Source organism: Spirosoma panaciterrae DSM 21099, assembly GCF_000374025.1.
In the GTDB taxonomy this organism is placed as follows: Bacteria; Bacteroidota; Bacteroidia; order Cytophagales; family Spirosomataceae; genus Spirosoma; species Spirosoma panaciterrae.
Genome location: NZ_KB893244.1, coordinates 57,672 through 173,014 on the forward strand (window position 1 = coordinate 57,672; position 115,343 = coordinate 173,014).

The 115,343-nt window shown below is 47.1% G+C and carries 96 protein-coding genes (2 of these 96 cut by a window edge); 60 read left to right on the forward strand and 36 right to left on the reverse strand.

All coding sequences use genetic code 11. From position 1 onward, the window contains the following. Both B153_RS0133630 and pgi read right to left on the reverse strand, forming a co-directional pair. Positions 1–897, reverse strand: the 5' portion of a protein-coding gene (locus B153_RS0133630) for a porin family protein (protein WP_026262650.1). The gene continues 27 nt to the left of window position 1, outside the view; only the first 897 of its 924 coding nucleotides appear in the window; the start codon lies at positions 895–897; the stop codon falls past the left edge of the window. Positions 898–1,053: 156 nt separating this feature from the next. Next, positions 1,054–2,712, reverse strand: coding sequence for a glucose-6-phosphate isomerase (gene pgi / locus B153_RS0133635; protein ID WP_020601162.1), 1,659 nt, complete (start codon positions 2,710–2,712; stop codon positions 1,054–1,056). 209 nt (positions 2,713–2,921) lie between these two features. Here pgi and B153_RS0133640 point away from each other — a divergent pair, with 209 nt between their 5' ends. After that, positions 2,922–4,586: an ArnT family glycosyltransferase gene (locus tag B153_RS0133640; RefSeq protein ID WP_020601163.1), complete on the forward strand. Its 1,665-nt coding sequence runs from the start codon at positions 2,922–2,924 to the stop codon at positions 4,584–4,586. A gap of 99 nt (positions 4,587–4,685) precedes the next feature. Next, on the forward strand, positions 4,686–5,111 hold the full coding sequence (locus tag B153_RS0133645; protein ID WP_245564990.1) for a hypothetical protein: 426 nt from the start codon (positions 4,686–4,688) through the stop codon (positions 5,109–5,111). 50 nt (positions 5,112–5,161) lie between these two features. On the opposite strand, the gene B153_RS0133650 is transcribed toward B153_RS0133645, so the two are convergent. Both B153_RS0133650 and B153_RS0133655 read right to left on the reverse strand, forming a co-directional pair. Continuing rightward, a complete protein-coding gene (locus B153_RS0133650; protein WP_020601165.1) occupies positions 5,162–5,500 on the reverse strand; it encodes a YrdB family protein in 339 nt (112 codons plus the stop codon). Between the two features lie 103 nt (positions 5,501–5,603). Beyond that, positions 5,604–6,737: an acetamidase/formamidase family protein gene (locus tag B153_RS0133655; RefSeq protein ID WP_020601166.1), complete on the reverse strand. Its 1,134-nt coding sequence runs from the start codon at positions 6,735–6,737 to the stop codon at positions 5,604–5,606. Between the two features lie 163 nt (positions 6,738–6,900). Here B153_RS0133655 and B153_RS36345 point away from each other — a divergent pair, with 163 nt between their 5' ends. Next, positions 6,901–8,355, forward strand: coding sequence for an MFS transporter (locus B153_RS36345; protein WP_245564991.1), 1,455 nt, complete (start codon positions 6,901–6,903; stop codon positions 8,353–8,355). A 78-nt stretch (positions 8,356–8,433) separates the two neighbouring features. On the opposite strand, the gene B153_RS0133665 is transcribed toward B153_RS36345, so the two are convergent. After that, positions 8,434–8,835, reverse strand: coding sequence for a Dabb family protein (locus B153_RS0133665; protein ID WP_026262651.1), 402 nt, complete (start codon positions 8,833–8,835; stop codon positions 8,434–8,436). A gap of 183 nt (positions 8,836–9,018) precedes the next feature. Here B153_RS0133665 and B153_RS0133670 point away from each other — a divergent pair, with 183 nt between their 5' ends. From B153_RS0133670 to B153_RS0133680, 3 genes are all read left to right on the forward strand, one after another. Then, entirely contained in the window at positions 9,019–9,789 is a 771-nt protein-coding gene (locus B153_RS0133670; protein WP_026262652.1) for a M48 family metallopeptidase, read from the forward strand. Between the two features lie 143 nt (positions 9,790–9,932). Then, positions 9,933–10,691, forward strand: coding sequence for a hypothetical protein (locus B153_RS0133675; protein WP_020601170.1), 759 nt, complete (start codon positions 9,933–9,935; stop codon positions 10,689–10,691). A 35-nt stretch (positions 10,692–10,726) separates the two neighbouring features. Further along, positions 10,727–12,004: a nucleotide sugar dehydrogenase gene (locus B153_RS0133680; protein ID WP_211221731.1), complete on the forward strand. Its 1,278-nt coding sequence runs from the start codon at positions 10,727–10,729 to the stop codon at positions 12,002–12,004. A gap of 86 nt (positions 12,005–12,090) precedes the next feature. On the opposite strand, the gene B153_RS0133685 is transcribed toward B153_RS0133680, so the two are convergent. From B153_RS0133685 to B153_RS0133720, 7 genes are all read right to left on the reverse strand, one after another. Beyond that, complete coding sequence (locus tag B153_RS0133685; protein WP_020601172.1) at positions 12,091–12,792, reverse strand: VIT1/CCC1 transporter family protein; 702 nt, start codon at positions 12,790–12,792, stop codon at positions 12,091–12,093. A gap of 1 nt (position 12,793) precedes the next feature. Further along, complete coding sequence (locus B153_RS0133690; protein WP_020601173.1) at positions 12,794–14,014, reverse strand: efflux RND transporter periplasmic adaptor subunit; 1,221 nt, start codon at positions 14,012–14,014, stop codon at positions 12,794–12,796. 68 nt (positions 14,015–14,082) lie between these two features. After that, positions 14,083–18,498: a CusA/CzcA family heavy metal efflux RND transporter gene (locus tag B153_RS0133695; RefSeq protein WP_020601174.1), complete on the reverse strand. Its 4,416-nt coding sequence runs from the start codon at positions 18,496–18,498 to the stop codon at positions 14,083–14,085. A 221-nt stretch (positions 18,499–18,719) separates the two neighbouring features. After that, positions 18,720–19,097, reverse strand: coding sequence for a hypothetical protein (locus B153_RS0133700; RefSeq protein WP_020601175.1), 378 nt, complete (start codon positions 19,095–19,097; stop codon positions 18,720–18,722). Between the two features lie 171 nt (positions 19,098–19,268). Beyond that, on the reverse strand, positions 19,269–19,691 hold the full coding sequence (locus B153_RS0133705; protein WP_083928280.1) for a LytTR family DNA-binding domain-containing protein: 423 nt from the start codon (positions 19,689–19,691) through the stop codon (positions 19,269–19,271). 179 nt (positions 19,692–19,870) lie between these two features. Next, complete coding sequence (locus B153_RS0133710) at positions 19,871–21,457, reverse strand: glycoside hydrolase family 32 protein (RefSeq protein ID WP_083928281.1); 1,587 nt, start codon at positions 21,455–21,457, stop codon at positions 19,871–19,873. A 306-nt stretch (positions 21,458–21,763) separates the two neighbouring features. Next, positions 21,764–22,474, reverse strand: a complete 711-nt coding sequence (locus tag B153_RS0133720; RefSeq protein ID WP_020601179.1) for a YciE/YciF ferroxidase family protein — start codon at positions 22,472–22,474, stop codon at positions 21,764–21,766. 555 nt (positions 22,475–23,029) lie between these two features. Here B153_RS0133720 and B153_RS0133725 point away from each other — a divergent pair. The 5 genes from B153_RS0133725 to B153_RS0133745 all read left to right on the forward strand — a co-directional run bounded on the left by B153_RS0133725 (position 23,030) and on the right by B153_RS0133745 (position 28,467). Further along, positions 23,030–24,064 (forward strand): LacI family DNA-binding transcriptional regulator, encoded by a 1,035-nt coding sequence (locus tag B153_RS0133725; protein ID WP_020601180.1) that lies wholly within the window; start codon positions 23,030–23,032, stop codon positions 24,062–24,064. A gap of 67 nt (positions 24,065–24,131) precedes the next feature. Next, entirely contained in the window at positions 24,132–25,400 is a 1,269-nt protein-coding gene (locus B153_RS0133730; protein WP_026262654.1) for a mandelate racemase/muconate lactonizing enzyme family protein, read from the forward strand. Between the two features lie 22 nt (positions 25,401–25,422). Further along, positions 25,423–26,430: a 2-dehydro-3-deoxygalactonokinase gene (locus B153_RS0133735; protein ID WP_020601182.1), complete on the forward strand. Its 1,008-nt coding sequence runs from the start codon at positions 25,423–25,425 to the stop codon at positions 26,428–26,430. Continuing rightward, positions 26,427–27,068 (forward strand): bifunctional 4-hydroxy-2-oxoglutarate aldolase/2-dehydro-3-deoxy-phosphogluconate aldolase, encoded by a 642-nt coding sequence (locus tag B153_RS0133740; RefSeq protein ID WP_020601183.1) that lies wholly within the window; start codon positions 26,427–26,429, stop codon positions 27,066–27,068. The genes B153_RS0133735 and B153_RS0133740 overlap by 4 nt, the downstream gene beginning before the upstream one ends. 100 nt (positions 27,069–27,168) lie before the next feature. Beyond that, on the forward strand, positions 27,169–28,467 hold the full coding sequence (locus tag B153_RS0133745) for an MFS transporter (RefSeq protein ID WP_020601184.1): 1,299 nt from the start codon (positions 27,169–27,171) through the stop codon (positions 28,465–28,467). A gap of 11 nt (positions 28,468–28,478) precedes the next feature. Here B153_RS0133745 and B153_RS37065 read toward each other — a convergent pair whose 3' ends face one another. Together B153_RS37065 and glgP are read right to left on the reverse strand one after the other, a co-directional pair. Then, positions 28,479–29,021, reverse strand: a complete 543-nt coding sequence (locus B153_RS37065; protein ID WP_020601185.1) for a hypothetical protein — start codon at positions 29,019–29,021, stop codon at positions 28,479–28,481. Between the two features lie 174 nt (positions 29,022–29,195). Then, positions 29,196–30,902, reverse strand: a complete 1,707-nt coding sequence (glgP, locus tag B153_RS0133755; RefSeq protein ID WP_040762497.1) for an alpha-glucan family phosphorylase — start codon at positions 30,900–30,902, stop codon at positions 29,196–29,198. A gap of 200 nt (positions 30,903–31,102) precedes the next feature. Here glgP and B153_RS0133760 point away from each other — a divergent pair, with 200 nt between their 5' ends. Further along, positions 31,103–32,290 carry an acetate/propionate family kinase gene (locus tag B153_RS0133760; RefSeq protein ID WP_026262655.1) on the forward strand — a complete coding sequence of 396 codons (1,188 nt, stop codon included), beginning with the start codon at positions 31,103–31,105 and terminating at the stop codon, positions 32,288–32,290. 48 nt (positions 32,291–32,338) lie between these two features. Here the strand turns inward: B153_RS0133760 and B153_RS38775 are convergent, their stop codons facing one another. The 6 genes from B153_RS38775 to B153_RS0133790 all read right to left on the reverse strand — a co-directional run bounded on the left by B153_RS38775 (position 32,339) and on the right by B153_RS0133790 (position 36,964). After that, on the reverse strand, positions 32,339–32,464 hold the full coding sequence (locus B153_RS38775; RefSeq protein WP_020601188.1) for a hypothetical protein: 126 nt from the start codon (positions 32,462–32,464) through the stop codon (positions 32,339–32,341). 12 nt (positions 32,465–32,476) lie between these two features. Then, a complete protein-coding gene (locus tag B153_RS0133770) occupies positions 32,477–33,181 on the reverse strand; it encodes a hypothetical protein (RefSeq protein WP_020601189.1) in 705 nt (234 codons plus the stop codon). A 139-nt stretch (positions 33,182–33,320) separates the two neighbouring features. After that, positions 33,321–34,007, reverse strand: coding sequence for a hypothetical protein (locus B153_RS0133775; RefSeq protein ID WP_020601190.1), 687 nt, complete (start codon positions 34,005–34,007; stop codon positions 33,321–33,323). Then, a complete protein-coding gene (locus B153_RS0133780) occupies positions 34,004–34,252 on the reverse strand; it encodes a YgaP family membrane protein (RefSeq protein ID WP_020601191.1) in 249 nt (82 codons plus the stop codon). The genes B153_RS0133775 and B153_RS0133780 overlap by 4 nt, the downstream gene beginning before the upstream one ends. An 83-nt stretch (positions 34,253–34,335) precedes the next feature. Beyond that, positions 34,336–35,382, reverse strand: a complete 1,047-nt coding sequence (locus B153_RS0133785) for a response regulator (protein ID WP_020601192.1) — start codon at positions 35,380–35,382, stop codon at positions 34,336–34,338. Continuing rightward, a complete protein-coding gene (locus tag B153_RS0133790) occupies positions 35,360–36,964 on the reverse strand; it encodes a sensor histidine kinase (protein ID WP_020601193.1) in 1,605 nt (534 codons plus the stop codon). The genes B153_RS0133785 and B153_RS0133790 overlap by 23 nt, the downstream gene beginning before the upstream one ends. A gap of 303 nt (positions 36,965–37,267) precedes the next feature. Between B153_RS0133790 and B153_RS0133795 the strand changes: the two genes are divergently transcribed. Next, positions 37,268–37,579, forward strand: a complete 312-nt coding sequence (locus tag B153_RS0133795; protein WP_020601194.1) for a YbbN family protein — start codon at positions 37,268–37,270, stop codon at positions 37,577–37,579. On the opposite strand, the gene B153_RS0133800 is transcribed toward B153_RS0133795, so the two are convergent. Next, the gene (locus B153_RS0133800; protein ID WP_157635038.1) at positions 37,576–40,083 is read right to left on the reverse strand and encodes a cation-translocating P-type ATPase; all 2,508 of its coding nucleotides are present in this window, start codon (positions 40,081–40,083) and stop codon (positions 37,576–37,578) included. The genes B153_RS0133795 and B153_RS0133800 overlap by 4 nt on opposite strands. 112 nt (positions 40,084–40,195) lie before the next feature. Here B153_RS0133800 and B153_RS0133805 point away from each other — a divergent pair, with 112 nt between their 5' ends. The 6 genes from B153_RS0133805 to B153_RS0133830 all read left to right on the forward strand — a co-directional run bounded on the left by B153_RS0133805 (position 40,196) and on the right by B153_RS0133830 (position 46,390). Beyond that, on the forward strand, positions 40,196–42,661 hold the full coding sequence (locus tag B153_RS0133805) for a phosphoketolase family protein (RefSeq protein WP_211221729.1): 2,466 nt from the start codon (positions 40,196–40,198) through the stop codon (positions 42,659–42,661). Between the two features lie 45 nt (positions 42,662–42,706). After that, on the forward strand, positions 42,707–43,519 hold the full coding sequence (locus B153_RS0133810; RefSeq protein ID WP_020601197.1) for a universal stress protein: 813 nt from the start codon (positions 42,707–42,709) through the stop codon (positions 43,517–43,519). Between the two features lie 117 nt (positions 43,520–43,636). After that, positions 43,637–44,626: a 2-hydroxyacid dehydrogenase gene (locus B153_RS0133815; RefSeq protein WP_020601198.1), complete on the forward strand. Its 990-nt coding sequence runs from the start codon at positions 43,637–43,639 to the stop codon at positions 44,624–44,626. Between the two features lie 12 nt (positions 44,627–44,638). Beyond that, entirely contained in the window at positions 44,639–45,070 is a 432-nt protein-coding gene (locus tag B153_RS0133820) for a hypothetical protein (protein WP_020601199.1), read from the forward strand. Positions 45,071–45,138: 68 nt separating this feature from the next. Further along, on the forward strand, positions 45,139–45,777 hold the full coding sequence (locus B153_RS0133825; RefSeq protein WP_020601200.1) for a DUF998 domain-containing protein: 639 nt from the start codon (positions 45,139–45,141) through the stop codon (positions 45,775–45,777). Next, positions 45,764–46,390 (forward strand): hypothetical protein, encoded by a 627-nt coding sequence (locus B153_RS0133830; protein WP_026262657.1) that lies wholly within the window; start codon positions 45,764–45,766, stop codon positions 46,388–46,390. Before B153_RS0133825 ends, B153_RS0133830 begins: the two co-directional genes overlap by 14 nt. Before the next feature lie 16 nt (positions 46,391–46,406). On the opposite strand, the gene B153_RS0133835 is transcribed toward B153_RS0133830, so the two are convergent. The 13 genes from B153_RS0133835 to B153_RS36355 form a co-directional block, all read right to left on the reverse strand. After that, complete coding sequence (locus B153_RS0133835) at positions 46,407–46,847, reverse strand: hypothetical protein (RefSeq protein WP_020601202.1); 441 nt, start codon at positions 46,845–46,847, stop codon at positions 46,407–46,409. Continuing rightward, positions 46,844–49,699: a fibronectin type III domain-containing protein gene (locus tag B153_RS0133840; protein WP_020601203.1), complete on the reverse strand. Its 2,856-nt coding sequence runs from the start codon at positions 49,697–49,699 to the stop codon at positions 46,844–46,846. Before B153_RS0133840 ends, B153_RS0133835 begins: the two co-directional genes overlap by 4 nt. 26 nt (positions 49,700–49,725) lie before the next feature. Then, entirely contained in the window at positions 49,726–51,711 is a 1,986-nt protein-coding gene (locus B153_RS0133845; RefSeq protein WP_020601204.1) for a fibronectin type III domain-containing protein, read from the reverse strand. A gap of 32 nt (positions 51,712–51,743) precedes the next feature. Next, entirely contained in the window at positions 51,744–56,006 is a 4,263-nt protein-coding gene (locus tag B153_RS0133850) for a hypothetical protein (protein ID WP_020601205.1), read from the reverse strand. Continuing rightward, a complete protein-coding gene (locus B153_RS0133855) occupies positions 55,990–57,684 on the reverse strand; it encodes a hypothetical protein (protein WP_020601206.1) in 1,695 nt (564 codons plus the stop codon). The genes B153_RS0133850 and B153_RS0133855 overlap by 17 nt, the downstream gene beginning before the upstream one ends. A 273-nt stretch (positions 57,685–57,957) precedes the next feature. Beyond that, a complete protein-coding gene (locus B153_RS0133860) occupies positions 57,958–60,135 on the reverse strand; it encodes a prolyl oligopeptidase family serine peptidase (RefSeq protein WP_063672901.1) in 2,178 nt (725 codons plus the stop codon). A 137-nt stretch (positions 60,136–60,272) separates the two neighbouring features. Then, complete coding sequence (locus B153_RS0133865; RefSeq protein ID WP_020601208.1) at positions 60,273–60,899, reverse strand: response regulator transcription factor; 627 nt, start codon at positions 60,897–60,899, stop codon at positions 60,273–60,275. A 4-nt stretch (positions 60,900–60,903) separates the two neighbouring features. After that, entirely contained in the window at positions 60,904–61,383 is a 480-nt protein-coding gene (locus B153_RS0133870; RefSeq protein WP_020601209.1) for a Riean_0653 family protein, read from the reverse strand. 114 nt (positions 61,384–61,497) lie between these two features. After that, the gene (locus B153_RS0133875) at positions 61,498–63,420 is read right to left on the reverse strand and encodes an ATP-binding protein (RefSeq protein ID WP_020601210.1); all 1,923 of its coding nucleotides are present in this window, start codon (positions 63,418–63,420) and stop codon (positions 61,498–61,500) included. A 2-nt stretch (positions 63,421–63,422) separates the two neighbouring features. Then, positions 63,423–65,357 (reverse strand): tetratricopeptide repeat-containing sensor histidine kinase, encoded by a 1,935-nt coding sequence (locus B153_RS0133880; protein WP_020601211.1) that lies wholly within the window; start codon positions 65,355–65,357, stop codon positions 63,423–63,425. Between the two features lie 30 nt (positions 65,358–65,387). Continuing rightward, a complete protein-coding gene (locus tag B153_RS0133885) occupies positions 65,388–67,334 on the reverse strand; it encodes a tetratricopeptide repeat-containing sensor histidine kinase (protein ID WP_020601212.1) in 1,947 nt (648 codons plus the stop codon). 5 nt (positions 67,335–67,339) lie between these two features. Continuing rightward, positions 67,340–69,277: a tetratricopeptide repeat-containing sensor histidine kinase gene (locus B153_RS0133890; RefSeq protein ID WP_026262660.1), complete on the reverse strand. Its 1,938-nt coding sequence runs from the start codon at positions 69,275–69,277 to the stop codon at positions 67,340–67,342. An 81-nt stretch (positions 69,278–69,358) separates the two neighbouring features. Beyond that, a complete protein-coding gene (locus tag B153_RS36355; RefSeq protein ID WP_020601214.1) occupies positions 69,359–71,953 on the reverse strand; it encodes a DUF5686 and carboxypeptidase-like regulatory domain-containing protein in 2,595 nt (864 codons plus the stop codon). Positions 71,954–73,167: 1,214 nt separating this feature from the next. Between B153_RS36355 and B153_RS36360 the strand changes: the two genes are divergently transcribed. From B153_RS36360 to B153_RS0134085, 38 genes are all read left to right on the forward strand, one after another. After that, positions 73,168–74,034, forward strand: coding sequence for a polysaccharide biosynthesis/export family protein (locus tag B153_RS36360; protein ID WP_020601216.1), 867 nt, complete (start codon positions 73,168–73,170; stop codon positions 74,032–74,034). Positions 74,035–74,126: 92 nt separating this feature from the next. Then, positions 74,127–76,502 carry a GumC family protein gene (locus B153_RS0133910; RefSeq protein WP_020601217.1) on the forward strand — a complete coding sequence of 792 codons (2,376 nt, stop codon included), beginning with the start codon at positions 74,127–74,129 and terminating at the stop codon, positions 76,500–76,502. 42 nt (positions 76,503–76,544) lie between these two features. Beyond that, positions 76,545–77,816, forward strand: a complete 1,272-nt coding sequence (locus B153_RS0133915) for a nucleotide sugar dehydrogenase (RefSeq protein WP_020601218.1) — start codon at positions 76,545–76,547, stop codon at positions 77,814–77,816. 98 nt (positions 77,817–77,914) lie between these two features. Beyond that, positions 77,915–79,015 carry a sugar transferase gene (locus B153_RS36365; RefSeq protein ID WP_020601219.1) on the forward strand — a complete coding sequence of 367 codons (1,101 nt, stop codon included), beginning with the start codon at positions 77,915–77,917 and terminating at the stop codon, positions 79,013–79,015. Positions 79,016–79,236: 221 nt separating this feature from the next. Further along, on the forward strand, positions 79,237–80,394 hold the full coding sequence (locus tag B153_RS0133925; protein WP_020601220.1) for a DegT/DnrJ/EryC1/StrS family aminotransferase: 1,158 nt from the start codon (positions 79,237–79,239) through the stop codon (positions 80,392–80,394). 198 nt (positions 80,395–80,592) lie between these two features. Then, positions 80,593–81,168 carry an acyltransferase gene (locus B153_RS0133930; RefSeq protein WP_020601221.1) on the forward strand — a complete coding sequence of 192 codons (576 nt, stop codon included), beginning with the start codon at positions 80,593–80,595 and terminating at the stop codon, positions 81,166–81,168. Positions 81,169–81,360: 192 nt separating this feature from the next. Next, positions 81,361–82,329 (forward strand): Gfo/Idh/MocA family oxidoreductase, encoded by a 969-nt coding sequence (locus B153_RS0133935; protein ID WP_020601222.1) that lies wholly within the window; start codon positions 81,361–81,363, stop codon positions 82,327–82,329. Positions 82,330–82,381: 52 nt separating this feature from the next. Continuing rightward, a complete protein-coding gene (locus tag B153_RS0133940) occupies positions 82,382–83,389 on the forward strand; it encodes an SDR family oxidoreductase (RefSeq protein WP_020601223.1) in 1,008 nt (335 codons plus the stop codon). 121 nt (positions 83,390–83,510) lie between these two features. Then, the gene (locus B153_RS0133945; protein WP_245564992.1) at positions 83,511–84,260 is read left to right on the forward strand and encodes an ABC transporter permease; all 750 of its coding nucleotides are present in this window, start codon (positions 83,511–83,513) and stop codon (positions 84,258–84,260) included. Between the two features lie 21 nt (positions 84,261–84,281). Further along, on the forward strand, positions 84,282–85,562 hold the full coding sequence (locus B153_RS0133950) for an ABC transporter ATP-binding protein (protein WP_020601225.1): 1,281 nt from the start codon (positions 84,282–84,284) through the stop codon (positions 85,560–85,562). Between the two features lie 6 nt (positions 85,563–85,568). After that, positions 85,569–86,216, forward strand: a complete 648-nt coding sequence (gene hisH, locus B153_RS0133955; protein WP_020601226.1) for an imidazole glycerol phosphate synthase subunit HisH — start codon at positions 85,569–85,571, stop codon at positions 86,214–86,216. Then, positions 86,206–86,946: a HisA/HisF-related TIM barrel protein gene (locus B153_RS0133960; protein ID WP_020601227.1), complete on the forward strand. Its 741-nt coding sequence runs from the start codon at positions 86,206–86,208 to the stop codon at positions 86,944–86,946. Before hisH ends, B153_RS0133960 begins: the two co-directional genes overlap by 11 nt. Next, on the forward strand, positions 86,943–88,100 hold the full coding sequence (locus B153_RS36370; protein WP_063672891.1) for an N-acetyl sugar amidotransferase: 1,158 nt from the start codon (positions 86,943–86,945) through the stop codon (positions 88,098–88,100). The genes B153_RS0133960 and B153_RS36370 overlap by 4 nt, the downstream gene beginning before the upstream one ends. A gap of 51 nt (positions 88,101–88,151) precedes the next feature. Next, positions 88,152–89,291 (forward strand): glycosyltransferase family protein, encoded by a 1,140-nt coding sequence (locus tag B153_RS37070; protein WP_020601229.1) that lies wholly within the window; start codon positions 88,152–88,154, stop codon positions 89,289–89,291. 23 nt (positions 89,292–89,314) lie between these two features. Next, positions 89,315–89,977 carry a CatB-related O-acetyltransferase gene (locus tag B153_RS0133975; protein WP_020601230.1) on the forward strand — a complete coding sequence of 221 codons (663 nt, stop codon included), beginning with the start codon at positions 89,315–89,317 and terminating at the stop codon, positions 89,975–89,977. After that, a complete protein-coding gene (locus B153_RS0133980) occupies positions 89,958–90,797 on the forward strand; it encodes a glycosyltransferase family 2 protein (RefSeq protein WP_020601231.1) in 840 nt (279 codons plus the stop codon). Before B153_RS0133975 ends, B153_RS0133980 begins: the two co-directional genes overlap by 20 nt. Before the next feature lie 28 nt (positions 90,798–90,825). Continuing rightward, positions 90,826–91,956: a glycosyltransferase family 4 protein gene (locus B153_RS36380; RefSeq protein WP_083928282.1), complete on the forward strand. Its 1,131-nt coding sequence runs from the start codon at positions 90,826–90,828 to the stop codon at positions 91,954–91,956. A gap of 24 nt (positions 91,957–91,980) precedes the next feature. Further along, complete coding sequence (gene asnB / locus B153_RS0133990) at positions 91,981–93,777, forward strand: asparagine synthase (glutamine-hydrolyzing) (RefSeq protein ID WP_020601233.1); 1,797 nt, start codon at positions 91,981–91,983, stop codon at positions 93,775–93,777. Between the two features lie 4 nt (positions 93,778–93,781). After that, positions 93,782–94,747: a glycosyltransferase family protein gene (locus B153_RS36385; protein WP_020601234.1), complete on the forward strand. Its 966-nt coding sequence runs from the start codon at positions 93,782–93,784 to the stop codon at positions 94,745–94,747. 49 nt (positions 94,748–94,796) lie between these two features. Next, positions 94,797–95,702 carry an FkbM family methyltransferase gene (locus tag B153_RS0134000; protein ID WP_020601235.1) on the forward strand — a complete coding sequence of 302 codons (906 nt, stop codon included), beginning with the start codon at positions 94,797–94,799 and terminating at the stop codon, positions 95,700–95,702. A 20-nt stretch (positions 95,703–95,722) separates the two neighbouring features. Next, positions 95,723–96,523 (forward strand): glycosyltransferase family 2 protein, encoded by an 801-nt coding sequence (locus B153_RS36390; protein WP_020601236.1) that lies wholly within the window; start codon positions 95,723–95,725, stop codon positions 96,521–96,523. 4 nt (positions 96,524–96,527) lie between these two features. Then, the gene (locus B153_RS36395) at positions 96,528–97,499 is read left to right on the forward strand and encodes a glycosyltransferase family 2 protein (protein WP_020601237.1); all 972 of its coding nucleotides are present in this window, start codon (positions 96,528–96,530) and stop codon (positions 97,497–97,499) included. After that, positions 97,496–98,602 (forward strand): glycosyltransferase family 4 protein, encoded by a 1,107-nt coding sequence (locus B153_RS0134015; protein WP_020601238.1) that lies wholly within the window; start codon positions 97,496–97,498, stop codon positions 98,600–98,602. The genes B153_RS36395 and B153_RS0134015 overlap by 4 nt, the downstream gene beginning before the upstream one ends. Before the next feature lie 4 nt (positions 98,603–98,606). Then, positions 98,607–100,022, forward strand: coding sequence for a glycosyltransferase family 39 protein (locus B153_RS0134020; protein ID WP_020601239.1), 1,416 nt, complete (start codon positions 98,607–98,609; stop codon positions 100,020–100,022). 15 nt (positions 100,023–100,037) lie between these two features. Next, complete coding sequence (locus tag B153_RS0134025) at positions 100,038–100,970, forward strand: glycosyltransferase (RefSeq protein ID WP_020601240.1); 933 nt, start codon at positions 100,038–100,040, stop codon at positions 100,968–100,970. A 147-nt stretch (positions 100,971–101,117) separates the two neighbouring features. Further along, entirely contained in the window at positions 101,118–101,513 is a 396-nt protein-coding gene (locus B153_RS37460; protein ID WP_083928285.1) for a serine O-acetyltransferase, read from the forward strand. 12 nt (positions 101,514–101,525) lie between these two features. Next, entirely contained in the window at positions 101,526–102,860 is a 1,335-nt protein-coding gene (locus B153_RS0134030) for a phenylacetate--CoA ligase family protein (protein WP_020601241.1), read from the forward strand. 23 nt (positions 102,861–102,883) lie between these two features. Then, positions 102,884–103,918 (forward strand): lipid II:glycine glycyltransferase FemX, encoded by a 1,035-nt coding sequence (locus B153_RS0134035; protein WP_020601242.1) that lies wholly within the window; start codon positions 102,884–102,886, stop codon positions 103,916–103,918. Between the two features lie 23 nt (positions 103,919–103,941). Next, positions 103,942–104,433 (forward strand): acyltransferase, encoded by a 492-nt coding sequence (locus tag B153_RS38780; RefSeq protein WP_020601243.1) that lies wholly within the window; start codon positions 103,942–103,944, stop codon positions 104,431–104,433. Further along, complete coding sequence (locus B153_RS37075) at positions 104,430–105,515, forward strand: DUF354 domain-containing protein (protein ID WP_020601244.1); 1,086 nt, start codon at positions 104,430–104,432, stop codon at positions 105,513–105,515. The genes B153_RS38780 and B153_RS37075 overlap by 4 nt, the downstream gene beginning before the upstream one ends. Continuing rightward, positions 105,515–106,270 carry a hypothetical protein gene (locus B153_RS0134050; protein WP_020601245.1) on the forward strand — a complete coding sequence of 252 codons (756 nt, stop codon included), beginning with the start codon at positions 105,515–105,517 and terminating at the stop codon, positions 106,268–106,270. The genes B153_RS37075 and B153_RS0134050 overlap by 1 nt, the downstream gene beginning before the upstream one ends. A gap of 16 nt (positions 106,271–106,286) precedes the next feature. Then, positions 106,287–106,700 carry a VanZ family protein gene (locus B153_RS0134055; protein WP_020601246.1) on the forward strand — a complete coding sequence of 138 codons (414 nt, stop codon included), beginning with the start codon at positions 106,287–106,289 and terminating at the stop codon, positions 106,698–106,700. 13 nt (positions 106,701–106,713) lie between these two features. Continuing rightward, a complete protein-coding gene (gene wecB, locus B153_RS0134060; RefSeq protein ID WP_020601247.1) occupies positions 106,714–107,865 on the forward strand; it encodes a non-hydrolyzing UDP-N-acetylglucosamine 2-epimerase in 1,152 nt (383 codons plus the stop codon). Positions 107,866–107,983: 118 nt separating this feature from the next. Continuing rightward, the gene (locus B153_RS0134065) at positions 107,984–108,520 is read left to right on the forward strand and encodes a UpxY family transcription antiterminator (protein ID WP_020601248.1); all 537 of its coding nucleotides are present in this window, start codon (positions 107,984–107,986) and stop codon (positions 108,518–108,520) included. A gap of 36 nt (positions 108,521–108,556) precedes the next feature. After that, a complete protein-coding gene (locus tag B153_RS36405) occupies positions 108,557–110,035 on the forward strand; it encodes a capsule assembly Wzi family protein (protein ID WP_063672894.1) in 1,479 nt (492 codons plus the stop codon). 58 nt (positions 110,036–110,093) lie between these two features. Beyond that, complete coding sequence (locus B153_RS0134075; protein ID WP_026262664.1) at positions 110,094–110,696, forward strand: hypothetical protein; 603 nt, start codon at positions 110,094–110,096, stop codon at positions 110,694–110,696. Between the two features lie 104 nt (positions 110,697–110,800). Then, positions 110,801–111,565 carry a tyrosine-protein phosphatase gene (locus tag B153_RS0134080; protein WP_026262665.1) on the forward strand — a complete coding sequence of 255 codons (765 nt, stop codon included), beginning with the start codon at positions 110,801–110,803 and terminating at the stop codon, positions 111,563–111,565. Between the two features lie 449 nt (positions 111,566–112,014). Then, complete coding sequence (locus B153_RS0134085) at positions 112,015–112,554, forward strand: RNA polymerase sigma factor (protein ID WP_020601252.1); 540 nt, start codon at positions 112,015–112,017, stop codon at positions 112,552–112,554. Between the two features lie 21 nt (positions 112,555–112,575). Here the strand turns inward: B153_RS0134085 and B153_RS0134090 are convergent, their stop codons facing one another. After that, positions 112,576–113,172, reverse strand: coding sequence for a GDSL-type esterase/lipase family protein (locus B153_RS0134090; RefSeq protein ID WP_157635040.1), 597 nt, complete (start codon positions 113,170–113,172; stop codon positions 112,576–112,578). Between the two features lie 399 nt (positions 113,173–113,571). Between B153_RS0134090 and B153_RS0134095 the strand changes: the two genes are divergently transcribed. After that, on the forward strand, positions 113,572–114,006 hold the full coding sequence (locus tag B153_RS0134095; protein WP_020601254.1) for a response regulator: 435 nt from the start codon (positions 113,572–113,574) through the stop codon (positions 114,004–114,006). 10 nt (positions 114,007–114,016) lie between these two features. Here B153_RS0134095 and B153_RS0134100 read toward each other — a convergent pair whose 3' ends face one another. After that, the gene (locus B153_RS0134100) at positions 114,017–114,454 is read right to left on the reverse strand and encodes a response regulator (protein WP_020601255.1); all 438 of its coding nucleotides are present in this window, start codon (positions 114,452–114,454) and stop codon (positions 114,017–114,019) included. A gap of 395 nt (positions 114,455–114,849) precedes the next feature. On the opposite strand from B153_RS0134100, the gene B153_RS0134105 reads away from it, so the two are divergent. Continuing rightward, entirely contained in the window at positions 114,850–115,098 is a 249-nt protein-coding gene (locus B153_RS0134105) for a hypothetical protein (RefSeq protein WP_020601256.1), read from the forward strand. 158 nt (positions 115,099–115,256) lie between these two features. After that, positions 115,257–115,343, forward strand: partial view of a hypothetical protein gene (locus B153_RS0134110; protein ID WP_020601257.1) — the 5' portion only. The gene runs 156 nt beyond the window's last position; 87 of the gene's 243 nt are visible here — the first part of the coding sequence; it begins with the start codon at positions 115,257–115,259; the stop codon falls past the right edge of the window.

Below are 115,343 nucleotides of genomic sequence, written 5' to 3' on the forward strand. Positions count from 1 at the left end.
CAGAACCCGCCGTTGCGACCCATTGAAACCCGTTGTGGTCGTATTGCCATTGGTTGGGTTCGTGATCGAATTGCTCAGGCCATGGTGATAGGTCAGGTCGATCAGCAACGGACCGATGTCGAAACCGATCTGACCTAGCGCGTTGAACGTGCCACTCTTGATTTCGGCATTGGTCAGATTGAATCGACCACTGCTGGAACTGATCCGATTGGCATACTCAAGACCTGCCTGTAGGCGGATAGCTGAAATACCCCGATCCGATTCAAGCAATTTATACCCGATGTAAACCGGAATCTGGATGTACTGGATATTGATCTGATCCTGAATATTTTGCGCGCTCTGTCCGTCTCCTCTTGTAAAGTAGTTGGAGCTAGAGGCAAAGTATTCTGCCCCCAATTGGCCAAACAGACGGCCACCTCCGCGCACGAAGAAACCCGCCTGGTAACCTAGTCGGCCCGATAAATCACCACCCGTGTTCACACTTTCGCCTTTGAACTTGGTCGTGTTCAGCCCCGCATAAATCCCAAAGACGAAGTTTTTGTAATCCTTCGCCTTTTGCTCACGAGTTCTGTAGGTTTCCGTGGTGGTCACGGTGGTCGTCTGGGTATTGTCGGCAGGCGACATGCTGTTGGTCGAATACGTGCTGTTGGGCACAGTATTCGCGTTGTTCATCTGATTCATCGATGAGCTATCCGACGTGGTATTGGTCGACATCGAGTTATTCATCGAGTTCGTATTATTCATCGAATTCGTGGTATCCGTTGTCGTCTGTGTTGAGTACGCAGGGGTCGAAGTGCTTGTGCTTGTCGTAGTCGAATACGTAGTGGAGGTGGTCTGCCCATTAGCCAGGCCAAAACCACACAGGCAGATTGCCAGGAATGAGAATTGCTTTTTCATAATTTGCTTATGTCGTTGAGTTGCATAAAAAAGGGTGTAATCGAAATTACACCCCATTAACAGACGTATTACGGGCAATGTTTTGGCCAATATCGGTTTCGATCAAATTTTAATCTCCCACCTCCATCCGAATCGGATGATAACCAACGTTATAAATTATTCGGCGCGCATGGCTTTGAAGGCATTCATCAGGCCATTGGTCGAGCTATCGTGCGAACTTACCGGCGCATCATCCTGAAGTTCGGGCAGGATGCGGTTGGCGAGTTGTTTGCCAAGCTCGACTCCCCATTGATCGAAGCTGAAAATATCCCAGATAACGCCCTGCGTGAAGATTTTGTGCTCATACATGGCTATCAGGCTACCCAGTGTATGGGGTGTCAGCTTTTTGAACAGGATCGAGTTGGTTGGTCGGTTGCCCGAAAATACCTTAAAGGGCGTCAGGGCTTTTACCTCGTCGTCGCTCTTACCCGACTTACGCAATTCGTCGGCCGCTTCGGCTTCCGTTTTGCCATTCATCAAGGCTTCGGTTTGGGCGAAAAAATTAGCCATTAAAATTTTGTGATGTTCGCCAATGGGTCGCTGGCTGATGGCTGGTGCCAGAAAATCGCAGGGGATCAGTTTGGTGCCCTGGTGAATCAACTGGTAAAAAGCGTGTTGCCCATTGGTGCCGGGTTCGCCCCAAATGATCGGTCCTGTTTGGTAATCGACCGGATTTCCGTCCCGATCAACGGATTTGCCGTTACTTTCCATATCGCCCTGCTGGAAATAAGCCGCAAATCGGTGCATGTATTGATCGTAGGGCAGAATGGCTTCCGTTTGCGCACCGAAGAAATTGTTGTACCAGATGCCCAGCAGACCCAGAATAACGGGTAGGTTCTGATCGAGTGGCGTATCGCGGAAGTGATTATCCATGACATGAGCCCCTTCCAACAACTCCTCAAATTTGTCGAAACCGATGTAGAGCGCAATCGATAGGCCAATAGCTGACCAGAGTGAGTACCGGCCGCCTACCCAATCCCAGAAACCGAACATATTGCTGGGGTCGATCCCGAACTTTTCGACATCTTTCTGATTGGTCGACAGAGCCGCAAAATGTTTGGCAATGGCCGATTCGTCCTTGGCTGCGTCCAGAAACCACTGACGTGCCGTTTGGGCATTGGTCATGGTTTCCTGGGTGGTGAACGTTTTGGAGGCAATCAGGAATAGCGTGGTCTCAGGCCGAACGGTTTGCAGGGTTTCGTAGATATGAACGCCATCGACGTTCGAAACGAAATGAACGCGCAGTTTTTGGTCATCGGCGTAGGGTTTCAGGGCTTCTGTAACCATCACCGGCCCCAGATCGGAGCCCCCAATGCCAATATTTACGACGTCGGTAATGGGTTCTCCCGTATAACCTTTCCATTCGCCCGACCGAATGCGTTCGGTAAACGATTTCATGTGCGCTAACACCTCGTTTACCTCGGGCATCACATCTTTGCCATCGACCAGAATTGGCGTGTTGGAACGATTGCGGAGTGCTATGTGCAAGACGGCCCGGTCTTCGGTCCGGTTGATTTTGTCGCCCGAGAATAGCTTGCCAATGGCGTCTTTGAGTTCGGCCTGGTTGGCTAGCTGAACGAGCAGGTCCAGCGTTTCGGAGGTAATCCGGTTTTTTGAAAAATCCAGCAGGATATCCGCAAACTGTCGCGAAAAGGTCGCAAACCGATTGGGGTCTTCGGCAAATAAATCCCGTAAATGACGATCTTTCAGATGGTCGTAATGTGCCTGTAGCTGGTCATACGCGGCTAGCTCGGTAAATCGATGATTGGCAAGCATAGAGGGAGTCGGATTTATGGTTTCGGAATTGGTTTTCAGAGTTTTAGCAGGTAGTTCACGCGGATTAAATGGCGCATGGACCTACTGAACTCTGTAAACTATAAACCGATAACTGACTTATCGGCGCGAATATCGTGAATCCCGGCAATCTTTTTTCGGCTATTTTTGCCATTCTTTTATAGCCTTTGTGTTGCTGACTACGTTGCTGAATGAATCAAAAACTTTTCTATTCGCTCGTCCTGACTGTGGTGGGAGCTTTGTTGTTTATCCCGTTTCTGGGCGGGGTACGCTTGTTTGACTGGGACGAAATTAACTTTGCTGAGTGTGCCCGCGAGATGATTGCCCTGGGCGATTATCTGCACGTCCATATTGACTTTAAGCCATTTTACGAAAAGCCTCCGCTGTTTTTCTGGCTTCAGTCGATGATGATGAATCTGTTTGGGATCAATGAATTTTCGGCCCGGCTGCCGAATGCCATCTGTGGAATCATCACCCTGGTGTATCTCTACAACCTCGGCCAAAAACTGCACGGGCATCGGTTTGGCCTGTTGTGGGCGCTGGCGTATCTGGGTTCGGTAACCCCCCATCTGTATTTCCGTTCGGGGATTATCGACCCTTTTTTCAACCTGTTTATCTTCATTGGGCTGGTCAATCTGATTTTTGCCTCCTGGAAACGCGAACGACTCGGCGGAGCCATGACCGTACCCAAACCGGAGTGGACCTATATCCTGATTGGGGGCTTTGTGCTGGGCCTGGCCATTCTGACCAAAGGGCCGGTGGCCTACCTGATTATTTTTCTGGTGCTGGTGAGCTATTGGGCTCTGAACCGATTCCGCTGGTTTATTACGCCCCTCCAGTTTATTGGCTTTTCGGTGGCGGCTTCGGTAGGCTCGCTGTTGTGGTATGGGCTCGATATTTACCTGCATGGCCCAACGCTGGTACGGGAGTTTCTGGCTTATAGTATTCGATTGCTTAGTACGCCCGATGCGGGACACGTGGGTTTTCCCGGCTACCATTTTATCATCCTGCTGGTAGGCTGTTTTCCCGCGTCCATCTTTGCCATCCGGGCATTTGGACCGCTGTTTATCGAACGGAATTACCAGCGCGATTTCCGGCAGTGGATGCTGATTCTGTTTTGGGTGGTCCTGGTTCTGTTCAGCATTGTTCAGTCGAAAATCGTCCATTATTCGTCGCTTTGCTATTTCCCACTGACCTACTTTGCAGCTCTGACGTTGTCGCAGTTGGAAGATCGGAAAATTCAGTTCAGCAATTGGTTGCGGGCCGGGCTGATCATTGTAGGGGGCATTTTTGTGCTGGCCGTTGGAGGCTTGCCGCTGATTGCCCATCGGATGGATATTGTTCGCCAGTTTGCCGATCAGGATGCATTTTCGCAAGGTAATCTGGACGCCCATATCGACTGGCCGTACTGGACGCTGATTCCCGGTATATGGCTTTTGCTTATTCTGGTGCTGGTGATTCGATGGTACAACCAGCACGAACCTGCCCAGGCATCCGTTGTGCTGTTTGGGGGGATGTCTGTTTTCATTACCCTGACCCTCTGGGCATTTATTGGCCGGATCGAAGGGATTTCGCAGGCGGCTGCCATGCGGTTTTTTGAACAGGCGCAGGGGCAGAATGTGTACGTAAAAACCTATGGCTACCATAGTTATGGGCCATTCTTTTATACGATGAAACCGCCTGTAACTAATCCGAATGCTTATAACGACGATTGGCTGCTGCGGGGTAAGATCGATAAAGATGTACTCTTCATTCGGCATGCATCCGAGCAGCCCACGCTTCTCGACTCGCTACCCGATGTGAAGAAAACGGGTCAGGAGAACGGGTTTGTTTTCTATCGTCGGCAAGCGAAATAGGGCCGACTAGCTGTTCAACCATCCTGACCAACAGTTGTGGCAATTTGGCATTGAATCGCTTTGCAAAACCGTATGGGCTGCCCGTTCGTTATAAAGCGTATGGCTACGTCTCTACGATCAACTCAACGTTCCCCGTTATACCGGGGCTTCTGGCAAACAGCCAACTCTGGATGGCTTTTTATGGTTCTGCTTGGTTTGTCGGCCTGCAGCCGCTCCGAAACCGGAACAAAAAAGCGACTGACCATCGATGTGGGGCAGATCAGGGAAATATCCATACCCAGCCGGGGCGATGGAACATCGGAACTGATCGGTACGTCGGATAATCAGGAAGTGGTGGATGTGTCCCGGCAGCAGCTTGCGCCTGCGGTGGATACGCTGAAGCATACGAACGACGGCCCGACGGTGTTCCAGATCAAGGGCGTTACGGTCGGAACGGCTACGGTTGTATTCTCAACAAAGCCTCTGAATCAGCCGGGACAGGGGCGGCCCATTCGTACATATGTGGTGCAGGTGAGGGCGAAATAAATCCGTTAAGCCCCAAGGTTCAACTGGTTCTCTGTTCGTTTTAGACGGGGTCAATCTTTTAGTATCAGGGCCGCTAATTCGCTTATGAAAGCCACTATGGTGAGGGCTATGGCCAAACGAGTATAACCTGTTCGATACAACAGAAAAAAAGCCAGGCCAAACATGAGCAGTACGAATAAACTATGGTAGGGGAAGCCGAGCTGGTGGCTTGAGCGGGGTGCTGCAAAAATACCCCATAGCGTGGCGGCAGCCAGTGGAAGGCCGATGGCTAACAGATATTTTCCGTATGGGTGCTGGCTCAGATGGAACCCCGCGTATCCATAAGCTCCCAGCATGCAGAGTTCCAGTAAGAAATAAATGGTTTGGTGCAGTCCTTTCAATAGTTGCATGAATGATCGTGATTGAATGGGTGTGATTCCGGCCAGAAGGCGGAGTTGCCAATCGGGCGGATCAGAAATAGAGGATTCCTTTCTGGCCGGAATACCTGAAAAGTTAAGTCCAGAAGGTAAATTTCTTTTTTGTAAAGATCGATTTCGGGATCATGGCATGAACGCCCAGGGTTTGATCGACGACCTGGCTTACTTCAAAGTCGACGGCAGTGCTGGCAATGGACAGGGCTTCGTTGAACGTAAAGCCCAGTTCGTCCCGAATGAAGGCACAGGCTTCTGACAGCGCGTTTTTCATGGCTTTGTTCAGGTCTTTATCCAGCCCGACGGCAATGAAATGAGTTGGCGTTTCGGCGCGGGGGTTTTTCAGCGTTTTGCCTTTGTGCACAATAAACTTCACGGTTAGGTTGACAGCCGTTTCGATGGCAACCCCACTCACTTCCCCATTGCCCTGTGCCCCATGCCCATCACCTGTGGTAAACAAGCCGCCGGGCACCGATACGGGCAGAAATAAGGTTGTTCCTTTCGTAAGGTGCTTGATGTCGAGATTGCCCCCGTAAAAATTGGGCGGGATTGAACTCTGGTGACCCATATCGGCTGGGGGCGATAATGCCATAACACCCATAAACGGTTTCAGCGGAATGTCGATGCCCTCTCGGAAGGTTGCGGTCTTTCGTTTCATATCGTATCGATATACGAACGTTTCGCGGGTTTTTACCTCGTCGGGTATGCCGCCACCACCCGGCCAGACACTGTTGACGCCGAACGGAGCGGGAAACGTCAGGTCGAGGATACGGATTTCGAGGCTGTCGCCCGGCTGAGCACCGTCAATGTAGACAGGCCCGGTCAGCATATGCCCCCGAATGCCGGAAGGTTCCGGTTTCACATTCTTCAGAATGGCAATTACCTCCTGCGCGTGCTGGTCGATCGGCAGATTGTTTTTGGTATAAAATTCCTCGGGATTAGTCCGGCTAACGCCCGAAGGGTTTACTGTCTGAATTTCAACCACGTCGCCATCGGCTACCCTGGCTACGGGAGGGACATCCGCGCCAAAATACCCCCACACCATGTTTTCGGGCAGGGAGCGAACGACATGATCAGGTTTAATGGGTTGTGCATGAGCTAAGTGGGGTGATGTTGATTCAGCCAATGGATACGCATGGGCGGTTAGCGGGCTGACTGAAAGAGCGGCCAGTCCGTTGCGGGTTGTCTGAAGGAAGGAACGTCGGGTTGTTTTCATCAGGTTGATCGACTAGTTTGTATCAGAAAATGAGCGTACTAAGATAAAAAATCGGCATTCAGTTGCTTCGTTAACAGGCATTTTGTCGTCGATTTTAATCGGAATTGCCCGAAACAACCCGGCGTATTAACCTGTTACCTTCCCGAAGTAACCTGTATTGCCTGTGTCATCGCCCACTTCCTCCCTCAAATCATCATCGTCGCCCAATAAATGGATTATTCTGGGAACGGTCATGTTCGGCACGTTCATGTCGACACTCGACAGTAGCATTGTCAACATTGCCCTCCCGACGATTCGCCGGGAACTGGCGGCTGGCGATAGTGTGGAATGGATTGTCCTATGCTACCTGCTGACGACCACCAGTACGCTACTGATTATGGGTAAACTGTCGGATTGGGTCGGTCGCAGACAGCTGTACATTACTGGCTTCTGTGTGTTTGTGCTGGGGTCGTTACTCTGTGGGCTGGCCTGGAGTTTATGGTCGCTGGTGGCGTTTCGGGTGGTGCAGGGGCTGGGGGCCGCCATGATCTTTGCCATTGGGCCAGCCATCATCAGCGATGCGTTTGCTGCGAACGAACGGGGGCAGGCGCTGGGATTTATGGGCTCTATTGTGGCCGCAGGGTCTAGTGCTGGTCCGGTGATAGGGGGGATATTGCTGGGGAAATTTGGCTGGACCAGTATTTTTTTTGTAAACGTGCCCATTGGTCTGATCGCGATCTGGCGTGCCTGGACCATTTTGCCCGAAACGCCAAAAGCAAGCGGACAACGTTTCGATTTAGTTGGGGCAGGCTTGTTTCTGCTGGGCGTAATCTCGTTGCTGACCGGGCTTGATTTTGGGCCGGAACCCCGCTACGGATGGGACAGCCCCCTGGTGATTTCTCTGCTTGCTATTGGGGCTGTGCTGCTGGCACTGTTTCTGGTTTGGGAAATGCGGGTTAGTGAACCCATGCTACGATTGAGCCTATTCCGGATCTGGCCGTTTACATCGGCTATTCTGGCGGCTTTTTGTGGGTTTGTTGCATCGGGTGGTAATTTATTTGTGATCCCTTTCTTTTTACAGCAACTCCTCGGCCTGAATCCCGAACGAGCCGGGCTGGTATTACTGGCTGGTCCGCTGACGCTTAGTCTGGTAGCTCCGGTAGGTGGTTATCTGTCGAGCCGTGTCAGTACGCGATGGCTGTCTAGTTTCGGGTTGTTGATAACGTCCTGTGGGTATTTTGCTTTTTCGTTTCTGGATACAGGTTGGCAATGGCAGGATGTAGTCTGGCGGAGTGCCCTGGTTAGTATGGGGTTTGGTCTATTCCAGTCGCCCAATAGTAGCAGCGCCCTCAACGCGGCTCCGCTGAATCAGCGGGGCATTGCCAGTAGTATTATCGCTTTTATGCGAAATCTGGGATTTGTTGTGGGCATTGCCTTAGCGGCTTCGGTCTGGTACAGTACGCGCAATCGATACGCTCTGGCGCATCAGATCAGTACAGAAGCTATTGAAGCACAGTTGCTTGGGATGCATTATGCGTATCGGGTCATGGCAGGTCTGGTGCTAACGGGAGCCATCGTATCCTTTAGCCGTGGCCGGGCGGTAAAGCCATCTCCTACTGTGACGGTGTCGGAAGCGTAATGCAGTAGCCCGGACATTCTACCCGCATAATTGTATTATTTAAAATCACTATGCGGGCAGAATGTCCGTGCTACTGCATTACCGCTTAGGGCCTATTGAATCGTAAATGACTACTTTTTCCCAGAGGTGAGCATAGTTGTTTCGGAAATCGTCGTGGATGGGGTGTTTCTGATAGGCTTCTTCATCGGCGGGGCTATCGAAAAAGCAGAGCCACGAATAGGCGTATTTCCGTTCGATAACCTCACGGTTTGTAGCCGCAGGGGTGCCAATATGAACCAGTTTTATCGTCGGGCATTTGGCCAGTTTATTCAGACCTTCCAGCAACTTGGCTTTGTCGGCTTCGCTTCCCGGATTTTTCAGGTAAAACAGTACGTGGTGTACAAATAGTTGTCCGGCTTCGGGAGCTAGAGTCGGTAAACCGACACCTAGGCCCGCAGCAACACTGCTTTTGACAAAATTTCTTCGGGATTGATCGTTCATTGGAAATCTGGCTATTGAGTTGGTACAGGTTGATTTTTCAGCAAAAATGTCGAACGATTTATAGCCCCGCAAGTTTGCTGCTGATTTCAGAGAACTAAGTCTATTAAACCTTTCAGCCTTCTAACTAGTCTTTTAAAAAGCTCTACATCTGATAGAGTTCTTTAACACGTAATTCACTCAACGATGAAACGAATAACAGGAATGATTTTTTGGCTATTTAGCCTCCCGCTGGTTACGCAGGCGCAAATCCGGCTGGATTCGAACCTGGTGAAAGCGGGACTGGAAGCCATCAGTTCGGCTACGTTATCCGATAAGCAGGTAGCAGACTACTCGCGGCAGGCTATGGTGCAAATGGATGCACAAAATCCGGTGGCTGGTCCTAATGATCCTTATACTGTTCGACTGAACCGTATTGTTAGCCGTCATCATACAATTAGCGGTATACCCCTCAACTATAAAGTGTACAAAGTGAAAGATGTCAACGCGTTTGCCACGGCCGATGGGAGCGTCCGGGTGTTTCAGGGGCTTATGGACATCATGACCGATACGGAGTTGCTGGCGGTGATGGGGCATGAAATTGGCCATGTCGCGAATCATGACGTACGAGATGCCATGAAACGATCGCTACAACGGTCAGCCATTCGGGATGTGGCGTCGGCCAATTCGGGGGTAATTGGTAAGATTTCACGTTCGCAACTGGGCGATGTAGCCGATTATCTGGTCGGAGCCTCTTTTAGCCGGAAGCAGGAAACCGAAGCCGATGATTATAGCTATAGTTTTCTGAAACGAAATGGGTACAATGTGCTGGCCTTGGCTACCTCCTTCGAAAAACTGGCCAAGCTGAGTGGAGGCCAAAGCGGGAAAGTCGCTAGTATGCTGTCGAGCCACCCCGACAGTAAGGTGCGTGCGCAACGGGTACGGGATCGTGCCCGCCGTGAGGGGTTGACGCGGTAAGTAGACCTAATTGGAAGATACAGCTCAATGGGGGGCTTATCTTCCAATTAGGTCAATCTGGTGAGAAATGGTTGTGCCAGAATGCGCATTTCAGACTAATTTGCAGGCCCATTTAGTAGCATGCATTTACTATTCGCCTGTTCATGAGTATTCTTCTGTTGAAAGTAACCCTGATGCCTTCAGTGATCGCTCTGGTCACGCTGGCAGCTAGAAAATGGGGAAATCAACTGGGCGGCTTAATTGGAAGTATGCCCTGGATAGCCGGGCCAATTCTGCTGTTTTTTATTCTGGAGCAGGGCAAAGACTTTGGCATCCATTCCATTCAGGGATCAATGACCGGAATACTGGCGTTGATCGCCTTTTGTTATAGTTACGCAACGTTTTCCCGGAACTTTACCTGGTTTCCTACACTGATGCTGTCGTATGGACTTTATACCGTTACGGCGGTATGGTTCAACTATATACAGTTGAGCATAGGGATGAGTTACGGGCTAGTTATGGCGCTCGTATTCCTTTCGCTCTGGGCCTTCCCGACCCCACCGATTCAACCCATTAAAGCCAGACGGTTGCCATTCGAGATACCCATTCGGATGCTGGTCGCTACGCTGTTTGTGCTGCTCATTACGGGCTTAGCCCGTATACTCGGCCCAACCTGGAGCGGTATTCTGACTCCCTTTCCCATCCTGACGTCTATTCTGGCTATTTTTTCGCACACGTTACAGGGTAGTCGGGCCACGATCATGACCTTGCGTGGCTTGGTGATGGGCTTGCCTGGATTTACAACCTTTCTCTTTTTACAGGCGTTTTTGCTTGAACATTGTTCGGTGGCTGTGGCGTTTGGAGTCGGTTTTGTACTCAACGCCTTTATCAATCTGACAGCCAGCCGGATAGGGAACGTCTGACAAGCGGAAAAGTGGCTACTCAATGTGTATGAATGATGAATAGTAGAATGATGCAGCAGACAACTAAAGTTGGAATCATTGGATTAGGGTATGTTGGCTTACCCCTGGCTGTCGCTTTTGCCAGAAAATTCGCGGTAGTTGGCTATGACATTGATCAAGAACGTATTCGGCAGTTGCAACAAGGTCAGGATATAACCTGTACAATGAGCAAAGAGGAGCTGGCCAGAGCAGAGAATCTGGTGTTCAGTACAGAAGCGGCTGATCTGTCAGACTGTACCGTTTTTATTATCACCGTCCCAACCCCGATCGATGCGTTTAAAAAGCCGGATTTACAGTATGTATTGGATGCGTCGGCTACGGTGGGCAAGCTCTTAAAAAAGGGCGATACCGTAATTTATGAATCGACGGTGTATCCAGGCTGTACTGAAGACGACTGCGTACCGGCTTTAGAACGTGCCAGTCAACTTATCTACAATCAGGACTTTTTCTGTGGGTACTCACCCGAACGCATTAGCCCTGGCGATACTGAACGAGCCCTTACGAAAATTTGCAAACTGACCTCAGGCTCGACACCGGAAACCGCCACCTTTGTTGACGACCTATATCGATCGATCATTGAGGCCGGAACCTATAAAGCGCCTTCTATCAAAGTAGCTGAAGCTGCCAAGGCGATCGAAAATGCCCAGCGTGATATAAATATCTCGTTCGTTAATGAATTGGCGCTCATCTTCGACCGGATGGACATCGATACGCACGAGGTATTGGCAGCCGCCAGCACGAAATGGAACTTTCTGCCCTTTAAACCGGGGCTGGTGGGAGGCCATTGCATTGGTGTTGATCCATACTATCTGGTACACAAAGCCCAAAACCTGGGGTATTATCCGCAGGTGATCGCATCCGGGCGGCTTGTGAACGATGGCATGGGGTTATTTGTCGCCAAGAAGATTCTAAAAAAACTAATCGCCAATGGGGTTTTGATCCACAGGAGCCGGGCGCTGATTCTGGGCATTACGTTCAAGGAAAACTGCCCAGACACGCGGAACACAAAAGTGGTCGATGTGTACCGTGAACTAACCGACTTCGGCCTGTCCGTCGATGTGTACGATCCGTGGGCGTCTCCACACTCTGTAAAACACGAGTATGGCATCGATCTGATTACAACGATTGACCAGACGTACGACGCTATTGTTCTGGCAGTTGCCCATGATCAATTCCTGACGCTGGATATAGCCGCCCTGAAAAAACAGAGAACCTCGGTTGTGTTCGATGTGAAGTCGGTTCTGGATAAATCAGTGGCCGATATGCGACTTTAAACGACCAGACCGCAAGGGTGCAATGACGCAAGGCTACTAATTTATGCCTTGCGTCATTGCACCCTTGCGGTTTGGTAAATGATACCTCAACTGAAAAAATGGGCGACGCCAAAAGCAGCGGCAGCAGCCAGTGCCCCAATCAACGTTACCTTGAACGCTCCCGAAATGGGTGGCTGTCCCGTCACACTGCTTTTGAAATAGCCGAAAATAAACAGGCAGATCAGCGTGGATAAACAGGAATAGAGCAGAGCCAACGTCGGTGGATTAATGAAAAAATAGGGCGTGAGCGGTATCAGGCCACCAGCCACATAAGCCGAGCCAATGGTCAGTGCACTTTTGGTGGCCCGGTTGGGGTCGGGTTTTTCGAGGCCCAGTTCGTACTTCATCATAAAGTCGATCCATTTGGTTTTGTCCTTCGCCAGTTCGTCGGCAATCACAGCTTGCAGCGTCGGGCTAAGTCCCATATCGGCGAATACCTCACGCACTTCTTCTTTTTCGCGCTCAGGTACGGTTTCAACTTCCAGCGCTTCACGTCGACGTTCGGAGGTATAATGATCGGCTTCGGTACGACCCGCCAGATACCCGCCTAAACCCATGGCAATGGAACCGGCTACAATTTCGGCTATCCCCGCCGTAACAACCAGTGATGAGTCGGCGACAGCCCCACTCAGACCAGCCGCCAGGGCGAAAGGAACGGTAAGGCCATCCGACATGCCGATCACAATGTCGGAAATGAAATCGGAGCTTTGCAGATGCTCTTCCTGGTGATGCAGATGTAAGTTGGCCATGTTATTCTTCTTCGCTATTGTTCAGTTTTGCCAGTAGATTGTAAGCTCCCTTGATAACCAGGGGTGCTTTTTGTGGGTCTAAGTCCACCGGGAGTGTCACGGCTACATAACCTCGCTCATGGATACCCGTTTTTACATCGATCTGCTGAAAGACGTAACTGTCCTTCGACCGTTGCCCAAGTGCGTACACATACGATTTGCCCCCAAAATTGACTACGGCTGATTCGGGTAAGGTCGTCAGTTGCTGTGCTCGAACGGATACCTGGGCGGCTGCATAACTGCCCGGAATAAAATCACTTGACCGACCTTCCGGGTGAACCAGCACCGGAACGGTTCGGTCGGCCGCAATGGACTTGCCAATCAGAAAGATGGTTCCCTTATGCGGAAACGAACTCACCCGGCTGCTGGTATCGCCCCCCAGAGCAAAGTGGACATTTTGCCCGATGTGGATCTGGCTCAGGTCTTTTTCGAAAACGCTTAGCTGGAGGTGCATGTGGCTGATGTCGGTCAGTTGCACAATGACATCGGCTGGGTTCACGAACCGACCGTTATTGACAGGTACATTGGTCACAAAACCCGAAACAGGCGAAGGAATGGTGATGGTACGAGTCAGTTGTTCGGGGGTGAGAGTAGCCGGGTTGATGTGCAGCATACTTAACCGTTGCCCAAGCCCCGCCAGTTGCGCCTGTAAACTCTGACGATTCGCTTTGGTCTGCTGGAATACTTTGAGTGCGGCCACGTTGTCGCGGCTTAGTTCCTGTTGGCGGGCATATTCTACATCGGCAAAGCCCAGTTTGGCTTTTGTATCCAGATAGTCCTGCTGAAGTTGAATATACTCCGGGTTTTCGAGCACCACGAGTGCCTGCCCTTTCCGAATTTGCATACCCGGCTCCAACTGTATTTTCCGAATATAGCCACCGACAGGCACCGATACCGATACCTCATTCTGGGCCGGAACCTCCAGCATCCCCGCTACCTTGAGCATCGTCTGCATTGGTCTGGATTCGGGCTGGCCCAACTGGATTTCGGCCATGTTGTATTGGGCCTGTGTCAAGGTTACCTGAACGGGGCCTGTTGCTTCGGCCTGGACCGAATCGGCCTGTGATGCCTGGGTTTCTGTACTGGTATCTGAGCCAGACTGGCAGCTAGCCGCCAGGGTTGTTCCAGCCAGCAATAAAGCAATTGAAACGATATAGGCTAACGGATTATGTTGGGTATTCATACGAAACTTGTATCGTGAAATGGCAAATTGATAGGTTGTGTACGTGAGGTATCCAATGATCGATACCCTTAAGGTGTACCCGCCAGATAACCCAGATAGAGTACCGATTGATCGTACTGATAGAGTAAGTCGAGGTAATTCAGACGGATGGTTAGCGCCTGCTGCAGAGCCAGTGAATATTCGACATAGCCGATGTCGCCCCCACTGAACGCCCGTTGCGCCTGATTCTGGATAAGCTGGGCCTGAGCCAGTCCCGTTTGTTCGTAATACGTCAGCGCATCGCGGTATTGATTGTACTGCGCTACAGCCTTCGTTACCTGTTGCTGTAAGGCCGTCTGTTGCGTCTGTAGCTCCTTTTGTGCCAGTTGTTCGCCAACACGAGCCGCTTCGACCCGCGCCCGTCCGGCACCCCCAATCAAGGGGAAGGTCATCCCAATCTGTCCGCCCTGAAACCGATACCCAGGCCCAAAGTATAACTCCTGCCCGTTGATAAGCTGGTTTCCTGTTAAGGTCTGCGAGAAGAAACCGACCAGAAAATCGGGTTTCAGGCGAGCCTGTTCGACCAGTCGGCTTTGTTCGGCGATCTGAATTTGCTGCTGCAACTGGCGGACCAGTGGATTCTGAGCCAGCAGCGAACTGTCGGTCGGTAAGGTGAGCGTCAGTCGGGGCAGGAGTTGGTCGGGTAGGGTGATGGGCTCCCGGCGAAGCAACAGCGTTTGCAGACGAGTCTGGGCGTCGAGCTGGGCTGCCTGATTCTGCGTAAGGCGCACCCGCTGGTCGGCCAGTTGACTTTCGGCCGTTGCTTTTTCCAGCGTGTTGGTTTCGCCCACCCGCAATCGAACGGTGGCGGCTTTGACGAAAGCGGTCAGCAAGGTATCCTGTTGTTGAAAAAGCCGATTGCGCTGAGCCAGATAGAGCAGGTCGTAATAGGTTTGTTTTACCTGATAAATTACATCGTTGCGGGTTACCTGAGCCGCTGCCTGCCTACCCGTCACGGTCTGGTCGTTCAGTTTGGCCAGTCGCTGCATCAGGGTTGGATTTGGAATGGTTTGCGTCAGCGTCAGGTTATTGTCAAATCGGCGGCTGTTGTATTGGCCCAGCATCAGCATGGCCGATAACCGGCCCGGATCGTAGGCTGTTCGTCGGAGTGCCTGCTGCTGGCTAACTCCCAGGTCCGCAATTTGCACCTGCGCGTTGCGGGCTGTGGCCTGTTGGATGGCCTGTTCAAGCGTTACCAATTGAGGAGCCTGTGCTTTTGCCGCCGATGACGTATAAAGACTACCTAGTAGCAGACCTGGCAGGATTACGGCCGCCGGAATCGATCTAGGCCCTTTTTTCGCTGCTTTTATCTCACGGTCGATGGATTTTTTCTCCAGTAACGAATACAGAATGGGGATAATCAGGAGCGTAAGCAGGGTAGCGGTCAATAGCCCACCAATAACCACAGTGGCTAATGGCTTCTGGACTTCGGCACCAGCCGAATTGGAAAGTGCCATCGGAATAAAGCCAAAGGAAGCCACTAAGGCCGTCATAATAACCGGGCGCAATCGAACTTCAGTACCGCGCCGGATAATTTCGATCAAGTCGGTTAGCCCTTCATCGTGGCGTAGTCGGTTGAATTCAGCGATGAGGACGATACCGTTCAAAACCGATACCCCGAAGAGGGCAATAAAACCGACACCTGCCGATATACTAAACGGCATATCCCGGATCAGTAAGGCAAATACACCACCGATGGCGGCTAGTGGAATAGCCATGAAAATCAGCAGACTTTGCCGGGCCGAATGGAAGGTGAAGAACAGCAGGGCGAAAATAAGCCCCAGCGCTACCGGAACGGCAATGCCGAGCCGACGTTTGGCATCGACCAGATTTTCAAACTGCCCGCCATACGTAACCGAATAACCCGCTGGTAACTTGATTTGTCGATTCACTTTCTGCTGGAGTTCTGTGACGATACTTTCTACGTCGCGCCCACGAACGTTGAATCCCAGTGTAATCCGACGGTGTGTATTGTCGCGCTGGATCTGGTTGGGGGCCTGTTGCATACTAACCTGTGCTATTTGGGAAAGAGGGATTTGCTGGGTCATTCCATTGGGGCCGGGGGGCGTGGCTACGTATAAATTCTGAACATCTTCGATGCGCTGGCGTTTGTCGGCGGCCAGCCTGACCACCAGATCAAATCGCTTTTCGCCTTCAAAAACCTGTCCGGCCGATTGCCCGGCAAAGGCGGTGTTGATGGTCCGGTTCACATCGGCTACGTTGAGGCCAAACCGGGCCAGTTTCGATCGGTCGAGCTGAATCTGAATTTGGGACAATCCCGCCACCTGTTCCACATACAGGTCTTTGGCACCGTTGATGGTGCGGATGATACGCCCTACCTGGCCCGCCAGCCGTTCGAGCTGCTGTAAATCATCGCCGTAAATTTTCATGGCCACATCCTGTCGGGCACCCGTCATCAGCTCGTTGAAACGCATCTGTACGGGTTGCTGAAAGCCGAACGTAACCCCGGGAATCACCGAGAGGGCTTCGGCCATTTTATTGGCCAGTTCGTCGCGGGTGGTGGCCGAGGTCCATTGATCTTTCGGTTTCAGGATAATCATCTGATCGGCGGCTTCGATAGCCATTGGGTCGGTGGGTATTTCGCCCGATCCGATTTTGGCAACGACCTGCTCTACTTCAGGAAACTGTTTCAGAAGAATCCGCTCGGCTTTCAGCGTGGCATCGACGGTTTCAGACAATGAGCTGCCGGTAAGTGTACGTGTATCGACCGCAAAATCACCCTCGTCGAGTTGCGGGATAAACTCCCCGCCCATACGCGTAAACAGAAATCCGGCTACTACCAGCATGGCGATCGCACTCCCCAGAACGGGTATCCGATGCCGAAGCGACCACAGTAACACGGGTTCATAAAAACGATGCAGCCGTTTCATGAGCTTATCCGAGAACGATTCTTTATGAACTACATTCTTACTGAGCAGTAGGGCCGAAACCATTGGCACATAAGTCAGCGACAGGATAAAAGCCCCCAGAATCGCAAAGGCAACTGTCAAAGCCATGGGTCGGAACATCTTGCCTTCGATGCCAGACAGGGCCAGGATGGGCAAATACACAATCAGAATGATAATCTCGCCAAATGCAGCCGAGGAGCGAATCCGGCTGGCCGAGCCGAATACTTCGTCGTCCATTTGTTCCTGGGTAAGCACCTGGTCTTTATTCCGCAGAATGATGTGGTGCAACGTAGCTTCGACAATGATGACGGCACCGTCTACGATGAGCCCGAAGTCGATAGCCCCCAGGCTCATCAAATTGCCCGATACACCAAACAGATTCATCATCGATATAGCAAAGAGTAGTGCTAACGGGATCACCGAAGCGACCACAACGCCCGCTCGCCAGTTGCCCAGCAACAGGACCAGGACGATAATAACAATGATGGCCCCCTCGAGCAGGTTTCGTTCCACGGTACTGATGGCGCTGTTGACCATCTTGGTCCGATCCAGAAATGGGATAATCTGTACCCCTTCCGGTAGGGTTTTCTGAATCTCGGCAATTTTGGCTTTTACTTCCTTGATCACTTCCGACGAATTGCCGCCTTTGATCATCATCACAATAGCGCCAACCGTTTCGCCCTGGCCATTTCGTGTAACGGCCCCATACCGCACCGCCGAACCCGTACCAATCTGGGCTACATCCCGCACACGAATGGGTAACCCCTGGGCATTCAGCCTGACCATGATGTTGCCGATGTCGTCGGTCGATCCGATCAGTCCGTTGGCTCGGATAAAATACGCATTGGGTTTCTGGTCGATGTAGGCCCCCCCCGTGTTCTGGTTATTTTGCTGGAGAGCTGTAAACAGGTCGTTGATGGTGATGCCGTAACTGCGGAGACGATCAGGATCGACGGCGATTTCATACTGTTTCATTAGCCCTCCGAAACCACTGACATCCGCTACACCGGGCGTTCCAAGCAATCCCCGACGGATGATCCAATCCTGAATGGTTCGCAGATCGCTAAGGGTATAGCGATGTTCGTAGCCTTTTTTCGGAACAACGGTGTATTGGAAAATTTCGCCCAGGCCCGTTGTGACAGGGGCCAGCGTAGGCGTACCGACCCCTGGCGGAATCTGGGTGTTTACCGCGATCAGCCGTTCGGCAATTTGCTGGCGAGCCCAGTAAATATCCGTGGCATCTGTAAAAACAACGGTCACAATCGACAGGCCGAAGCGAGAAAACGACCGGATTTCGATCAGGTTCGGAATGTTTGACAATCCGACTTCGACCGGAAATGTGACCAGGCGTTCAATATCTTCGGCCGCCAGGGAGGGACTACTGGTGATAACCTGTACCTGGTTGTTCGTGATATCAGGTACAGCGTCAATGGGGAGTTGAGTGGCCGACCAGCCGCCCCAGACGATCAGGGCCAGCGTAAATAGCCCAATGATCAATTTGTTATGGATCGAGAAATGAATAATCGCATTCAGCATTGCTACTCAAAGATCAGAAGCCAGCTATAAACGGTTGGGGAGTTGTCATTTCCAGGGGCAGTACAGCCTGTAGAAATGATTAGCCCGGAAGTATGTGCCTAAATAAGCCGCCATCATCAACCCTGTCGATTGATCGAAAGCGTAAGAAGTATCACAAAAAAGGGTGCGTAAAAGCCGGAAGCGGCCCGTTTGGGCACACTACGGCCTGCCCGTAGAGAAACCTAGCGTCGGGGTGGGTTAATTAGCGACGAAACGCTCAGGAATGAATAGAGATTGGCATACCGGAAACAAGCCGACCGGGCCAGTAAAAGAATCGCCACTGAGGCAAAGACAAAGGATAAAAAGAGATGAGGGGAGAATACCGAAACCGCGTGACCCACTGCCGGAAGGTTATGGTGGCTATGGTTGGGATGTTTCTGATGCTCGGAGTTGGCGCCGTAGTGCATCTCCATAAAATCGAGAAAACTTAGGTTGGGCTCCTGTTGACGATGCTCGCGGTAATGCTGAGCCAGATCTATGAGTCGGCTGGTCTGGTCAACGCCAAAACCGGGGAGCAAACTGCTACCCGTTATCAGCAATGCCAGCAAAAAAGCAACCATCGACCTCATAAGCTTGACTTCCCCTGTATGGGCTTTAACGTAAAGTTGGTCAGAAAGTTTAAAGCCCCCAAGTGCGGGGGCTTATTTAGAAATAATCCAGGCAGCTTCGTACCCAATGGCCTAGGTCGGAAAAATCGGTGCGTTGCTGCGCATGATTAAATACTGCCGACGCTACTGAGGGTTAAATGGCCTGTTTGCCAGCGCTAATTTATTGATAACGCCCTGAATACGTCTGCGGGAAATCCGGGCTATATAGCCATTGGTTAAGCAAACCTCAAGCGTTGCGTTGTTGGGATTCGTGATCGACTGAACGAAAAGGGGGTTAATCATCTCGGATTTATGTACCCGAACAAAATCGGCAAGCTGGTTTTCGAACCACTTCAGTGTTTGGGTGATCAGAACGGGCTTGGCAGGTTCGGCCAGATAAACCCAGGTATAATTGCCAAATCCCATCAGGCGAATGATTGAACTGTGGGCTATTGGCCTATCAATGCCTGGCAGGCGGATCTGGTTTGCCCGGCTACCAATGGGCCTTTGTAGAAAATGTCGGGTTGGAGTTTGGATAGGGAGTATATCTTGTTCAAGCAATTGCATAAACGGTCAATATAGTATCAAAAAATGCTGAATGGTCCGGGTAAATAGATAGCCGGACCGCTCGTGGATAGTATAGAGACGAAAAAATAAACGTATGTAACAGGAAAACCTGTTTTTTTATAGTTCCGGCAGGCGCTACTTGAACGGGTTGTGCGTTTTTTGTTTATATAATATGCTCATTATCTGGCGGTTATGGCAGGGGTTAGTTGACTGTAATTCAGGGAAGAAATGGGGATTCCCATAGCCGACTTTAGGCTCAATTTGCTCATGGGCTTGTCAGAAAAGAATATGTCGGTTAGTACCGTCAGCCCATCATCGGCGAATAATTCGACCGAAGCGACATCTGCCAGCAAGGTAAGCGATAGGGACGCATTGGTCGATAGCCGGGGAGCGGTATGCCGTTTGCCGAATCCTTTTTCGAAATCTATTTTACCCGAACGACTTCGATCTATATAGTAGGTGTTGGTTGCTTTGTCGTAACCGATCTCCAGTTCATTGCCCTGCTCATTTGCCAGTATGATAGAAAAGTCGTTCGTCGCTTGTGTGGTCAGATCCAGCCGGAATAGCCCAGATGCATTCATGACTTTGCTGGTCAGGTCGTACGTCCCTTTAACCGATCGGTTTTTCTCGGTAAAGCGCTTTCCATTCAATGCGCCCAGTTCTTTTACAGGTGTTGAGCTTAGATAAAGCTCCTTGTTGACGTCTTTCAATTGCAGTAAACGCGGTATGGTCATGGCACTGCGCCAGGTAGCTGTAGGAACAACCTGCGCATACTGCCAGTTGCTCATCCAGCCCATCAGAATGGAGCGATTGCCCGTATTGGCGAACGTTACACCCGCATAGTTGTCGGTGCCGTAATCCATCCATTTGGTTTTGGTTGAATACGGTTTGAAGGTCTTGCCGTCGAAATCGCCCACGAAATACTGCGTTGCCGAACCGCCGTTTGGCCCTCCGGGATTGATGCTTACCAGCAATACCCATACTTTTTTTCCATTGTGGTCGATTGAGAGCAGGTCGGGGCATTCCCAAACGCCCCCATGTGCGCCCAGATTATGGCCAAACTCACTTTGCTTCGACCATGTTTTCAGGTCCGGCGACGCATAAAACGTGACCCGATCTTTGGTAGCCAGGGTCATGATCCACTTTTTCTGCGGCTCGTACCAGCGTACTTTGGGGTCTCTGAAATCAACAATGCCCGGATTTTGAAGTACCGGATTGCCTGCATATTTCGTCCAGGTTTTGCCTTCGTCCAGGCTGTAGGCAATACTCTGGTATTGAAACTTGTCCGACTTTCTCTTTTCCAATTCAGGATTGTGGTGTGTAAAAATAGCGACCAGGGGAACCTGCCCTTTTTTACCGAACCCGCTGGTATTATGAACATCAACTACGGCACTACCGGAGAATATATACCCCAGCTTATCCGGGTACAGGGCGATTGGTTGTTCCTGCCAGTGAACCAGGTCTTTGCTGGTGGCATGCCCCCAGTGCATAGGCCCCCATTTGGTGTCGTTAGGATAGTACTGGAAAAACAGATGGTAAGTCCCGTTGAGATAAACCATCCCGTTTGGGTCGTTCATCCAGTGGGCTTTGGGCGTGAAATGATATTGAGGACGGTAAGGTTCGGGAGTAGTCGTACCCTGCCCCAGGAGCTGATAGCCTGTAAGGCTAAAAAGAACAGCTAGAACAAGTTGGTTAGGACGCTTGCTATAGGCGTATAGATTCGAAAGCAATGAGCAGCTTAGTAATCTACAGAAGTTCAGATTCATTAGGTCAACGATTCAGTGTTCGAAAGGGAGCAAAGATAAGCGGCATCGCTTTCATCCAATATCGACCGTTGCGTATTATAGCTGCCTGTAACCCATTCCCTGTTCCTTTTCAGAAAGGCGAACTTCTTCGCCAAAACCTGTGCATAGGTCGGGTTCCGCTGCTGTATCTATTTTAGTCGCAGCCTGAAGAATGCCGACGTATGGCCTTTTGTACGCATGGTTTAAATAAGGCAGGGTTTCGGGTTGATGAATGTACATTAATCAGCCCGAAACCCTGCCTTATGACCTTATTCATTGCAAACGAAATTAATACCCGATTACGCTGCCCGACGTGGATTCGTTGGACAAGCCCGTTAACCCCCGGTTCGAATCGGCATAGCGGGTGCCATCTGGGTTCACGATGCTGTCGCTGGTGTGGTCGCGGTCCGGGTAGTTGCTGGAAGAATTCCAACCAGACGTGTTATCATCCGACTCACCGGCAGCCCGGTTGTTGACGAACGATTCGGCGAGCATGGTCAGTTTCTTGTCAGCGTTTTTCTCCTCGTCCAGCGTTTGCTGGAGTAGTCGGGCGGCTTCATGGTAGCCCAGCACCTGGGCTAGCGTAACGGCCGAGCCATACGACGCAATTTCGTGATGCTCAATTTTTTGACCGGCAATGATTAGTCCTGCATCGCGGGTTAGTGAACCAGAGTCGGTATTGGAAACCACACGCTGGGCATCGTCGACCAGGCCGTCGATCGCGTCGCAGGTACCTTCGTCGGTATCGATGCCAATACTATTGAACACCTGCTCCAGTCGGGCTACCTGATTACGGGTTTCTTGTTGATGTTGTAGAAAAGCATTTCGAACCTCATCGGTTGTTGAGGCATCGGCCTGTTCGCCCAGAGCATTGACCGCTTGCTTTTCAGCGTAATACATGTTCTGTAGCTCGGTAACGAACAGGCTTTTCAGACCTTCCTGCGTATCAGTATCCATTCCTCCAAAAAAGTTGGCGATGCGTTCTCCAAATGTTGCCATGATTCCAATGGTTTTGTGATTAGTATTTTATATAACGCTATCCTGGAGTACCAATTTCGGGCCAACCACTGAGACTCTGTAGGTTATGGGTTTTCTCTAGGCGGGTGGTGTTTCTGTTTTTCTACAGAATAAGTAGATTATTTACACATGAAATTATATTGATGAATGTATTTGTGTTGGTGGTCAACCGACGGTTCGTCTACGATTGAAACTGTATTATCGCTAGTTCACTTCCCTGTTTTCGCATTCCGTCTGAGTTCAGCATGGGCCATTCCTCGTCGAAACCCAATTTTGTAGCATCAGATCAGGCTGCTCAATGGCCGAAGCTGGTCAAGTGAACACATAAACAACAACACAATGAAACGGCTATTAAAGAAATTGATTATGAAACCCGTCCGGCCAGCGAAGCGTCGGATCTGTGTGGTACGTCAGCAGGCCTGGTGGGGACATGAATAAGCCCATCAGGCCCGGCTATTCCTAAATGATTGAAGCAAAATGGACAGATCGTTGCAGTTAGTCGGGTGTGACATCTATCTTTGGTAGTATTTATGGGGTATGCGATCCGACAAAGTCTCGCTGAGTGATATTGCCCGATTAGCCGGGGTTTCTACCGCGCTGGTTTCGTATGTCTTGAGCGGTAAGGAAAAAGAAGGCCGGGTAGGGCAGGCGATTGCCGGGAAGATTCGGACCATTGCCAAAGAACTGAACTATCAGCCGAACCTGCTGGCCAAAAGCCTTCGGAAAGGGCAGACCTTTACAATTGGGCTCATTATCGCCGATATTTCCAACCCCTTTTTTGCCAACATTGCCCGTGAGGTCGAGGACGAATCCCGGCGGCATGGGTATACGGTAATCATCGGGAGTTCGGATGAAGATGCCGACAAAGCCTGGGATCTGATGAATGTACTGATCAATCGGCAGGTCGATGGATTGATTATCGTGTCGTCCGAACATTCCGAACGGCTGGTCGAGCATCTGCAACGTATCCGGTTGCCCTTTGTCTTGCTGGATCGTCATTTCCCCCAGTTCGATACCGACTTCGTGGTTACCGACAATGCGCGTGCTTCCTACGAAGCGGGGATTCACCTGATCGAGAATGGCTACCAGCGCATCGGCTTTATTGCCTATCAGTCGGCCATGTTTCATGTCCGTGAACGGATTCGCGGCTATCAGGAAGCCTTGCGAGACCGAGGTATCAGAGCCGAAGCCAACTGGTTAAAGCGTGTGTCGTTTCAGGCCATCGAAGCCGAAATTCGAACCGCTATCGATGAGCTGGTATCGGCCGAATCACCCGTTGATTCACTCATCTTTTCTACCTACGGGCTGGCCGTGAACGGACTTAAATATTTCAACGAGCTACGCTTACGGGTTCCTGAAGATGTAGGCGTTGTGAGCTTCGGACAGGCCGAAGTGTTCGATCTGTACTACTGCCCCATCTCCTACATGCGCCAGCCTATTGATGTATTGGGCAAAAAAGCTGTTGACATCTTGATTCATCGGCTGAAAGGCGAAGTGGTTGATAGCCAGACGTATGTGATTGAAGCACACCTGGTGGCGCGGGCATCGTCACGAAAACGGATGATTAGGTAAATACCCCTTTTGTCTTTACTTAAACGTTTAAGCGAAGGCATTTCCCTATCCCTGATTCATCCGTCGTATGCAACGCAGACGTTTTCTACAATCGCTGGCGTCAGGCTCTTTGGCTGCGCTGGCCGGACTACATGCCACTGGAGCTGCCTCCCGGCCATCCGTCTTTTCGACGGCGGCTTTGCCCAAGCTAAAGATCACGAAAATTCGGTACTACGCAGCGCCCGATTATACCAAGCCCCTCTTCAACCAGGCGCGGGGGATTGTGGAAGTTGAAACCGACGGTGGGCTGGTCGGCATTGGCGAAGGGGGCGCCAAAGATACCATTGAGCAATGCGCCCAGATGATTATCGGCGAAAATCCCTTTCGGATCGAGCATCTCTGGCAGTACCTGTACCGGGGTATGTTTTATCCACCCGGACGTGAGAAACTACATGCCCTGGGGGCTATTGAGATGGCTCTCTGGGATCTGAAAGGCAAGGCGCTGGGCGTACCCGTTTATGAACTGCTCGGTGGGGCCACCCGCGATTACGTTGAATGTTATGCCACGGGCTTTCGGCCATCGAAGGCCAAAACCGAAGAAGAACGAGCGCGCGACTGTATCGAAGCTGGATTTCGGGCCTATCGCATCGGGCCCACAGGGGGGAATGGCGAACAGCCTTTCGACTTTTATGAGAATGCGAAAAAAACCATCGAATTCAGTCGGCGCATCAACGAGGCCGTAGGGGGTGGTGGCAAATGGGCCATTGACCTGCATACCCGTTTCGATACGCAGGAAGCCATCAAAATTTGTCAGGCGCTGGAAGATATGGAACCCTATTTTGTGGAAGATATCATCCGATCCGAAAATCCGGGTGTTTACCGTACACTACGGCCTATGCTGAAAGTACCCATTGCGGTAGGTGAACAGTTTGGCGACCGTTGGGATTCGAACGAATTAATTGAAAACCACCTGATCGATTATACGCGATTTACCCTGCCCAACACGGGAGGAGTACATGAATTTCAAAAACTGGCGGCCATTTGCGAAACGCATTATGTAGGCATGATCCCGCATTTTACGGGTCCGCTTTCGACGGCTGCGCTGGTGCATGTGCTGGGAGCCAGTAGCCCGGTTCGCTGCCTGATGGAACTGGCCGGGGGGGAGCCTGAAAAACCGGCCTATTTCAACGAGGATTACCTGAATTTCAAAAACGGAAAACTCTACCTGAATCCAAATCCGGGGCTGGGTGTGCGCTTCGACCCCAAAAAGGCCACCTTTATCACGGAGATAAAAGAGAATACCAAATATCCACATCCGGTTTTGCGGGCACCCGATGGGTCGATTCATAACTGGTAGACAAAACCTGACGAGTCGATTTATGAATGATTATCTGCTGAGTTGCGACTGGGGTACATCGTCGTTCCGGCTTCGGTTGGTCGATACCCGGACTGGTCGGGTTTTGGGCGAACACCTTCTGCCGATCGGCGTGGCCGCTACGTTCGATACCTGGAAAGTTGAGCACGACCGAACGGAGGTTGAACGGGAAACGTTTTTCGGGCAATTTCTAAAAGCACAGATCAACACCCTGGCTGATTCGCTGTCGGTTTCGCTGGAGCAGGTGCCTGTGGTATTGTCGGGTATGGCGTCGTCGTCGATTGGTATGGCCGAATTGCCGTACGCGAATCTGCCCTTTTCGCTCGACGGGTCCCAGGTCAGTGTTCGGTGGGTCGCTCCCCGGCCTGAATTCAAATTCGGTCATCGGCTCTTACTGGTTTCGGGGGTGCGGAGCCCAAGAGACGTTATGCGGGGCGAAGAAACACAACTGATTGGCCTGCGTGACATCCTGACCGAGGGAACTCGTTCGGTGCTGATTTTTCCGGGTACCCATTCCAAGCATATGTACGTTGAGGGTGGGCAACTTATTGACTTTCAAACGTTCATGACGGGCGAGGTATTCAGTGTACTGACCAGCCATTCCATCCTGAAAGAATCGACCGACGCGGCTAAGTTGATTGATGGCCTCCAACTGGACCCAGCCGCTTTTCGGCGGGGGGTAAAGGCTTCGGAATCACCATCATTGCTTCATAATCTGTTTACGGTGCGGACCAATCAACTGTTTGGTAAACTGACCCGTCCACAGAATGCCCTCTACCTGAGCGGTTTACTGATTGGCTCCGAACTGCGGGGGTTACTGCCGAAATCGGATTGGCAACTGGTACTTTGCTGCGATAACAACCTGATCGATTTTTATACAGAAGCCCTGGCGGAACTCGGCCTGCTGGAGCGGACAACCCGGATCGACGCCGAGCGCATTCGGTATGCCGCCACCGAGGGGCATCTCAACATCCTGAACCACCAGCTCACCCTAGCCCAAGCTACCTTATGAGTCAACGCCCGTTTTCGTGGGAGTTATTTACGAAATGCCCTATTGTCGGTATTGTGCGGCACCTGACGGCCGATGAAGTTGCTGAGATGCTGCCGATCTATCTGGAAAGTGGTCTGACAACCATCGAAATTACGATGAATACACCGGGGGCTGCCGAGATGATTCTGGCGGCACAGGCCCACTATTCCGGGCAGCTCAACCTGGGCGCCGGTACCGTTCGAACGTTGACTGATCTGGAAAATGCGCTGGCTGCCGGTGCCCAGTTTATCGTTACCCCTACACTGAATGAGCCCATCGTTCGGCGCTGTGTGGAGCAGGGCATACCTATTTTTCCGGGAGCCTTTACTCCGACCGAGATTGAACGGGCCTGGCAACTGGGCGCAGCGATGGTCAAGGTATATCCGGCAGGTATGTTCGGTCCCGACTATATCCGCGATATAAAGGCCCCACTGGACGATGTAAAACTGCTACCAACGGGTGGGGTCAATCAATCGAACATGGCCGAGTATCGAAACGCGGGAGCCGATGGGGTAGGTATGGGGAGCCAGTTGATCGACAAATCCCTGATTCAGCAGCGTGACTGGGCGGGACTGAAAGCCCATTTCCTTGCCATAAAGCGTGCATTTGATGGTCAATAGTACGTACCAGGTTAGCATTTAATGGGCATACATTGAAGACAATTTCACTACCCATTCCTGCCAATCGATAGACAGCAAAGTGCCATAACCCGTGTTTCCTATGCCCTCGTCCCGAATACCAAATTATCGCTGGTTCGTTGTCTTTCTGGTATTTATTGCCACAACGATCAATTACCTTGATCGGCAAATCATTGGCCTGTTAAAACCAATTCTGGAGAACGAATTCAGTTGGTCCGAAACCGACTTCGCCCATATTGTGATGGCCTTTACGGCGGCCTATGCCGTTGGCCTGTTGCTATCTGGCTGGTTTATTGATAAGGTAGGCTCCAAAATCGGCTATGCCGTCATGATCGTTATCTGGAGCGTGGCAGGTATGCTTCATGCGCTGGCCCGGAGTGCCCTGGGTTTTGGATTGGCGCGGGTCGGATTGGGCATCGGTGAAGCAGGCAATTACCCGGCGGGTATGAAAACCGTAGCCGAATGGTTTCCTAAGAAGGAGCGGGGGCTGGCAACCGGACTTTTCAACGCTGGTACGAGTATTGGGGTGGTTGTAGCGGTCCTGTTGGTGCCATTCATTCTGCGGACGTATGGCTGGCCGGATGTATTCTGGATTACCGGAGCCCTGGGCTTCGTATGGCTGGTGGCCTGGTGGATTTTCTATGAAGTACCGTCGCGTCAGCATCGGCTGTCAGCAGTCGAGCGGGACTATATTCTGGCCGGACAGGAATTGCCGGACGAAAACCAGACGGCATCAGTCAGTTGGGCCAGACTCTTTGCGTATCCACAAACCTGGGTGCTTATTGTTGGCAAAGGCCTCATCGACCCCATCTACTGGTTTTTCCTGTTCTGGTTGCCCTCCTATTTCTCCGCCATGTTTGCGCTCGATCTGAAAAAGCCAAGCTGGGAACTGATGCTTATTTATCTGGCTACCACACTGGGCAGCATTGGGGGCGGTTATCTATCATCGCAACTCATTAAGCGAGGCTGGCCTACCCTGAAAGCCCGCAAAACGGCGCTACTGGCGTTTGCGGTCATTGAACTGTCGGTAATTTCGCTCCAGTTTGCCACCAACGTCTGGACGGCGGTTGGGTTGCTTAGTCTGGCGGTAGCCGTTCATCAGGCATGGGCGACGAACGTATTTACACTGGGTTCCGATTTGTTCCCTAAACAGGCTGTCAGTTCGGCGGTAGGTATTGGCGGTATGGCAGGCGCCGTAGGCGGTATTCTCTTTCCGATGCTGGTCGGAAGTTTACTGGATCGCTACCGGGCCGAAGGAAATCTGTCGGGTGGGTACAATGTCCTGTTTACCATCTGCGGCTTTACCTACCTGATAGCCTGGGGCATCATTCATCTGCTCACCCGTTCCATGCGGCCCATTGCTGTAGAACAGAACGGGTGAGTCCCGATTGCCTACAAGTCTGGTATCTCTTTAAGCGGCTTCCAGGACGGGTTGGTTTTGGGCACCGGATCGCCCGAACAAACCCGGCATAAGTACATCAGCTCCATCGACCAGCCCCTGTCGACCTTACCGAGCGAAAGGGTTATCTGGGTTCGGGGTGTCAGCCAGTTTACGGTCTGGAGTTCTCCCACACGTTTTACTTTACCGGGGCCATATTTTTCGCGGAGTAACCCTTCCAGTTCATTCGATGCGGCTGTTACATCGGCTTCGGAGATCGATGCGGTAGTATAGTAGTAATAAGAGGCCGACAGCAGGGAATCACCGTTGAAGCCATATTCCAGGCCAACCGTTCGGTTGATTAGTGGGACTCGGGCATAGATCAACTTCTCGGCCTTTGACGATGTACGTTTTTCTTTTTCTGCTTCTTTAACCTGTTTGGGTGAGAATCCCCAGCGTACCTGACGAATATCGGGCGTTGGCTGGGCCATCAGCAAACCAACTGTACCTAGTTGCAAAAGCAGTACGTACAGCAGACGGGAGCGAATCGTTGTCATAAGTAGTGAATGAGCTTGTCTTGAGATAAAGAACCTCAGGACGATGATTCTGTTTGGTTGGTTTGTAAGAAACGTACCAGTGCCGCTGTCCGGGCAGGTTCTTCAATCTACCCGGCGAGGCCGTTCAACATCGAACGGTTGCCATGAACTCGGTTTTAGGAAGATTCACTATCATCAGCTTTGTGCATCTGACGGCATGGGTGGAGCAACCGATTTATTCTCAGACCTTAACTGAGCAGCCTGTGGGAGCGAATACAGGTGTTCGTAATACTCCCGCGCCATTCGGTCGGCATCGAAATAAGGGCGTATATCGAGCAGGCTGTTTTTCATAAGCTGGAGCCACTGCTCAGGTTGTTCGTAGTACATGGGCAAAATGACCGTTTCCAGCAATGTGTACAGATTTTCGGCATCGAAGTCGTCCTGCTGATGAGCGGGCCAGGTCAGGTCAGCTTCGGGAAGAACAAAACTATTGATGCCATTCCGGGCAAATTCGGGTATCCAGCCATCATTGGTCGAACAGTTTATCGCGCCATTCATCGCGGCCGTCATGCCACTGGTTCCTGATGCTTCGCGGGTAAGCCGGGGGGTGTTGAGCCATACATCGGCCCCTTGTTTCAGTCGTTTCGACAGGTATAGTTCATACCCGACCAGTACTGAGCAGTTGGTATACTGCTTCGATACATGTACCAGTCGGTCGAATGTGCCGATGCTGGCATAATCGAATGGATATGGTTTTCCGGCCCAGATAATCTGCACCGGATAGTTCGGATTCGTCAGCAGGCGGTCGAATCGGGCTGGGTCAGAAAGAAGCAGATCTGGGCGTTTATACCCCGCAAACCGCCGGGCCCAAACGATGGTAAAGATGTTGGGGTCGTACAAATCGCCTGTCTGATTGGCAACCAGATCGAACAGGGCTCGTTTGTTGGCACGTTTTCGGGTAATCAGCGTAGCATCGTCATGGGCAGCGGCTGCTGCATCCAGTGTGGGGTCGCCCCAGAACGGGTGATTCTGGGCATTGGTAATGGCAATGATTGGGCAAATATCTGGGGTTCCCTGCCACAGTTGCTGGCTTACTTCCTGATGGCGTCTGGATACGGCATTGGCACGTCCGGCCATTCGTAAAGCGCCTAATGCCCAGTTGAATTGCTCATCATACAGGCCCGTAGTTCGTTGAACCTCTTCGAGGGGGAGGCCATCAAAAAAGCCCATTCGATCCAGAAGCCGACAATCACTGCGGGGGTTTCCGGCTTCTTCGGGTGTGTGCGTCGTGAATACCAACCGTTCCCGAACGGCCTCCCGGCGGCCTAGTTGCCGAAGGAGGTAAAAGGCCAGCGGCAGCGGGTGGCTCTCGTTCATGTGGTAAACGTCTGGTTTTAGCTGAAGCTGTTCCAATAGTTTAGCGCCCCCAATACCGAGCAAAATGCTCGACGCAATGCGGGTTTCGGGGTTGGGGTCGTAGAGCCGATGGCAGACGGTTTGCGCCAGATAATCGTTTTCGGGCAGATCGGTCGACAGAAAATACGTTGGTACGGTACCAAATACCGTTGGCGGCAGGTAATAGGCGGTTACCCAAACCGGAGCCTGATTGATCTGAATCTGAAAGCGCAGGTTGGTTGGCTGAAGAAAGCTATAGTGCTTTTCCATAAATAGCACATCCATGGTCTGATCGGCTTTATGGACCTGATCGTAATAGCCATATTTCCAGAGAATACCTATGGCTACCATCGGCTGGTGTAGGGTATAGGCACTGCGCATGTGTGAGCCCGCCAGAAAACCCAGCCCACCCGAGTAGGTCTTCAGGTATTGGGCAAAAGCAAACTCCATTGAAAAATAAGCCACGAAGGGCATTCGCTCTGTAGAAATCGAAGGGATAGATTCCATATATTCAGGTTGATAAGTCGTTATGACTGGCCCGAAGGTCGGTACTCAGGGCATGCATCGGGCTGAAACCAAACAGCCCGTAGGCTGATTTTTATCAGACGATTGACCACAAACAGCTTTTTCGTTGAGTATGGTCATACGGGACTGCGTCGTCGATGGAGAATTTTACCGAACGAACGTAGTCCTTACCGAAGCGATTTATGAATCCAGTTCTTCAGGAAATGCCCTCTCAACTACTTGTGCTGAACAGTGGTTCATCGAGTATCAAGTTTGCTGTGTTTGATCTGGACGAACGGCGGATTGCATCGGGTAAACTGACCCGTATTGGGCAGGAGGCAGGGCAGTTTGTCCGAACCGATCAGGACCAGACACACTGCGACGTCCTGGCTTTACCCGATCATGCGGTGGCTCTGGACGTGCTGTTCGACTGGCTTCATCAGCAGACTAATCTGCAAATCGGAGCCGTTGGGCATCGTATGGTGCATGGGGGCGAACGCTATTGGACACCACAGCGGGTAACCGCCGGGCTACTGACCGATCTTCGATCGCTGGTTCCTTTGGCTCCCGATCATTTACCCGCCGAAATCAGTCTGGTCGAAGCCGTAGCGGCCCGGTATTCGCGGTTGCCTCAGGTGGTCTGCTTCGATACCGCCTTTCACCATGCAATGCCCGCGCTGGCCCGACAATTGCCCGTGCCCCGACACCTGGCCGAAGAAGGGGTAAAGCGGTATGGCTTTCATGGACTATCGTATGACTATGTAATGGGTCGATTGCGTCAGGAAGCCGGAGAGGCCGTTGCCAATGGTCGTGTGTTGGTGGCGCATTTGGGCAATGGGGCTAGTATGGCGGCCATGCTGAATGGAAAAAGTCTGGATACAACCATGGGATTTACGCCTACGGGGGGCCTGATGATGGGCACCCGCACTGGCGACCTGGACCCCGGTGTACTGTTGTATCTGCTGAATCATCGGGGTATAGACCGTTCAAAACTAACTCATTTGCTGAACGATGAATCGGGCTTGCTGGGAGTGTCGGGTCGTAGTGCTGATATGCAGGAGCTGTTGCAGCACGAAGCGTATGAGCCAGCTGCCGCCGAAGCGATTGCGTTGTTTTGCTACCTGGCTGTTAAACAACTGGGGGCGCTGGTAGCCGTACTCAATGGACTCGATACGCTGGTCTTTACCGGGGGGATTGGTGAAAATGCACCGACGATTCGCGCCCGTATTTGTGAGCGGCTGGCCTATCTGGGGATCACCCTCGACCCGGTCCGAAATCAGGGTCATGAAGCCATTATCTCTCCCGAAGGGCATGGGCCTGTCGTGCGGGTTATACCGACCGATGAAGAAATTATGATAGCCCGATATACCCGGCAGGTGCTACGTTCATAGTAGGGTTGTCTGCTAAGAATCAAGGGCTCGGTTGAAGTTTGTCAGTTTTTAAATAGGATACAGACGATAGCTTTGAGCCATGTGCATCTGCCAGGGAGCATGTTTCACAGATGCGCCCGTTGTGAACCGATCCAGTAGCGGTTGAAACAGTTGTTGAGGATGCAGTAGGCTCATAATCTGATTGGTTTATGGGTTAGGTGTACGACGGAAAGCGCCTACGCCAACCGTGAGGGTAACAAAAAAGCCGTTGGTGGCATAACGGGGGCGGTCGGTCCCCAACAGATCGCCGGTCGTTTTCCAGCCGGTCGAATAAGGGCTCATCTGATACCCTGCCCGTAAGCCCAGCAATACCCCACCATAAGTGTTGTCTTCGCCAAACGTAGCCATCAGCCAGTCGGCTCCAAGGCCCAGTTGTGCGTTGATATTGGGAAGTATAGCCGACGATTCGCTGGTGGAAGTGCCCTGTTGCTGGCTTTGGGTCATACCCACAACGGTGCCGCCGACACCTGCCAGGGGATACAACCAGAAACGATGCGTATCGACGACAACCCGGCCAATGTAAAGATATCCTCCTCCGCAAAAAGGCTCGGCATAATAGGTTGAACTGCCGAAACTACGTCGGGCCATCCCATAGCCACCGGCCCCCAGAATGATTTTATCAAGTCGGGCGTAGCCTTCACCACCAATATACACGAAATCGTTTGTGGAGGGAGTCGGTAATGACGGGTTAAGTTGGGTTAGGGTTCGGCCGATCTGGTGGAGGTTGGCGTAACCGATTCGAAAAAATCCAGCACCGCCGTATTGTTTGACCGACTGGCCCAAAGCCGTAGCGCTTTCGAGGAGCAATACGAGCGCAAGAACAAGCAGCAGAAAGAGGAAAATCCGTTTCATGTTGATGGGTAGTAAGAGATATGGGGCAAAAGTAAACCACGCCGATTCCGCTTTTGCTGAGTGCCGTCACGCAATGGGCTGAAGTTGCTCAGTAGGTCAGGTGCTGAAAGCCAGGGTGTATCTTATGTAGTCGTTCGACTCAACGGACACGGAATCCTCCTCCGCCAATTCCCAGCGTCAAATAAAAACAGGAAGGCGAATAACGGGTCGTGACAACAGGATCGCTCAGGTCACTATGCCATTCGGTAGAGGTCGTTGTCAGACGGTAACCAACTTTCAGGCTAAGCATAGGTCCGGCATGCAGGGTTTTGTCGGTCGGTTTTCTGCTGACTAGCCAATCGAGGGTCAGGGCTAGATCGGCCGAAAAACCATCGTGTGTATACGTTCGAGTGCCCCCGGTGCTGGATTGAACGTTTACATTAAATGAATTGATGCCGGGGCCCAGACTCGGATATACTTTTGTTCGGTTGGTTTGCCAGGCCACCCAGCCCAGCCAAAGATGCGCATTGGAGGCCGACGATTCCACTTTATCCAGGCCTGCCAATGGAATAAAATGTTTGTTGGCCAGTGCCGATGCACCAACGCCAACCAGCCACCGATTAGATTGCCCGTACAGATCACCGCCTATCAGCGTATACTGGTTTGAACTAGCGGGGTCGACGCCTTGATTGAGCTGATGAATGACTGCACTGGCACCTGGCCATTGGCTTGCGCCCAGGTAAAGGAATCCGGCTCCTCCCTGTACCCGTTGGGCCTGCGCTGCGGTCATCAGAAGCAGTAGAAGCGTTACCGAGCCGAAAAGCAGGATTTTAGCGGAAAGAGTCATGCGTGATCGGCTGCCGTAGCGTTTCGATGGGTACGGCTGGCTTTCCTGGAGGAACGAGTGCTGATGTTAAACACCCAATAAAAGGGACAGGAGCCCGATAGGCCGGTCATAACCAGCAAAAACGAAATAAACAGCAGGAGCCAGTTGAGGGGAAATTCGATCTCTTTTACCCACAACAGAATGAATAAACCAGCCCCCACACCAAGGCGGATGGCTATATCGTAAGGTCCCAGGTTAGGTTTCATGACGTTCGGTGATTTACAGGATAAAGCTATAAATACACAGAACGTCAGACGCTGATAGCGATCAAAGCTGAACCTGATTTACATCACCAGTTGGCCCGGCGAAGTTTTTCCGGCTGCACTACCCGGATGCTGCCCGACGTATTGATCTCGATCAGCCCATCCTGTTTGAATTCGCTGAGCGTTCGGATCAGTGATTCGGTGGCTGTGCCGGTCAGCGCTGCCAGATCATCGCGTGAAAACTGGATGAGGGCTTCCGGTTGTTGATTGTACAGCCGAAGTAAGGTATCGGCTACCCGACGACGGAGCGAACTATAGGCCATGCCCAGCAGTTGCTGTTCGCGCTCGCCGACCCGTCCGGCCAGTAATTTGATAAACTGCTGACTAACAGTAGGATTGCTCGATACCAGCTGAAGGAAATCTTCTTTCGGGATATACAGCAGTTCGGAGTCTTCCAGCGTAACGGCCGAATCGGTATACTCGCGGTTTTCCAGCAGAGCGAAATAACCGAAAAACTCGCCCGGCCCATAAACCCCCGTAATAAATTCCTTGCCATCGGTATTGTTGCGTACGGTCTTTACTTTTCCCGACTTCACGAAAAACAGCCGGGTGGGGTCGTCCCCTTCCGAATAGACGTACTGTTTTTTGCGGATGCTGTGCGATTTTCGGTCGACCGACAGGCTATTCAGATTCCCTACTGACCGGGCATCGTCCAGAAACTGAGTGAGGCCCTCCTGTTTCATGTCGTAATCGGGTCGTAGATGCGTGAACCGATTTAGTCGCCCTTCAATGGCACTCAGTAGCTCACTTTCTTCAAAGGGTTTGGTCAGGTAGTCGTCGGCTCCGAGGTCCATCCCTTTTCGGAAATCGTTTCGCTCGGTTTTGGCTGTCAGAAAGATAAAGGGTACGCCCGACAGATCCGGGTTTCGGTTGAAAACCTGCAAAACACCATACCCATCGAGCACGGGCATCATAATGTCGCAGATGACCAGATCGGGCCTGGTTTCCAATGCCTTCTGAACGCCAACTTTGCCGTTTTCGGCGGTAATAACCGTATAGTTGGCTAGTTCAAGGATTTCGGCAGTTGTTTCGCGAATGGCTTCGTTATCTTCAATCAAGAGGATGGTTTTCATACGGGAGGCAGAAGGTTATGGTAGTCCCTTTATTCAATTCACTTTGCAAATGGATCGTTCCCTGCATGAGTTCAACATACCGGGCCACAATGTGCAGCCCCAGCCCGGTACCTGATACATTGGTCGCGTTTTTGGCGCGAAAAAACTGTTCAAACAGGTGTTGCTGGTCGTCGGATGAGATGCCAATTCCCTGGTCAATCACCGCTACCGTTATCTGTTGGTTCGCGCAATGCCCTTCTATTCGTATCTGCGAGCCTTCACCGGAATATTTAATGGCGTTTGAGAGAAGGTTGACCATGATTTTACGCAGGAGCGACGGGTCGAGCCAGATTGACGACGGGCTGTTAATCGCTATGTCAACCGTTTGCCCGGCTTTCAAAAGACTGCTCATGTCATGAACAACCTCATCGACCAGATGATGGAGATTGACCTGAGCCGGATGCGCCGTAATTTTTCCTTCTTCGAGCCGACCGACCGATAAAAACTCTTCCAGAATATCGTTGAGGTGTTTGACCGATGCGCGGATGCGTTGCAGATGCTTTTGACGTTTGTCCTGCTGGTCGGTGTTGGGATACTTCTCGATCAGCGATGTAGAGTTGAGCACGGCCGTAAGCGGAGTTCGGAATTCATGAGACGCCATCGATACAAATCGGGATTTGAGTTCGCCCAGTTCCCGTTCCGTTTTCAGGGCCTGGGCCAGTTCATCTTTCGATTCTTCCAGTTGCTCCAGCGTATCCATCAGCGCCTGCGTGCGGTCGGCCACTTTCTGTTCGAGTTCGGTGTTGAGCCGCTCTACATTTGCTTTCTGTTCCAGCAGTTGCCGTTCGGCTTCCTTTTTAAAGGTAATATCGACGATATAGGCCACCGCATAGAGGGTATTGTCGAGCCGGAAATAACCCAGGCTGATTTCGACCGGAAACAGGGTGCCATTCTGCCGTTGGGCATACAGATCCCGGTTGTGCCCCATCGGTCGGGATTGGGGATTGGCATTGAACGAATGGCGGAGTTTTTCGTGGTACTGACTAATGCTTCGGGGTACGAGCTGCTCGATCGACACGCCCATCAGTTCGTTGTGTGCATAGCTAAAGAGTTGCTCGGCCATATGGTTTGCCGATACAATTTTCCCTTGTTCGTTGGCGACGATGATGCCAATTGTGGCATTGGTAAAAACGGCTTCGTACCGCCTGACACTATGATCGAGTTCTCGTTCGGTACGGTGCAGTCGGTCCAGGTTGGTAATACGCACCAGAACCATCTGGTCGTCGGAAAACAGTTTAAGTGTAATACGCCCCCAGAATGTATCGCCCGTATACCGCCCGATTTCGGTTTCTTCCTCCACGTGTCGTTCCTGTTTGAGCCGTCGGACCAGATCGGTCCAGTCGTCGGGCGTGAGGGGATGGTTTCGGAACGAAAGCTGCGACTGACCCAGCAGAACGGCTTCGGACGGATAGCCGAGCATTTGCACACCCGCCTGATTGATGCGTGTATAATGATTCTGGTGGAAATCATATACGCCCAGAAAATCATTTTCCTGCTCAAACAGGATGTTCATCAAGGTGGTGGCATCGATCCCTTTAAACATGGAAGAGGCTCGGAGAAGTTTATGGTTACGGGTAGTTGGAAACAAAGTACGTGAATGAACCTTTGTTGATGCAACTTATTGGAGAATAAAATTGCCCATGTCAACGCTATGTAGACCAACAGGCACGCAGCTTATCGGTAGGGCGCCTGATTTGGCTGTGTCATGGTTGTAGCACATGGCTCGCGGTTTCTACCTATAAATATTAGCTCATAGCCTGATTGAGGTCATTTTTTTGCGCTGAATAAGGCGGCATCTTCACCCCAACGTTAATCGACCAGGCCGATTGGCGAAAACGATAAGCTTATGAATACAGGTCGCCCAAAACGGTTAGTGCCCAGTGTAACCTTGCCCGTGTTATTGACATTTATTCCCATAGATGATAAGCCCTACTCGGCTGTACGGGAAATGGTCAGCGATTTGCAGCATCAGCTTGAGGGCAAAATCAGGGTACTGAAAATTGATGCGGCTTCCCATCCGGCTATCGTTCGTAGCTTTGGCTTAAAGCGGCTTCCGGCCTTCGTGTTGCTGCTACAGGGGGCTGAGTTATGGCGTCAGGAGGGAATACCTGATACCAGCCTGCTCAATCTATTGCCGCAAAATCTGTTAAAGGCCTAAGAGTTGGTTCGTCGTAACCAGGCGTTATAGCCTTCGATCCATATGGTTCCGGCCAGCGCCAGCAAACTGCATTGAAGCCATTGGGCCAGGGTGAGCGGGGCAAACTGCATCAGGTGCCGAAGGCCAGGTATGAGTAACGCCACGACCAGCATGAGAATCGTCAGGCCGATAACGCCCCACAAGACGGGATTGGGCCTCCGCAGAGCCCGGAAAAATGGCTCTTGATTGGATCGGCGAACCAGAGTTAGCCAGATGTTGCTCATGACGAGGGTTGTAAAGGTCAGGCTGCGAACCAGATTGGCCGAATAGCCAAGCCGCATGGTCAGGTAATACGTACCGAGGGTAACCAGGGCGATAGCGAGCCCCTGAATACTACTCAGCCTTAACTCAAGGGAAGTAAAAAAGGTAGTGTTCAACGGTCGGGGAGGGCGTTGCATCAAGCCTACTTCGGCAGGTTCCTGTTCAAAGGCGATGGAGCAGGTAGGCCCCATAATGAGTTCGAGAATAATCACGTGGATTGGGCTGAACAGGTTGATATAGGTCCAGTTGGCGATCAGGGGGAGGGTTACGGTGAGTATGATCGGAATATGAATGGCCACAATATAGGCGATCGCATTTTTTAGATTTTGATAGATTCGCCGACCTAGGGCAATCGCATCGACCATACTACTCAGGTCATCGTTGGCCAGGATAAGCGAAGCCGCCTGTCGGGCAAGCTCGGTGCCCCGCTGGCCCATGGCTACCCCAATGTGAGCCGCTTTCAGTGCTGGGCCGTCATTCACACCGTCGCCCGTCATGGCCACCACCTGCCTGTTGGCTTTCAGGGCTTCGATCACGCGTAACTTAGCCTGGGGCAACATACGGGCGAATACATGTGTCTGGTTGACCAGCTTACGCAGTTCATGATCGGATAAGGCCATCACCTGTTTTCCCGTCAGCCATTTTGTTCCTTCATCCAGACCAACCTGTCGGGCAATGGCGAGGGCGGTTTCGGGGGCGTCGCCCGTGATGAGCTTGACAGTGATTCCTGCTTGTTTGAATTGCTCGATGACCTTGTCGGCATTGGGCTTTGGGGGATTTTCGAACGCGATCAGTCCTTTAAATACCCACGGAAAATCGTCCTGATTGGCCGGATACCCAGCCTCGGACCAGTTGCTGCCCGCTACGCCCAGAACCCGGTAGCCTCTGGTCGATAGCAGACGCGCTTTTTCCAGGATTGTTTTTGCCTCTGTATGAGAGAATCTGCAAATCTGAACAATGCGCTCCACCGCTCCTTTGCCAGCTACCTGAACCGGCCCCGTTGCGGGGTCGTACACATGGGTCATCATGGGGGGCGTGCCTGCGAGTGGATACTCATGTACCATTGGGCGCTGAAGCGGATCGGCCGGGGAACAATGGGCCTTATAGGCAACCAGAATGGCTTTTTCCATCGGGTCGAACGGTTCTGCCTCACTGGCCCATCGGGCATACGACAGTACCTCCCAGGCTGCTGTTGGTAGGGGTAGCCCCTGATCAGGAGACATCAGGGTAGTTTCGCCATCCGCATAAATGTGCGTTAAGACCATGCCCTCCTGGGTAATCGTTCCGGTTTTATCGACGCAGATAACCGAGGCCGACCCTAAGCTTTCGACGGTTTGCGGTTGTTTGGTCAATACCCCGAAGCGGGCCATTCGGGCGGCTCCGAGGGCCATAAAGCTGCTGAACGCGACGGGGATTTCTTCGGGCAGAATGGTCATCGCCATCGTCAGGCCAAACAAGAGTGAGGTGACCCAATCTCCGGAGCGGGCGAAGTTGATGATACAAACCAGTAAAAAGGCCCCAAGCCCTACAAAGGCCATCCGGTTTACGAAGTGATGAATCTGTTGCTGTAGCGGGGTTTTTTCGGCAACTATGGTTTGGAGCGAATGCCCCAGCCGACCGATTTCGGTTTGCTCGCCGACCGCGGTAATCCAGATGAACACCCGGCCCGACGTGAGTACGGTTCCGCTGTACAAAAGGGCACCTTCTTCGATTTTTGCTGCCGGAACCGACTCTCCGGTTAGCATGGACTCATCGACCGAACAGTCATTGGCCTGCAGGAGCCGTCCATCGGCCGGAACGGTCTGGCCTTCGGTCAGCAACACTACGTCGTCGACCACCAGCTCGGCTGTCGGAAGTTCGGTGAGTTGTCCGTCGCGCATTACCTGAACGGTGGGCTGCGTTAACTGGCGGAGGGCCTGTAGGGCTTTATCGCTGCGGATGGATTCAAAAACGGATAAACCGGCTACGATCAGCATGGCTACGCCGAGGACTATGCCTTCGTGCCATTCGCCCAGAATAACATAGAGGGTACAGGCTCCGGCCAGCAGCCCAAACATAGGCTCCGTAACAATATCGACCAGGAGCTGCCAGCGATTTTCGGGGTCAGGTAACGAGTTGGCTCCGTGGCGGCTTCGGGAGCGGCCGACTTCATCGGTAGTCAATCCGGCCAGACTGGCCATCGATTCGAGGGTAGGAGAAGACATAAACTGCGGCTGGTTGCTAGACCAAAATTGACGGGCTGGTTCAAGGTATCAACTGATATGGATTGGTCGATAGCCTGATTCTGCTCACACACGATGACCCACCTATAGGCTGATGAAAGTCATCGAAACACCTAATACCCATCAGACTACCGCCATCGGCCATTCGACAACTTTGCCGATGGTAATCCATACGCGTTTACTTCCTCCAATCCGAATGAACCAGACTATCTATCCCTCTACGGTTGAGCCTTCGCCCCAGCGGTTGGCGAATGTGCATCGCTATTGGCAGGCTACCAATTACCTGGGAGCTGCTCAACTTTATCTGCGCGACAATTTTCTCCTGGAGCGCCCTCTGGAAGCCGCCGACATCAAACCGCGTCTGCTTGGGCACTGGGGCACTCAACCCGGACTGAACCTGGTGTATACGCATCTGAATCGACTCGTTCAGGATACCAATGCCCAGGTGCTTATGGTGGTTGGGCCGGGCCACGGAGCACCCGCCATCCTGGCGAACCTTTATCTGGAAGGAACCATGGGTGAGTTTTACCCGGAGTTTACGGTCGGTCTGGAGGGTATGAGCGAACTAATCCGTCAATTCTCCTGGCCCTATGGACTGCCGAGCCATCTGGTGCCGGGTACCCCCGGACAGATTCAGGAAGGAGGTGAACTAGGGTATTGCCTGTCGCACGCGTTTGGGGCCGCTCTGGATAATCCGGATCTGCTGGTAGCCTGTGTGGTTGGGGATGGGGAGGCCGAAACCGGGCCTCTGGCTGCCGCCTGGCATTCAAACAAGTACCTGAACCCAGCTACCTCGGGGGCCGTATTGCCCATTCTGCACGCCAATGGATATAAACTATCCGGCCCGACCATTTACGGGCGTATGAGCCAGTCTGAGTTGACCAATCTGTTTACGGGCTACGGGTATCAGGTTCGGTTTGTTGGCGGGAGCGATCCAATGCAGGTGCATGCGGCTATGTGGCAGACTATGAACTGGGCGTATGAAGAAATCCAGTCCATACAGCACCAGGCACGTATGGGATTGCTGACGGGGGTGCCTGCCTGGCCAATGATTATCCTGCAAACGCCCAAAGGGTGGACCTGCCCGCTTACCGTTGACGGAAAACCTATTGAGAACACCTCGCATGCGCACCAGTTGCCTGTTGCCGATCCGGCTGGCCAGCCGGCCCAACTGCAGGTTCTGGAGGGATGGCTTCGAAGCTATCGCCCACAGGATTTGTTCGATAGCCTGGGCCGTCCACTGGCGAATGTGCTGGCAACCTGCCCCACGGGTTCCCGGCGTATCGGCATGAATGCGCATGCCAATGGAGGGCAGCAACTTGTTCCGCTGCAATTACCCGATTATGTGTCGTATGCCGTGTCGGTACCTTCGCCCGGAACCGTTGGTGACGAAGGTACGCATACCCTGGCTCTGTACCTGCGGGATGTGTTTTGCCTGAACGAATCGGCCCGGAATTTTCGGGTGGTATGCCCCGACGAAACGACTTCGAACCGGATGACCCCACTGTTTCAGGCTACACAGCGAGCCTGGATGGGGCCCATGGTCGAAACCGATGAGTTCCTCTCTCCCGATGGCCGGGTCATGGAAATCCTGAGCGAACACACCTGCGAGGGCTGGCTGGAAGGTTACCTGCTCACCGGGCGGCATGGACTGTTTGGGTGTTACGAAGCCTTTATTCCGCTGGTCGACTCTATGCTGAATCAGTATGCTAAATGGTTGAAAGTGAGCAAAGAGACTCCCTGGCGTAAACCGCTGGCATCACTTAACTATCTGCTGACCTCGCACGTCTGGCGGCAGGATCATAACGGGTATACGCATCAGGCGCCGGGTTTTATTAACTCGGTAGTTGAAAAGAAAAGCGAGATAGCCCGGGTGTATTTACCGCCAGATACCAACTGCCTGCTGGCTGTGGCCGACCACTGCCTGCGAAGCCGCGATTACATAAACCTGATAGTGGCTTCTAAAGCCCGACAGGCACAGTGGCTGACCATTGATGACGCTCGGGCGCATTGCAGCCGGGGTATGTCGGACTGGGAGTGGGCCGGTAATGCCAAAGGGCATCAGCCCGATGTGGTACTGGCCTGCGCTGGCGATGTACCAACCAATGAGACAGTCGCTGCTGCCGCAATATTGACGGAGCATCTGCCTGAGTTGAAGGTTCGGGTGGTCAATGTGGTTGATCTGCTAACCCTGCAGTCGCCGGACCGCCATCCGCATGGTTTTCCCGAAGCCGCTTTTGTGCAGCTCTTTACGGAGAGTAGGCCCGTGGTGTTTGCCTTTCATGGGTATCCAACACTCATTCACGAACTGCTACACCATCGTACAAATCCGACCCGGTTTCATGTGCGGGGCTATATGGAAGAAGGCCGAACCACTACCCCTTTCGATATGCTGGTGCTGAACAACATGAGCCGGTACCAACTGGTGCTGGCGGCACTGGAGCATCTGAGTAAACGCGCTGGGTCTCAGAAGCTGGTGGACTGGTGCTATCAGAAACTGGATCAGCACAAAGCCTACATTCGCCGGGAAGGGGTAGATATGCCTGACGTCAGAAGCTAATCGCTGGTGGCAGCCTTTTACTGTATTCTGTCAATTCAAATATTTATGAAAACCATTCTGCTGGCCACTGATTTTTCAACCCATGAATTCTGGGCTGCTGACTATGCCTGCCAACTGGCGAATCAGCTTCGTACGCATCTGGCTATTGTTCATGCATATACACCGATTACCCTGGCCGAAATGCATGGCGCTTTGGGGGCTTCTGTCGATCAGGAGCGGTTTCTGGCCATTAGTCAGCTCAGTCGTATGCGCACACGGATGATTAGTGCCACCAAAGGCGCTATTGATGCATCGATCATTGCCTTTCCGGGAGATGCCGAAACGGCTATCAGCACGGAGCTGGCCCGGCTAAAACCCGATTTACTAATCATGGGGCTGGCAGGTCAGAACCCCGAAAAGGCTCGCCGGGAGGGAAGTCTGGCTACAAAACTTATTCCCCAAACGCAGGTGCCCATGTTGCTGGTGCCGCCGGGAGCCCGGTATCAGGCCATACAGAACATGATTCTGGCGGTCGACCTTTCTGCACCTATCGATGCACTGGCGCTGGCCAAGGCCAAGCGGTTTGCCCAACTATTCGGGGCGGCACTGGACATTGTCTGTATGGAAGATGAACCCGGCGAACCCCTCCAGAAAGCCGCTGAAGGAATCCGAAAGTTACTGGCCGATCAGCCTCATACCTTTAGCTTTTTGCCTGGAAATGATCTGAGTATTGCCCTGGACGATTTTCGGGTCGATCATAAAGCCGATCTGATCATGATGATGCCCAAACCACATACCTGCTTCCAGACTTTCCTGATGGAGAGTAATACCCAGCATGTGGCGCGTCAGAGTGCGGTGCCGGTATTAGCTGCCGTATAAGCGGATCGAAGGGTATTGATACATGGAGTAAATCAGCAGGAAGACTGACCAATGTCATAGGGAAACCTGGGTTGCACGGGCACCTTTACGGATTAATCTGTAGCCGGTTGCAACGTAATGAACATTGCTTTTTTTAGCGCATTTTCTTTCGAAAAACCCTGGTTTGAGTCGGGGTCTAGCCATCGGATTACGTTCATCGATAAACCTTTGAGCCTGCAAACCGTAGAGCTGGCAAAAGGCCATCAGGCCGTTTGTGTGTTTGCCAACGATGACGTAAGCCGCCCCGTTTTACTGGGGCTGAAAAAACTAGGGGTATCGGTGGTGGGTATGCGGTGTGTCGGTCTCGATCAGGTTGACCAGCAGGCAATGGCCGAACTCGGTATGACACTGTTGACGCTGCCGGGCCTTTCGCCTTATTCGGTGGCCGAACAGGCCGTTGCACTGGTCCTGGGGCTTGTTCGACACCTGCCCGAAGCCCACGACCGGGTACAACAGGGGAACTTTACCATCGATGGTCTGGTAGGGACGGATCTGCATGGGAAAACGGTTGGGATCATCGGAGCCGGGCGTATTGGTCGAGCATTTGCCCGGATCATGCAGGGTTTTGGCTGTAAGGTAATCGCCTATGACCTGCATCGAGACCCCGCGCTCATCGAAGCCGGGGTGCAATACGGATTACTGGCTGAGCTTCTGGAGCAGGCCGATATTGTCTCATTGCATTGCTCGCTTACGCCCCTTACCGAATACCTTATCAACGACTATACACTGGCGGCCCTTAAACCTACGGCCATTTTGGTGAATACCGCGCGTGGTCGGATTGTCGACACGGCGGCCGTTCTGAAGGCACTGGATGCCGGGCAACTGGCTGGCTATGGGGCTGACGTATACGAACGGGAACGCCCGTATTTTCATTACGATTTCTCAAGCCAGAATCTCGACGATAGCCTGTTAGATCGGCTGTGTCATCATCCGAACGTGCTATTGACGGCGCATCAGGGATTTCTGACCGAAGAAACGCTTCAACAGATGGCGCAGCAGTTGCTCCAACAGTTTTCGTTCTACGAAAATCAGAAAACAATTCATATCCCTCTGGCTTCCGTATGTTAATTTGTATCTGGTATGAAACCGCTGATTAACCCTCTGAAAAGCCTCTGTATGGTCTTGTTGGCTTTGCTGCCCTGGTCGTGCGACGACCATCGCATCCCTCCGGCATCGGCCTTACTGATCGGCTGCAAAACAGGCTGGTCGACCGTCGATCAGACCTATCATGGTTTATCCATTGGCGGTCTGGCGCCCGACTGTTATCGGATTGTATTTGGCCAGGATGGACAGCTAACGGTAGATCGGTCGAGGTGTGTGGGCCAGACTACCTCACCGCTGGTGTTGGGTAGCTGGTCCAGCACCGATACTCAGCTTAGGCTACCCAGCCGTCCCTGGAATAGCTTTGGTACATCGACCAATTCGATCGCAGAATTAACCGCGACTACATTACGCTTTGGCTGGCGTGGAGGTCCCGACCGAATCGAAGAAATCTGGACATGTAACGAATGAGTTTCGGATGAGCTGCATACGGCTAAACGATCAACGTGTAGTAAAGTGCGTCCTTTTGTGCAGACAATATGGCAATTGACTTACGCCAGCGTTCGGTATTCCTGATGTCGGGAATGGTTGCCGTAGGACTTTATGGGTTGCATATTGTGCTGGGGGGCATGCTATGGCCAGGATATGACCATCTTCAGCAACCCATCAGTGACCTGACAGCGAATGACGCTCCCAACCGAGACCTATTGATGGTTTTTACGACCATGTATAGTGTTCTAGCCCTTCTTTTTGCATTAACGGTCGCTACTACTGAAGGGAGCCGCCACGGACGGCTTGTGTTTTGGGCAAGTGTCACCTTTGTATTGCTCCATCTTATTTCGCTCCTGTATGGCTTTTTTCCGGAAGATTTGCCCAACTCGGCTCCCACTTTTCGAGGAGTACTGCATATAGTGATTACAGCACTGATTGTACCCTGTACGATCGCTACCCCTCTGCTTCTAGGCTATGGGCTACGAACTGATCCCGTCTGGCGGCCGTTTGCCCGGTATTCCATTCTTACGGGCTTCCTAATTCTGCTATTCGGTAGTTTGACAGCTTTTTTTTACGTGAATAAGCTGGCCTATTTCGGTCTGGTGGAACGCCTGAATATTGGCGTTTTGCAGGTCTGGACGTTCTTTTTGTCTCTGAAGCTGACCAGGCGCTATGACCCCGTTTAGTTTTCGATGGACCTTCGTGCTGATTCTAGGCTGGGCACAAACGCTAATGGCTCAGGATGATACCTATCCGTTCCTAGGCGGTCAGGGAGCCGTGGTTCGTAAACCTGTTCGCGTACATATTGGGTTGATACATCAGCACCAGAATTTTTTTGCCAGACCGTTTTCATTTCAGGGGATCGAAGCCGGTATTAGGATTCGACGACGATTTCTGGTGGCGGCATATGGTTCTACATTTGCCTCTACACTGGAAACCCAGATAGGAAATGCCCCCCTGTTTGTGTATATAAATCAGGCTGGCTTACTGGTAGGTGCCTCGCAGGATAACCGAACTATTGTGCATGGAGGATGTCTGGTCAACGCAGGCTACTTTTCGTTGATGGGTAAAGCCACCCAGTTTAATCCCCTCCATCCCGACAATCCATCTGTACAACTAGCAGGGTTTGTGCTCGCTCCACAGGTTTATGGCGAATTGAACGTAACCCGTTGGATGCGTTTCCGAATGGGACTGACCTACTCGTTTTATACCTATGCCGATCCGTCGATCGTAAAAACCGCTGATCTACAGAATGTCGGGTTGACATTCGGTTTTATCTTCGGGAAGTTTGTTCGATAAGCCATTCAAACAACGTTTATTCGGGTATCAGAGCATACTGATTCACCGTATTGCCTGTTTTGCGACTTTCGGCCGTTCGTTCAAGGGATAAAGTAGAGCCATCGGGTTCGGCCAGAATATAATATTCAATCAGTCCATTGGTATTGGTTGGCTTGGGGGTTAAGTTGTCCAGAAGGAGCCGTTTGTTATCAGTCGATACGCTCCAGGTGCCCGTTGTAACCCGCCCGTCCACATCTTTCAGGATCACCTGATCGGGTTTGCTCAGATCGAGCCGGAAGTTGGTATAGCCCGGTTTTATATTCGCCGTAGCGCCCAGCGTAAAAACCAGTACTTCCGATTCCTTAACCGTATTGGCTTTCCAGACTTTGTTGATCAGACTGGTAATGGGTGTGATGGGCTTTGGCTGACAACCTGCCAGGCACAGTAGGAGTATAAGCAGGCCAGATTGGTTTTTCATGGCAGTAAAATTCGTTTTGTGAAGAGTCGGCCTTCCACGCGGATGACTACCACATACATACCCGTTGGGAGTTGCCCAAGTGAATAAGCCCATGCGGCTGCTGGCAAAACACGTCGGTTATCGGTTAGATGGATACGTCCATTGAGGCTATGCAGTTGAATCTGGGCTACACTGGTTTGATGCCAGTCGGTTTTGATCTGTAGACTTTGGTCGGTTACAAATACCTGCGTTTGCGAAAGCCATTCATCTTCCACAGCAATCAGAATCTCCTTGATCTGGGCCTGTGCAATGTTCGAAAAGCCTGAACTCCCAGCGGAGTTGGTGGCCTGAATCCGGTAATAGTAGGTGGTAAATTCCTGCAAACCAGCGTCGGTGTAAGTAGTCTGCGAAGCAGGAACGGTTTTTAGTTCCTGAAAAGGACCTGATGCACTAGTCGACCGCTCAATCCGTACCGAAACCGAACTCAGACTCACAGCGGCCCAGGTGAGTTTGACCTGGTCATAATCGACCACTTCGGCGGTCAAGTTGACAGGGGTGCCCGGTGGTGCTAACGGCGTGGTCGCACAGACCGGATCGGTATAGGCCGATGGACCAGCTGCATTTTTGGCTCGTATTCGATAACAGTACTGTGTGTTGTCGGCCAGTGTCTTATCGTCGTAGCTGGTACTATTGGCGGGTAAGTCGCCTATTTTCTGGAATGAACCGCTTGAACCTGTGGCCCGTTCGAGTTCAAAGCCACTTTCGTTCGTTGACTGATCGGTCCAGGATACGTTGATCTGGTTGGGCGAAATTACTTTGACGGCCAGTCCGGCAGGGGCTTTGGGCGGCACATCGGGTGTGATGGCATCGGCCACGTTACTGTTCGGCCCCGTTCCGCTGGCATTGGTGGCCCGGATGCGGTAGTAGTAGCGGGTGTTGGGTGTCAGACCATTATCCGCATAAGTCGTTGTCGTTCCGGCTACCGTCGTCAGTGAATTCCAGCTACCGACACCGTCCGGGCTGCGCTCGATCACAATACTAGCCGCATTCGGAATGACACTCCAACTCAGGCTGATCTGCGTCGTGGAGGTTGCCGTGGCCTTCAGGTCCTGCGCTGCAATGGGTGGGCCGACGGGTGTGGTCACATCGACCGTGTTGGAAGGATTTGACGAACCGGCCGCGTTGACCGCTCGAATCCGATAGTAATAGTGGGTTTGCGGAGCCACGCTCTGATCGGTATAGGTAGTTGCGTTCTGACCTGCATCGCCAATTTTTGTCCAGGTCGTTCCATCCGGGCTGCGATCAATCTGGAAGCCCGTTTCGTTGCCGGAAAGATCGGCCCATTGCAGATTCACCTGATTGTAGGTAGCTGAGGTAACGGTAAGTCGGGCCGGATCGGCAGGGGGTACATCGGGCGTAATCGCATTCACAACACTTGAGTAATCGCCCGGTACGCCCGCACTGTTGAGCGCCCGAACCCGGTAGTAATAGCGGGTGTTGGGGGTTCGGTTATTATCGACAAACGTAGTGGCTGTGGCAGGGGAGGGGCCAATCTGTTGCCAGCCATCCGAACCATTCGGACTGCGTTCGAGCTGATACCCACTAGCACCGGCTACCGCGTCCCAGGACAGACTGATCTGTGTGGTCGAGGTGGCTATGGCCTTTACATTTTGCGGAACGCCAGCGGGCGGAGCGGGTGTGGTTGCACAGGCCGACGGATCGGTATACCCACTGCCCCCCACATCGTTGACGGCCCGCACCCGATAGCAGTATTGGGTATTGGCCTGAACACTCTGGTCACTATACGTCTGTGTGTTTGGTCCTACGTCTGCGATTTTTGTATACGAAGCCGTTGAGCCACCCGTAGCGCGCTCGATCTCAAACCGGGATTCATTGTTGCTTAAATCGGCCCATTGCAGATCGATCCGGTTGTAGGCGATTGCCTGCGCCTGCATCCGGGCCGGGGCTGTGGGGATGCTTTGAGCGGTCGTTTTGCAGACAATGGCCGAATAGTCATGCCCGCTCTCGCCAATTCGGTAGCAGTATTCGGTATTGGCTTCCAGGCCCGTATCGGTAAACTCACCACTATCAGCCAGCCAGTCTTTAATCTTTTCGAAATTGCCCGATTGCCCTTTTCGCCGTTCGATGGTAATGCCCGATTCTTTGCCGTAAGGCGTCCAGTTGAGCTTGATCGAACTGCTGCTTAGAGTGGTGGCGGTTAAGTTTTTGATATTGGTAGGAGCCAGCGGAATGGTCTGGCAGGCGGGACCCGCGTATCCCGACGAGCCGCCCCCGTTGATGGCCTGCACCCGGTAACAATACTGTTGCCCGCCCTGTACGCCGTTGTCGGTCAGGCTGGGGGTTCGGCTGTATTGAACCGTCTGGTAGAGGCTATAGGCTCCTCCCTGTACCGACCGTTCGACCCGGTAGGTTGTTGCGGTTCCACCCGAGCCATTGCTCCAGCTAAGGACTACGCTGCCATTCTGCAAAGTAGCGGTAAAGCCCGTTGGGGTTCCAGGTGGCTCCTGTGGGGTCGTAACCGTGAGCACGTTGGAATATGTTGTCGAGGCTCCGGTAACCAGTACGGCCCGAACGCGGTAACTGTAGCTATTCAAGCTTGTGACGGTTTTGTCCTGGTACGAAGGGGTGTTGGCAGCAGCTTCGCCGATCTTGATATAGCTACCGGTCAAGCCTAAACGTTCAATCTCGAACTTGCTTTCGTTCGTTGATTTGTCGTCCCAGGCCAGGTCGACCTGGTTATAGGTAACCGCTGTTGCCTTCAGGTTTGTTGGAGCGTTGGATTGGGCGAACAGGGAGGTAGAGACCAGTACAAGAAATAGTGGCCCCAGCACAAATAGTGTAAATATTTTCATGATGACGACTATCGACGGCCTTTAGGTTAGTTGCGGGAAGTTGGTTTGACGATTTCACTAGTCAACTGCTGACCGATCTGGTTTACAGCTACTACGGCGATTTCATAATCTGCTCCGGTTTCCCAGTCAGTTAATATCGCTTGAGTTTGGATGAGTAGGGGTGTAACGGCACGAAACGTTTCGTTTGTGTTACGAACCACTACCCGATAGCCTGCGAAGTTGTAAGGTTGTGGTGTTAAACTCCAGCTCACAATCAGTTTCTTTTCGCGTTCATTTAACTGAATCTTTATGTCTTTCGGTACTGTAAGTGATTGTCTGCTAGGCACTTCAACGACTTTGGGTAGTGACTGCTTCGACTGGTTTCCTGCACTGTCAATTGCTAATACGGCGTAGCTATATGTACCTCCCTTCAGTTGACGATCTGTAAAACTCGGTCGTGTCGAACGCCCAATCACCTGAAAATTGGGTTGTTTATCAGCTTCATTTTGACGGAGTATCTGATAGCTTCGTACATCCTCCGAGCTTGAAGGTGTCCAAACCAAGCGAACCGAATCGGTGGTAGCAACCGAAGTTGTTAACATAGGAGCCATAGGCGGCTGTCGGTCGGGTAAACGAACAGTCAGTAGGGCAGGAGTGCTTTCATTATCGTTCTTATCGACCGCTGTTACCCGATAGTAGAAAACATTCTGATTATTGCGGGGGAGTGTGTCCCGAAATGCGGTTCCTTTCAGCGGGTTAAGCTGCAACTGAGCGTAGTTGTCCGATTTATTTTGCAACCCGCGATAGACAAAATAGCCTTTCAGATCGGGCTCCTGATTGGCCCGCCAGTTGAGGTTGACGTGCCCCATCGTATCAGTTTGTACGGTTAAACCGGTAGGCAGACCGGGTGGAGTCAGATCAGGGTGCAAAACCTGAATCGGCGACGTATGTACACTGTTACCTGCCAGATCTTCAGCCTGAATGTAGTAGTAATAGCTAGTGCCTTCCGTAGCAGTTTCGTCCAAGAAGGTCGTATCGGCAGTCGCCAGCAAACGGGGCAAAATGGGCTGAAACGGTTTGTCCATAGCCGTTCCCCGGAAGAGCCGATAGCCAATACAGTCGCGAGAGGAGGAAGGACTCCAGCTAAGCCGCACTCCTTTTTTATCGACTCGTCCCTGCAGTGCCGTAGCGCCAGCAGGCGGGTCCATATCTTTAATTGTCAGCCAGGCTGCCTGACTCATCTCACCTGGATTTACAAACGGATCGAGGGCGGCAATTCGGTAGTAATAGGTTTCGCCTTCCCGTAAGGTACTATCACTGTCGGTAAATTGCGTCGATGGCCGTTTCCCGTTTTGGGCATCCACCACTACAATCGGCTTTTTGTTGATCTGTACTTCGGCTGCGTTTCCGCGTCGGCGATAGACGTTGTAGGCCAGAATATCGGGTCGGATGTCCCAACTTAAAGCGATCTGATGGGTTTTCTGCTGCACTATTTTCAGGCCGATTGGTGCCTGTTGCGGTTTGTAATTACCAGCCCGGACGGGTGCGCTTATTGCCCATGAATACTGTTTACCACCGAAAAGGGCGCTTACTGCATATTCGTACGTTTGCCCGGCTTCCACCGTATTATCTTTATAGTACATCCCAGCCGCCCGCGCAAATTCGTTGTCGATGTAAACATTCATGCCGAATAGCTTGAGATAAAGCTCTATGTCCTCTTTCTTATCCGGCCATGATTTGTTGAGTTCCAGAAAATTTCTGCGCGCTTCAGCAACAGCTCCCGGCCCTGTCAAATCACTGGATGTAATCGCTTCCAGCGGTTTAGTGGTCAGTTTTTTAAAGATCTTCTCGCCTGTTGCCCGTCGAAGAATATGGTATTGCACCTCCGTGGGCGCAACCAGAAGCCATTTAATCTGAATCGCTTTCCCATCGGACGTAGGCTGGGCATAGGCTCTGGCCATCTTCTCCTGCCCTCGTGCCGAACAAAGACCAACTAACAATAACCAGCTTGTTATGTATACTATCTTTTTCATCTCTTTGTCGATTATCATCGTTGAAATGTCCGTCAACAACCCCAGCCAATCGTGGAACAGTACGCATCCTTTGCCGCTTTAACCATTTTTTTCGCGCCTTTTACTACTTCCCCAGCGGCATTTCTGATTAAATTCCCTGCGGCATCCAGCACTTCTCCAGCAGCATTAATAACCACCTGGACACCATCCATCAACCAGCCGAGTACCCCTTCGCAGGGCCCTTCAACGGAGCCATCGTCGAAACACATATCCGAAGCGCTGCCGTTGGTTCGCAAGTAGGGAGTGGGCGATAATCCAACAATCAGATTGCAACCGCCCAGTACGGGAAAACAGATACGTTTGTTATAGGCCAGGCAGAAGGAGGGCAGCGTTAGCTGGACGGTTTCTTTTACTTCGGCCAACTTAAAGCTGTAATTATTGTAACCAACATTTAAGGTGATCTGCGTACCGACTTTCGTCTTAAGATCAAACTCCGGACGGATGGTAGCGGTCAGATCGGCGTCGGCGCCGGCATACAAACTCGCCCAGGGGTTGGTATCGAAATAGGTTTTCGTATTGAAATTTAAGAGATCCGCTTTTAAGTGGGCCTGAATGCCAATGCCGCTGGTTGGTATCCAGTCCATGCCACCGATGCTGCCGTTGGTTGCATAAAGGGCAATATAACCCTTTGCCGAAGGCGTCATGTCGCCCATAAGACCACACATGGCTTGTACCGTAATGAACTGAGCATCAGAGCCGACAGAGACCGAGAAGCCACTAGGCCCCATGTAGAAAGACGCACTTCCCTTCATACAGGCAACCCCGAAATCGCCTTTGGTCATCACCACGGTTCCCATTAACGTCTTCTCCTTTGGCGTTAGAACAATGACCGCATTGCCCTGAATGCGAGAGGTCGTTGCATCATCCGTACCACCAAGCTGTTCGATATTAACATCCCCCCGAATCGTAATCGTATCGGGCGCATATCCCTTAAAGGTGATTTCAACTCCCGTTTTTCCCCATAGCAAGCGGCCTTTATCGCCCGACGATTGAATGGGCATAGCAGCATACAGTCCAAAACTGGTGTTGGCATCGGGCACGTAGTTATTGTCGAAAATAGCGGTGGCTGAACCCGTATGACGCATGTGGCTATACAGCCGTCCTTCGAATCCGTAGGCTTCCAGATTCAGAAACAACGGAATACCCGGCGATTCCTTGCTTTCGTATTTAAAACCAGCAAACCAATATTTCACGCCCTGCGCTTTTCCGGCAATGATCGTAGCCTGGGTAAGCGCGGCAACAGGGCTGTAGACCATCATGGTATGGTCGAGCCGGAAACCGTTGCCGTAAGTCGCATCATCGATATAGTATTCGAAAAAGCCAGAGAACGATGCCGTTCCGGTGCTGTACGAACCTTTAATCTTCTTGGTTTCAGTGGGGTGTATAAAAGTAGCCGGGGCTGAGCGTTCGAGATAGTAGCCAAGCTGGGTCGCTTCCGTGGCGGCTTCGGCCAGAAATTCATTTTCATCGAACGAAGGACCTCCTCCTTTGGGCTTACCAAAGCCAGGCAGTTGCCCCTGAGGAAATGGGATTGCGTCTATGAATTCAAAACTGTCGGCCTTGGGTTTGTTGAAAACAATATCATAGGCGTACTCCTCATTGGAAATGATTTTATCGCCAAGAACCAGTTGACCCATAAACGACAGCCGACATTTACTCCCGCCAGTTTCGTCGCCGAGTATAACCTGCGACAGATGATAGTCCAGTCCATTGATATAAGCTGTTTTTTGTTTACTGCCTCCGTATAGAGCTTTGGCGGTTGCGCTTTTATAGCCGCTCACCAGTTCACCTTTCGGGGTGATGGCTACATCGATGGCGTCCATGCGGATATCCCGTGCATCGATTCCTCGTGTTTGATTGGTTTCGTTGTAGGCCGAAATCGACATATCTGGATAGAAAAATCCACCATCGAAATAGCCACCTGATACCGAAACGACAACCCGATCACCAACGGGTGTTTGCAACAAGGTACGTTCGGTTTTGTCGAACCCGAATACATCTGCATCACCCAGCCCGTATTTTCTGACTAAAATTTGCAGATCGCCTACCGCACCGATAAAGGGTATATGCACTTTGCCGATCAATTGTCCGGCCTTTACTTCGCTTTCTTTGATAATCGTTACGGCATCGGTGATCTTGGCTTTGAAGCCTAGGTAATTGGCTTGTAGATTCAGGTTTTTCTGCGTTCCGTTCGTTGATTCGTAGCCTTTTCCCCGGTTGACGACCGGATTTATAGGGAACGTTGTCCATTCTAAATGATCCTGCGCAGTCGGGTGATCCTGGTCTTGCATATAGATCATTTTGCTGATCCAGAAATTCGGAGAAGGGCAGGAAATTCCTTTCACCCATTGTGGATACGTCAGATCGCTGGCTTCGAATAGATCGCCAAGCTGCACATTAATAGCCTGAAAACTCAGGAATACGCGTGCCTGCCCATCTACGACACCAAGCGGCACCTGAGGATCTTCAATTTGTTCAGTAAAAGTGATGCCGTCACTATCCTGAAAGTCTATCGTTATGGGCGCTGTATCTTTCCGGCCACTGGGTACTTTCAGGCTTCCCTTCAGATGCGCTTTCAGGATACCATTCTGAATTTCGAAATAAGATCCGGCCTTTACAGTCAGGAAGAAATCCTTCAGGTCAGCCATCGGGCCGCCATATTCCTTACCAAAGGGAATGGATAACGATGGAGCCTTTTTGAGGTCGTTGCCAACCGATTCGATAGAGTGCCACTCGCCAGGTATATCCACTACCAGATTGCCATCATACGTATTAACGTTCCCCCCCGAAACTACACCTCCCTGACCTAACTTAATGCCTCCGCCGATCATGGTCGTCAGGATAATGGGGCTATGCCAGGTGACTCCCGTTTGAATAGCAGATTCCTCTGTACCGCCTTTCTGGAGTGTATGGGCATTGAGTTTTTCGTCAAAGGCTTCGGTATGGGTAGCAACCAGCCGAATGGCCTGGTAGGCTATCTCGGCGGTTCCACCTGTGTGCTTGTCTGTTTTCAGTTTTACCGTTTTATCCCCTATCTGCGCTCCTTTCAGGCTGCTTTCGAGCTTACCGTTAACCACCGTAAAGTCATAAAATCCGCTATTGCCTCGTTTCTGGCTTTTATCGTAGCCCAATGGGCGAATACTCAGATTGGCAAAATTGACATCTACAGCCAATTTTACCGGCGATTTCATGACGAGTGTGCCCGTGCCCGAAAAATGATCCCGATCCGGGTTCGTAATTTTCTTGATCGTAATGGTTTGTCCACAAAAGATCAGCTCGGCTAATCCCGAAACGTTTATTGGCGATTTAGCATTGACCAAATCGGGTGTCGTTTTCAATGTGTCGGCAACTGTCCCGTACCGGAACGCGCAAACCGGACTTTTACCATCGTTGAGTAGATTCAGTTTCCCGAACTTATCCACAGCCTGCACCCGCCAGGCATAGCGTTTGCCTACTTTCAGTGGTAGATATTGTGGGCCGTATAGAAATGTACTGCTGGTTAAGTTCTTCACTTCGATACCCGACGGCGGCAAGGCTACCGCGTCGATGAACACGTTTGGATCGACGTTCTCCAGCGGTAGTTCAATCACCCGAAGGGTATAGCTAACCTGGGTAGGTAAAATACCGGCTGGGGGTGTCCAGGAAAATACAGTCGCCTGAGGAGTCGTAGGTAATACATCGTTATCACAAAAGGGTGAGATCAGAATTGGAGGCTCAATAGATTTTACCGAGAACGGGGGTGAACAACCCAACGGAAACCCCGACGACAATGGTTGACTAGTTCGGTTATCATAGGCCTGAACACACACCTGGTAGTTTCCTTCGGGTAATGGTTTGCCTTGATACAGCAAATCTTTGCTAACCCCTTCTACGCTGATCTGATTCAGGTCGAAGGTGCCTTCAAGGTCGGCTCGGGTCAGGATGCGGGTTTCGCCGGGAGCCAGTTTCAACGGACGGTTAGGCCGGAAGTTAGGCAGTGTTTGAATCAGTACGCCGTTATCGCCTTCGACGCGTCCTTGCAAGCGAACATCGAGTGCGGTCATGGTCAGGTTTCGGACAATCACCTGAAGTTGCTGCCCGGCACCCGCATAGTCCTGCAAATAAGCACTGTAGGGCGGCATGACGTTGATGGTCACCTGCACCTGCGTTTGCGCATAGGCAAACGGAACCCATCCGATCAGGACGGCCAGTGTCAGCCAAAGACGTTTGCCTGGTTGCCAACGTTGAAAAATGGTCTGGTTAGAAAGAGATACCATAGCCTAAAGTCCCCCGAAGTTCATTGTAGCGTTGCTCGGCAACACCCGTGTTTGAGTTTAGATATAGCAATTGCAAATTCAGATTCTGCCGTTTCGAGACCTGATAGCCCGCGTTGGCCGATGCGTTAATGACCTGACCATTCAGGGTTTCTCCATTCAGGTTCGTCTGTTGGTTGATCAGGTAGCTGGCATTGGCCGACGTGTTCAGTTTGTTAGTCAGAAAATTCTTCGTTACGCCCAGCGTTGGCCCGTAAAATTTCGTGTTCATCCCCTGCGCCATGTCGGCCTGGGTGTAAGAAAGGAGCAGGTTAGCCCCCAGGCCATTTTTGATCTGTTGGTAGAAATAGCCCAGATTCAGGTTCGTATTCGTGTTGTTAGTGAAAGCTGCCGTGCGCTGGTTGAGATCGCTGAGTTGCTGGCGTGTGGCCGAGAGCGTAAATAGGCTTACCACCTCTTCACTTTGTAGGGTATACCGCGTGTTGACCGTAGCCGAGAAATTGTTCTGTGCCAGCTTCAATGTATCGATAATCGGGCGTAGACCGGCCTGCTGGCTAATGCCATAGTTTGACAGTTGTACATCGATCCCGAAAGCGGTGGCCGGGTTATAGGAAACGATCAGCGAGCCGATGCTACGGCCCGTGCGGGCGTTTTTGTTGTTGACCAGGTTGTCATATTGAATCCCGTAGCTACCCGAAAGCCGGAGTTTGCCTTCCAGCAGCGATAAATTGGGGGCGATGGCGTAACTCTCGATGTCGCTCTGGAAATAGTAAGCGCCCATTGTCTGAAAATTAGGGTCGATGCGCTTGTATTGGAGCTTGATACCCGCCATTTTACCCCGGTAGCCGATGGCCGCCTGAGTAGCCTGCGTAAGCTGGGTGGATAGCCGGGGGGTAAACAGTTTGCCAAAAAAGCGCGTGACGGCATTGCTCCCTTCGGCTGAAACGAGGCTGCTCCGAACGTCGCGGGTATAGGCACTCACGGCTTCATCGACTTCAACGGTGATATGTTTCAGAATCAGCAGACGGGAGGTAAGGCCAACGACCATATTTTCGGCAGGGGTAACGGTTTGCGAGACGGATTGTGGGGCTGATGTGATCGAAGCCGTATCGTCCTTGGCGCGCAGCATAATCAGGTCGACATAATTGTCAGATTTGCCATAACCAATTTTTAAAGCATAGCCCGTCCGTTGATAAGCCGGAATAATGTCAGGCTCGGCCAGGTTGGTCGAGATGGCTTTGTTGAACCGACCGTATACCGCGCCTAATCGTAGCTTTCCCGGATTCAGTTCGACCCCACCACCTAGAAATGTATGCCCGGCCAGCGTAAAAGGGGAGAAACTAACATTTCGATAGCCAGCATGGACGGTGGCCCATTTGTAGGTGGGTGATACGCCAAACTGATTGAAGGGTTGCCGGAAACTGCTGCCCTGATTACCCAGTACGGCCGAAAAAGGCAGCGAGATACCACCAGGCAACGCAACAGTGACCGAACCACTTAGTCCGAAAGGAGAGGGCTGGTTGCGGGCGGAAATACCACTGGCTGTATAAAATCCCGCGTAGGCATTTAATCCGCCCGATACCTTTACCGGAAGGGATTTCTTCGTAGGCGCATCGGTTTGTGCCAATGCCGTGCTACTCAGCCAGAACCCGAAAAGGAGAAGATGTAGCGTTGGACGCATGTGCTGACGAGATGGTCAAAAACTTGTGTCAAAACTACTTTTGCCTTCTGCGTCAATCAATCGGATAAATGTATGATAGGGATAATACGTTATTGCTAAAGAGAATTATATATTGCTGATATACAGTCTATTGTTTTTATGGTTTTCTGTTGTGGTGAACTGCTTAATGCGTAAAAATACGCATGGCTGAATGGGTTGCGCTGGTAAACAAACAGCCCGATCAGAAGACCGGGCTGTCGGGTGGATAGAAAATGGATGGCCAGTAGGGATTCGTTACTTCTTCACCAGAGCCTTTGCCGGTTGATAATCAGGGTGGCCCGCCTGCCAGAGCGCAAAGGCATACATGTTGGCGAAATTGCGGAAGGTTACGGCTTTGTCTTCCGTAAAATGGCCGTTGTCATAATTGACTTGCAGGACTACAGGCTTGCCAGACGTACTGGCGTTTTGCAGCGCAGCGGCAAACTTACCCGGCTGCCAGGCAATAACCCGGGGGTCGTTCATACCGCCAATGCACATCACCGCCGGATAGTTTGTACCTTCTTTGACGTGGTTGAAGGCATCCATCTCGTAAAGCGCCATGCACTGAACTGAGTCTTTTACCGTGCCGAATTCGGGAGCATTGACCGGGCCATTGGGCGATTCTTCCATACGGAGGGCATTTGAGCAGCTTACATTGCTGATGGCTGCCGCAAACAGATCGGGGCGCTCGGTAATGGCCCGGCCAATCAGAATGCCCCCTGCCGAAGTGCCTTCGCCAATAAGGTGCTGCGGACTCGTGTATTTATGTTTTACGAGGTATTCGCCACTCGAAATAAAATCTTTCCAGGTGTTGGGTTTCGTGGTCTGAAAGCCTGCCCGATACCATTTCTGCCCTTTTTCGGAACCACCACGCGGGTGGGTTTCGGCAATGATGACGCCCTGATTGAGCAATGCCAGAATCCTTCGGCTGAAATAAGGCGTAGCCGAAATCCCGTAGGCTCCATAGCCTGTCATGAAACATACCGCACTGCCATCGCGCTTGAGTCCTTTCCGGTAGACCAGCGAAAGCGGAATCATCACCCCATCATGCCCCGGAATTTCGAGTTCTTCAACGACCAGATCGGCCACGCCGGGATAGTTGGGCTGCACATCGAAGGCGCTGACAGCCAGTTTGCGAGTGGCTGGGTCAAAATCGTAGGCCGTGCCGGGGTTATTCCAGGACATAATGTAGGCGAAAACCTCGTTGCTGTGCGGAGCATCGTAGGGGTCAATGCCGGTTGTGCCCGTGCCGGGGATGGGTACGTCGGCCCATTGTTTGGTGCGGGGATCGTACTGCCGGATTTTCTCGTTGATGCCATCACTTAGCGTGACGAACAGAAAATCTTTGGTCGCTATGGTCCGGGTAATATTTCGCTGGCTTTCGGGCAGTAAAACCGTGGCCTTCGCCGGGTTCGGATCGTTTGCATCCGTTTCCAGGATTTGACCGTTAGGTGCATTTTTGACACTTAGCAGGTACAGTCGATTCCCGATTTTATAGAAGTCGTTGATGCTGTCGGAGGGGGCCGCTACACGCTTCCAGTTGATCGTCGATTTCGTCAGATCGGCCGGAGACGCCATCCAGGCATCGATCCGCCGGTCGACCGACGACAGGAAGCCGTACACCTGCGTATAATCGGTCGAGAAAAACATAATCGGGTATTGGTCGGGCCGGATGCCCATGTCGGGGTTTTTAGCACGCGACCAGAGTTCTGGGTCACTGGCAGGATCGGTGCCCAGTTTGTGTAGCCGGGCTTTGGTATCGAGATTGCCTTTGGGGTCTTTGGGATCGTTTGAGTTTTGGGGTGTGTACAGAAAGCCACTGTTGTCGGGCAACCAGTCGATGCCACCACCAAAAACGGCCGTAATGCTTTCTGGCCGGAAGGTTTTGGTGGCTACGTCCATGGTTCGCAAGGTCGATAGCTCGGCCCCACCTTCCTGTAGGCCAATGACCAGGAGCTTGCCGTCTGGGCTGGGGGTAAAGGCAGTCATGGCGTACGTTTTGCCCAGGCCCGATGCCGTTGGGTCGAAGAGCAGTTTTTCGGGGCCGTTTTTCCCGTCACGGCTGTACAATTTACCGACGTTTTCGTTGGGAAGGGTTTTGCGATAGAAGTAGGTATTCCCGCGTTTTTTAATTTCACCGTATCGGATGGGGAGTCGTTTATCGTAGTCAACAAACGTCTGGATGAGCTTGTCGCGACCGGGTATTTGTGCCAGCATCGCGTTGGTGTAATCGCCCTGAGCCTTGAACCAGTCTTTTACTTCGGGCTGGCTCATGTCCTCGAGCCAGCGGTAATTATCGGTGATTTTTTTGCCAAAGTAGGTGTCCGTTACTGGCCTTTTCGGCGTAGCCGGAAGCCCCTTGTTCATGGAAAGTTGCGCCTGTAAGCTCAGACTGACAAGAAGCCCTGTTATCGTTAAGAAAAAGGTATGCATAGTGATCAATTGATTAAAGGTCAGTAAGTTATATAGGGTAAACATAGCCCGATTGGTCATATATCATACGGTCGTGCCCGACATTTTGAGTGAACGGCAATCGGTGGGCAGGAAAACGCGACGAACGGTTGCGGGCTTTATTTAAACAGCCCCGTTTTCAGGGCTTTGGCTACGGCTTCAGATTTGGAATTGACGTGCAGTTTTTCGTAGATATTGACGATATGCGTGCGTACCGTGCCCATGCTAATACCGCAATGGTGAGCAATGAGCTTGTAACTATCGCCTTCTACCAGTCGTTTCAAAACGTCCTTTTCTTTATCGGTAAGCAGAAAATCGGTTGTTCTCGGTTGTTGAAAAGCTTCCAGAACTTTTAGCGCAATGGATGGGGTCATCGCTGCCCCGCCCGACATGACTTCACGAATGGCGTCGATGATTTTATCGGCAGGGGTTTTCTTGAGCAGGTAGCCAACGGCACCGGCCGATATAGCCGCAAAAATTCGTTCGACATCTTCAAATACGGTGAGCATCAGGATTTTCGGGCGGGTGGTTTGCTCACGAATGAGTTTGACCGCTTCTATTCCGGTGCGACCCGGCATATCGATGTCCATCAGAATAACATCGGGCTGGGTACTCTTTACCACTTCAGCAGCCTGAAGCGCGTTAGGGTATTGACCCGTTACGATTAGATCGTCGGTAGCCTCGAAAATCAAAGCGAGGGTTTCCCGCAATGAATCATTATCGTCGAAAATAGATACTCGGATCATACGCCTAAATAGTCTCTACGGGTACGTTAAACGTTCCGCTGGTAATGACGACTTCTCGTTTTTGCTGGAGATTATAGGTCTTCATTGAAAACGTGCCTACCAGCGTACTTCCATCAAATTTTGTAACGGTAACGGTGCCAGTACGCCCTTCTTTGTTCGTATAGGTTGTATTGGTTTTTACCTCAATATAGCTGCCTGTACTGCCCGTTTTGCTAATATCGACCAGCGTAATGGTACCAGGGCCCGTTAGGTTTTCCAGAGTAAACCCCATCATGTGGATACTGTTGTAGCCCACAAGAGTTAGAGCTTTGGTGCTTTTGTTATAGGTTGATGTAGCCTGTTCAGATGTAAACGATTGGCCATCCACCATTGCGGTTACCATCCCTTTGCCAGCGGCTGGGTTAACGGCATCGTTCTCTTTTTTGCTGCAAGCTACTAAGCTAACAATCAGACTAAAGATCAAGATTGATTTGAGCGTTTTCATGTGAATGAGCCTGTTGGTTGATAAGTAGCCCGGAGCAACGTAACAGTTGCCGTTACTTACCTGACAAAAGTAGCTCATCAGTTCATGTCGGGAAATCGGATAAATGTATGACTCTCACGGGTTCATAATCAGTTGTAATCGAGTGCCATGACCCGGCATTGAATGTACGGCTAATGTGCCGCCCATAGCCAATGCCCGCTGTTTCATGCTACGCTGTCCTGTTCGGAAACTGGCTTGAGCTGCGTCAAATCCACGTCCGTTATCTTCAATCAAAACCCTAAGCTGATCTTTCTGAAGCTCAAATCGTAAGGTTGCCTGGGTTGCCTGCGAGTATTTAATTAAATTGTTAATTGCCTCTTTACCAATTAGGTACAAGTTTCGGCGTACCTCCATCGATACGGAATAATCGTCCAGCGAGGTTTCAGCCGAGAAATGCAAAACGATTCCTTTTGATTCCATCAGTGGTTGGGCATACTCCTGCAAGCGTAAAGCAATTCGTTTCAGGGAGTCGTTGCCGGGATTGATGGTCCAGATGATTTCGTCAATGGATTCCAGAATCTGGCGGGCATCGGTGTAAATTTTCTGTACCATTTGCTGGGCCTGTTCCGGCTTATTCTGACTGAGCAGCGTATCGGTATGGCCACTGAGCATGGAGATGCTCGATAACGTACTCCCCACCTCATCGTGCAGGTCATGTGCGATTTGCTGTCGTAGCGTTTGGGCTTCCCGCAACCGCCGGACTTTAGCCCGGTTCAAAAGCCAGGCGCTAATGGCTGCGGCCAGTACTAGCAACAACAGTGTGCCAGCAATCCAGGTGTTCCGTTGAAATTGCGCCCTTTTCTTCTGCTCATTTAATAGTTTTATCTGCGCATCTCGTTTCTCGGTTTCGGCTTTGGTCAGTAAATCCCGCGTTTTCTGAGTGGCCTTACTGGACAATAGGGAATCGTTCAGTCTGGTAGAAGCCATCTGGAAATGATAGGCTTTAGCATACTGATGCATTTTGGCGTACACTTTCGATAAGCCTTCGCTGGCATCCAGTTCGTCGAGGGGCTCCCTCAGTTGCCGGGCAATTTTCCAGGATTTCAGGAAATAGGATTCTGCTTGCCGGTAATTTTGATGGGTTAGATAGTGTTGTCCCAGCGCAAAACTGACATTTAATCGGTCCATATCATGCGCTTTGAAGCTTTTTCCGTGGGCATACTGCTCCGCTAGTTTAAGGGCGCGCAACGCATTGCCGGGTTGGTTGAGTTGATTATAGCAATCACCGATATTTAAATAAATATTGATTTTCCAGGATTTAAACAGAAGCTGATCCGTGTACGATAGTATTTTGACTAAGTGATGTATAGCCTCTTTATAGTTGTGTTGACGTTTGAGTAATGCTGTCATCGTACCTTCGGCCCAAAATAACATCAATTTATTTTGGTCGTGGTAGGCAATCGCATACGCTTTTTGAGCATACTTGTCTCGCTCCTTATCCCGGCCTAGTATTCCCATGATCTCACTAACACCCAGATAAGCCCGGGTAACATTATTCGTCAGGCGATACTGTTCGGTGAGCCGAATTGACGCTAAGAAATGGTAAAGCGCAGGCTCGTATTGATGACTGAAATAGTGAACCTCGCCAAGTCCCGTTATCGCTAAAAGTAATTCTGATGGCGGTAAATGATTGTTAATGATGATCTGTCGAGCTTTCTCGAAATAAGCCTTTGCTTTTGGAAGGTGCGTGCTTCCCGGACGTAATAGATAAGCATTTCCAAAATGGACATACACCTGTTGTAGACCCATGGAATCATGTAAGCCTACCGCTAATACTTCAGCACGCTTGAGCAGCGAATCGGCTTTATCCAACTCTCTGATTCTATAGAGCCATTGAGCGTATTGGCAAGCGGCCCGGACATAAGTATCATTCTGTTTAGCCGTTTGCAGGTGACGTAGCAACGAATCGGCACCACTCACGGTATATACCTGCCCCTTACAGCTAAGAATCGTCAGAAGAATGGCCAGACTGCACAATAGGTACCGATTTCGTTTCATAGTCAAGTCAGTAACGCAGTTAAAATCAGACGTGTACCCTCTTTGGGAATTGAACGGATCTCCAACAAACCACCCATCGCCTGGGCCCGTTGTTTCATGCTTGCCTGACCTGTTCGTCCACTTTGTTGAACCGTATCAAACCCTTGTCCATTGTCTTCAATCAGCACCCGTAGCTGGTTGTCATTTTTTTCGAAGCGAACTGTTGCCTGTGTGGCTTGGGAGTACTTTACCAGATTATTGATGGCCTCCTTGCCAATTAGATACAAACTCCGTCGTACCTCCATTGAGATCGGGATGTCCTCTAAAAGCGCATCAATCTGAAAGTCGAATTTGATATTTTTTGACTCCATGAGTGGTTGGGCATACTCCTGCAAGCGTAGAGCAATTCGTTGCAGGGAGTCGTTGCCGGGGTTGATGGTCCAGATGATTTCGTCAATGGATTCCAGAATCTGGCGGGCATCGGTGTAAATTTTCTGTACCATTTTCTGAGCCGACTCAGGCTGGTTCTGGCGAAGGAGCGTATCGGTATGGCCGCTCAGCATGGAAATACTACTAAGGGTGCTGCCGACTTCATCATGTAGATCGTGAGCAATCTGCTTACGCAGTTGTTGAGCTTCTTCCAATCGACGAAGCTTGGCCCGGTTCAGGAGCCAGGCACTGACGGCCCCACCTAAAAGCAAGAAGAGGGCTGCGCCGGTGAGCAGGGCATTGGTACGAAATCGGGTGCGCTCGGTTTCCTGCTGATTAAATTTGGCCTGCTGCTGAAGCAGTTGGATACGGGCTTCTTTTTTTTCGGTCTCGTACTTGGCTACCATCCGTTGTACTTCAGCACTGGTACGGATGGCCGTGGCCGAATCCATTCGCTGGTTTCGTTCGAGCTGGTATACGTAAGCCTGCTGGAAATCTTTCATGCCGCCATACAAGTCGGCTAGTCCCTGCGTGTACTCGGCTATCGTAACTTTATCCTCTCGTTCGTTGGCCAGTTTCAGGGCTTTTTTCATGTATAGTTCAGCCTGCTTATAGTCTTTTTGCTCTTCATAGAAGCGGCCCAGGTCGAAGTAAGAGCCACTGATCGATTCCTTGTTATTATGCTTAATGGCAATAGCCAACCCCTGCTCCAGATAAGGTTTGGCTTCCTGAAAACGTTTGTCTTTTCGAAGGGCCAATCCGATATTACCCAGAATATCGGCTCGTAATAACTCATAATCAGTACCAGGGATGTAGCTAAGGGCTGTTTTATAGTGCTTTATAGCTTCCTTCTCCTGATTCAAATCATCATAACACCGACCAATATTATGTTCCGTAATAGCCGCTCCATAGTCATTTTTTGCCGCCACCTTTAACGCCAATGCCTGTTCAAAGTACTTGATAGCCTCACGGGGTTTCGTCATATTTTTTAATCCGAGGCCCAGACCCTCGTAGGTAGTCGGAATGCGCGGTTGTATATTAAGCTGCTCCTGCAATCGTACAGAACGAAGGTGAGTTTCAATAGCTTTCTCATACTGCTTGAGCTTATTATAAGCAACTCCCACATTCGTAATGGTTTGCGCCCTCATGCGGGGAGAAAGCTTATATTTCTCGGCCATAATCTGGGCTTTTTGGAGATATTCCAATGCCTGTTGTGGCCGATCGGTGAGGTAGTAATTGGAGCCCAGATAAATATTGGCATCCGTTACACCGAGTCCAAAATCAAGTTTGAGGGCTAGTTTCTCTGAAACACGCAGCAGGGAGTCGGCCCGAGAGTAATCCGCTTTTTTTCGGGAAGTCAAATCGCCCAGTCTGTTTAACGCTTTGACGTAATTGGTATCGGTTGGTGCATACGTTTTTACATATGCTTCCAGCGAATCGAGCGATTTAGGGACCTGGGCAATCAATATACCGCTATGTATACCTGATAGATAGAGTACGACTAGCCATAAAAAGTAAATCTGTTTCATTGGATTGGTATAGGTCTGGATGCATGTGTATTAGTTAATAAAGGTTGTTACTACCAAACGGGTACCCTGCTTAGGGGCTGAACGCACCTCCAGCGATCCGCCCATCGCTTTGGCCCGCTGCTGCATACTAGTCTGTCCGGTGCGTAAACTGTATTGAGCCTGTACAAAGCCCTGTCCATTATCCTCAATCAGCACCCGTACTTGCTGATCTTTCTGTTCAAACCGAACGCTGGCTTCGCTGGCTTGCGAATATTTTATCAAATTAGTAATGCCTTCTTTTCCAATCAAATATAAATTTCGACGTTTCTCCATCGATACCAGAAAGTTAGCCAATGCAGGGTCGACGGTAAAGTGGAATCGGATGCCCTTGGCTTCCATCAAAGGCTGGGCGTATTCCTGAAGACGTAGAGCAATGCGGTGGAGCGAGTCGTTGCCGGGATTGATGGTCCAGATAATCTCATCGACTGATTCCAGAATCTGGCGGGCATCGGTATAAATCTTCTGCACCATTTTCTGAGCCGACTCGGGTTTGTTCTGGCTGAGCAGGGTGTCGGTATGCCCACTGAGCATGGAGATACTGGAAAGGGTGCTGCCTACTTCGTCGTGGAGGTCGTGGGCAATCTGCTGGCGCAGCCTGTGCGCTTCTTCCAGCCGACGGAGTTTAGAACGGTTGAGCAACCAGGCGCTGGCTACACCCACAAGTAGCAGCAAGAGCACACTACCAATGAGCAGCAGCCGGGTCCGTTGGGTTTCCTGCTGGCGTAGTTGGGCTTCCTGGCGAAGCAGTTTAATCTGGGCTTCTTTTTTTTCGGTTTCGTATTTGGTAATTAATCGCTGTACTTCGGCATTGGTCCGAACGGTTGTGGTGGAGTCAATTTCCTGATTGCGTTCGAGTTGGTAAACGTACGCTTGCTGAAAGTCTTTCATACCGCCATACAGATTGGCCAGCCCCTGCGTATAGATGGCAATCTTGGGTTTATCGTCCAGCGCATTGGCTAGCGAAAGCGCCTGTTTCATGTAGCGCTCAGCCAGCTTGTAGTCTTTCTGCTCTTCATACACCTGGCCCAGATTGAAATAATCGGTAGCCATAGCGGATTGATTTTCCTGCTTTCTGGAAATAACCAGTGCCTGTTCGATGGCCTGTCGGGCTTCGTCGAACCGTTTGGCTTTTCGTAAAGCCAGCCCCGTATTGACCAGAATATCGGATTGAAGGAGTTCGGATTCTGCTTCTCTGGCGTGGCTACGAGCTGATTTGTAGTAGCTTAGTGCTTTCGCTGGTTGCTCCAGATCGTCGTAGCATTTGCCAATATTTTGTTCGCAAATGGCTATGCCATACGCATTTTTCAAGGCCTGGTTTAGCGTCAGTGCCTGTTTAAAATAGCTGATCGCTTCCTGGGTTCGGTGCATGTCTTTCAACGCCAGGCCAATCCCATTATAGGTATCTTCATTCCGGGGTTGCAGATTGTACTGCTCCTGCATACGGAGCGAACGCAGGTAGACCTCGATTGATTTTTCGAATTGGTGCGCGTTGCGGTAGGCGGTTCCTAGGTTGGTCAGGGCTCTTGCTATCGTACGGGTATCGAGTTTATACGCTTCGGCAATGGTGTGGGCTTTCCGAAGCGATTCAAGAGTTTGCTGGGGCCTGTTCGACAGGTAATAATTGGAGCCCATATTGGTATTCGCTCGGTACATACCCCGACCGAAGTTCAGCCGTCGGGCTATCGATTCGGCCAGATGCAGGACTGAGTCGGCCCGGTCATAGTCGGCTTTTTTTCGAGTAAGCTGATTCCCTAATTCATTTAAGGCGATCACATAGTTGGTATCCGTTGGCGTATGCGTGCGCACATAGGTTTCCAGCGAATCCAGTGATTTCGGAACCTGGGCCAGAACGGGGCTAATACCAGCCAGGATCAGACTCAAAATCACTGACAGCAATGAACACGAATGCTTAAGCGGGTTTGTTAGAAAGGAAAACATTCGTTTTAACTTAATGAGGTGGTTACAATAAGGCTTGTCCCTTTTTCTGGAACGGAATGGATGGCCAGCGTGCCTCCCATGGCTTCGGCCCGTTGGCGCATACTGGTCTGCCCCGTGCGCTGGCTTTGCAAAGCTGGGGTAAAGCCTTTGCCATTATCTTCGATAACCACTTGCAGTTCATGTCCTTTGCGTTCGAACCGCAGCGTAGCCTGGGTAGCCTCTGAATACTTAATCAGGTTGTTAATGGCTTCTTTGCCAATCAGATACAGGTTTCGGCGGACTTCCATTGAGACCGGAAGCTGATCCAGCGAAGCGTCGCCGATAAAGTTGAAAGCGATGTGTTTTGATTCCATCAGAGGCTGCGCGTACGCCTGCAAACGCAATGCGATGCGTTGTAAGGAATCGTTGCCGGGATTAATGGTCCAGATGATTTCGTCGATGGATTCCAGAATCTGGCGAGCATCGGTGTAGATTTTCTGCACCATCTTCTGGGCCGACTCGGGTCGATTCTGGCTGAGTAGCTCGTTGGTATGACCGCTTAGCAGGGAGATGCTGGACAGGGTACTGCCCACTTCGTCGTGAAGATCATGCGCAATCTGTTTTCGCAACGTCTGAGCTTCCTGAAGTCGTTTGAGTTTGGAACGGTTGAGCAGCCAGCCACTGACGGATGCCCCCAGTAGCAGCAGCAACAGTCCACCTACCAGCAGCGCATTTCGCTGCAATCGTTGCCGGGCCAGTTCTTCATCCCGGAGTTGAGCCTGCTGTCGGAGGAGTTTGATCTGGGCTTCTTTTTTCTCGGTCTCGTAGCCAGCCACCAGCCGTTGAACTTCGGTACTGGTCCGAATAGTCGTAGCTGAATCGATCTGTTTGTTCTTTTCGAGTTGGAACACGTAGGCCTGCTGGAAATTTTTCTGACCTCCGTACAGATCGGCCAGTGCCTGGGTATAGTTGGCAATCTGCTCTTTATCGCCCCGTTCGGTCGCCAGCGTCAGGGCTTTTTTCAGATTGACCTCGGCAGGTTTGTCCTGTTTCAGGTCTTCATAAATACGGCCCAGGTTGAAATATGCTGTAGCCATACTCTCTTTATGGTTCTGACTTCGACCAATAGCCAGTGATTGTTCTACGTAAGGAATAGCCTCCTTCGAATGACCGGAGGCATTCAGAGCGAGCCCGATGTTGACCAGAATATCGGCCTGAAGCAGATCAAATTTTACCTCACGCGCGTGTTGCAGGGCTTTTTTATAGATGGGGATCGACTGGTCGTATCGCTTTAGCTCGTCATAGCAGATTCCCATATTGTTTTCCGTAATGGACATCCCTCTGGGATTATGCTCGGCTTTTGCCAGGGCTAGTCCCTGCCGGTAGTAGGTAAGCGCTTCCGGGTATTTCTTCATGGCTCGGAGCGCGTTGCCAATACCGCCGTACGTAGTAGCAATGCGGGGTTGGATGTTGTATTGCTCCTGAACGCGAAGGGACTGAAGTCCAATAGCCACCGCTTTCCCAAACAGGCCAAGTTTTTCGAAAGCAGCCGCTACGTTAGCCATGGCTCCGCAGCGGAAGCGGGGACTGAGTGTATAGCTTTCAGAAGCCGCCAGGGCTTTCTGAAAATAGGTTAGGGCCAGTTGCGGGTGATCGGTCAGGTAATAGATCGACGCCCGGTTTGTATATGCTTTTGCCAGACCCAGGCCATACTGAAGTTTGAGCGCCAGTTTTTCGGAAAGTTGCAGAACGGAGTCGGCAGCGGCATATTCAGGATGGGTACTTGAATGGAGTTCGCGGCCCAGAACATTGAGGGCTATGACATAACTGGTGTCCTGAACCGTATGCGATTTAAGGTAAAGGCGAACAGAATCGAGCGTTTGGGGAACTTGTGCCTTTAGCTGATAAAGAGTAAGCAGGGTCACAATAAGGATAAGGGAAATTCGGCAGGAGCAGGATTTCATGATAACGAGTTATCGATAATCCTATAAATATCAATCAAATATTGACTACTTTATAATGTCTTTAGCAAAAGGTTCTAATGTTTAAAGACTTACCTGCATCGATACTTTCACGGCAAAGGGCGTAGCGGCTGGCTGGTTCCGGTAAGTCAGGCGGTGGAGCGCTTCGATACGGAGTACTTTAAAGACGTTTTCAACGCCATAACCCACCTCTGCATAAGGCACTGAGCCCAATGACCGAATCGGTGGAATTGGTTTGCCCGTTGCATCGTGCGTGGCCATGAGGGTCCGGTTCTCGTTGCTTAAGTGGCCCCACAACAGTTTGCCCGTCACGAACGAACGCCAGCCCCAGCGCCGGACCACAGGCAGCCGGTTCGTCAGTAAGCCATCAAATTTGTGCTCAACAGCCAGCGAAACATACCGATCGCTGGTGAATTCGGCATAGTTCATCAAGTTGAACGCATTGCGGTTGTAAAATGGGGTTTGATTCCCCAGATGCATTTCCAGCAACGGGTAGGGTAGGCGTGAAGGGCTATACCCCGCCCGAACCGTGTACTGAGTTTTGCCCCACAAGCCCCAGCGGAGCGCATGATCCCATTGCAATTGCCATTTATGATAGGTACCGATGCGGTTCCCCTGTACCGACGAAGTCCCCAGGGTATAGCGCAGGGTAACAACGGGAGCCGTTTCGGTGGTCCGTCGACGAATCCGCCGACCCGTTACCCGACGGTTTGGCAATCGGCCTGGCGCATAGCGGGTTTCCAGAAAAAACTCCCGGCTTTGCAGGGCCGAAGAGGTTGTTTGCGGATAAGGCGATTCAGTCGCTTGATTTACAGCGAATGGGAACAAAAGATTCATGGAACGCGTGCGGATGCCAGCCGTTTGGGTAAAATCGGGACCCAGATCACGTTGGGCTGTCAGGGCTGTTTCGTGCTGATAATAGGCCTGTCGGTATGCACCAAAGCGGCTGGTGATTCGAAAAAACGAGTTGTCGGCAATATCTTCCTGTCGGTAGCCCAGCCGTTCCAACTCATAGCTGTGTTTCAGAGAGAGCAGAGTTAAGGGCTGGCGCGAAGGAATGAAGTTAACTTCCCAGCCGGTTTTCCAGACTTTATCGCGGGTTCCATAAGCCCCATAGGCCGACAATTGCCAGTGGTGACTAAAGGCGTTGTTGGTCTGCAACCCAACCCGCAGGCGATTCCCTTCAATGGGATTGTACGCCCAGAGCGAATAAACGGAGCCTAAATCGACACCTCGAAAAAGAGGCAGGTAACCACCGTTCAGCAGAAACTGCCCAACTTTCATATACGTTCTGACAACGGGCAAATTACGGACGGTATCGAGTAGGGCCCTTGTTTGGTCGAACGTTACGGATGACGCCGACTGTTCACGCTGGGCAGACCAGTAATCAGCCGGAAACTGGGAACGATCGTCAGCTAACTCGACATCGACCGTAAAAAAATCGACGGGTTTAGGTTTCCCGACCACTGGCTGCCGAACACTGGTGAGGTAATCAACCGTAGCGCTGAACGTATGCGGTACGAATTCGCCCACCTGAACCGTCAAGTGAGTGGTTTCGGGGAGCCAGGCTGTGACGGAATCCGAAACCGTCATATATGTTTGATCAATATCGATCTGATTGATAAAATTAATATTCGCGACGGAGCCGACATGCGCTTCGATTCGAACCAGGGCATAGCTGGCCGTATCAATCCACATCTTGCCCCGAAAAACAAGATCACGTTCATTTTTAGGGTCAAACTCAATTCCGTAGCAGGTATGATCACCGACCTGACTGGTATCAGCCAGAAAATAGGAATAGGCCGTTCGCCCGCCAATAGCCAACGGAGAAAGAAATTCTTTTTTGAACAGGCTCACCTGATTCTTATAAAAATTGAGTGTGTTGAAACCAGCTCCGGTAAACTGAGAAACATAGCTGTCGTCGGTGATGCCCACACTGCTGATGTTTGTCTTTTGGATAAGCTCTTTCAGATGCTGAGGCTGTTGACGGGCATAGATATGCGAAACGGTTTCTGACAAAAAAACAGGGAGTTCCTGGCGTGATTTTTCCTGTTGTTTCTGCTCCAATGCCTGCAGAACAGCGCGAATGGGCTTCCGTTGCCGAAAGCGCTCATCCAGGTTGTTCAGGCGAATGGCCAACTGGCTATAGGCTTCGTAGTCATAGCCACTCAACTGGCTGAAATCATTTTGCTTTCGGTGAGCCTGTATAGCTCTAAGAACCCGAAAGGCCGGATTTTCGCCTGCACGGACCACAACCTCAGCCAACTGCGCGGCACCAGGCACCAGTTCAATCTGAAGCTCACGACCCGAAATAGCAACCGTCCTGGTCTGATACCCCAGCGCCGACAGAAGAAGCGAATCGGCGGGTTGCCGCAGCGACAGGTGGAACGTCCCTTCCAGATCGGCCTGCGTACCCACGGCTCTTCCCTTCACAGCTACCGATGCGAATGGAATCCCCTGCCGGGTAACTGCATCGATTACATGTCCAGAAATTAGTGTGGGTGTAGTGGTCTGGGCTATAGCAGGTGAACTCACGATCAGCACGACCCAAAACCAGAGCCGATTAGTGGATGGAATCAAGTTAATGAATATGGGTATAGACGGGATGCCGTAGTGCCCCGTTCGGATTGTAAGGTGAGGAGATGGCTTCGTTTTCATGTTGTTTACTGTTCTGCTCGGCAAAGCTCTGGCAATCAGGCTACACCGGAAAACAGTTGGAACATGAACAGGAGAATTTAACCAGTCAAATGGTGAAAAAGCTGTATGAATTGCACATATAAATTAGTCAGTCGGCCCGGAAATCTAGAAGACGCAATGGCTCTTAATTTTGATTTGGTCTAGAGAAAAGTTGTGTTGAAATTTTAAAAATTAGCACAAAGCAACCTTTTCTTGTGACTTCTCGTAAATAAGTAGCAGATTGTTAGTTGTTTACTGATTTTTTGACGCTTTCTAGTATAAATACTTGAAAAAATAATGATTTATTTATCCAATTTTAAAATTAAAATGATTTAATTTGCTTGTGAGTAGAAGCATAAGTACTAAAAAGTTTACTTTAGTGTTTATGCTGGCGAGATAATGGTAACATAATGATTTTATTTGTTATCACATTTTGTCAGGTATTACTAAATATGTGATCAGAAAGGACTCTGGAAGGTGCTAAAGTTCAGAATAACGTATACTAATCTGGATGAATTACCTTGGAATTTGGATAAAAAATACGTGTGGAACGTATGTTTTTTTAATTTTATTCGATTAGCTTTGGTGTCGCCGTCATTTTTAACGTTACTAATTTTTTGATAGTGGATATACCGAAGTCGAATATGTTTTTTGTTCATAAATTGCCTTTTAGGCTCTTTTATTAGTCAATTTGATAGCAATACGGACGAATGGATTGATACAGATAGGATGGGGATTGCTGCCTATTCTATGTTGCATTTAATCAAAAGTTCGTATGATTTTCATCAGCAATTGTCTATGCGCCACCATGTTATATTTAATCGATTTTTTAGTTTACTCAGCGTGCATTAATTAGCTGTGGAAGAAGAGTGTTCAGGAGGATAAGACCCACAGCTTACTCAACAACAATAATTCGGGTAATGGATACCAGAAGGGTGTTTTCTCGTAGAAAGTAATCGCTGTTCAGAACCCAATCGATACCATACCATCTGCTCGACCCCTTTTGAGCTTCAACAGATCTGAAGGTTAACCACGAGCTTTATTGGAGAACTGAAACCTGTTGCGAATACAGGTAGGTCGATTTTTGTGCTAAGCCCAGATCAAATGGGACTGAACGGGCGAAGCCGTAAGAATTAGTTAATCTGGGAGGTTCTTCGAAACAACGTAGCGTTGCCTCTCCATCCCCTTTCCCTTACATGATGCGTGTTGCTTTTTATGGAAGACTAATCCATACGATCATTGTTTGCTGCTCAATTATTTTTTTTCTGTCGTCCTGCGCGACGATCAAGCCTCCAGCCCCCAAGTTCGAATATTTCCAAAGTAATGACCCCCGGTTTCCGACCAGTATAGAGACCATTGCTCCGCAGATCTCCAGAATACAAAAGGGTGATATTCTGGGCATTATTGTCAGCAGCCTGAACAAGGAATCGAACGAGATCATGAACTTTTACAACATCAGTTCATTGCCGCTCGCCAGCTTTTCACCGGGGGGAGGGGGCTCTAGCGGGGGGGGGAGTACTCAACCAATTGGCTATCCGGTCGATTCGTTAGGCAACGTGGCTATCCCGCTCATCGGTAAAGTTCGGCTGGATGGATTGACCATCCAGCAGGCCGAAGAGAAAGTGCGGGTGGAGGTGGAGAAAACCTTGAAAGACCCGGCGGTGAACATCCGGTTTATGAACCATAAATTCACCGTGCTGGGTGAGGTGAAGAATGTGGGTATTTTTAATCTACTCAATGACCACACTACGCTGATCGATGCCATCACCGTAGCCGGGGATTTATCTGAATACGCGAAACGAGATAGCATCAAAGTCATTCGCTCCGTGAACGGCAGACGGGAGATAGGAATGGTCAGTCTGCGTAATCGGGAAGTGTTTACTTCACCGTACTTCTATGTCCGACATGATGACATTATCTACGTAGAACCGACAAAAGATAAAGTATTGCCTTTGCCGCCACAGGAGCAGATTAAGAACAGCGCCTTTTTTCAACGTGCCCCGCTTATCTTAAGCTTCCTGACAACAACCTTTTCGCTTATTGTACTGCTTTCCAGACTTTAAGCCCCACTGATAGCAATCGAACTAAGTCATCTATTCCCCCAAACAATCTGTGATGTGTATCAAACCCCTTGCCTACTCCTATTGGAATACCTATGAGCAGCGAACAACTATTTAGCGAAGAACAGGAAGAGGATACCGATATTCTGGGGTACGTATTTAAGTACCTCCGGTATTGGTACTGGATTGTGATCGCGCTGGTTATCAGCTTTGTATACGCTTACGTGTATTTAAAACGCTATACGCCCATTTACCAGGTGAATGCCACGCTTCTCATCAAGGACGAGAAGAAGATGAATACCGAAGTTCTCGAAAAACTGGACATGGATGGGCAGAGTAAACTGGTCGAGAACGAAATCGAAGTTTTAAAGTCGAGGGCATTGATCCGGAAAGTCGTCGACGACCTGAATCTGATCGTATCCTATTGGAAAGAAACCAAGACTCGGGACCGTGAACTCTACAACGAAAGTCCGATTACCCTGAATGCGACGGAGATTACCGATTACGCTTACAGCAATCCACTCTACATTAAAATAGGCCCCGACAGCAAGTACCAGTTGTTGGATGGTGATCAGAATGAACTCGGAACGTACTACTACAGCCAGCAGGTAAAGTCCAAATACGGAAAGTTCCGGATCTTTGATCGGGATAGTGTGAACAGTACCTTCCCGACCCCCGTAAAAGTAGTTTTCCAAAGCCGGGATGGGTTGGTGGAAGGGTTGATCGGTGGGCTACAGATCGCCTTGCTAAACCCGAAAAGCAGCCTGATCTCGCTGGGCCTCGAAACGGCTGTACCTGAGAAAGGAAAAGACATTCTGACAAAGTTGTTGAATGAATATGCCTTTACCTCGCTTGAAGACAAAAACCGGGAAGCCACCAACACCCTGCGGTTCATTGAGGAACGGCTGAAGCTGGTCACGGCCGAACTGGGTGGGGTTGAACAGAACGTAGAAAACTACCGCCGGACCAAAGGCGTGACTGATCTAAGTTCCGAAGCCAACCTGTTTTTAGGAAAAGTAGAGGAAAACGATTCCAAGCTGAATGAACTGGATATTCAGTTGAAAGTGCTGGATGGCATCGAGGACTACCTCAATAGTTCGCAGGTGGGTATTGTGGCCCCGGCTACAATGATGGGCTTTACTGACCCCGTCCTGACGTCCTACATCGATCAACTATCGCAGCTGGAAATTGAGCGGAGTAAGCTGGCGCAATCGGTTCAGCCGGGAAACCCCTATCTGGAAACGCTGAACAACCAGATGAAGAACGTGAAGCAGGCGATCAAGGAAAACCTGGGCAACCGACGGAATAGCCTGAATGTCTCCAAGCGAAGCCTGCTGGAATTGAACAATCGGCTGGAAGGAGCTATTGCATCCATTCCACATAAAGAACGGGAGTTTGTGGGGATCAAGCGCCAGGCGAATATCAAAGAAGATCTCTACTTGCTGCTGCTGAAAACCCGCGAGGAAACGGCGTTATCGTATGCATCAACGGTTACCGATAGCCGGGTGGTCGATGCGCCCTTTTCGACGGGTGGCCCTATCCGACCCGTTCGGAAGAACATTTATCTGATGGCGCTTCTATTTGGTTTAGGAATTCCCATCGGTCTGATCGCCATGAAAGAAGCCTTGACAAATACGGTTCAGAATAAGAAAGAAATTGAACGGAAAACGGGACTGAAAGTATTCGGTGAAGTGGGTTTATTGCCCAAGGAAGAGCAGGGCGAAATCATCGACATTCGGAGTCGAAGCTTTGTGAGTGAGCAATTGCGCATGCTGCGGTCCAACATGCAGTACCTGTTTCTGGACAAGCAGGACGATATCGGCAGCACCATTCTGGTGACCTCCTCTACCAGTGGCGAAGGCAAAAGCTTTATGACCCTCAACATTGCCGCATCGCTGGCGCTACTGAACAAAAAAGTGGTCATTCTGGGATTAGACCTACGCAAACCGAAGATCCAGGAATATCTGAAGGTCAGCAATAAAATGGGTATGTCAAATTATCTAATTGGTAAAACGAGCCTTGACAGTATTATCCATTCGACCTCGGTTGAAAATCTCTACATGATCCCCAGTGGGCCGATCCCGCCAAACCCCTCTGAACTGATCGCCAATGGGCGCCTAAAACACCTAATTGAGGACTTACGCAAATCGTTCGATTATATCATGATCGATACGCCCCCACTCGGTCTGGTTACGGATGCTACGTTGCTCGCCCCGTACGTAGACGAATGCTTCTACCTGGTTCGCCACGAAAAAACGCCTAAACTCTACCTGTCGAACATCAAGGAACTGGCGCATAGAAATCTGTTTAAAACAGTTCATATCATCTTCAACGCGGTCAATTACAAGAACTCCTCCGACTATGGCTATGGATACGGGTATGGGTATGGGTACGGCTATGGAAAAGGGGCGTATTATGGTGAAGAAACCTCGAAAAAGAGCTGGATCAACCGACTCCTGTCGAAAGTATAAGCAGTATCATCCACATCCGTTCGTTTTATAAATACTTATATGATGAGTCGACCAGAAGCCGTTTCGATTGGCGTAATCGGATTAGGGTATGTAGGGCTGCCCTTAGCCGTTGAATTCGGAAAAAAATACCCGGTTTTTGGCTTTGATGTCAATAAAGAGCGGATTCGGCAACTGGCCGAAGGGTATGATGCCACGCTGGAAACAGCGAGAGAGGAAATCTGCTCGGCAAAGCATCTGACGTTCACCCACGATATCGAGCTATTACGGTCCTGCACCGTCTATATTGTCACCGTACCGACCCCCATCGATAGCTTCAAAAAGCCCGATCTGAGCTTTTTAGTAAAGGCCTCGGCGGCCGTTGGGAAACTTCTGAAAAAAGGCGATACGGTCATTTACGAATCGACGGTTTATCCGGGCTGTACGGAAGAAGATTGCGTGCCTGTGCTGGAAAAGTGCAGCAAACTTACCTACAACAAAGACTTCTTCTGTGGCTACTCACCCGAGCGGATCAATCCGGGCGATAAAGAGCGAACACTGACCCGGATTCTGAAAATTACGTCGGGTTCGACCGAGGAAACGGCCGATTTTGTCGATCGTTTGTATGGCTCCATCATCGAAGCGGGCACCTATCGGGCGCCGTCGATTAAAGTAGCCGAAGCTGCTAAAGCCATTGAAAATGCCCAGCGCGACATCAACATCTCGTTTGTGAACGAACTGGCGCTAATGTTCGACCGGATGGGCATCGATACCAACGACGTGCTGGATGCGGCTGGTACCAAATGGAACTTCCTGAAATTTAAACCGGGACTGGTCGGCGGGCATTGCATCGGCGTTGACCCCTATTACTTAGTGCATAAAGCCCAAAGTCTTGGCTATTATCCCCAGGTTATTGCGTCTGGTCGGCTGGTGAACGACGGCATGGGCATGTTTGTCGCAAAGAAAATTCTGAAGCGACTCATTGCCAACGGGCTACAGATTCAGTCGAGTCGGGTACTTATTCTGGGCGTCACTTTCAAGGAAAACTGCCCCGATACGCGCAATACCAAGGTAGTCGATATTTACCACGAGCTTATCGATTTTGGGATTGGGGTAGATGTTTACGATCCCTGGGCCTCTCCGCAGGATGTGCAGGAGGAATATGGTATAGAACTGGCCGATACGATAGAGGGGCAGCAATACGACGGGATTATTCTGGCAGTGGCCCACCGGCAGTTTTTTGAATTGAACATTGACGGGTTAAAAAGAGATGCGAAATCCATTGTGTTCGATGTGAAATCCATCTTCGATAAGAAGCTGGTCGACATTCGGCTATAAGCACAACCGCTTCTCAGTTAACCCCTTACCTATAGTCTTGAAACGTTTTCCTGCAGTATGCATTTCGCCTATCTAACGCCTATTGATCAACCTTTACCATGTCGCTCACACAACTTACCGTTCAGGAAGGCTCACTGGCCGGTGATTCCAGCCGCCCGCTCGATCAGCCCGCCATCATCTCGCCCCGACGCGACAGCATCCACCAGAAACTGCCCGATGGTTTACTGACCATTGCGCAGAAAGAGGCCTGGCATTGTACCCGTTTAGACGACATTATCCAGCATAAGCTCGATCAGACGGTTGCTCATGTATACATTGACGACATACTGCTGAAAGCCCACGACCCGAACCAGGTTTTCGAAACCATTCGGACCAAACTAATCGACAATACCTATTTCGCATTTCGCATCGTAACGGCCGAAAACATAAAAACGAGCATTCAGCAGCGCATTTCCTACGGTTTCTTTACGCTCTATTACCCCTTCCATTTTTTATCCAGACGGGTACTCCCGAAACTCAAGGGCTTTCGTAAACTATGCCGGTTGCTGGCCATCCCGGTCGACATCTCGAAAGCTGAAATCATCGGTCGGTTGATTTACAAAGGATTTGACATTGTTAAGCTGGTCGAAACGGCTCAGGATACGCTGATCATTGCCAAAGCGAACACGGGCGTCAATCCCAGCCAGCATAAACCAGCCTCCAACGAAGGGTTCCTGTTTCGGATGCAGCGGGTTGGCAAACTGGGCGTTCCGATCACCGTCTATAAATTCCGCTCCATGCACCCCTATGCCGAGTATGTGCAGGAATACCTGCATCGGACCAATGGACTGGATGCGGGCGGCAAGTTTAAAAATGACTTTCGGGTAAGCACGGGCGGGCGCGTATTGCGGAAATACTGGCTCGACGAATTGCCCATGCTATATAACCTGGTGAAAGGCGACATTAAACTGATTGGGGTTCGACCCATCAGCGAGCATTATTTCAGCCTGTATCCCACTCAGGTACAACAGATTCGGAAGAAGCATAAGCCGGGGTTACTACCGCCGTTTTATGCCGATATGCCCAATACGTTCGAGGAAATCGTTCAGTCGGAACTGACGTATCTGGAAGCCTACGAAAAAGCGCCCTGGCAAACCGATCTGGCCTATTTGCTGAAGATCCTGAAAAATATCGTCGTTCATAAAGCGCGCAGCAAATAAGACCCCTAAAGCCGCTGAAGGGGACTTATTAATTATAATCTAAATTTTGTCATCCCGACGTAGGAGGGATCTTCGGAGGCTAGTTACTATCTCCTTCCTCAGAGATCCCTCCTGCGTCGGGATGACAAAAAACAAAAGCTTTAAAGGGTAGTGTATTTAGTTCGAGCGAGGGTAATGACTTCTTTAGACGGTTTAGGGCTTTCGACACAGTTTGCAACAGCATGACTCCTGCTCTGCCTTTACCCGGAATTGTTGCCCCCATCCAGATGGTTGATTTGAAGAATCAGTATCTGAGAATCAAACCCGCCATCGATGCGGCCATTCAGGAATGTCTGGATACGACGGCCTTTATCAAAGGACCGCAGGTAGGGGCTTTTGAACAGCGACTGGCGCAGTATCTGGATGTGAAGCATGTGATTTCCTGCGCCAACGGAACCGACGCCCTTCAACTGGGGATGATGGCGCTGGACCTGCGACCGGGCGATGAGGTCATTGTACCCGCTTTTACCTACGTAGCCACGGCCGAAGTCATCGCCTTACTGGGCCTCAAACCCGTGATGGTGGATGTAGACCCGGCCACGTTTACCCTTACGCGGGAAAGTATCGAAAAGGCCCTTTCGCCACGAACCCGGCTGGTAGTACCCGTGCACCTGTTTGGACAATGTGCAGATATGGCGGAGATCACCTCCGTTTGTCAGCAGCATGGGCTGGCCATAATCGAGGATACAGCCCAGGCGGTAGGAGCAACCTACACCTTTCGGGACGGAACCACAAAGGCCGCAGGCGCAATGGGTGATCTGGGTACAACTTCGTTCTTCCCCTCCAAAAACCTCGGCTGTTTTGGCGATGGGGGAGCGGTATACACCAATCAGGATGAACTGGCGCATAAAGTGAAGATGATCGGGAATCATGGACAGGCCCGAAAGTATGTCCACGAAACGATTGGTGTGAATTCGCGCCTGGACACCATTCAGGCAGCTATTTTACTCGAAAAACTGAAGCATCTGGACAGTTATACCCAAGCCCGTCAGCAGGTAGCCCGTCGGTACGACGAAGCCTTCCGGAACGTGGAGGCCATCCAGACGCCATACCGAAACCCGGATTCAACCCACGTCTTTCATCAATACACGCTGAAAGTGCCAGCCAATAAGCGGGATGGGCTGAAAGCGTATTTAAGCGAGAAGAAAATACCCAGCATGATCTATTACCCAATTCCTTTGAACGCCCAGAAAGCCTATCAGGGCGTCGGGCGCGTGGTGGGCGATTTATCGGTAACGCAGGATTTATGCCAACGGGTGATCTCCCTCCCGATGCATACCGAATTGTCGGACGATCAGATCACGTATATCACCGAAACAGTCATTGACTATTTCGCTTGAGGAAGGAAGAAACTATTTGTCATTCCGCCGATAGGAAGCAGATAATGCATTCTGGACGATTGAGCTACAGAAGAAGAAACTGTTTGTCATTCCGACGAAAGGAGGAATCTTCGGAAACAGACTATTTAATGGAACCTTCCGAAGATCCCTCCTTTCGTCGGGATGACAAAAAAACATTCTTAAAATACGCCTGATTCGTTGAGCTCCGTTTTTATACATCCCTCGGCTATTGTTGATGATGGCTGTCAGATTGGTGAGGGCACGAAAATCTGGCATTTCTCGCACATCATGCCCGGATGCGTGATTGGGAATGGGTGTAACATAGGCCAGAATGTGGTGATCTCCCCACAGGTCGTGCTGGGCAATAACGTGAAGGTCCAAAACAACGTGTCGATCTATACGGGCGTAACCTGCGCTGATGATGTGTTTTTGGGGCCGTCGATGGTATTTACGAATGTGATTAACCCCCGAAGCGCCATTGTCCGAAAAGATCAGTATCAGCAAACGCACGTTGGTAAAGGAGCCAGTATCGGTGCCAATGCCACCATCGTATGCGGGCACGACATTGGTGAATATGCCTTTATTGGCGCGGGGGCAGTAGTCACCAAATCTGTTCCGCCTTATGCGCTGGTAGTCGGGAACCCGGCCCGGCAACTCGGCTGGATCAGTGAATACGGTCATCGACTCACCTTCGACGAGCAAGGGGTAGCCCAATGCCCTGAAAGTGGAGATACCTACCAACTAGTAGACGGTACAATTCATAAAGGGCTATAGAGTTTTAAGCATACTCAGATTTAAGCCCCTACTTTACCTGGCATCTATTGGAAATGACAGTTTTTGTCATCCCGACGCAGGAGGGATCTTTGGTCACTATTAATTATCTCCTTACCCGAAGGTCCCTCGTTCCTCGGGATGACAAAAACATAGTAGTTTAGCTTCTACAGTCTACTTACCGCTCCTTCCTCTATGAAAACATTTGCCCTCATCGGTGCTGCCGGTTTTATAGCCCCCCGCCACCTGAAAGCCATAAAAGAAACCGGAAACCGACTCGTAACGGCCTTCGATAAGTTCGACTCGGTGGGCGTAATGGATAGCTTCTTTCCCGAAGCCGATTTCTTCACGGAGTTCGAGCGGTTTGACCGGCATGTTGACAAAAAACGACGGGAAGGCGATCCGATTCAGTACGTCAGCATCTGTAGCCCAAACTACCTGCACGACGCCCACATTCGGTTTGGACTGCGAAGTGGGGCCGATGTGATCTGCGAAAAACCGCTGGTGCTGAATCCCTGGAACATTGACGGACTGGCTGAAATGGAGAAAGAAACGGGTAAACGGGTCCACAACATCCTTCAACTTCGGTTGCACCCCAGTATCGTAGCCCTGAAAAACCGCATTGCCAACAGCCCAGCCGATAAAGTGTATGATGTAGACTTGGCTTATATCACCTCGCGGGGCAAATGGTATAACATCAGTTGGAAAGGCGATACCACCAAATCGGGTGGTGTGGCAACCAACATCGGTGTCCACTTCTTCGATATGCTGACCTGGATTTTTGGCAAAGTGAAGAAAAACGTCGTGCATGTACGCGAGGAGAATACAGCCGCTGGATTTCTGGAACTGGAACGGGCCAATGTGCGCTGGTTTCTGAGTACCGAATATGAGTCCCTGCCCGAAGCGGTTAAACTGGCGGGTAAACGAACCTACCGTTCCCTGCAAATGGAAGGCGAAGAAATCGAGTTCAGTGACGGCTTTACCGATCTCCATACCCGAAGCTACGAGCACATTCTGTCCGGGAGTGGCTTTGGCCTGCTGGAAGCTTATCCCTCCATCGAAATCGTTCACTACATCCGGAATGCTAAACTAAGTGCAAAAACGAGTGATTATCATCCTTTAGTTAAGTCTACTTTAAGTCACCTGGACCTGCTTAATGAGTAGTGTTTAAATGACTTTATACGTGTAAACTAAATTCAGTAGACAAACAACTTTGATGATGATTCGATATAAAACCATATTGGTAACAGGAGGAGCCGGTTTTATTGGGTCTAACTTGTGTGAAGCCCTATTAGCGAAAGACAATAAGGTTATATGCCTGGATAATTTTTCTATAGGTAAGCGAGAGAATATCGATGGGTTTTTGAACCATCCTGATTTCAGCCTCATTGAAGGGGATATTCGAAACCTTGCTGATTGCCGAAACGCTGTCAAGGGGGTTGATTTTGTATTGCATCAGGCTGCTTTAGGATCAGTGCCCCGCTCAATTGCTGATCCTATTGCGACTAACTCCGTCAATGTTACAGGCTTTTTGAATATGCTGGTAGCTGCGAAGGACGCCGGAGCTAAGCGTTTTGTATACGCCTGTAGCTCATCAACCTATGGCGACTCGACGGTAATGCCTAAAAGAGAAGACGTAATTGGAAAGCCGCTATCACCCTACGCGGTGACGAAATATGTTAATGAACTTTATGCGGATGTATTTCATAAAACGTACGGGTTCAATACAATAGGATTGAGGTATTTCAATGTATTTGGGAAAAGACAGGACCCCAACGGACCCTATGCAGCCGTGATACCTAAATTTATTACGCAGTTGATGAAGTATGAAGCACCTGTAATTAATGGTGACGGCGAACATTCGCGGGATTTTACATACGTGGCCAATGTCGTGCAAGCGAATCTTCTTGCTTTAACTTGTGAGCAGGAGAGTTTAAATACGATCTATAACATAGCGTATGGCGGGCGCATTACACTGAATGAGTTAGTGAGACATCTCAAAAATCAACTAGCTGATTACGATGCCGCCATCGCCAATATTGGCGTGATACATGGAAGTAATCGTTTAGGAGATATTCCTCATTCATTTGCTTCCATTGAAAAAGCAAAGCGTAATTTACATTATGAGCCTGCCTATACTGTAGAAGCGGGCTTGAAACAAACCGTGGAGTGGTACTGGCAACAACAATCAAAATTGGTAGAGGCTGGTAAAGGGGTACTTTAAACTATAGTATTTTTTATAAATGGTTGCCCAGAAAACAGAATACGAAAATTCTATAGTACCCAAAGACAAGCTATTTGATTTACGATTACAAGAAATCTGGAATTATCGGGATCTTTTGGTCTTGTTTGTAAGAAGAGATTTCGTCGCCAAATACAAGCAGACCATTCTGGGGCCCGTGTGGTTTTTTATCCAGCCAATTTTCCAGACGGCGGTAATGGCTATTGTCTTTGGTGGAATGGCTAGACTGTCGACCGATGGCGTACCACCCATTCTGTTTTACCTGGCAGGCGTTACAGCCTGGAATTACTTTTCCAACTGCCTGCGGGCAACATCGAACACATTTACTGCTAATGCGAACCTGTTTGGAAAAGTGTATTTTCCAAGAGCGGTAACTCCCTTATCTATTGTGATCAGTAACCTAATCCAATTTGGGATTGGGATGGTGCTCTTCCTGCTTATTTATATCTTTTTTGTCATTACAGGAACAGCATTGCATCCCAGTATCACCCTACTTCTCTTGCCCTTGCTGATCGTTGTAATGGGCTTTATGGGGCTAGGGCTCGGTATGCTCGTATCCGCCATGACCACCCGGTACCGGGATTTACAGTATCTGGTCGAATTTGGTGTGCAACTACTAATGTATGCTACCCCGGTGATCATTCCGTTATCGGCTATACCGGCTAAATACAAACCCATCATGCTGGTTAACCCCATGACGGGCGTGATCGAAACATTTAAGTATGGTTTTTTCGGAGCGGGTACGTTTTCATGGCCGCTACTCAGCTATTCAATCGGATTTACTGTCATCGTATTTTTGATTGGGTTGGCTATCTTTAATAAAACTGAGAAAAACTTTATGGATACGGTGTAAACCTATCCTGAAATTGCCTGTATGAAGCCGATTATTCGCGTTGAAAACCTATCCAAACAGTATCGCCTGGGCGCTATTGGGACCAAAACGATCCGGGAGGATGTGCAACGATGGTGGCATCGTATTCAGGGTAAGGAAGACCCATATCTGAAAATTGGTGAAACGAACGACCGGAGTAGTAAAGGGAATAGCGACTATGTGTGGGCGCTAAGAGACATTAATTTTGAGGTAATGCCCGGCGAGGTACTGGGTATTATTGGCAAAAATGGAGCAGGTAAATCAACACTACTAAAAATTCTTTCCAAAGTTACGGGGCCAACCACGGGACGCATTGACTTTAATGGCCGAATTGGAAGTTTACTGGAAGTTGGAACTGGCTTTCATCCTGACTTAACAGGGCGAGAGAATATATTTCTGAATGGTGCCATCCTGGGCATGACAAAACGTGAAATTCGGTCAAAACTAGATGAAATTATTGATTTCTCGGGTTGTGAACGGTATATAGATACCCCAGTTAAAAGGTATTCAAGTGGGATGACAGTGCGGTTAGGATTTGCAGTCGCAGCTCACCTAGACCCAGAAATTCTAATAGTAGATGAAGTATTGGCCGTCGGGGATGATGAGTTCCAGAAAAAAGCTCTCGGCAAAATGCAAGAAATTAGTAAGAACGAAGGGCGTACTGTTTTATTTGTTAGCCACAACATGATAAGTATTAAAAAACTATGTAATAGTGGCCTATTTTTAGAAAATGGTAATGTTTTAATGAGGGATTCAATATCTAAAGTAGTAAATACTTATGAATATAAAAGTGCATCAATAGGTGAGATTGACCTAAGCTTAAGAAGTGATAGGAAAGGTTCTGGTAAAATAAAAGTTATGAGTTGTAATTTATTGAATCGTTTTAATTATAAAACAACTAACATAGATTGCGGAGAAGTATTTTTGTTAGACTTGTCAGTAAAAAGTAATTTAATGGAAACTAAATCGAAAAATATTGAAATAGCTGTTAATATTTGCCATATTGGAGGAGATAGGATAATACAATTAAGTAATCGCTTTTTAGGGCAAAATATTTATTTAAATTCAGAGTTAACCAGAATACAATTTAGAATTGATAAATTTCCGTTGAACCCTGGTAAATATGCAATAAGAATATTTATTGCAAATAGTATAGAAATATTTGATTGGATAGATAATGTTTTAATTTTAAATGTTGAAGATGGAGATTTCTTTAAATCAGGATTTGTTGAGAATAGCTCAGTCTTTTTTGTTGATCATTCTATCAATATTATTAATAACTAATATAAAATGAGAAGGAATAATGAAATAACAATTTTAGATTTTGACGCTGGTAACTTAAATGTATTAGTGAAAAAATTAGGAGATTTTGGCTTTAAAGCTCAGTATACAAATCAGATATCAAAACTTTCGGATGCAAATTTTTTATTAATTCCAGGTGTTGGTCATTTTAGAACAGCAATGAATAATTTAAAACGGAATAACATAATTGATATATTAAATAAAAAGGCTTTACTTGATAAAATCCCTATCATAGGTATATGTTTAGGAATGCAATTATTTTCAAACTATAGTGAAGAAGGTAATTGTGAAGGGTTAGGATGGATTAGTGCAGAAACTAGGCTATTAAAATATAATGATAAAAGAATTAAAGTGCCACATATAGGTTGGAATAAAATTATTCCAACTCATAATAATAATTTTTATTCCTCCAATGAAATAAATCATGAATATTATTTTATACATTCATACTATGTAAAGTGTAATCATGAAGAAAATGTATTAAGTTTTTCAAATTATGGAAATACTTTATTCTGTTCTTCTATTTTATATGATAATATTCTAGGCTTTCAATTCCATCCGGAAAAGAGCCAAAGAAAAGGTATGGAAATGCTTGTCAAAGCAATTAATTTTCAGATGGAAAAATATGCATTATAGAGTTATTCCAACATTATTATATAAAAACGATGGCCTTTATAAAGGCCATCGTTTTAAAAACCATGTCTATTTAGGTGATCCACAGAATGCTATAAGGATTTTTTCTGAAAAAGAAGTAGATGAATTAGTTTTGTTTGATATAAATGCAACTTTAGAGCAAAAGAAGCCTAATATTCAGTTCATTAATCGAGTTGCCGAAGAATGCTATATGCCATTTGCAATAGGAGGTGGGATAAATAATTTAGATACAATACGTGATGTTTTAAGAGCAGGTGCAGAAAAGGTTATATTAAATACTAAAGCAGTTTCTGACCCACAATTTATTAAGTTTGCAAGTGAGGAATATGGTAGGACTAGTATCGTAGTGGCCTTAGACTATAGGAAAAATTTCTTTGGAAAGAATATTGTGTACACATATTCAGGAACTAGAAAAACTAGGTACGAATTAATTGATTTTGTTCGTATTGCTGAAGACATGGGGGCTGGGGAGCTTATACTAACATCGATTGATAGAGATGGGACAAGATCAGGGATAGATTTAGAAACTATTAAAAAAGTAAAAGATACTTTATCAATTCCTATAATAGCGTCTGGCGGGGTTGGTAATAGTGTACACATAGAAGAAGCAGTTAAATTCGCAGATGTTTCAGCAGTAGCTGTTGGTACTTATTTTGTATTAAAAGGCAATCATAACTCGGTATTAATTACTTACCCAAAAGATTGGAAATGAATAATAACTATAGAATTTGTAATCAGTGTGTAATGGATACTTCAGATAATTATATAGTATTTGATGATAATGGTGTATGTAATCATTGTCATAATTATGATTTAGTAGTTACAAATAATGTGATTCCCAAAGCCCAAAGGCAAGAGAAGATAGCTCACTTAATTAATAAAATAAAGCTGAGTGGTAAAGGCAATAAATATGATTGTATCGCAGGGCTTAGCGGTGGAATGGACAGTTCATATGTAATTTATTTAGCAAAAAAATTAGGGCTTCGAACATTAATAGTTCATTTTGATAACGGTTGGGATTCTGAACTGGCAATAAAAAATATAGAAAATATTATTAATTATACAGGGTTTGACTATTACAACTACATTGTTGATTGGGAAGAATTTAAAGATTTACAATTGTCTTACTTTAAAGCATCTGTTGTAGATGTAGAAATACCAACAGATATGGGTATATTCTCATTAATACCTAAAGTAGCAATTAAGTATAATATTAAATACATAATTTATGGGACTAATATTGAAACTGAAACAACAATGGGTACGGGCTGGAATTATACTAAAATGGACAGAGCTAATTTAGAAGCTATTCACAGAAAATATGGAACGAAAGAACTTAGAACTTTTCCAAACTATACATCATTTGATCAGTTACTTTTTAAAATAAAAGGTATAAAGCAAGTTAATATATTAAATTATGCCGAAACAAATTACGACGAAATAGCTAAAGTATTGTACAATGAATTTAAATGGAAAAACTACCCTGTTAAACATGGAGAGTCTATTTTTACAAAATTTTACCAATCCTATTACTTACCAAAAAAATTTGGAATCGACAAAAGAAGAGCCCATTTATCAGATTTAATAAACTCAGGACAGAAAGAAAGACAACAGGCTTTAGAAATCTTGTCCAAAACCGTATATAGTTCTTTAAGTGAAGAAGAATATGAATATAAATATGTAATAAGAAAATTGGGGTTAACAGAAGAACAGTTTACTGATATAATGGAACGCCCTATAAATAAGCATGCTGATTTTTCTACAAATCAGCCGGTTAACAATATAACCGATAGAGTATTTTTAAAGATAAAAGATACAAAGATTCTAACTGCTATTCTTGGTAAAATATATAGAATATTTTCATAAGCAAAGAACGATGTCAATTTTTCCTATCAAGCTGAAAGCTATCCTTAATATATGAATAATAAATTAAAGATTTTTAAGGCTTTTCCGGCATATAAAAGCTATTTGTCTAGTTTTTACCAAAAAAGAGGCAAATTAGAAATAGAACCATTTAATATTCAGAAGAAAGAGTTAATTGATGATGCATTTCCATGGATATTCTCTTGGTCTACAAATAATTTAGATGAAGATATAGAAATATTTGAAACTGTACATAATTCTGAAAGCCTTCAGAAAAGTTGGAATGTAAAAAAAAAATATAGTGAGAAGTGGCAGCAAGAAATATTAATAGACCAAATAAAAGCCTTTCAGCCTAATATTTGTATTATTTATCCACCAGATTTATTTAACAGTGAATTACTATATGAAATTAGAAGAGCTGTAAAGCATGAAATAATTATTGCTGGTTACGATGGGATGAACCGTGAGAATGAAAAATTATATAAAGGTTATGACTTAATAATAACATGTTCAGACTTTATTAGCCAATATTATAATATAAAAGGATTTTTAACTTATTCATTGGATTTTAGTTTTGATGATTCGATATTAAGTAGACTTAAGAAAACTAATAAAAAATTTAATTTAAGTTTCACAGGTTCTATTTATAATAATATTCATGATGATAGATATAAATTGATAAAATATTTGCTTACACGGACAGATGTTAATATTAGATCAGAATTTAATTATGGAATTAACAACAGTTTAATATCAAAAGGGCAGCTGAAAAGATTAATAAAGAATAGAGATTTTGCAAACTATTGGGCTTTATGGCGTATACAGGAAAAGAACCTAGGCCCTGTTTACGGACTTGATATGTATCAATTCTTAAAAGAATCTAAAGTTTGTTTAAATATGCATGGTGATCTTATAAAATTTGCTGCTAATGTTAGATTATATGAAATAACTGGAATTGGTTCCTGTATGATAACTGATTGGAAAAGCAATATCTCTACGTTATTTGAGCCAGACAAAGAAGTTATGACGTATAGCTCATTTGAAGAGGCATATGACAAATCGAAATTTTTAATAAAGAATAATCAATATAGAGAGAATATGGCATTAGCTGCTCAGAAAAGAACATTAGAGAATTATACTTATAGAAAACGCATGCCTGTTCTTTTTGAATTTTTAAAAAAACTATATAAATAGCTTTATAAAAGAATAAATTTGTTATGGCAAAAACGATAAGAGCTTGGTTTTACAGATTTATTAAATATATTATACCAGAAATTAATATTTTAAAAAAAAATATACATTGGAATGAATTTGTAGATTATAAAGGTTTTTGTACTATAGATGAAAACGTTAAAATAAATTCGCCATATAATTTACAAAGTGTTACTATAGGTTCTTACACATATATAGATAGGAATTCATATATTTCAAATACAGAAATTGGAAAGTTTTGTTCAATTGGTCCTAATTTAGTGTGTGGTTGGGGGATACATCCGACTAATGGAATTAGCACATCCCCTATGTTTTATTCAACTAAGAAACAAAACGGGCTGACACTTTCTCCACGAGATAAAATTATAGAGAGGAAAAAAATTGTAATTGAGAATGATGTTTTTATTGGAGCTAATGTAACTATTCTTGATGGTGTTACAATTGGGAATGGAGCTATAATTGGTGCTGGAGCAGTTGTATCAAAAAATATTCCACCCTATGCTATAGCTATAGGGGTACCCATTAATATTATTAAATTTAGATTTAGTGAAGATCATATTAAAGCTTTGTTAGAAATTCAATGGTGGAATTTTTCAATTGAAAAACTTAAACAAATAGAGGAGTTTTTTTTTGATCTAGATCAGTTTATTGAAAAATTTGATCAATAGTCTTTCTATAATTACTGTTAATCTAAATAATGCTGAAGGTCTGCGAAAGACTATTGAAAGTGTTTTAGTACAAAGTTTTATAAATTTTGAATATATTATTATTGACGGTGGAAGTACAGATTCTAGTATCGACGTAATTCAATATTATAGCAACTCTATCCATTATTGGGTAAGCGAAAAAGATAATGGTATATACCATGCTATGAATAAAGGCATTCTTAGTGCCAAGGGTGAGTATCTCCTTTTTCTAAACTCTGGTGATTATCTTTACACTACCAATACTCTTTCAGATGTTTTTTCTATCTACCACACTGAGGATTTTTTATGTGGAAGTTCTGTGATAAGTAAAGATGATAAAGTCATTCATGTTACGAATCCGCCCGAAGTGCACACATTTTTAGCGTATTATAGAGCTACTATTTCTCATCAGGCAACTTTTATTAAGAGGTATTTGTTTAATCTATATGGGCTTTATAGAGAAGATTTTCGTTATAATTCAGACTGGGAATTTTGGATACGTACTATAATTCTACAAAATTGCTCAACTAGAAAGCTTTCAGTTGTTATTTGTAACTATGACCTTAATGGTGTATCTTCTATAAATAGTGAGTCTGAAGAATATAAAAGAGAAGTACAAGAGGTTTTGAGTATACCTTTACTTCAAAAATTTGTACCTGATTATGAATCTCAATGGCAAAAGAAGAGAGAAATGGCTCCCCTTTATTGGGTTAAATCTAAAAAAGTACTATTTAAGCTAATCTCGTTTTTATACAAACTAGCTGGATACTATAATAAAGTAAAAAATAAGATATATTATTGAGAATATCATTTTATATTAAATTAATATAATGAAAATATTATTTATTACCCATTATTCTTCAATGTATGGTGCTAATAAATCTCTATGCAGTCTGCTACTAGATTTGCGTAGTACATATAAGCTTACTCCTCTAGTTTTATTACCTAGTCATGGCGCTATTTGCGAATTTCTTGAAAAGCATCAAATTGAATATATAGTTTCTCCTTTCTATTGGTGGGTTAATTCTGAACGTGGAGTTTATAAGTGTTTATTAAACATACGCAAACAAATTGTTAATTATTACCGAATTAACGCCATTTTAGCCATGTTAGAAGACTACAATATAGGTGCAGTCTACTCTAATTCAATTGTTATTAATCTAGGTTACTTTATTAGTTCTCGATTAAATTGTCCACATATATGGCATTTTCGAGAAAGTATGGATTCTTACAATTTTAAATTTTCCCTTGGCAAGCGTTTTGCTGCCTTTTTTTTTATTTATTCCGCCCAAAAATATATACTTATCTCTGATTACCTCATGAGATATTATAGCCCTTTATTGCCACATGATAGAGTCATAAGAATTTACAATGGCTTGTCATTAAATTGCAGTGTTCCCTCTTTTACCAAAATGACGAATATGAACATAGCCGTAGTTGGTGTTATATCTTCTCAGAAGAATCAAATGGACATTTTACGCGCTAGTTTATTATTAAGACATAGGGGGTACGCAAATTTTACTCTTCACTTTATTGGTACTGCACAAAGTAGTTATTTAACACAGATAAAAACCTTTTTAAAGGAAAATAATTTAGATAGCTTTTGTCAGTTTCATGGACATGTATCAAATGTCCATGCTTTATTAGACTCTATGCATTTAGGTATAGTTACCTCGCGAGATGAAGCTTTTGGACGGGTCAGTATAGAATATATGTTACACAGTATGCCTGTAATTGCTAGTAATTCAGGCGCTAATCCGGAATTAATCAAGATGGGTGAGAACGGCTTCTTATATGAATTATTTAATTCTACTGAACTGGCAAATTATATTGAATACTTTTTAAATAACAGCGAGTCTATGAGAAAAATGGGTATTCAAGCTCGGAAATTTGCTGAGGCCAATTTTTCTCAGGAGCAGAATTCTCGTAATGTTTACGAAGTAATTTGCAGTGTATTATAATCAATAGCTATAATTAATATAATAATGTGTGGCATTTCTGCTGTATATCGTTATGAAAGTTTGCTTGATGCGGACATACTAAAAATGACCGCAATGAACCAAGAGATGTACTATCGGGGACCAGATGATGAAGGGGTATGGAATGATACACATTGTGCAATGGCTCAAGTTAGACTCTCTATTATAGGGTTAACTAAAGGGAAACAACCATTATTTAATGAGGATAAAACTTTAGTTCTAATTTGTAATGGAGAAATTTACAATTATCTTGAAATACGTAATAATTTATTAAGTAAAGGTCATGTATTTAGCTCAGATAGTGACTCCGAAACTATTTTACATCTGTATGAAGAATATGGTACTGATTGTCTGAAACATCTTCGAGGCATGTTTGCTTTCTGTCTTTGGGACTCTCAAAAGCAACAACTTTTTGTCGCTAGAGATCGTATTGGTGAAAAATTACTTTATTATGCTCATGTACCGGGTGGTGTAGTGTGCAGTAGTGAGCTCAAAGCAATTTTAAAGAATTACATTCATCAACCACAAGTTTTGTTAGAACAACTAGCAGCTCCCATACGTTACACAGCTCCAACAAGTAAAAGTGATACATATATTGATCAGATTAAACGGATTGAGCCTGGGCAATATCTAATTATAAATAAAACTGGTATTCAAAAACATAGGTATTGGAAACGGGATCATACTGATCGATTTATGGGTGGCTTAGCTGAGGCCAAAGAAGAAACGCTACGTCTTATGCGCGAGTCTGTAGATATGTGCTTGCGTAGCGATGTTCCTGTGGCAGTTATGCTTAGTGGTGGAATAGATTCCAGTGCTATAGCTGCTTTGGCCAAAGAGAAGGGTCGAGAAGTGCATACTATAACCGCTGGCTATAAAGGTAATCATAGTGTTGATGAACGAGAAGTAGCTAAACGCTTTGCAAAGGAGCAAGGGTTTATTTATCATGAGGTTGAGCTTGATGAGTCAGATTTTAAAAATTGTTTCAATGAATTTACAGAGCATATAGACGAACCTATTACTGATAGTGCTGCTCTGGCTCAATGGGCATTATATAAGAAAGTAAAAAGTTTAGGCTTTAAAGTACTGTTAGGCGGTATGGGAGGGGATGAGTTATTTTATGGATATCCCTACTGGAATAAACTCGCTGAATCTTTACGTTTACATCGACAGCACCAGGCTTTATTCCCCTGGAAAGGTTATAATAAGAAGAAGAAATATTTAGAATTTATATTAAAAAATTGGAAATATATATTGTACGCAGGACATCCACTAAAAATTGCTGATAGCTCTATATGCTATTGGATGCATGCAGATTATAAAAAGTTTGCTGATAAAGCCTATTTTTTATATGGAGATCAAAACCATTCTTTCTCAGACGTAAACCTATACCAGGCATTTGGAAATACAGAACCTGGTAAAGAGATAGACATAGTTTATGATTTTAGTTTTGATAATATCATGACCATGGCCTATTTATATCTTGCTGATCGAGAAGGTATGGGTAATTCAATTGAAATTCGCTCTCCCCTGCTTGATTATAAATTAGTAGAATTTGTTTCTTCTCTCCCAGTTGAAATTAAATATAACTCAGATAATCCAAAGTACTTCCTTAAAGAGGTTCTAAGGGGAATTGTTCCAGATTATATACTTGATGCCCCTAAAAAAGGGTTTACACCACCCAACGACTTTATCAAAGAGGTGGTCAATAGTTATCAATACAAATCTATCAAATCAGACTACAAGTTTTACAATTCAATATTAGCTGATAGAGTATTATCCCTATACATTAATAAAAAATAAGACATTGGCCCTCCTCTCTCCTATAATACTTTTTGTATATAATAGGCCCTGGCATACAGAGCAAACACTAAGAGCACTTCAACAAAATGACCTCGCTGGTGAAAGTACATTATATATATATGCCGATGGACCGAAAGCGAATGCTGATGAAGAAAATTTAAAATCTATTGAAGATGTCAGAGCTATAATTCACGCTAAGCAATGGTGCAAAAACGTAGTTGTTATTGAATCGGATCAAAACAAAGGGTTGGCTGAATCAATAAAATCAGGCGTAACAGAAGTAATCCAGAAACATCAGAAAGCTATAGTAATGGAAGATGATCTTATTAGTTCTCCTGCCTTTCTGACGTATATGAATAATGCACTTGATTTCTATGAAGATCGTAAATCTGTTTTTTCAATAAGTGGATATTGCTTACCACCAACCAAAATGCCTTTTCCAGTTGACTATACTTATGATGTATTTGTAAGTTTAAGAAATTCATCTTGGGGATGGGCTACGTGGGTAGATAGATGGAATCAGGTTGATTGGGAAGTAAAATCATATGCAGAAATGCAAAACAATAAATTTATCCAAGAAGCCTTTAATCGAGGAGGGGATGATGTATATGAAATGCTTCACTTACAGCAAGAAGGTAAACTCAATATATGGTCAATCCAGTTTACGTTGGCACATTTTGCAAATCATGCTATCTCCATTGTACCTACTAAATCATTTATCAATAATATTGGATTAGATGGGAGTGGTGAGAATTCGGGAACACATTTAAATTTAAAACATGAAGTATTGAATAAAAAAAGGGAATACAAATTCCTTAATATTTTATATGAAGATAAGCGTATCGTAAATATTTTTTATAGTGCTTATTGTAGAAAGAAAAGACCTTTGTGGCAGAAAATAATAAATAGAGCTAACCTGATTGTCAGCTTAAAGCCGCCATTCCTTATAAAAGGAAAAATATACAATTAGTACTAATGTAGTGTTAACCCAGGAGTAAATTATTGTACGCCTTATTAGTATGCAAACTAAACGAAATAGAACAATTAAGATTTTTTTTATGAAATTGATAAAAAAGATCAACTTGCTTCCAATTGTAAATTTTAGATTGAAAATAATTTATGACGACAAAAGTGTTTACATTCCTATAATTAAAGGTATTGGATATGCTAACTTATTTTTAGCGCCAAACTGGTTAACAGAATTAACTAGACATCTTTTGGCAATTGAATACGGCGCTTTTATAGACGTAGGAGTGAATGTGGGGCAAACACTAATAGCTATAAAAACAATCGATAAACGGATTAATTATATTGGTTTTGAGCCAAATGTTATTTGCTGTTCCTATTTAAATGAATTAATTGCTATAAATAATTACCAAAAGACTGATGTTTATAATTTAGCTCTAAATGATAAAATGCAACATCTTTTATTGGAGTTAAATTATGAAACAGATTCCAGAGCATCTATTGTTCCTCAGCTTAGACCTAATTTCTTTTCAAAAAAACAGCGCATTTTAGCACTTACATTCGACGAACTTCAATTAAAAGAAAAAATATCAATTATTAAGATTGATGTTGAAGGGGCTGAATATGAGGTTATTAAAGGAATGGAAAGAGCTATAACTGATAATCAACCTTTTATTTTTTGCGAGGTTTTGGACATTCATAGCACTGAAGCTGAAGCGTTTACTCGTGAGAAAGTGAAAAGCTTATGCACAATGCTTAGCTCGTTAAATTATGGTATTGCCCAATTAGAGCAGTCGACTAATAAAGGTAAGATTGTTAATTATGTGCTATTAGATGAAATTGATGTTAAGCAATGGACTAAAGAAAGTTCTAAATTTAACGATTATATTTTTTATCCTCTTTTTAAAAAAGAATCTTTAGAGTTAATTCTACAAAACCTTTTGCATGAAAATGTTTAATCAGAATTGTTTAGTTCTTAATGAAACTCTCAATTATAACTATTAACTTTAATAATAAAGAGGGTTTAGCTAAAACTATTAAGAGTGTCATAACACAAACTACGTCTGAAATAGAATATTTGGTTATTGATGGTGGTTCTTCTGATGGTAGCATAGAAATAATAGAGGAATATCAGGATCGAATAAATTACTGGGTTAGTGAGCCAGATCGAGGAATATACCACGCTATGAACAAAGGAATTGCGAAAGCGCAGGGAGAGTACTGTCAGTTTCTGAATTCAGGAGACTCGCTTGTATCTCCTGATACAACCTCGCTTATGCTAAGCCAGCTAAATAGCAGCAGTATCGTTTACGGAAATCTGATCAAGCATTGGTCTAACGGCCGCACTTATCGTAATACCTCAATTGCGGTAGACTCACTTTTTACCTTCTACAGCGGTACACTCAACCATGCTTGTACTTATCTTAAACGTTCTCTTTTTGATATCTATGGTCGCTATGATGAATCCCTCAAAATCGTGGCAGATTGGAAATTTTATTTAATTGCCATTGGCATGAACGGAGAGACTGTGCAGTACATTGATGTTGATGTAGTCAACTTCGATATGGGTGGCATTAGCAATCAGCAAAAAAGTATAGAGAAGGCAGAGCGAAGCATGGTGTTGCAGGAAGTTCTGCCTGCCAATCTCCTACGAGATTTCGAACGTTATTACAAGCCTATCAGACAATACCAGCGGATAGCCCGTTATAACTGGGCGCAGAAGATGTTATGGTTTTTGGACAGACTTCTGTTTCAATGGGAAAAATTTAGTAAGGACTAATGGTATGATAGAACAGAATATCATGTTCTCAGTCATCATACCACTTTACAACAAAGCTTCGTACATTCAACTAGCGGTGGAATCTGTACTGAAGCAGACATATGTAGACTTCGAGCTAATCATTGTCAACGATGGCTCTTCGGATGATAGCCTGAATGTAGTGCAGTCTTTTCGGGATTCCCGATTGCGTATAATAAGCCAAAAAAATCAGGGAGTATCAGCCTCACGCAACAATGGCGTCTTGATGGCGCAGCACGAATATATTGCTTTTCTGGATGGGGACGACTGGTGGGATCCTACATTCCTGGAGAAGATGGCGGTTCTCATTGTTTCCCATCCAGCTGCTGGAATTTATGGGTGCCAGTATTTTTGGGTAAAAAATGGTAAGCAGAAATGTTCAATAAATCATGAACCATCTGGATTTGCTGGTTACTTTGATTATTTCGTTGGTTATATGTATGCTTGGTGGATGCCGCTAACGTCTATTTCTGTAGTGATTCGTAAATCGGTGTTCGAGGAAATGCGGGGTTTTAAAACGAACCTGAAATTCGGAGAGGACTTCGACTTATGGGTTCGAATTGCACTCGCGTACCCTGTTGCTTATCTTAATGAACCGCTGGCATTTTACAATCAGGACGTTATTCCTGCAGATAGGGCGCTGGGAGGCAAGCGTTGGCGTTTGCAAGAACATTTTCTGTTTAACCTGGAATTCCTTCGCGAAGCTGAGCAGACTAATCCGATCTTAAAAAGATTGTTAGATGGACTAAAGGTGCGGGGACTATTGAAGTTTTATCTGCGAAATGATTACTCTCCTGAAGTGGCGGCTATTTTAGAGCAGGTAGATTTCAGTAAGCAGCCACGCTATTATCAACGGATATATACCTGGCCAAAATCGCTAATAAAGCTGTACTTTCGAGGGAAAAAAGTTGGTTCAAATGCGAAACAATCCTTGAGAAAATCGTTAAAAAGTCCATGAAGATTGCTCACCTCATGGGATCGCTTAACCGGGGAGGTGCAGAAACCCTTGCCCTGGATATGTTTCGTAATTCGGCTCATGCGGGTTTGAATATGATACTTATTCACCGCAAAGGGGGGACTTTAGCTGCTGATTTTCGAAATTCGGGAGTGGAAACGATTGAGTTAGTACTCAAATCACCCGTTGATGTGAGTTATTTGTTTCGGCTACGAAAAAAGATAAAGGATAAAAAAATTACTATACTGCATGCTCATCAGGTTATTGATGCAGTGTATGCGATCTTAGCCACAGTGGGCATGCCCGCTAGAGTTATCCTTAGTCTCCATGGTCATGGAGTGGCTGACGATAAACTGTCAGCCGCACTTCGCCGACTAGCTATTACGTATGCCGACCGGGTGATCTTTGTCAGCAAAAGCCAGCGTGAACACTATCTTAGGCGTTTCGGAGATATACGAAAGAGCCTGGTCTGTTTCAATGGTCTGGACTTTAGCAAATTTAACGTCAAGCCAGACCAATCGTTGCGTAAGGAACTAGGAATTCCAATGGATTATTTGTTGATGGGATCAGTAGGTAATTTCTCCTCTGGACGTGACCAACAGACAATTTGTCGATTTTTGACCTTGCTTAAACGGGAAGCAATCCCGTTTCATTTTGTTTTTATTGGGGCCGCTTCCAAATCTGAACCTGAATTTTTCCAGCAGTGCGTTGACTACTGTCAAACGCATGGGTTGTCTCAGCAAGTAACTTTTATGGGGAGCCGGTCGGACGTTCCAGCCATATTGCCAGCGCTCGATGCATTTATTTATTCAACCGCGCATGATACATTTGGCATTGCCGTAGTCGAAGCCATTGCGAGTGGAACCCCTGTGTTTGTTAATGATTGGGAAGTAATGAAAGAAGTAACGCAGGAGGGAAACTGGGCTACCTTGTATACATCAAGAGATGAATCAGACCTCCTAAAAAAGTTTATTGACTTCTATCAAAACCAGATTAAGTACCGCGAACGCGCTCAGCAGAATAGTCTGGCTGTAAAAGAAAATTACTCGATCCAGAAATATCTACAACGTCTGAGTACGATCTATACATCTCTATTAAATACTTAGAGTTATGACGACATTTCTGCCTAAATATTTTACAAGAAAAGCTATTATTTTATATGTACTACTACTAATAATCTGTTCAGGAGCACTTGTACAAAATATTCTTCCATTTCGTTGGGTAATGTTTGGCATAGTGGAGGTATTTAGCTTCTTTTATTTTTCTAATCTGCTTACGAAAAGGTGGGGTGCATTTACACCAATACTTTTTAAGCGAAAGCTTTTCCGAACAGCGCTAACGATTCGCATGCTATATGCGGTATTCATATTTGTTTTTTATACAATAACGACTGGTAAACCTTTTGAGTTTGGAGCTGCTGATTCAGTAGGCTACCATGAAGAAGCGATCTGGCTTATTGACTTGCTCCAAAATAATCAGTTGCCTATTTATCTGGAATACATTAAAGGGAATTATTCAGATTTAGGCTATGTGGTGTATTTGACGGCAGTCTACTCATTGGTAGGAGTCAATATTTTTTTAGTGCGTCTGATCAAAGCAGTTCTCGGTGCTCTAACCTGTGTATTAGTATACAAGTTGTGCGTTCGTAATTTCGGAGAAAATGCGGGAAGAATAGCGGGTATTCTGGCATTACTCTCGCCCAATCTGATTTATTATTGTGGCTTACATGTGAAAGAGACTGAAATGGTATTTCTTACCGTGTTTTTTCTAGAACGAGCTGACCTGCTTATCCGGCAACAGAAATTTAATACCATTATTCTCACCACGACGATTATATTAGGATTGTCCCTGTTTTTCTTTCGCACAGTGCTGGGTGCAACAGCTATGACTTCACTAGTAATTGGCTTTTTATTATATTCCAGTCAGAGTGTTAGAATTACCTTACCAAGAAAAATAGCTTTTGGGGTCATTATGATAGGAATTGGTTTATTTTTACAGGGTAGCAGGATTGAAGCAGAAATAACTCGCTATTGGGGCGACCGAGACACTAATCAACGAGCCTCAATGATTGCCCGTTCTGAAAGCCCCATAGGCAATAGTTTAGCTAAATACGGTCAAACTGCCATATTTGCCCCCCTAATTTTAATAGCCCCCTTTCCTACACTTATAAATATTGAAACTCAGCAGAATCAAATGTTGCTTAATGGAGGATATTATACGCGAAATATTTATGTATTTTTCCTTATTATCGGATTACTGACACTTTGGAAACGTAGACAAAGTCGACAACATATGCTTCTCCTTTCCTTTTTGTTCAGCTACTTGACAGTATTGGCTTTAAGTAAGTTCGCTCTTGCTGAGCGTTTTCATATGCCGATTTTGCCAGTAATAATCATACTAGCCGCTTTTGGTGTTACACAACTTGATCGAAAACACATCAAGTTTTATCAACCTTATCTTGCTCTGGTAGCACTTATTATTTTAGCCTGGAATATTTTCAAGATTGCCGGTCGAAGTGGTTTATAATAAAGAACACAATAGATGAAAGTGCTTTTTGTCAGTAGTGGGAATAAAAAAGACGGCATTTCTCCTATTATTCTAAACCAGGGTGAAGCCATTCGGCGTGAGGGTGTAGATATTGACTATTTCACAGTGGCTGGCAAAGGGTGGTGGGGTTATATAAGCCATTGGTTGCCGCTAATAAATGTACTTCGGCACAATCAGTACGACTTAATTCATGCTCATTATTCGCTCTGCGGATTCTTGGCCACATTAGCGGCACCCACTGGAATTCCTATAATCGTCTCGTTAATGGGCACATTTCGAAAAAATACGGGTAAATACTACTTAGTCCGTTTTCTTGCAAAGTACCGTTGGCAGGAGGTCATTGTGAAATCAGAGCGCATGCGCGGACAGATTGGCCTGTTTACTGCTCATTTAATTCCCAATGGTGTTGAAATTGAAAAATTTAATCTACCTCTGTCCCGAGTTCAATTAAGGGAAGAACTAGGCTTGGCTAAAGATAGAAAAATAGTAATTTTTGTCTCAGATCCTGAACGGATTGAGAAGAATTTCCCACTCTGCCGAGCATCAATCGATGCCATAAATCGCAGTGATATAGACCTAATCCCAGTTTTTAATAAGCCGCACGAGGAAGTGGTAAAATATATGCTGGCCGCAAATGTACTGATGCTAACCTCCTTATCTGAAGGCTCGCCCAACGTCATCAAAGAAGCCATGGCTGCTAATTGCCCTATTGTATGTACTAATGTTGGCGATGTAGCTTATTTGCTCTCAGGGCTTAAAGGCGCTTTTATCTCTACTAAGTTTGATGAAAATGAGCTTTCTACATTAGTAGAAAGAGCTTTATTAATAAATAATACAGAAGGTTTAAAGCGAATAAAATATTTACAGATAGATAGTATTAGTATAGCTAAAAAAATTGTTGGATTATATAAAAATAATATTCAATAAATCTGATTGAAAATTTATTGAGTTCTTGAGTTATATGATAAAAACAAATAGTTAAAAAATAATTAAGAATAGTTATTTCAATTAGTTATGTTTAAAATAATACTAAGCCTTGGATATGCTGGAGATTTTAATGTTATACGAAGTAAAATGTCGAATAGATTCATAAGGCGTCTACTTTACCCTATTTATAAAGTATTTCTGATCAATCATGGTAGTTATATCCCCTTAGGGTGTAAAATAGAAGGACCTATAAAATTCGTTCATCTACAGGGTATTTTTATATCAAGTAATTCTCAGATTGGGAAAAACTGTACAATATATCAACACGTTACAATTGGCTCAAATAGAGTAAATACTTCAAAAAAATTTGGGTCTCCTAGTATAGGTGATAATTGCATTATTGGAGCCGGGGCTAAGATAGTGGGAGGGATAGTAATTGGGAATAATGTTCGGATTGGCGCGGGATGCGTAGTAATAGAAGATATACCTGATAACTGCACAGTGGTATCACATAAGCCACGTATCATAAGAAGAGAAATTTAATCTTTACTTTCTGTGCTAAGAAACCATTTTATACAGGAGAATATCTTTTTACCTCTTAGTGATGTGGTAACGGGACAATCAGTAAGTAAACACCTAAAATTCCTGCAAAAAAGCAAGTATTGGAGTCGAGAACAATTAGATGTATTTCAGCATAATAGATTAAAATTATTAGTCAAGCATGCTTATGCACATGTGCCTTTTTATCGTGATCTTTTTGATGATTTGAGGTTGTTGCCGGAGGATATACAAACCAAATATGATTTACTTAAACTACCCGTCACTTCAAAATCAACTCTCAAAAAAGAGGGTATTGAGCGATTTACTTCGCAAGCTTACCCCAAAAAGTTAATTAAAAGCCGTGCTTCGAGTGGATCGACTGGAGAGCCTTTACATTATCTGTCGACAAAGGAAAGTTATTCTGTAAATCTAGCTGCCATTTTACGTGGGTGGTTTGATATGGGTTTTCAACTTGGTGACAAATACGTTAAACTGAGTGGCAATCAGAGAAAATCAATTATCAAAAAAATTCAGGATGCAGTAAGCAGTAACCGATACATTTCAGTGGATCCAATGAACGATGAAACTTTTCGATCTGTACTGGAAATCTTTGAAGACTACCAACCAGCCTTTATTCGCTGCTATCCTGACCTACTACTCTTTTTAGCCAACTACAAGATGGCACATCCTGAATACATGTTTTCCCCAAAAGCAATCGCAACCACCGGAAATATGTTGTTTCCTGAGGTAAGAGCTAAAATTGAATCTGCATTTGGTTGTAAGATATTTGATTCATACAGCTGTGAGGGGAATTCTTGTGTATTTGAATGTCCTACTCACACTTGTTATCACTCTGCCGAAGAATATGGAATCACGGAGGTACTTGATTCCAATGGTACACTTATTAAGTCAGGAATAGGTCGATTGATAACTACAGATCTTTGGAATTTAGCCTACCCCTTTATCCGATACGACACTCAAGATTTAGTTGAAGTAGATGAAACACCTTGTGCTTGTGGGCGCAGCCATTTGCGAATTAATAAAATTATTGGACGTGAAAATGAAACATTGATAATGCCTAATGGAAAGAACTTTATTGTCCACCAGTTTACAATTTTTTTTAGCTCTAATGAAAACCTAAAAAGATCTATTGAGCAATTTCAAGTGATCAAAACTAAGACTAATGAGGTTTGTTTTAATCTAATTGTAAATGAGGCATACAATTTGGACATTCAAAATTATTTGATCAATTATTGGGCAAAAGAATTTGGTTCAAATGTTTTTGTCAACACTGTAGATGCCATTCCTTTGCTTTGTAATAATAAGCGTCGATTTATTATAAACGAATAAATTTCATTCCTCTACAAAAAAATATGAAGATTGATATTATAAATTCTAACTTAACTAAAAACTGCCAAATTCAAATAAATGATTTCTTATTAAAATATGGCTCCGCAACTACATTCTTTCAGTCGCCTTCCTATTTTATGGCCTGCTTACAAACTACCAATAAGAAGCCTACGTATATTTTGTTGTATTCTGATGATGATAAGTTGATAGGAGTACTCTTATATGTACGACAGAACTTTATTCGGTTGCCGCTTGCTAAATTTATGTCTAGTCGAGATATTATAATTGGAGGTCCAGTCGTTAAAGAGGATAATTCTTTAGCACTTATAAGAATATTAGACGTTTATATTAAACAGAGGTTTTTACCTATTTACTCTGAGTTTAGAAATCTGTTTGACCAATCAAAAAATAAAGAAATATTTGCTAAAAAGAACATAGTATTTGAAGAACATTTAAATATTCTTGTTGATATTTCTAAGGATGAAGAAAGTTTGAGAAAATCTTTGAAGACAAATGCTAAGAGGAATATTCAAAAATCAATTAAAGAAGGATGTGAGTTTAGTGAAGATACTACTATATCCTCATTAAAAGATAGCTACAAAATACTAAAAGAAGTATATGAGAGAGCGAAGTTGCCACTACCAAGTTTAGTCTATTTTGAAAATATGTTAAATTGTTCAACAAGAGGAAATGAACTAAAGAACTTTAAAGTAAAATATAATAATGAAACAATTGCATGCATGTTATGTGTGGTTTCAAATAATATGATCTATGAGTACTATACAGGGGCATTTCAAAATTACTTTGATAAGTACCCCAATTACTTACTAACATGGGAGATATTTATGTGGGGTAAGAAACATAATATTAATACTTTTGACTTTGGTGGAGCTGGTAAGCCTAATATCCCATATGGAGTTAGAGAGTATAAACTTAAATTTGGAGGTGAGTTAATTAATTATGGAAGATTTACGCGGATCAACTACCCATTAGCTTATAAAATATCCGTACGTTCATTTAATCTTTTAAGACGTATAATAAATAAAATATATAAATAAGACTAAAGAATATCTTCCATAATATGTCCTACGGTAATCTAAATAATTACAATACGAATTTTCTTGATAAAGTTTTGATTAAAATTTATCGTTGGATTGCTTCGTCTTTTCCCCTAAATAAAGTTAGAATTTGGGCACTTAGAGGCTGTGGGTTCTCGATAGGAAAGGATGTTTACCTTGGTCCTGATTTTTTAATTTCAATGATGAATTCAAATAGTTCATGTAGTCTGGTAATCAATGATAGAGTTGCAATTGGGCCTCGAGTTACTATAGTGTTGGCCTCAGACGCAAATTGGTCTCATTTAACTACTTACTATTCGCCAATTAAAGGTAAAGTGATTTTAGGTGCCGACTGCTGGCTCGGAACTGGTTGTATTATCCTTCCAAATGTCTCTATTGGATCATGCTCGGTAGTTGCTGCTGGGGCTGTGGTGACAAAAGATGTGCCAGATTATCACGTAGTTGCAGGGGTACCTGCTAAAACTATCAAAATAATAGATAAATTAGCTTTATGAGATTTCTATTCGCGTTAGGTCATCCAGCTCATTTTCATCTTTATAAATATACCATTTCAGAACTATTAAATGAAGGCCATTCTGTTAAAATTGTTATTAGTGATAAAGATATTTTACGAAAATTACTCTTAGACGAGAAATATGAATTTGAAGTTGTAGCAGCCTTAGATATAAAGAATGGTTTATTTTTTAAAGGTAAAAAGTTGTTCAAATCAACGGCTAAGTTATTCTCTATTTGCCGGCTGTATAAACCAGATATATTAATTGGATGCCTTACTCAAATAAGCTGGGTAGGCTTTTTATTAAGAATTCCCAGTATATTTAATGCTGAGGATGATATGACATACACCTTTTTACAAGGTATTATTACATACCCTTTTATTTCAACTATTCTTGCACCTATCCCTACAAAAGTTGGTATTTTTTCCTTTAAAAAAATTGGATATGCCGGTTATCATAAATTAGCCTATTTACATCCAAATAGGTTTCAAAGTAATTCAGAATTAGTGACAAATACTGTAGGCCATAAGCCTTATATACTTTTTCGTTTGGTGAGCTTAAATGCATATCATGACGTTAATGCTAAAGGTATTTCTGAAGAAACTTTGAAGAAACTTATAATTCTTTTCAAAAAATATAATATATTTATTTCTTCTGAAAAACCTTTAAAATCTGATTTTCAAAAATTTAAATTAAAAATAAATGAGAAGAATATACATCACTTTTTAGACAATGCTTCGTTTTTTATTGGAGATAGCCAGAGTATGACTGTTGAAGCAGCTCTCTTAGGAACTCCTAATATTAAGTATAATAGTTTCTTTGGCAGGATTAGTGTTTTAGAAGAGCTTGAAAATGTTCATGGCCTTACAAAAGGTCTACCACCTGATGAGGATCTATTGTTCAAGACCATAAATGAATATATTGATGACTCTCAAATTCATAGTAGATATGAAGAACAAAGACAAATAATGTTATCTAGTAAAATTGATGTGACAGCTTTTTTTCTCTGGTTCTACAAAAACTACCCCATCAGTAAAAAAATAATGAAGGATAATCCTGATTATCAATATAATTTCCGTTAATGGACTTTACTGTAACTAAATATACCGAATTTTTGGATTCGATACGTTCTGGTAGTTATTCGTTTCAATCGTTTAGTGAGTCTTTAGCACATATATCAAACAAGTCCATCATTCTCAGACATGATGTAGACCTGCTTCCAAGTAATTCGCTGGTGTTTGCTAAAATTCAGCGTGACCGAGGAATTAAAGGCGTATATTATTTTCGGGCTGTTCCTGAAAGTTGGAATGAGTATATAATTAAGGGAATTTCAGAATTAGGCCATGAAATTGGTTACCATTATGAATGCCTGACGACTTGCAATGGAAATTTGAGCCTTGCTATAAAAGATTTTGAGAAAAATTTAACGGCTCTTCGAAAATTAGCTCCAGTATCGACCATTTGTATGCATGGAAGCCCGATGTCAAAATATGACTCGAAGGACTTATGGAAAACGTATTCCTACCGCGATTTTGGCATACTGGGCGAGCCCTATTTTGACATTGACTTTGGCAAAGTAGCGTATTTCACCGATACGGGACGACGGTGGGATGGTGAAAAAGTGAGTGTTCGAGATAAAGTTGATTCAACGTTTGGACATAGGTTTCGCACAACCGATGAGATTATTGCCGCCCTTCGCAGTAACGAATTGCCAGATCAAATGATGTTTACGTTCCATCCGCAGCGTTGGAATGATGATCCATGGCAATGGACTAAAGAATTGATCAGCCAGAATGTGAAAAATCTGGTAAAACAATACTTCTTCATTAAAGAATGAGCCGCCAGAAAGCTAGATGACTTTAGATAAGCACCAATCGCTCTATAAAAAACTGGCGATAGTTTATACTGTTTTGATTCTGTTACTGGTGACACTGCCTATTAATGGAGAAGACCAGTTTCTGGGAAAGCTGAACGACAATTACGTATTGCAGATACGCTACGATTACATTTCGCATGCGGTTCTGTTTATTCCCTGGATCATACTCGTCTGGTGGGGGTGGGCAATCGCTACGACACCTAAAAGTAAACAACTCGCCGTAGGGGTAGGAGGTCTCTCTTTCGCCATTTTCTGCGAATACCTACAACTGCCGCTGACCTACCGGACATTCAATATTAATGATCTTTTGGCTAATTCACTTGGTATAGGTCTGGGGCTCCTGTTTCTCTGGCTCTGGGAGAAAGCAGGAATGAACACGCAAAAAGGCTAACCCAGGACACGGCATGATCAAATTGCTCACCATTATTGGGGCCCGCCCGCAAATTATCAAAGCATCGGCCATCAGTCGGGCTATTCGCGACCAGTATAAAGACCGTATACAGGAAGTTATTGTCCATACGGGTCAGCACTATGATCGGCAAATGTCGGAGGTGTTTTTTGAGGAATTACAGATTCCGAAGCCTGATTATAACCTACAAGTAGGGTCGGGGCCACATGGGGTTCAGACGGCTAAAATGATCACCGGTATCGAAGAGATATTGGTTGCTGAACAACCCGATTATCTTATTATTTACGGCGATACAAACTCAACCTTAGCGGGTGCCATTGCGGCTTCCAAGACCTCGGTGCCTATTGTGCACATTGAAGCGGGGCTGCGTTCGTACAACAAAAAAATGCCCGAGGAAATCAACCGGATTGTAAGCGATCATACGGCAACGTACCTGTTTCCTCCTACACAAACCGGGGTTGCTAATTTAGTGAAGGAAGGGTTTCGAACTGATAACTCACCTCCCTATACGATCGATAATCCGGCTGTCTTCAATGTGGGCGATATTATGTATGATAATAGCCTGTATTTCTCCAGTATTGCCGCCGAAAAAACAGCGATTCTGGAGCAGTTACAGCTAACGCCCGGATCGTTTGTGCTGGCAACAGTCCACCGGAATGCCAATACGGATGATGCCGATCGGCTCAATGCTATTTTTCAGGCGCTTCAAACTCTCTCTGTAACGCATTCGGTCGATGTCGTGCTGCCATTGCATCCGCGTACCGTAAAGCAGATTGAGGCTTTACTGGCTCCAGACTTGCAGGAGGCTATTCGGGCCAATCAGCGGATGCGGTTGATACCACCTGCTTCATTTCTGGAAATGACCCAACTGGAGCAACAGGCCAGACTGATCATTACGGATTCGGGAGGTGTACAGAAAGAAGCGTACTTCTATAAAAAACCGTGTATTATTCTGCGGGCCGAAACCGAATGGGTCGAGATTGTTGAGCAGGGGGCTGCCCGGCTCTGTGATGCCGATGCTCAGCAAATTCTGGAAGCCTACGATCAGTTTGATACGACTGCCCCTGTTGTATTCAAACCTGTGTACGGAGATGGGGATGCCGCCACTGAAATTATTAATATTTTAGTGAGTAATTATCATAAATGAGAACATTTAGTATATTTAATGCTTCTTTTTAACTCGCCTGTAACAACGGGTGTTATGGTTGACTTAATCTTTTCACTTTCTCTCTACTTTCTTGTGAAAACTACTCAATTGAATTATCATGCCCTGGTTTGTACTCTACACCAAATCCAGATCGGAGAAGCTTGTCGCTCGAGGTCTGATTCAGAAAGGTATCCAAGTCTATTGCCCCCTCCGAAAAGTTAAACGCAAATGGTCCGATCGATTCAAGATCGTAGAAGAGCCGTTATTTCGTTCGTATTGCTTTGTTCATCTGGAAGAGAATGAGCGGGCCAGCGTATTCGGTGTACCTGGGGTGGTCGGGTATTTACATTGGCTTAAGAAACCAGCCATTGTGAAACCCAAAGAAATTGACCTGATCCGGGATATGCTGAACGACTTTGATCATGATTCGTTGGAAGTCGTGAATTTCGATGCGGCTGATCGGCTCAAAATTACCTCCGGAGCCTTTATGGATCAGGAAGGCGAGGTAGTATCGGCCAATGGCAAACGATTGATGATCAAGCTCGATTCGCTCAGTATGTTCATTGCCATTGATATTAGTAAAACCAAGGTTGAAAAGATAAAAACGAGCAAATTGTTCGCTCTGGCGATGCAAAAATTACAGCCCGTTTATTAACTGATCGGCCCTTCTTTTTCTTTTTGGTTCTTCTGTATGCCTAAAACTATACGGCTATTGTATGCTGCATCGGTCTGTCTGCTGATGAGTCAGATAACCTATGCTCAGACTGTTCGTCAAAAAATACGCTATGAGGTAGAGGCTGGTACGTATCTGTCGACGACAGAAAGTAACCCATTCTGGATACGCTCGAACCAGTACGGCGAGGTGCCGTTGGAGTCGAACGGCTTTACCCTTAGAGCGCAAGCCAAAAAAGAGTATGAACCGTTGATCTACCGAAAAAAAGGAACGGGGAAGTTTTCGTATGGCTACGGAATCAGAGCCGTTTTGAATGCCGGTAAAGTCAATCAGGTTCTACTCGCAGAGCTTTATGGTAAAGTGCGCTATGGCGCGTTTGAGTTCTCGGCTGGCCGACGACGTGAAGTTATAGGGCTGGTCGATTCCTCACTTAGTGCAGGCTCGTACATCTGGTCGGGCAATGCGCTGCCCATGCCTAAAGTTGAACTGTCCATTCCCAACTTCACACCTATACTTAAAAATGGGTTGATTGCTGTGAAAGGTAATTATGCACATGGCTGGTTTGGTACAGATGATTCGGTTAAAAATTATTACTTACACCAAAAAAGCCTTTACGTTCGTCTGGGTAAACCCAGTTGGCGTTTTAAGTTCTATGGTGGCTTCAATCATCAGGTGCAATGGGGCGGCAGCCTCTTATATCCGCGTGTTAGTAATGGGAAAATAATAACTGAATATGGAACGGACTGGGAAAGTTATCTATTTGTTGTGAGCGGTAAGTCTTTATATACGCTGGATACGCTTGTCATCCAAAATGGAAGCGCATCGGCAGAGGGAGGGAACCGGGTTGGTAACCACTTGGGAACGATCGATGTAGGATTAGAGTACGAGACGGATCAATACAAATGGTTTATCTATAAACAGTCAATTTATGAGGCAGGGGCATTGTTTTATTTGAATAATATTTCCGATGGTCTACATGGCCTTTCTTTTACGCGCAAACAGGCTTCCAGTGGAGTTCTTAAAATTATAATCGAGTATTTACAAACTTCGAACCAAGGGGGGCCGTTTACATCTGCTCGATCGACTATTGCTCAGTTGCGGGGGGCGGAAGATTACTTCAATAACGGACGCTATATTGATGGCTGGGTGTATAAGGGACAGACAATCGGTACACCATTTATTATGCCTTTACGCTATACTACTGGCTTGCCACAAACACTGGATAAAAACCCAAATCGTATTGTAAATAATCGCGTTAACGCCGTTACTATAGGTGTAAAAAGCCGGATTAGGCAGATCGATCTGTTGACTCGACTTTCGTTTAGCCATAATCTAGGTAATTATAATATACCATTGGACTATACACAGACATCAATTCAGCAACAAATTAGTGCTCCCGTTAAAAGATATACATTTACCGCTAATCTGGCCTACGATAACGCGGGTGTGCTTAAGGAAAATGTCGGCTTAAGTTTACTGGTAAAACGTTCTTTCTAACCGTATTTCAGGTATGTTCCCGACTCTATTTCTGGGCCATGTTGCAGGAAGATTCTGTATGAAGTTTATCCTCATTTTTTCAATCGTACTGGCGGCCATGCCTACCCTGGCGTATACTGGCCCTAGTCAGGGTGTCATGCCAACGGATACAATCATTCCGGCCAAAGTAGATTCGATCGATCTGCTGGTTGCCCGAAGAAAGCTTCTTACAACCTTGGTTTACAAGAACGGTGAACGGTTATCTAACACGGCTGTCGTTAGCCTATTACAATCGACACCCAGAGCGCTGACTCGATTTCGTTGGGGGAACCGATTAAAACCTGTTGGACCAGTCGTTTCATTAGCAGGGCTCATAATTGGCTATATGGGCCTTAAAGGGGATGAGCTAACCGCAACAATAAAGGGTAAACGAACGGCTACCAATCCCAGACCGCCTGATGAGCAGGTTACCTACATCAAGCGAAGTTTGCCTAAAACGTTGGCCGGATTGGGGCTTTTCGTGGGTGGTTTGTGTCTGATAGAACTTGCGAATGACTATACCGCTAGCTCCATTACGATCTATAACGCCAAACCGGGCCCTATCAAAACATTGTCGCAGGTGAATCGAGTGAACTTAGGCGTAACGACAACCGGAAATATTGGTCTGGAAGCGCATTTTTGATAGATACGTTCCCGAATCTTGCCACGGAAGGATAGGAGGATGATTGTGATAACTGCTAAAGGTAATGTAGGTTTGTAATCTGTTGCCCGTACACTGATTGTCTCATGCCTACATCCTCGATCTGGCACCGGCTAATTTCCGGTTTTAAAGAATCTGCTCCTGCTAACACAGCCATGTGTTTCTGGGAGGTGGATGTGCATTCGCATTTGGTGCCCGGTGTCGATGATGGCGTGAAAGACCCTGAGCAGGCGTTGACATGCCTCAAACAATTGGTTGAATGGGGGATTCGGAAAGTGATTACAACCCCCCACATCAGTGGCGACTGGTATCCGAACAAACCGGCTGATCTTCGGCAGGGGCTTATCGATTTACAGATCCTGATCGATCAGAACGAATTACCCCTTACCATCGAACTGGCAGCGGAGTATCTGGTCGATGATTTTTTCTTCGATCTGCTGCAAAAAGAAGAACTATTGAGTTTTGGCCCCCGAAAATATCTGCTGATTGAAACAGGTTGGGCGTGGGCGCCGGCGCAGATCGACGATATTTTATTCCGTATCCAAACGCATGGGTATACCCCTGTTCTGGCCCACCCCGAACGCTATAAATACTTCCACGAGAACCGGAAGGGGCTACTACACCTGCGTGAAATAGGCTGTTTGTTCCAGCTTAACTGGATGTCGCTGATCGGTCGGTATGGGGTGGAGTGCCAGAAACAGGCCCGCTTTTTAGTCAATCAAAAGGTTATAGACTTTATCGGGAGTGATCTACACCAGCCAAAAGACCTTAAAGACATGGCACGTTTGCTCTATTCGAACGAATTACAATTGCTGCAAAATCAACCCCTTCTTAACAATACCCTTTTCTAGCTTTCCTATTTTGCCCCACGGTTCTTACGGGGCTGGTCTGAGTCTGAAAAATCTCTTCTCTGTAAACGGCTTAGAACCCCAAAATTCCTTCTAATTTCTAATTGTAAGTGTGCCGTACAGTATTGCCCAACTATATAAATTGATTTAACAAAACGAATTTGTAGCCAGAAAAATGGCAGTGCAATACGCTACCGTCCAATAAATATCGCCCTGTAGCGCGAAAAGGTGGTTTCCTAAACGTATTTAAAGAATATAGATTCAGAATAGCACTATTCATATATTTCATAAGGCTATAGTTGGATGTATAGTAAATATATGTTTTCAATATCCTATGAATACTTAACTTATTGTTAATTTTAAAATATTGTCTATGAGTGGATTGTGAATTGCTCAGGCCAAACATTTTATTTGGTGAGTTGTCCTTTTTTTGGATAACGTCAACAACGCCTATGAAAGAGAGCATTGCAGTCAATAAAAGCCACCTTCTCGCTACCCACAACGACGCCTTTGATGTTCTGTATAAAAAATATGTAAAGAAGGTTTTTCAGAAATGTCTATCGGTAACCCAAAATGTAGATGCAGCCGAAGATTGTACACAGGATATTTTTCTGAAAGCTTTTACGAATCTGAAAGCCTTCCGAAACCAGTCGCAACTGTCAACCTGGTTATATTCCATTGCCCACAACTACTGTCTGGATCGGATTCGGCTGGATAAGCGCCTGGTCACAGAACGCATGTCGCCGGAGGTAGATGCCGAAATGGATGATACTGATCCAGAGGAGTCAATAAATGAACAGAAGCTTCTTTTACAGGCTTTACTTCAGCAGCTACCCGCCGAGGAAGTTAAGTTGCTTCGCCTGCGATATGAACAAAACTTAAGTATTAGCCAACTGAGCCGTCGTTTAGAGCTTTCAGAAAGTGCCATAAAAATGCGGCTAAAACGAAGCCGGGAAAAAATACGGGCCCTTGCCAGGGCTAGTCTGGAATAATATCTACGCTCATTTAGGTAATCAGATGTGGTGCTTGTTGAGTATTCGTCTTACTTTTTCTGCCCAGATTGCATAGGCTGTATCCGTTAAATGAACCCCATCGGTCGTGTACTCAGGCCGTAACTGGTCGGGTATCGATAAATGCCTGTTTAGGTCTAAAAAATCAAGGCTCTGATGGGCGCAAACTTGTTGTAATTGATCGTTCAATCGGGCCACCCTAGTGTTAATGCCCTGCCAGTCGCTTCGCCACGTGTACGAATGGGCTGCCCGTGGAGATAGATACAATAAGCTAGTAATCACAGGAATTACATGGCTCGATTGCCAGTAACTGATCAGGTTTTGATAGCCGGCCAATAGGTGTTTGCTATCCCGATGAGGGAGGTCGTTAATTCCGCCCTCCAGAAAGATTATTTTTGCTGTCGAAGTTGGTAAAGCCTGAGCACGTTGGAAAATACCTTCGAGCGAATCGCCACTGACTCCCCGGTTCAAAATATCTTTTCTCCCTACTAGTTTGTTCCAGTTCCCCAGTCTGATCAACGAGTCACCCAGCATGATTACCGAGGTATGTTTTGGCTCGGGTTCCAGGAGACGGGAAATGTATCGAACGTAACGTTTCATAACCACTTCAGACGAGCAAATATAGAGAAACTGGTTGCCATCTATACAGTAGTTGGTAAACATAAAAGCCTGGTGGGATGACCAGGCTTTTTCATTTCATACGTTGAGTAAATCAGGTAAAATCTATATCTAAAGCTACAGACCGTAGCGAACGACTAGCTCTAAAGGCAGATGCCTAACCAATCTATATCTGAAATGATGCCATTTTAAACGAATCCTTAATAAGGGATTGATATTCAGGTAGATAGTATTTTTTGAAATTGGGATTCTTGCCAACAGTGCCGTATGAATGAGGTATTGTTTCCCCGTTTTGTGGGTGAGTTGACACAAATCAAGGCCAAAAGAATTGAACAAATAGGAGGTGATAATTGTACATAAGGCATACTATCCTAAAACGACATGCCTGCCAAGCTGCCTATACTTCTGGTGGACGATGACTCCCAACTTGCTGAAATTCTGAACCGGGCGGCCATCCAGGTGTTTCCTATGGCTCATTTTATTCAGATCAGTAGTATTGCTGAAGCTGTTGCCAATCTGGAAGCCTTGAAAGAGCACGGGCCTCGATTAGTTTTACTGGATATTGACCTGAAAGATAAGCAAACAGGCTTCGATTTTTTAACCAGGCTCCGCGCACACCCTCAGGGAAAGATGGTGCCTGTGGTCATGCTATCCGTAAATAGCGATGAGCAGGCAGCAGAAGAAGCATACGCCTTGGGTGCCAATGCCTTTACGCTGAAACCCGATACGTATGCCGACTGGAAAAAATACGTGAAGCTACTGAAGTTATACTGGTTCGAAACGGTAACGATACCCAAAATCTGGCTGAAGCCGTAAAGGTTTATCGTCAGAAATCGGTATCCATGAACCGATTGGGGTGTAAGCAGTTCGACCAGTAGGCCACGATGGCCTTTAGTTGATCTTCGAGTTCGGCTACGGTTTGCTTCTTCTCGAAAAAACCCTGTATGGTCAACTCATAAGCCTCCTCAACCAGGTGTTTGTAAACGGGGTGAGTAAAAAATATGAATGGAATGGCCCGCATTCGCAACTGACTGTCTTCTTTGATCTGCCGTCGTAATTCCAGGCCATTCATCACATTCATACTGACCTCTGAGATGATCAGAAACGGCCGGTCGTGGGTGGTTCGCAGGTATTCGATGGCTTGTCGGCCATCTGTGAAAAAGATTACGGGACAATTGGGAGCAATTTTTTGCAGCAATGGCTTAAATAGCACTTGGTCGTCGTCATCATCGTCAATAAAGATAATCGGATTATTACTTTCCATCTGGTTTATTCAGGTATGTCAAACTTTGTGAATAGTACAACCTGAAAAAGGCCTAAAATGATTGAAAGACGCCTTAAAACGCGTGTGTATTCTGGTAGCTTCCGCTCTATAAGATACTGTGGGAATATGGGAACATGTACTGAGTCTCTTCTGGGCTACACCTGAATCGTGCTTTGCATTTCTGATCTGGATGCTCATAATCAGCAGGTATTTCTTAAATGAAACGAGACTGTTAAAGAATGCAACAGGAGTGTTAGTGTAAGCCTGTCGCAATACCGTACTTGCCAGTGCATTACATCAGTATTTGTAGGACAGCAAGCCAGAAGAATTTTGATTAATGCCGCCAGACGATTTGATGAGGAAGTAAGAGGTGATGAATTAAACGGACGGTAGTTATGAACCCATTTGTGCCAATACGTACCAGTGAACGAACCAATCTGGTTAACATCGATCATATAAAAAAATTGGAGCCCATCGAAGGGGGGCAAAAGACGCTGGTTGTGCTGCGGAGTGGAAGCCAGCTAAGGGCACTGATACCCTATAAGCGGTTGGTCAATCTGCTTCACTATCGAACTTCGCAGGACAATATTCATAGCCCATCAGCCAATTCTGTAAGACCTCTGGGGCCGCAGCAGTCGCTTTAGTCGATTCAATAAAACGCTTCTGCTGGTTAAGACGAACAGGCTACAACCCTGAAAAAGCGGCTTTCAGCCCCCAAAATTGGGTATTCAGCAAAATAAACTAGGAAGACTGCATAAAGGGCTTAACATTTGTCCATACAGTTTATCTCGGTAGAAGTTTTATGTACGAGACTGAAACGCACCAGTTATTAACCCAATTGCAGACTATTTATTGGGATTTGATGGAAATAGGGCCTGTTGACCGGAAT

Bases quoted from the DNA above. Each gene is read 5' to 3' on its own strand.
- B153_RS0133960 (WP_020601227.1), top strand. From the start codon at position 86,206: ATGCATTATAGAGTTATTCCAACATTATTATATAAAAACGATGGCCTT.
- B153_RS0133700 (WP_020601175.1), bottom strand. From the start codon at position 19,097: ATGGTTGCTTTTTTGCTGGCATTGCTGATAACGGGTAGCAGTTTGCTC.
- B153_RS0133835 (WP_020601202.1), bottom strand. From the start codon at position 46,847: ATGAAAAACCAATCTGGCCTGCTTATACTCCTACTGTGCCTGGCAGGT.
- B153_RS0133890 (WP_026262660.1), bottom strand. From the start codon at position 69,277: ATGAAATCCTGCTCCTGCCGAATTTCCCTTATCCTTATTGTGACCCTG.
- wecB (WP_020601247.1), top strand. From the start codon at position 106,714: ATGATCAAATTGCTCACCATTATTGGGGCCCGCCCGCAAATTATCAAA.
- B153_RS36395 (WP_020601237.1), top strand. From the start codon at position 96,528: ATGATAGAACAGAATATCATGTTCTCAGTCATCATACCACTTTACAAC.
- B153_RS0133705 (WP_083928280.1), bottom strand. From the start codon at position 19,691: ATGCAATTGCTTGAACAAGATATACTCCCTATCCAAACTCCAACCCGA.
- B153_RS0133675 (WP_020601170.1), top strand. From the start codon at position 9,933: ATGAGTATTCTTCTGTTGAAAGTAACCCTGATGCCTTCAGTGATCGCT.
- B153_RS0133910 (WP_020601217.1), top strand. From the start codon at position 74,127: ATGAGCAGCGAACAACTATTTAGCGAAGAACAGGAAGAGGATACCGAT.
- B153_RS0133775 (WP_020601190.1), bottom strand. From the start codon at position 34,007: ATGACTCTTTCCGCTAAAATCCTGCTTTTCGGCTCGGTAACGCTTCTA.
- B153_RS0134080 (WP_026262665.1), top strand. From the start codon at position 110,801: ATGCCTACATCCTCGATCTGGCACCGGCTAATTTCCGGTTTTAAAGAA.
- B153_RS38780 (WP_020601243.1), top strand. From the start codon at position 103,942: ATGTCCTACGGTAATCTAAATAATTACAATACGAATTTTCTTGATAAA.
- B153_RS0133820 (WP_020601199.1), top strand. From the start codon at position 44,639: ATGAAACCGCTGATTAACCCTCTGAAAAGCCTCTGTATGGTCTTGTTG.
- B153_RS0133740 (WP_020601183.1), top strand. From the start codon at position 26,427: ATGAGTCAACGCCCGTTTTCGTGGGAGTTATTTACGAAATGCCCTATT.
- pgi (WP_020601162.1), bottom strand. From the start codon at position 2,712: ATGCTTGCCAATCATCGATTTACCGAGCTAGCCGCGTATGACCAGCTA.
- B153_RS0133800 (WP_157635038.1), bottom strand. From the start codon at position 40,083: ATGTCTTCTCCTACCCTCGAATCGATGGCCAGTCTGGCCGGATTGACT.
- B153_RS0133875 (WP_020601210.1), bottom strand. From the start codon at position 63,420: ATGAAACGAAATCGGTACCTATTGTGCAGTCTGGCCATTCTTCTGACG.
- B153_RS0133825 (WP_020601200.1), top strand. From the start codon at position 45,139: ATGGCAATTGACTTACGCCAGCGTTCGGTATTCCTGATGTCGGGAATG.
- B153_RS0134050 (WP_020601245.1), top strand. From the start codon at position 105,515: ATGGACTTTACTGTAACTAAATATACCGAATTTTTGGATTCGATACGT.
- B153_RS0133645 (WP_245564990.1), top strand. From the start codon at position 4,686: ATGGCTACGTCTCTACGATCAACTCAACGTTCCCCGTTATACCGGGGC.
- B153_RS0133735 (WP_020601182.1), top strand. From the start codon at position 25,423: ATGAATGATTATCTGCTGAGTTGCGACTGGGGTACATCGTCGTTCCGG.
- B153_RS37065 (WP_020601185.1), bottom strand. From the start codon at position 29,021: ATGACAACGATTCGCTCCCGTCTGCTGTACGTACTGCTTTTGCAACTA.
- B153_RS0133840 (WP_020601203.1), bottom strand. From the start codon at position 49,699: ATGAAAATATTTACACTATTTGTGCTGGGGCCACTATTTCTTGTACTG.
- B153_RS0133760 (WP_026262655.1), top strand. From the start codon at position 31,103: ATGAATCCAGTTCTTCAGGAAATGCCCTCTCAACTACTTGTGCTGAAC.
- B153_RS37070 (WP_020601229.1), top strand. From the start codon at position 88,152: ATGAATAATAAATTAAAGATTTTTAAGGCTTTTCCGGCATATAAAAGC.
- B153_RS0133870 (WP_020601209.1), bottom strand. From the start codon at position 61,383: ATGAAAACGCTCAAATCAATCTTGATCTTTAGTCTGATTGTTAGCTTA.
- B153_RS0133725 (WP_020601180.1), top strand. From the start codon at position 23,030: ATGCGATCCGACAAAGTCTCGCTGAGTGATATTGCCCGATTAGCCGGG.
- B153_RS36365 (WP_020601219.1), top strand. From the start codon at position 77,915: ATGTCGCTCACACAACTTACCGTTCAGGAAGGCTCACTGGCCGGTGAT.
- B153_RS0134025 (WP_020601240.1), top strand. From the start codon at position 100,038: ATGAAAGTGCTTTTTGTCAGTAGTGGGAATAAAAAAGACGGCATTTCT.
- B153_RS36370 (WP_063672891.1), top strand. From the start codon at position 86,943: ATGAATAATAACTATAGAATTTGTAATCAGTGTGTAATGGATACTTCA.
- asnB (WP_020601233.1), top strand. From the start codon at position 91,981: ATGTGTGGCATTTCTGCTGTATATCGTTATGAAAGTTTGCTTGATGCG.
- B153_RS0133720 (WP_020601179.1), bottom strand. From the start codon at position 22,474: ATGGCAACATTTGGAGAACGCATCGCCAACTTTTTTGGAGGAATGGAT.
- B153_RS0133690 (WP_020601173.1), bottom strand. From the start codon at position 14,014: ATGAATACCCAACATAATCCGTTAGCCTATATCGTTTCAATTGCTTTA.
- B153_RS0133915 (WP_020601218.1), top strand. From the start codon at position 76,545: ATGAGTCGACCAGAAGCCGTTTCGATTGGCGTAATCGGATTAGGGTAT.
- B153_RS0133685 (WP_020601172.1), bottom strand. From the start codon at position 12,792: ATGGCCAACTTACATCTGCATCACCAGGAAGAGCATCTGCAAAGCTCC.
- B153_RS0133865 (WP_020601208.1), bottom strand. From the start codon at position 60,899: ATGATCCGAGTATCTATTTTCGACGATAATGATTCATTGCGGGAAACC.
- B153_RS0134105 (WP_020601256.1), top strand. From the start codon at position 114,850: ATGAACCCATTTGTGCCAATACGTACCAGTGAACGAACCAATCTGGTT.
- B153_RS36355 (WP_020601214.1), bottom strand. From the start codon at position 71,953: ATGAAAACGAAGCCATCTCCTCACCTTACAATCCGAACGGGGCACTAC.
- B153_RS0134065 (WP_020601248.1), top strand. From the start codon at position 107,984: ATGCCCTGGTTTGTACTCTACACCAAATCCAGATCGGAGAAGCTTGTC.
- B153_RS0133880 (WP_020601211.1), bottom strand. From the start codon at position 65,357: ATGAAACAGATTTACTTTTTATGGCTAGTCGTACTCTATCTATCAGGT.
- B153_RS0134055 (WP_020601246.1), top strand. From the start codon at position 106,287: ATGACTTTAGATAAGCACCAATCGCTCTATAAAAAACTGGCGATAGTT.
- B153_RS0134020 (WP_020601239.1), top strand. From the start codon at position 98,607: ATGACGACATTTCTGCCTAAATATTTTACAAGAAAAGCTATTATTTTA.
- B153_RS0133680 (WP_211221731.1), top strand. From the start codon at position 10,727: ATGAATAGTAGAATGATGCAGCAGACAACTAAAGTTGGAATCATTGGA.
- B153_RS0133710 (WP_083928281.1), bottom strand. From the start codon at position 21,457: ATGAATCTGAACTTCTGTAGATTACTAAGCTGCTCATTGCTTTCGAAT.
- B153_RS37460 (WP_083928285.1), top strand. From the start codon at position 101,118: ATGTCGAATAGATTCATAAGGCGTCTACTTTACCCTATTTATAAAGTA.
- B153_RS0133885 (WP_020601212.1), bottom strand. From the start codon at position 67,334: ATGTTTTCCTTTCTAACAAACCCGCTTAAGCATTCGTGTTCATTGCTG.
- B153_RS0133730 (WP_026262654.1), top strand. From the start codon at position 24,132: ATGCAACGCAGACGTTTTCTACAATCGCTGGCGTCAGGCTCTTTGGCT.
- B153_RS0133780 (WP_020601191.1), bottom strand. From the start codon at position 34,252: ATGAAACCTAACCTGGGACCTTACGATATAGCCATCCGCCTTGGTGTG.
- B153_RS0133795 (WP_020601194.1), top strand. From the start codon at position 37,268: ATGAATACAGGTCGCCCAAAACGGTTAGTGCCCAGTGTAACCTTGCCC.
- B153_RS36380 (WP_083928282.1), top strand. From the start codon at position 90,826: ATGAAAATATTATTTATTACCCATTATTCTTCAATGTATGGTGCTAAT.
- B153_RS0133860 (WP_063672901.1), bottom strand. From the start codon at position 60,135: ATGCATACCTTTTTCTTAACGATAACAGGGCTTCTTGTCAGTCTGAGC.
- B153_RS0134095 (WP_020601254.1), top strand. From the start codon at position 113,572: ATGCCTGCCAAGCTGCCTATACTTCTGGTGGACGATGACTCCCAACTT.
- B153_RS0133850 (WP_020601205.1), bottom strand. From the start codon at position 56,006: ATGGTATCTCTTTCTAACCAGACCATTTTTCAACGTTGGCAACCAGGC.
- B153_RS0133670 (WP_026262652.1), top strand. From the start codon at position 9,019: ATGAAACGAATAACAGGAATGATTTTTTGGCTATTTAGCCTCCCGCTG.
- B153_RS0134035 (WP_020601242.1), top strand. From the start codon at position 102,884: ATGAAGATTGATATTATAAATTCTAACTTAACTAAAAACTGCCAAATT.
- B153_RS0133745 (WP_020601184.1), top strand. From the start codon at position 27,169: ATGCCCTCGTCCCGAATACCAAATTATCGCTGGTTCGTTGTCTTTCTG.
- B153_RS0133810 (WP_020601197.1), top strand. From the start codon at position 42,707: ATGAAAACCATTCTGCTGGCCACTGATTTTTCAACCCATGAATTCTGG.
- B153_RS38775 (WP_020601188.1), bottom strand. From the start codon at position 32,464: ATGAGCCTACTGCATCCTCAACAACTGTTTCAACCGCTACTGGATCGG.
- B153_RS0133845 (WP_020601204.1), bottom strand. From the start codon at position 51,711: ATGAAAAAGATAGTATACATAACAAGCTGGTTATTGTTAGTTGGTCTT.
- B153_RS0133785 (WP_020601192.1), bottom strand. From the start codon at position 35,382: ATGAAAACCATCCTCTTGATTGAAGATAACGAAGCCATTCGCGAAACA.
- B153_RS0134015 (WP_020601238.1), top strand. From the start codon at position 97,496: ATGAAGATTGCTCACCTCATGGGATCGCTTAACCGGGGAGGTGCAGAA.
- B153_RS0133925 (WP_020601220.1), top strand. From the start codon at position 79,237: ATGACTCCTGCTCTGCCTTTACCCGGAATTGTTGCCCCCATCCAGATG.
- B153_RS0133655 (WP_020601166.1), bottom strand. From the start codon at position 6,737: ATGAAAACAACCCGACGTTCCTTCCTTCAGACAACCCGCAACGGACTG.
- B153_RS36405 (WP_063672894.1), top strand. From the start codon at position 108,557: ATGCCTAAAACTATACGGCTATTGTATGCTGCATCGGTCTGTCTGCTG.
- B153_RS0133940 (WP_020601223.1), top strand. From the start codon at position 82,382: ATGATGATTCGATATAAAACCATATTGGTAACAGGAGGAGCCGGTTTT.
- B153_RS0133950 (WP_020601225.1), top strand. From the start codon at position 84,282: ATGAAGCCGATTATTCGCGTTGAAAACCTATCCAAACAGTATCGCCTG.
- B153_RS0134075 (WP_026262664.1), top strand. From the start codon at position 110,094: ATGAAGTTTATCCTCATTTTTTCAATCGTACTGGCGGCCATGCCTACC.
- B153_RS0133830 (WP_026262657.1), top strand. From the start codon at position 45,764: ATGACCCCGTTTAGTTTTCGATGGACCTTCGTGCTGATTCTAGGCTGG.
- B153_RS36360 (WP_020601216.1), top strand. From the start codon at position 73,168: ATGATGCGTGTTGCTTTTTATGGAAGACTAATCCATACGATCATTGTT.
- B153_RS0133855 (WP_020601206.1), bottom strand. From the start codon at position 57,684: ATGCGTCCAACGCTACATCTTCTCCTTTTCGGGTTCTGGCTGAGTAGC.
- glgP (WP_040762497.1), bottom strand. From the start codon at position 30,902: ATGGAATCTATCCCTTCGATTTCTACAGAGCGAATGCCCTTCGTGGCT.
- hisH (WP_020601226.1), top strand. From the start codon at position 85,569: ATGAGAAGGAATAATGAAATAACAATTTTAGATTTTGACGCTGGTAAC.
- B153_RS0134085 (WP_020601252.1), top strand. From the start codon at position 112,015: ATGAAAGAGAGCATTGCAGTCAATAAAAGCCACCTTCTCGCTACCCAC.
- B153_RS0134000 (WP_020601235.1), top strand. From the start codon at position 94,797: ATGCAAACTAAACGAAATAGAACAATTAAGATTTTTTTTATGAAATTG.
- B153_RS0133975 (WP_020601230.1), top strand. From the start codon at position 89,315: ATGGCAAAAACGATAAGAGCTTGGTTTTACAGATTTATTAAATATATT.
- B153_RS0133815 (WP_020601198.1), top strand. From the start codon at position 43,637: ATGAACATTGCTTTTTTTAGCGCATTTTCTTTCGAAAAACCCTGGTTT.
- B153_RS0133695 (WP_020601174.1), bottom strand. From the start codon at position 18,498: ATGCTGAATGCGATTATTCATTTCTCGATCCATAACAAATTGATCATT.
- B153_RS0133650 (WP_020601165.1), bottom strand. From the start codon at position 5,500: ATGCAACTATTGAAAGGACTGCACCAAACCATTTATTTCTTACTGGAA.
- B153_RS0133790 (WP_020601193.1), bottom strand. From the start codon at position 36,964: ATGTTTAAAGGGATCGATGCCACCACCTTGATGAACATCCTGTTTGAG.
- B153_RS0133640 (WP_020601163.1), top strand. From the start codon at position 2,922: ATGAATCAAAAACTTTTCTATTCGCTCGTCCTGACTGTGGTGGGAGCT.
- B153_RS0133770 (WP_020601189.1), bottom strand. From the start codon at position 33,181: ATGAAACGGATTTTCCTCTTTCTGCTGCTTGTTCTTGCGCTCGTATTG.
- B153_RS0134100 (WP_020601255.1), bottom strand. From the start codon at position 114,454: ATGGAAAGTAATAATCCGATTATCTTTATTGACGATGATGACGACGAC.
- B153_RS0133935 (WP_020601222.1), top strand. From the start codon at position 81,361: ATGAAAACATTTGCCCTCATCGGTGCTGCCGGTTTTATAGCCCCCCGC.
- B153_RS0133665 (WP_026262651.1), bottom strand. From the start codon at position 8,835: ATGAACGATCAATCCCGAAGAAATTTTGTCAAAAGCAGTGTTGCTGCG.
- B153_RS0134090 (WP_157635040.1), bottom strand. From the start codon at position 113,172: ATGAAACGTTACGTTCGATACATTTCCCGTCTCCTGGAACCCGAGCCA.
- B153_RS37075 (WP_020601244.1), top strand. From the start codon at position 104,430: ATGAGATTTCTATTCGCGTTAGGTCATCCAGCTCATTTTCATCTTTAT.
- B153_RS36390 (WP_020601236.1), top strand. From the start codon at position 95,723: ATGAAACTCTCAATTATAACTATTAACTTTAATAATAAAGAGGGTTTA.
- B153_RS0133805 (WP_211221729.1), top strand. From the start codon at position 40,196: ATGAAAGTCATCGAAACACCTAATACCCATCAGACTACCGCCATCGGC.